The sequence below is a fragment of the Sorangium sp. So ce1036 genome (assembly GCF_051369805.1).
Taxonomy (GTDB): Bacteria; Myxococcota_A; Polyangia; order Polyangiales; family Polyangiaceae; genus Sorangium; species Sorangium cellulosum_F.
This window is the reverse complement of sequence record NZ_JBBMOX010000001.1, coordinates 7,878,231-7,993,573: the sequence shown is the minus strand read 5'-3', so window position 1 is coordinate 7,993,573 and position 115,343 is coordinate 7,878,231. Positions and strand designations below refer to the sequence as shown.

Below are 115,343 nucleotides of genomic sequence, written 5' to 3'. Positions count from 1 at the left end.
AGGTGGGGATCTCCCGGATCGCTCCAGTAGGGGTCCTCCAGGAGCTTGAGCGTGACCGGGAGATAACGCCCCTTGCCGCCCTCGCGGAGGAGCAGGTTCAGGTTCTCCGGGCTCAGCAAGAACCGGAGGAAGCTCTTGGCGGCCTCCTTGTTCGTGGAGCGCTCGAACGCGACGATCTGCTTGATGCCCACGATCATCCGGAGCGGGCCGCCGTCCGGCCGGTCCGGCCAGCCGGCGGTGACCATCTTGTCGTAATAGAGCTCCCTCGCGCCCTTGTTGTACTCGTTCGGCTCGAGCTTCTGCGTGAGGGGGATCGACAGGCTGCCGTTGGTGGTCATCAGCAAACGCCCCTCGAGGAAGCCGATGTTGTTGCCCGCGCTCGTCCACTCCACCGCGTCCTTCGGGACGTAGCCATCCTTGTAGAACCCGGCGTACTCCCGGAGGACGGCGACGATCTTGTCCCGGGTGCCGGGCGCGTCGAGGAGCAGCGACCCGTCGGGGCCGACGATGGCAGCGCCGTGGGCCTCGAGGAACTGCTCGAAGGTGTTGAACGAGTCGACATCCATGGGGGAGACCGACAGGCCGAGCCCGTAGATGCCGTCTCTGCCCTGCGCGCGGAGCCGGTCGTGCGCCGCCTTCCAGAACTGCCAGTACGCGCTCCAGCCCCTCGGGATGGGCTGATCGCCGAGCCCGACGAGCGTCAGTTGATCGCGCCAGTAGTGGATGTAGCTGAGCTGCTGGCCGAACGGCACGGCGTAGTAGCCGCGCTGCTTCGTCGCCTTGTTCTTCAGGTAGGACGCCTCGAGCGCCGTGGGGATGAACTCGTGCTTGTGCGGCGCGATGACGTCGGACACGTCCGCGAGCTGGTTTCTCCAGGCCAGGATCGGGATGATCCGCATGTCGCCGACGGTGCTGTGAAAGAGGTCGGGGGGATTCCCCTGGTCGAGCGCCCTCAAGAGCTCGGCGTCCATCTCGTTCACGGGCATGAACCGGACGTCGGCCTCGCGGCCCGCCTCGCGCTTCCAGCGATCGAGGATGGTCAGGATGGCCTCGTTCTCCTCGGGGAGGAAGCCCTGCGCCCACCAGACGCGCAGGGGGCGGCGCTCGTCGGTCGCCGCCGCCGGGGTGGGCTGCGGGGCGGGCTCGCGCGAGCACGCCGCCCCGAAGGCGCCGAGCCCGAGGCCGAGCGCGCCCGCCCCGGCGAGGAGCTGCCGTCTGCGCAGCCCGGCGCGCATCAACCGCTCACGACCGGGGCACAGGGGGCGTGCGCGCGAGTCGCCCTGAAGGACGTGGCGCGGCGCGCGCTGCCCGGGCGAGCGCTGCCCGCGCGCGATGCGCGCGCCGTGACCCGGTGTGTGCGGGATGTGCGACCAGGTGCCCCCCCGGCGCCGTGCTGGCTCTCGTTCCGTCTGCTCACCGCTCTTCCAGGACCGTATCAGGGACGGGCGCTCGGGTTCAAGTGTCGACAGGCCGTCGGCTGGGCCGCTGGTCGAGGAGGACGAGCAGCTTCCGCCTTACCGGACGCTTGACATCCCGCGCTGTCCGTCGGCTACGCAACCTCCCCACGATGCGCAGGAGGAGCACGCTATCGTTACTGCGGGAAGTCGGGCCGAGAGGCGAACCGCCATGACGCCAAGGGCGCCAAGAGACCAGAGAAGTAGAAGGGGAAAATGGAGGGACAGCCCTTCCCCTCTCTTCTTGGCGTCGTTGGCGCCATGGCGGTTCTTCTGCTGATCCGGGGGCGCTTTCGGTGATCAAGGTGGCCTGCAGATCGGATGCGAAGCGAGAAGATGTGATCGCTGCTGCTTCCGCGGCGACGGATGACCCTGTCGAGCCTTTTGAAAAGGAGGGGTATTTGTGGGTTGGGGACCTGGGGCTCAGGTTTTCGGAGGACGGGCGCCTGATGGAGGCGGTGCCCGCCTGGTCCCCATTTCCATGGTCTCCCAGCATGGTCATGCAGGCGATCCGTGAAGCGCGCACCCGATGGAAAGCGTCACGGTGAGCGCTGTAGCTCACGAGGCGTGTGCCTTTTACGCACGCTGCGCGCTGCTGCCCAGCTCCACGTCAGCAGCTGAGCGAGCGACATGCTCGTTTGACGCGTCAGCGTGCCCCGCGGCTGCCGTCAAGAGAAATGTCCCTTGACGGAGGTCGCTTGCTATGCTGGCGTCGTGGCGTTACTCGCAGGAGGCCTTCGTGGGCGAGCAGAATGAGCTTCGGGATGCGGTCGCCGAGGGACTACGTAATCTCGAAGAGTTCCTCGACAAGATCCCAGGGGGAGGCGTCGCGCGCGACGTGCGCGAGCGCGTAGGTGCCCTTCGGCAGCTCCTGGTGGAGCAACGCGACCCGAGGTTCGCGCTGGTCGGCCGCCGCGGGAGCGGAAAATCATCTCTCATCAATGCGATCATGGGGGAGCCGATCGCCGTGGTCGGTCACGAGACCTCGGCGACCGGCCGCGGCGCGTGGTACGCGTACTCGTCGGAGCGCGGCCGCCTCCGCATCCTCGACACGCGCGGCCTGCAGGAGGGCTCGCGGCCGGGCTGCCCGGACGATGCGGCGTCGCCGCGCGAATCCATCCTGAGGGAGCTGCGCGCCCAGTGCCCGGATGCGGTCCTGTTCCTGATCAAGGCCAAAGAGGTCGACTCCGCGGTCGACGGCGACCTGTCGGAGGTGGAGCACCTCCTCAAGGCCGCTCATGAAGAGCACGGCGCGGCGATCCCGCTGCTGGCGGTGGTGACGAGCTGCGATGAGCTGGAGCCGAAGAACGTCAAGCTCCATGCCCCCGAGGGCGAGGACGCGCGCGATGTCGAGGAGAAGCTCGCGCGCGTTCGCGCCGTGGAGCGGCATCTGGAGGCGAAGATCCGGGATCGGGCGCTGCTCAAGGATCGGCTGATCGGCGTGCTCGGCGTGTCGTCTTACCAGTCCTGGCGCGGCGACGGCTCCCGGCGCGCCGACGAGCGCTGGCGGATCGACGCGCTCGTCGGAAAGCTCGTGGACGAGCTCCCCAAGGAGGCTCGTGTCGGGCTGGTGCGCCTCTCGCAGATCAAGCACCTGCAGCGGTCGCTGGCCGGAACCATCTCGATGCTGATCGCCGGCATCTGCGCGGCGATCGCCGTCCTGCCGATCCCCGGCAGCGACATCGTCCCGATCACGTCGATGCAGGTGTCTCTGGTCGCCAGCGTCGCTTATGTGTCCGGCCGCACGATGACCCTCAAGTCGTCCGCGGAGTTTCTCGGCGCCATCGGCGTGAACGTCGGCCTGAGCTTCGTCGTTCGCGAGCTGGCGCGCGGGCTCGTGAAGCTGGTGCCAGCCGCGGGCAGCGCGGCGTCCGCGGCGATCGCGTACGGCACGACCCTCGGGATCGGCAAGGCGGCCGCCGCCTACTTCATCGATGGTGTGGGTCCCAGCGACGCGCGCCGCATCTTCGCCAGCACGCGCGACGCGGAGCGGGAGCGGTACGCGCGCGCGGGCGAGTGAGGCGCGCCGGGGCCCGTCCACAGCGACGGCGGACAGGTCTCTGACCCTCACGCCCCCCGCAAGAGCCCGTACCGCGACAGCTTGCGGTAAAGCGTCGTCCTCGGGATGCCGAGGCTGCGCGACACCTCGCTCACGTTCCAGCGGGCGTGCTCCAGCGCCGCCCGGATCCGGTCCTCCTCGATCTTCTTGTGGTCGGCCCGGGAGCGGCTCCGCGGCGCGGGCGCCGCGGCCGGCAGCTCGACGTCGGCGGGGCCGATCTCCGGCCCCGGCGCGAGCACGCACGCGCGCGCGAGGACGTTCTCGAGCTGCCGCACGTTGCCGGGCCAGCCGTACGCCGCGAGCCGCCGCAGCGCGCCCCGGGACAGCCGGTACGCCGGGCGGCCCTGCCGCGCCGCCAGCTTCTCGAGGATCGCCTGCGCGATCGCCGGGATGTCGTCCGGCCGGTCGCGCAGCGGCGGCACGCGGATCTCGATGACGCTGACCCGGTAGTAGAGATCCTCCCGGAACCGCCCCCGGGCGACCTCCTCCCGCAGGTCCCGGTTGGTCGCGCACACGACCCGTACGTCGGCCACAGGGACGCTCCGATCCGAGCCCACGGGGCGGATCGAGCGCTCCTGCAGCGCCCGGAGCAGCTTCGCCTGCACCGCGACCGGCATCTCCCCGAGCTCGTCGAGCAGCAGCGTCCCGCCCCGCGCCGACAGGAACAGGCCGCCGTGATCCCGGACGGCGCCGGTGAAGGCGCCCCGCACGTGGCCGAACAGCTCCGACTCGAGCAGCGCCTCCGGCAGCGCCGCGCAGTTGACCGCCACGAACGGCCCCTCCCGCCGGGGCCCGCCCGCGTGGATCGCCCGCGCGACGAGCTCCTTGCCCGTGCCGCTCTCGCCCGTCACCGTCACCGTCACGTCGCTCTCCGCCACGCGCTCGATCAAGGCGAGGACGCCGCGCATCGCGGCGCTCCGCCCCGCGATCTCCGGGAAATCGCGCCGCGCGTCCGCGCGGGTCCGCTCGAGCTCGTGCGAGAGCCGCTCGATCTCGTCCGCCTGCGAGCGCATCAGCTCCGCGACCCGGCGCTGCTCCTCCTCCAGGGCCCGCGTGCGGTCCCGGAGCTCGGCCATCAGCCGGCCGTTGTGCAGCGCCACCGCGATCTGGTCCGCGAAGGCGCCGAGCAGATCCGCGTCGCCCTCCGCGAACTTGCCGCGCTGGAAGCGGTTGTCGAGGTACACCGCGCCGAGCACCGCGCCGTGCGCGCGGATCGGCGCGCACACGATCGATCGCAGCCTCAGGCCGTGCACGGACGCGCTCCGCCGGAAGCGCTCGTCGGAGAGCGCGTCGACGGTGAGCACCGCCTCGCCGCGCTCGACCACGCGCCGGGCGACGCCGTGGCTGAACTTGAGCTGGCTCTTGCCCACGCGCTCGCGGTCGAGGTTGCGCGCGATCGCGACCTCGAGCTTGCCCCGCGCGCCCGCGCCCGGCGGCGCGAGGATCACGAACCCCCGCTCGGCGCCGGTCAGCTCGATGGCCGCATCCATGGCGAGGCGGAGGACCTCCTGCGTGTCGAGCGTCGAGCTCAGGCGCCGGTTGATCTCGAGGAGCTTCAGCACGAGCTCCATGCGGGCGTCGACGCTGCGCCGCGCGGGCCCGCCCCGGAGCGCGGCCCGCCGCGGGCTCTGCCAGAACACCTCGGCGAGCTCCGGGGGGAGCGTGCTCGCGATCCGCTCGCAGCACTCCAGCGCCGCCGTGCGGTGCCGCTCGGCGAGCGCCTCCGCCGACCTCCGGCGGAGCGCCTCGGCCGAGACCTCCTCGTGCCGCGCGTGGAGCTCGAGCTGCGAGACCCTCGCCACGAGGCCCGCGCCCCGCCGGACCTCCTCCAGCGCCGCCCCCGTGTCGCCGAGCGACAGCGCGAGCTCCGCGCGCGCGGTCGCGTGGCGCAGCGCGAGATCCGCCGCGTCCACCTCCTCGAGCAGCGCCGCGGCCTCGGCGAGCCGGCCCTCGGCCGCGGCCCGGTCCCGCGCCGCGAGGGCGACCTCCGCGGCGTGGATCGTCGCCTCGCACGCCTCGCGCCGCCGGCCGCGCGCCGCGTGGCCCGCGCGGGCCCGCTCGAGCAGGCGCGCCGCCTCGCCGAGCGCCCCGCGCGCGGCGGCGATCTCCGCCTCGAGCCCGAGCGCCGCCAGGGCGAGCTCCCCGGAGAGCGGCGCGCCCCCGGGCCGCGCCGCGGCGGAGAGGCGCGCGAGCCCGAGCTCGGCCCGCTCCAGGAGGCCGATGTCCGCGTGGAGCTTGGCGAGGTTGAAGCGCAGGGTCGCCTCCGTCCGCTCCTTGGCGAAGGCGATCGCCGCGCGCAGCCCGCGCTCGTAGCAGCAGAGCGCCGCGCCCCAGTCGCCGAGCTGGTGCCTCGCCGTGCCCAGGTTCAGCGCGGCCGTGGCGAGCAGGTCGCCGAGCCCCTCGGCCTCGGCCAGGTCGAGCGCCCCCTGGAACCCGCGCGCCGCGAGCGCCGCGTCGCCCGCGCGGTAGGCGTGGAGCGCGTGGTAGCTCATCGCGCGGACGCGGGCGCGCGGCGAGCCCGACGACGGAAAGAGCGCGACCGCGCGCGCGAGGCTCGCGAGCGCCCCGGCCTGGTCGCCCAGGTACCCGAGCGCGAGGCCCAGCGTCTCGGCGAGCTCCGCGGCGGACGGGGCGCCGCCGTCGCCCGCGGTGCCGCCGTCGCCCGCCGCGAGCGCGCCCTCGGCCTCGCGCCGCGCCTCGGCGTAGCGGCCGAGGCGCAGGAGGCAGCGCGCCGAGAGGCTCGCGAGCCGCCCGCCGCCGGCCCCGCGCGACAGCGCGCGCGCTCGCTCGAGCTGCCGGAGCGCCCGCTCGACGCGGCCGAGCTTCTCGTAGCAGCGCGCCGCCCGGTACGAGAGCTCGGCGAGGTCCCCGGGCGGCGGCCGCGCGCGCCGCGCCCGCGCGAGCAGCGATAGCGCGCGCCTCGGGTCGCCGGCCGCCTCGATCGCGGACGCGGCGGCCACGAGCGTCCGCGCCGCTGGCGCGGCCGCGCAGGCGGCGTCCGCCGCGCGCACCCACGCGCGCGGCGCCCACTCGAACATCGGCTCGGCGTCGACGAGCGCGCGCCGCGCCGCCTCGGCGTCGCCCGCGAGGGCGAGCGCGCGCGCCCTGTCCGCCGCGCGCTCGCTGCGGAGCGCGGGGGCGAGCCGCGCCTCGTCGGCGCCGCCCGGGCGATCCGCGACGGCGCGCGCGATCGCGCGCACGACGCCCGGATCGAGCGCGGCGAGCAGCGCCCTCGCTTGCCCCGGCTGGCCCAGGCGGAACCCCTCGGCGTCGAGCCGGGCGAGCCCCGCGGCCTCGAGCGCCTCGAGCGCCGGCCGCGCCACGCCGAGCGCCGCCGCGTCGCCGGGCGACAGCCGGTCCGCGACGGCGAGCGCCGCGAGGGCGCGCGCCTCGTCGCGGCCGAGCGCGGCCACGCGCCGGCGGAGGAGCTCCGGGGCGCCCGTCGTGCGCTCGAACCGGTCGAGCTCCGCCTCGCTCACCCGGCGCTGGGCGAGCGCCGTGCAGAGCTCCTTCAGCGCCCGCGGGCGGCCCCCGCTCGCCCGCAGGAGGTCGCTCGCGCGCGCCGCCGTGGCCAGCGGCGCGGTCCAGACCCGGACCGCGACCTCGCCGAGCGGCTCGAGCGGCAGCGCGACGACCGCCTCGCCGGCCACGTCGAGCGGCTCGGCGGAGGCGATGAGCCAGAGGATCGCGTCGGTCGGCTCGGTCGCCCGCACGAGCGCCTCGAGCAGCGCCCGGTCGCGCGCGCCGAGCCGCCCGGCGTCGTCGAGCGCGAGGACGCGCGGCCGCGCCTCGTCGCCGAGCGCCCCGCGCGGCCGCGCGAGCTCGCCGCGGGCGTCGAGCAGCGCGAAGGCGCCCGCGGCGAGCGCGCCTCGGCCGAGCGCGCGGCCGAGCAGCGCGCGCAGCGGATCCGCGCCGCGCGGCGCGCCCTCGAAGACCGGCGCGCGGAGCTGCGCGCGCCACGTGAGCTCGCGGAAGAGGCGCGACTTGCCGATGCCCTCCTCGCCGGTGATCACCACGGCGCGCGGCCCGCGCTCGCCCCGGAGCAGCGCCTCGAGCGCCGCGCCGAACGCCTGGACCTCGCGCTCCCGGCCGACGATCTCGCCCGGCTCGCTCACGACCGCGGGCGCGCGCCGCGGCAGGCCGAAGGCGGAGAGCGCCTCCAGGACCTCGTCGACGCACGACGGCCGGCTCGCCGGGGCGGGGGCGGTGAGCCGCTCGGCGAGCCGCTGCGCGGCGGCGGGCGGGGCCCCGGCGAGGAGCGGGAACAGCGCCTCGAGCGTCCGCCCCACGGCGAAGAGATCGGAGCGCGCGCTCGGCGGGGCGCCCTCGCGGAGCTCGGGCGCGAGGAACCGCGCCGTGCCCGAGAGGTCCCCCGCCTCGGCCGACGCGGGCGCGCCCCGCACCCTCCGGGCCGCGCTGAGATCGATGAGCACGCCCGAGCCGTCGTCGCGCACGAGGACGTTCTCCGGCTTCACGTCGCCGTGGACGATGCCGGCGCCGTGGAGCCAGCCGAGCGCGTCGAGCGCGTCGAGCAGCACGGGCAGCGTCGCGCGGAACGAGCGGCCCCGCGCGTGCTCGGCGAGCGTCCGGCCGCGGATGAGCTCCGCCGTGGTGTACGTCAGCGGCGCGCCGCCGTGCGTGGTCCGGGCGAAGTCGTACGCGCGGCAGAGCCGCGGGTGGGCGCAGCCCGTGAGCAGCGAGAACTCGCGCCGGAACGCCTCGATGGCGCCCGCCGCGTCGAGGCGCAGCGCCTTCAGCGCGACATCGCGGTCGAAGAGGCGATCGCGCGCCTCGAAGACGGCGCCGAGCCCGCCGCGCCCGAGCGGCCGCACGACGTGGTAGCGGCCGTCGACCTCGGCCCCTGGCGCAATGCCGTGCTGTACCATCGGTACAAACTGGAACAGAGTGGTACAAAAAAGCGACCGAAAGTCGCCAGGGATCCGGGCGACCGGGCTGGCACGGCTGTTGAACAGAATGGCAGCGTGGGCAGCGTGATGCGCCGGATCGCGGTTCTTCTGATGGCTTGCGTCGCGGGGTGCGGGGTGAACCCCGTCCCCGAGCCGCCCGCGGCGCCGGCGCTCGTCGGCGAGGTGATCGGCGCGTACTGCGACGCGTGCGACGACCCGGCGATCGAGCTCGCCGGCGGACCGGGGAGCGCGAGGGACGCCGACGCGGTCTGGGCGGTGAACCTCGACGGGACCGCGCCGCCCGCGGTCGCGGAGGTCGGCGCCGACGGGAGCTTCGTCCTCTCGCTGGAGGCGTCCCCGGGCGACGAGGTCCGCCTGCAGGCGCGGCGCGGCGAGCGCCGCTCCGCGCCGGTGGATCGGGTCGTGGCGGTCGGCGTCCTCGAGAGCGCGCCGCGCCCGCTCGCCGACTGCCTCCGCGTCGCGCCGGAGCTCGCCCTCTCCGACACGGCGGTCGGGGAGGCGTCCACGGGCGTGCTCCGGATCGAGCACGGCTGCGGCGCCCCGCTCGCGATCGACGCCATCGCGCTCCGCGCGCCGGCCGAGGAGCTCGTCGTCCAGGGGACGCCGGCCCCCGTGGTCCTCGATCCCGGGGAGCCCATCGAGGTCCTCGTGGCGTTCCGGCCGCGCGCGTCCGGCGCGCGCGAGGAGGTGCTGCTCCTCGAGGTGTCCTCGCCCGCGGCCACCCGGCGCGCGGTGACGCTCTTCGGGCGCGGCGTGCCCTGAGGCGATGAAGGCTCACACCCCCTCCTTGGCGGCCCTGCGCGGGCCTCCGGGCGGAGGCGCGTTCTCACCAGGCAACCCTCTTGCGACAAGAACATGGAGACGAACATGCGATTTCATGCTTTGTGGTTCCTTTCGGCGTCTGCGATCCTGGGGCAGCTCGGGTGCGATCCCGACGTGACCGGCGGGACCTGCCCGGATCCGGGCGACCCGGAGGTGCACTATCTCTCTCGCGATCCCTCGTACTGCGCCCGGATCGACTTCGATTGCCCGCCGTCGCAGGAGCTCTTCTCGGGGGAGTGCGGCTGCGGCTGCGTCGGTCCCGAGGAGCCGGCCTGTCCGGACCCGAGCGACCCGGGCGTTCACTACGTGTCGCGCGATCCGGAGGAGTGCCACCTCATCGACTTCATGTGCTCTCCCGGAGAGGAGCAGTTCTCGAACGCGTGCGGCTGCGGCTGCATCGCCCCCGAGCCCGAGCCCTGCCCGGACGCGAGCGACCCGGCGGTGTATTACGTGTCGCGCGATCCGAGGGAGTGCGAGCTCGTCGATTTCGCGTGCTCACCGCCAGAGGAGCAGTTCTCGAACGCGTGCGGCTGCGGCTGCATCGCCCCCGAGCCCGAGCCCTGCCCGGACGCGAGCGACCCGGCGGTGTATTACGTGTCGCGCGATCCGAGGGAGTGCGAGCTCGTCGATTTCGCGTGCTCACCGCCAGAGGAGCAGTTCTCGAACCAGTGCGGCTGCGGCTGCGTCGATCCGGAGCTCCCCGTCGGGTACGCCCGTCAGGGCGGGTGATCGCGCCCGCGGTCCGCCGCCCTCCGGGGGGCGCTCGCGCGGCGGCCCGACGTGCTCTGCCCGGAGAGGCCGTGGAGCCCTGACGCCCCCGCCCCCCGCCGCTCTCCCTGCGCGGGATTCCCCACAACCCGCTTGCTTGTTCACATGCGCGCACCCGGCATGCGCGCTCCCGAGCGGCCTCGCGCTCGCGCGCACGCCGGGTCGAGCGGTCCTCGCCGCAGGTGGTCAATTTGTCTCGTTGGTCTATCGAGGTCGGTGATAGGCTCGCCTGCGGGGTGCGGGGGAGGACGCGACCTGGATGACGAAGAGGCATGTCGGCCTGCGCACATCGAGCGTGATCGGGGTTGCGGCGGTCTTCATCGACAACTCCTTCAACTCCACGGCGTTCGCTGGCATGCACCGCGCGGCGCGGGAGCGCGGTTACCAGATCTTCTTCATCCATGGATCGCCCCGGGCCGCCGCGCAGCGCGCGGTGGGGGTCCGCCGGGTGGCCGGCTGGGTCGTGATGTACACCACCGATGGCCTGGAGGAGCTCGTGTCCGACACGACGCCGGCTGTGCTCTTCTGTGCGCCCCCGCTCGGGTCGCGTTTCCCGGTGGTCCGGGCCGAGAACCATGGCTCGATTCATCAGCTCGTCGAGCACCTCGTCCGCCTCGGCCGGCGTCGGATAGCGTACATCGGCAAATCGAACTCGGATGATTTCGTCGAGCGGGCCAGGTCCTTCGAGGAGGCGCTCCGCGCGCGCTCGCTCGAGGCCGATCTCAACCTGCTCTCCAGCTTCGACGAGTGCACGATCTCGTACACCGAGCAGCGCTTCAGGATGCTGCTCGAGCGAGACGGCAAGTTCTGCGACGCGCTCGTGGCGGGCAACGACGAGATGGCGATCGGCGCCATCCACGCGATCCAGGCGCGCGGCTACCGCGTGCCCGAGGACATCGCCGTGGTGGGGTTCGATGACATCACCGCCGCCCAGCACTGCGATCCGCCGCTGACCACGATGCGGCAGAACCCCGAGCTCCTCGGGCGCCTGGCCGTCGAGCGGCTCATCGACCGGATCGAGGGCCGCCCCCTGGAGCAGCTCGTGACCCGCGTCCCTGCGGAGCTGGTGCTGCGGCGCTCCTGCGGCGGCGGCGCGTGCGAGCCTTCGCTGCCGGCGCCGGAGCGCGTCGCGGCGACGGGCGACTGGCAGCGAGACCTGGCCCTTCAGCTGAACGCCCTGCTCGCCGGGGAGGCGCGGGCGCCGGGCGACCACGCGCCCCTCGTCTGGCCCGAGGCCTGGGAGATCGTGCGGGGCCTCGACGCGGCGCTCTCCGGAGCGGAGCTGCCGGGCGTCGGGGCGCTCGATCGCGCGTTCGGCGCCGCGGTCGCGTACAGCGACAGGATCGAGGTCCTCCTCGCGGTGGTGCGGCAGGTCGAGCGGACGGCCGCGCGCCAGCTCGCCGGCGCCCCGGCGAAGGACGCCGCGCTCCGGGTGGAGACCTTCGTCGAGCGGGCCCGCCTCTCGCAGCAGCGGGCGCTCGCGGCGTGGGAGCGCCGCAGCGTGGAGGGCCTCGAGCGGCTGGTCCGCGCCAACATGGATACGAGCATGCTCCTCGCCTCGAAGGAGGTGTGGCTCGGCGATCGCCTGGCGTGGCTGCGCCACACCGCCGTGCGCGTGGCGTGCCTCGCGCTGTGGGCGGCGGACCCGGGGCCGGACGGGCCCGAGCTCGTCGTCGACAGCGTGCGCGCCCGCGAGCCGGGGCTGGAGCCGCTCGTCGGGGTCCGGGTCCCGGCGGGCGCCTTCCCGACGCCCGAGCTGATCGAGGCGGCCTCGCCGGACCAGCCGAGCGGCTATCTCATGCTGATCCCGATCGTGAACGCGCGGCGCGACTGGGGGACGCTGGTGCTCGGCGGGCTGTACGCCGAGAGCTTCGTGGACAACCTCCAGCCGCTGACCATGTGGGTGCGGCTGCTCACGGCGGCGTTCGAGCGCTACGAGCTGGAGGCCGCGGTGCACGCGGAGCGCGACATGCTGGCGGCGGCCTACGACCGCGAGCTGGCGCTGTCGAGCACGGTGCGGGAGCTGGGGTGTCCTGTCATCCCGCTGCTCCCGGGCGTGCTGCTCATCTCGCTGGTCGGCGCGATCGACGCGGCGCGGGCCGAGCAGATCCTGGAGGCGGTGCTCGCGGGCGTCGCGCGGGAGGGGGCCCGATGGGTGCTGATCGACGTGACCGGCGTGCCGCTCGTCGACGCGGAGATCGCGGCGTCGCTCTTGCGGACGGCGCAGGCGACGCGGCTGCTCGGCGCGCGCGTGAGCCTCGTGGGCGTGGGGGCCAGGATGGCGCAGCGCATGGTCGACCTCGGGATCGATCTGCACGGCGTCTCGATCTTCCAGTCGCTGGCCGCCGCGATCAGCAAGCTCATGCCGCCCGCGCGGCCGCCCCCGGCGTGACCGCTCGCTCTAGAGGGTGAGCTTGGCGGCGGCATGCGCGGCGGCCTCGGTGAGCCGGCGCATGTAGTCCCAGTTGAGCCGATCGACCTTGTCGCAGCTCCTGTGGTAGCAGGGGTTGCTGTCGTCGCCGAAGAAGTTCTGCGAGATGGCGACGGCCGGCACGCCGTAGCGCCAGAACGGCGCGTGGTCGCTGCGGTTCGTGCACGCGTCCACCCGGGTCAGGCGCAGATCGGCGCGCGCCGCCGCCGACTCGACGATGGCGGCCAGGTCGGCGGACGTGTTCTCGTCGCAGTGGATGACGTGGTACTTCCCGTCGTCGTTCGAGTCGTAGGCGGTCATCTCCAGGTCGAGGACGCCGACGACCTGCTCCAGCTCCCCTGTCCTGTCGAGCGCGCGCGCGTAGGCGCTCGAGCCGACGAGGCCGGCCTCCTCCTGATCGAAGGCCACGACGCGGAGCCCGACGCGGAGCTTCGCGTCCTTCAGCGCGCGGGCGACCGCGAGCGACGAGACGACCCCGGAGCCGTCGTCGTCGGCGCCAGCGTTGCTGACCGTGTCGTAGTGGGCCGAGATGATGAGGACGCGCGACGGGTCGGCGCCGGCCTTCTCGGCGGTGAGGTTGACGCCCTGTCGGAAGCCGCTGTTATAGGCATGCTCCTCGACGGTGAACCCCATCCCCTCGTACTGCTGGCGCATCCAGGCGCGGGCGAGGGCGCGCCCGCTCGCGGAGCCGCGCTCCCGGAGGGTGGCGGTGCGGCCGTCGACGGTCACGGGCGTGGCGCCGGAGAGCTCCTTGAGGCGCGCCTCGAGGTACCTTGGGTCGATGGTGATGTCGGCGAGCTCCTCCTCCTCCGTGTCGCTCTCGCTCAGCGCGAGCGCGCCCTGCCCGAGGGCCGCGCGCGGCGCGGCCACCTCGCGCTCGGCGATCGGCTCCGCGTAATAGCGGTGCGAGCCGAGCCAGTCGTGCGCGTCATGGCCCGTGGGGATGGCGACGACGGCGAACCCGCCGACGCGCGCGCGCTCCCCGGGGAGCGCCGCGTCGGGCAGCGGCCCCTCGACGAGGTGCAGCGAGGCGCCGCGCTCTTCCTTGAGCGTCACGCTCTGCCAGGCGTGCTCGACCGGCGCGCGGGTCGCGACGAGCTGGCCATCCGGTGTGGCGAGCCGGTTCAGAAACGCGGCCACCGTGTCCTTGCGCACGAGCGAGACATGAAGTTGCCCGGTCTCCGGCGCGTCCTGCTCCCCGGTGGCGCAAGAGGCCGAGCCCAGCGCGAGGACGGCACACCCCGCGACGACAGCGATGGAACGATGAAGGCGTGCAGCCATGACGTCCTCCCTTTTTGCGCCACCCTACGGATCTCATCTGGAGAATCCAAGAAGTATCTCCTCGATGAGCCCGGCGACGGCGCCGATCGTCTCGAGTGCATGGCAGGACACAAAAGGGTTGTGCTGGAGGTGGTGAGTCGCGGTCCAGCCCGTCAGGCTGGATGTCGAGCGCTCGCCCGGCCGGGGGCTCGGCGTCTGCTGGTCAGTCGGCGCCCGCCGCGCCTGCCGCGGGCGCCTCCGCCCTGCCGTCGCGCAGGGCGAGCTGACCGACCCGGCAGGTGTCGATGGCCGACGCGAGGATGCGCATCGACTCCTGGGGCGCGTGGAAGCCCGACGAGTTCTCGGCCTCCGCGAAGTCGAGGAAGAACTGGCACTTTCGCTGGGCCGCGCGCGCCTCCGCGAGCGCCTCGTCGGACGCCCCCGCCTCCTTCGCCCGCCGGAGCTCGCCGATCAGCGCGGTCACCGCGTCGAGCGCCCGGTCGCGCGCCTCGTGGTGGCGCTCCTGGATGGTCTCCACGCGCTGCCGGAGCTCGTCCTCGGGCCACCTGTGGCACGTCTGGCACGCGCGGTTGACGTTGAGGAGCGGGCTCTGGACGTGGTGATTGGTCACCTTGGTCGCGCCCACCCGCTCGTACGGCATGTGGCAGTCCGCGCAGGCGACGCCGGAGCGGGCGTGGATACCCTGGTTCCACATCTCGAACTCCGGGTGCTGCGCCTTCAGCACCTTCGCGCCCGACTCCGCGTGCGTCCAGTCCGCGTGGCCCGTCTCCTCGTAATAGGCGTAGATCTCGTCGACCCGGATCCCCTTCGACCACGGGTACACGAGGCGCTTCTCGGGACCCTTGAAGTAGTACTCCACGTGGCACTGGCCGCAGACGTACGAGCGCATCTCCTGGCGCGTGGCCATCGTGTTGACGTCGTAGTCCTGCTCCCCCACCGACGCCTTCAGCGCGCGGATCCCCTCGATGAACCCGGGCCGCGTCACCCGGAGCTGCATCGACTGCGGATCGTGGCAGTCGATGCACGAGACGGGGTGCGTCACGTGCTTGCGCGCCTCGGGGTAAGGCATCTGGTTCATGCGCTCCCACCCGCGGATGAGGTCGCCGCCGCCGAGCTTTTTGTACGGCACGTACACGGACGCGTGGCAGTGGACGCACGTGCCCGGCTGCGCCGACACGAGCTGCCGCTCCGTGTACACCTGGTCCTCGAGCATGTACGCGTGCCCGCGCTCCTCGCGGAAGTCGTGCGCGAAGGCGTAGCCGGCCCACAGGGTCTTGAGCCGCCCGTCCTCCTCGAGCTTCGACTGCGCGACGACGCTGCGCGGGTCGGCCTGCGTGGGCGTGCGGGGCACCGCCTCGCTCCCGCCGAAGCGCGTGCGCTTCTGGTCGACCGTGCGCCGGTAGCTGTCGTACTGGATGGGGAAGTTCTTCCCCCAGATCGCCGGGTCCTCGGTCATGTCGTCGAGCTCGACGACGCGATAGAACGGGTTCTTTGCCTCCTGCTTGTGCTCGAAGATGTTGACGAGCAGCGCGGCGACCCCGACGGTCGCGACCGCCGTGCCGATCGTGATGAGCGGCAGGAAGCGCCGGAGCCCCGCGAACCGCGCGCCCCTGGCCTTCGATCCTTCGTCCTTCAGCTCGGTCATCGTCTCCGTTCTCCGCGCGGCGAGCGCGCCTCAGTGCAGGTGGCCCACCGACTCATGGCAGCGCACGCAGGAGAGCCGGGGCGCCCCCCGGTGCTCGCCGTCGATCGCATGAACGATGTCGCCGTGACAGCTCCGACAGGTCTCCTCCGTGACGCGGAGGTTGCCGGGGTTGATCCGGATCGGGTCCGGGAACCGGCCCGTGGTGAAGGCGAAGGAGTGCCAGAACCCGTTCGTCGCCTTCGTGACATATTTGCCGAGGAACGTGTGCGGCGCGTGGCAATCGTTGCATCCTGCCACGGCGCGGTGACTCGACCGCTGCCACCCGGCGAACTGCTCGTTCATGATGTGGCAATTGGCGCACGCCGACGGCTCGTCCTCCAGGTACGACGCCCCCTTCGCGTAGACGAACGTGTAGCCGCCGAGCCCGGCGATGGCCCCGAGCGCGACGCAGAGCGCGAGCGGCAGGCTCCCTGCCCAGCGGCGCCCGGCGCGCGCGCGTCCGCGGCCGGGCCCCTCCGCGGCCGGCTGCGCCGTTCGTGTGTTCTCCTCCGCCTCGCGGTCCTGCTCCTGGCTCATCGGTCGCGGCGCAGGTTAGCAAGCCCGGTGCCACGGAGTGTACGGCGAGCGGCTCGACAGGAGCTCGCCGGGCGGCGGGTGACCCGCGCCGCTCGGGGACGCGTGAGGCGAGGGCGGCGCCGCGGGGCTGCTGCGCAACCCGTGCGGCCGGGGCGCAGATCCCGCGCCGGCGCAGGGCTCCGGCGGGGCGACCGTTCCCGCCGCGGCGCGCCTGCGCTAGCACTGCTGCGGGACGTCGCCCCGGATGAGCAGAAGAACCGCCAAGGTGCCAAGGCCGCCAAGAGGAGATGGGAAGAGCCGTCCCGGTATTCACCGTCCTGTTTCGCTGGTTTCCTGGCGCTCCTTTCGCCCTGGCGGCTCGCATCCCGGCTCGATTTCCCGCAGCACGCAGTGCTAGGAGAGGACAGGTGACATGACGGCGAAGGCCGAGGTCCAGAAGACGCCGTTCACACCGTACCAGCGGCGGCTGTTCGCGTTCCTGAGCGTGGCCTCGTTCTTCGAGGGCTACGACTTCCTCGCGCTCACGCAGATCCTCCCGAACCTCGGCGCGGAGATGGGGCTCATGCCGAGGCACGAGGGGCTCCTCGTGGGGGTCATCAACGCGGGGACGATGATCGCCTACCTGCTCGTGCGCAAGGCGGACCAGTGGGGCCGGCGGCGCGTGCTCACGGTCACCATCCTCGGCTACACGCTCTTCTCGCTGCTCACGGGGCTCGCGCCGAACGTCATCGTGTTCGCCGTCTGCCAGCTCGCCGCGCGCGTGTTCCTCATCGGCGAGTGGGCGGTCAGCATGGTATACGCGGCCGAGGAGTACCCGAGCGACCGGCGCGGGATGGTGATCGGCGTCATCCAGGCGTTCTCGAGCCTCGGATCCATCGTGTGCGCCGGGGTCGTGCCGCTGCTGCTCGCGACGCCGCTCGGGTGGCGCAGCGTCTACTTCGTCGGCGGCGTCCCGCTCCTCCTCATGGCGGTGGCCCGGCGCGGCCTGCGCGAGACGTCGCGGTTCCAAGAGCAGGCCGCGGCGCGGCCGGCCGAGGGCGCGCAGCCGCTCGGGCGCATCCTGCGCTCGCCGTACCGCGGGCGCATGCTGCAGCTCGCGGTGATCTGGGGGCTCACGTACGTCTGCACGCAGAACGCGGTCACGTTCTGGAAGTCGTTCGCGGTCCGGGAGCGCGGGTTCAGCGACGGCGAGGTGGGCGCCAGCATCACGTTCGCCGCGCTCGCGTCGATGCCGCTCGTCTTCGCGGCCGGCAAGCTGCTCGACGTCGTGGGGCGCCGCAAGGGCGCGGTGATCATCTACGCGCTGGCGGCGGCGGGCGTGCTCGGCGCCTACTCGCTGGGCTCGCGCGCGGGGCTCACGGCCGCGCTGGTGTTCGCCATCTTCGGCGCGAGCGGCGTGCTGCCGGTGCTGAACGCGTACACGACCGAGCTGTTCCCGACCGACCTCCGCAGCGACGCGATCGCCTGGTCCAACAACCTGCTCGGCCGGATCGCGTACATCCTCTCTCCGGTCTTCGTGGGCGTCGCCGCGGAGGAGGTCGGCTGGGGATCGGCCGTGTCCGCGACGGCGATCTTCCCGCTGGTCGCGCTGGCGCTCATCCTGTGGCTCCTCCCGGAGACGCGCGGCAAGGAGCTCGAGGAGACGGCGCGGATCTAGCGCCGCGCCGCCCAGGTCCGCCAGGGCCCGCGAGCTTGGCTCAATTTCCCGCGGGCGCGGCGGGTCGCTGAGCGGCGGCGCGGACGCGCTCAGGCGGCATCCGGTCGACCCTCCCGCGGTGCGGGCGGCCATCCCAGGCCTCGCTCAGCACGCGCCCGCGCATGATGTCTGGAATCGGAATATTCAACAGGTGGAGGAGCGTCGGCGCGATGTCGAGGTTGGTCGTGTCCGGGATCTCCACGCCGGCGCGGATCCCCTTGCCCCAGATCATGAGCAGCCCCGTCGGGTGGTGCATGCCTTGCTTTGTGGTCGGGGTGTCCATCGCGAAGAGCTCATGGATGGGGTAACCTTCCGGACGTGCGCTGGGCGCACCGGGGAAGAAATAGCGGGCGTCGGGATCGGGCTCAGCCAGGCAGACGGGCGTCACCGTGAGCACGTCGCCGGTCGCCGTGGTGATGAAGGCGCTCCGGCTCGTCTTGCCGACGACGTGAGCTCGTCCCCAGAGCTCCTTCACGCGCGCACGCTCGACGGCGTCGGGGATCGTCACGTTCCACTGCGGGAGCATGACCGGGGTGAGCGCGGTGACCCCTCTGGCTCCCATCAGGCGCAGCACGCTCGAGATATCCTTGAACCTGAGCGAGATCTTCCCCTCGGGGTACTCGTCGTTGACGAAGGGCTGCTGGCCCATGCTGGACGCCACGACCAGGATCGTGTCGTCGTCGACGAGCCCCATCGCTCGGGCGAGGAGGCGATCGCAGAGCTTGTAGCCGATCTCGACGGCGTCCCCGTACTTCCTCTTCTCGTCCTTTGGGCAGGGCGAAGTGAACTTCGAGTCGTCCATGGCGCGCCAGTAATGGTGCATGTAGTGCGCCGCGTGGTTGGTGTGCCATGTCGCGTAATCCGGTCGGTGGCGGGCGTAGAGCGCCTCGAAGACGTCGTAGTTGATGAGCGGCTGAATGACGATCCGCCGAAAGCGCTGGTGGGGCTCCACGACCTCGCGCGCGAGCTGCGCGGCTATCGCCGCGCAGGTCGAGGGCTTCACGCCGAGCTTCAGCACGTCGATGCCCTGTGACAGCATGCCCGAGAGGGAGAGCCCCCGGCGGTTCCGGTGGTGGATCTGTACCTGCATGCGGTTCAGATCCTGCAGCGGCTCGAGCGACCGAGGGAACGTGGCGGACGAAGGGGCGAACGTGCCAGGGACGATGAACCCAGGCACCGCCCGCGGCGGATACGCGCTGATGCTGCCGAACACGCCCACGGATTTCCCGGCGTCCACCGCGTAATCCCAGGTTCGTGGTGCCTTGATCGTGCTCGGATCCTGCTCGAGGACCGTGGCTCCGTGGACGGCGCGCTCGACGCCGGTGTGGACGGTGACCCACGTGACCCACGGATCCATGTGAGGCGGCAAATCCACGCTTCGCGGCGAGGCCCACGCGCCCTCTCGCCTCAGACGTGCGAACGTGGGCAGCTTTCCCGTGGCGAGCATGGGCTCGACGATCGTCCACGTGATCTCGTTGAACTCCAGGAGCAGGACCCTTTTGGGCCCGAGACGTGTGCTCATCCCCCCCCCCCCGTTTCCGCGAACACCGAGGTCGGTGTCGCAATGCAAGTTGTGTATCATGTCCATAAGCCATGTGCCGTGGCAAGTTGGCTTGTATGGAATTTGAAAGCCGTTGATGTGTCCTGTTCGGACGGCGGGGGACTGGTCGCCCGCCGTGCGATCGATCCGTCTCGTGCTGTCTCTTTGCGGACGCGACGTCCCGTGTCCGTCATGGTTGATGAGGCATGCGCCGAGCGCGGCGGATGCACCTCAGACACATCGCTCGCGGGGTGGCCCGGGCTCGTCCGGCGCAGGGGAATGCGGGGTGAGCCGCCGCACGGCATGCGGGCGCGACATCGCCTCGCCTCGCAGCGCGGCCTGAGCCTGTTCAGCCGCGCGGGCTGTGATATGTGTCATCCGGAGCTCCTCCGGGGAGGAGGCGATTGCGAGGTGCGATGGCGAACAACACTGGCGATCATGCGTTCACGGCCCGGTCCCTGAACACCGTCCCGTCCGAGCCGATGTACTCGGGGGCGCTGTCGTTCCTGCGCCGGAGGTACACGCGCGATCTCTCGGGGGTGGATGTCGCGGTCACGGGGCTCCCGCTCGACACGGCCACGAGCAACCGACCCGGCGCGCGCTTCGGCCCCCGCGCCGTGCGGGAGGCGTCGGCGCTCCTCACCTGGGACCGGCCGTATGGATGCGAGTTCAACCCGCTGGAGCGGCTGGCGGTCGTCGATTACGGCGACTGCGTGTGGGATTACGGCCGGCCGCTCGAGGCCCCCGCCGCCATCGAGGCGCACATCGCCGGGATCCTCCGCGGCGGCGCCGCGCCGCTCTCGCTCGGCGGCGACCACTTCATCTCCCTCCCCGTGCTGAGGGCCCTGCACGAGCAGCACGGCACGCTCTCGCTGCTCCACTTCGACGCCCACTCGGACACGTGGAGCCGCGAGGACGAGCAAGGGCGGATCGATCACGGCTCGATGTTCTTCGTCGCCGCCCGGGAGGGCCTCGTCGATCCCGGCCGCTCGGTGCAGGTCGGGATCCGCACCGAGAACCCGGACACGCATGGATTCCAGATCCTCGACGCCCCGTGGATCCACCGGAACGGCGCCGCGGCCGTGATCCAGCGCGTCCGGGAGGTGATCGGGGGACACAGGGTCTACGCGACGTTCGACATCGACTGCCTGGATCCCGCCTTCGCGCCCGGGACAGGCACCCCCGTCTGCGGTGGCATCAGCACCGCGACCGCCATCGAGATCCTGCGCGGCATCGCGGGCCTGGACGTCGTTGGCATGGACGTCGTCGAGGTCGCGCCGGCGTACGACGCCGCGGGCATCACGGCGCTGGCCGCGGCGACCCTCGCGTACGAGCTCCTCATCCTGTACGCGAGCGCGCCGCGGCGGCGCGCCGCCCCGGCGCAGGCGCCCTGACGCGGCCAGGCGCGGCGTGGAGGGGCGCGGCCGCTCGACCCCTTCACCCCCGTCGCAGCCACTCGAGCAGCGCGACGAGCAGCGCGAGCCCCACGATCGGCAGCGCGATCCACCCGAGCACCGTCGCCCACCCCCGGCGCAGCGAGCGGCCGCCGCGATCCTCGCACGCGAGGCAGATCGCCCAGACCCGCGCGCCGCCCTCGGTGAGCACGCAGCAGTCGCCGCACACGGGCGCGCGGCACGACGCGCACGGCCCCGCCGCCTCGGCGCCGCAGCGCACGCAGCGCGCGACGGCGCCGCCGCCGCCGTCCACCGGGATCAGGCCGCCGGACACTCGCTCAGCGCAGGCCGGGGAGGGGGAGCCCCGGCAGCGAGTTCCCCACCGCCTTGAGGAGCTCCTCGTGCGTGATCGTCCCCGCCAGGCGGAACGGCAGGTCCACGTTGAGCGTCTCCCCGCCGACCGAGACGGTGCCGTTCACCTGATACGGGACACCGCGGCTCTGCGCCCCCAGCGCGAGGATGCTGGTGAGGTCTTGCCACTTCACCGAGAGCGGCACATCGAGCCGCGTCCACTTCTTCGACGGCAGCTTGAGCGGCGCAGGCACGGTGACCGTGCCCAGGTCGTACTTGCCGTCGAGCGTCACGTTCGCCTTCAGCGAGCGCGTCGAGAGATCGATGCCATTCGGGTTGTACGCCTGGATTTGCACCCGGAGATCGATGCCCTGCGCGGTGATGGCGGTCACGGCGGCGAGCTCGGGGGTGAGGGTCGGCGGCTCGGGGCGCGAGCACGCGACCAGCGTGAGGGCGGCAGCGGCGAGCAGCGATCGCACGGACGACGTGTGGCGCGGATCTCGTTCGAGCTCAACGGAAATCGGGCGCGCTTGCGCCGCCGCGGCGCGCGCCGATCTGCTATGTCCGGCGCATGGGCATCCTCCCGCTGGCCGAGCGCGTCGCGAGGACGGCGCTGAACAGGACCGGAGCGCAGAGCCGCTGGGTCGACACGTCGGTGTGCAGGCTGCACCTCTACGACGCGGTGGGCACAGGCCCGCTCCCGACCGTCGTCCTCCTCCACGGCATCGGCTCCTCGGCGCTCCCGTACGCGCCGGTGCTCCAGCGGCTCAGGCGGCGCGCCCGCCGCGTCATCGCCGCGGAGGCGCCTGGACACGGGTGGAGCGCCGCCCCGCCGTCGGCCCTCACGCCGGAGTGCCTCACCGCCGCCATGAGCGAGCTGCTCGACCGCGAGCTCGACGAGCCGGCCATCGTCGTCGGCAACTCCCTGGGCGGCGCGGTCGCCGTGCACTACGCCCTGAGCTCTGGCAGCCGCGTGCGCGCCCTGGTGCTCGCGTCGCCGGCTGGCGCCTGCATGGAGCCGGCCGAGCTCGAGGCGCTGCTCGGCCAGTTCAAGCTGCGGTCGCGGGCCGACGCGCGCGCGTTCTTCGAGCGCCTCTACCACCGCGTGCCCTGGTTCTCCCCCCTGTTCGCCGACGACGTGGTGCGGATGTTCTCGCACGAGACCATCCGCTCCTTCACGCGCTCGGCCCGGTGCGATCACGCCTTCACGCCCGAGCAGCTCCGCTCCCTGTCGATGCCGATCCTGCTCATCTGGGGCCGCTCGGACCGCCTGATGCCGGGCACCAACCTCGAGTACTACCGGCGGCACCTCCCGCCGCACGCCGAGATCGAGGAGCCCGAGGGCGTCGGCCACTGCCCCCACATCGACGACCCGCGCCGCTTCGCCGAGCGGGTCGCCGCGTTCGCGGAGGAGGTGCTCCTCCGGGGGGCGGGCGCGGTGGCGGAGGCGGCCGCCGGCGCGCCGCCCGCGTCAGGCGTCCTCGGGGAGCGCGCCGTGCCGCTTGAGCAGGGTCCGGGTCAGGCTGCGACGTAGCGGCATGATCCGGCCGTGGTCGCTGCCCTTGCCGAGGAGCACGGTCGCGTAGAAGTAGGTGTCGGCCCCGCGCTCGACGTACCCGACCAGCCAGCCGGTGGTCGATCGCTCGTCGTACTCCAGCCCCGTCTTGCCGCGCAGCGTGTAGGCCGGCGTCTGCTCCAGCACGATGATCCGCTTCAGGATGTCGAGGCTCCGCGCCGAGCAGGGCAGCGAGCCGGCGTGGAGCCGCCGCAGGAAGTCGATCTGCTCGTGCGGGGAGACGCGGAGCCCCCCGGTCAGCCAGAACCTGTCGATGCCCCCCGAGATGTCGCGGTTGCCGTAGTGGAGCGCGTCGAGGTGCGCCTGCATGCGCTCGGGCCCGATCCGGCGCGCGACCTCCTGGTAGAACCAGACGACCGAGTGCTTCATCGCCGACGCGAGATCGTGATCGCGGTTCCAGTCGGGCACGCCGCGCTTCACGCCGTCCCACTTCAGGGAGAAGCGCTCGTCCGGGATGACGCCCGTCTCCAGGCCGATGAGCGTGTTCGGGATCTTGAACGTCGAGGCGGGCACGTACCCCGCCGCCGCCCGGTCGGGGTTCACGACGTGGGTCACGCCCTTCGAGGCGTCGAACAGGACGAACGCGCCGTCCACGCCCTCCGCGCGGAGCAGCTCCGCCCCGCCCTCGTCGATCTCGGTGCGCGCCGCGGGCGCTCCGGCCGGCGCGCTCGCGCCCTGCGCCGCGGCCGGCGCGCCCGCGCCCTGCGCCGCGGCCGGCGGGGCCGCCTCGCCGGCCGGCGGCGGCGAGGGCGGCGGTGTCGTGGCGCAGGCGCCCCCCGCCGCGAGGATCGCCAGGAGCGCGCAGAAGAAAAGGGGACGCGACGGCGCGATGGCGCGTCGCGTGACCGAGGAAGAGGGGGCAGTGAGCATGGCGCCCCCCAACGCGGGCGCCGGCCGCGCTTATTCCCGCGCCGTCGTGGCCGCGGCCTGCGCCGCCGCGGCCTGCGCCGCCGCGCGCTCGCCGTCCGAGAAGTCGACGTCGATCCCGACGATCTTCATCAGCCGCAGCGCGTTCGCGCTCGTCACGACGCCGGGTTTCAGCTTGTAGTCGAAGCTCATCTTGCCGTCGACCACGAGCTCCTCGAAGTGCACGTTGCGCACCCGGCCCGCGGTCTCCTGCTCCAGCACCGAGAGCCCCATGTCGTGCGACGACACCGCGCCGATCGCCCCGCGGGCGACCAGGTGCCGCACCACGGCCCTGGCGCCGATCTGGCGCTCCCGCGCGTTCGTGCCGTGGAGGATCTCGTCGAGCAGGAACAGCACCGGCTCGCCCTGGTTCACGCCGTCCACGACGCGCTTCAGGCGGGTGAGCTCCGCGTAGAAGTGCGACACGCCGTGCTCGAGCGAGTCCTTGATCCGCATGCTCGTCCGGACGCGGACCGGCGACAGCGAGAGCGACGACGCGCAGACCGGCGCGCCCGCGAGGGCCAGCGCCGCGTTCACCCCGATCGCGCGCAGCAGCGTGCTCTTGCCCGACATGTTCGAGCCGGTCACGAGCAGCGCCGCGCCCGCGCCCACGAGCGCGACGTCGTTGGTCACCCGGCGGCCGCGCGGCAGGAGCGGGTGGCCGAGCCCGGTCGCCGCGAAGCGGGGCTCGCCGTCCTGCACGTCGGGGTAGGCGTGATCGGGGTTCTCGTGCGCGAACGTGGCGAGGCTCGCGAGCGCCTCGACCTGCCCGAGCGACCGCATCCACGCCTTCACGTGCCGGCCCGCGCGCAGCTTCCACCGCTCGAGGGCGAGCGCGCACCACACGTCCCAGAGCAGGAAGATGTCGGCGACGAGGTGGATGAGCCCGCTGTGGCGCAGATCCGCGTAGCCCACGCGGGTCTCGAGCGCGGTCATCTCCCGCGACGCGAGCGCCCCGGAGGGCCCCGCGAGCTCGGCCTTGAGCTCCCGGAGCAGCGCCGACGAGAACGCCTGCTGCTCGATGCAGGCGAGGAGCGGCCGGTACCGCGCGAACGGCGCCTCGCGCGACGACGCCGCGGCGAGGATCGGCTCGGTCGCGGGCCGCAGCGCGACCAGCACGAGGAACTGCGCGGCGAGCGGCAGCAGCCAGGCGTGGCGGAGCGGGCCGAGCTGCTCGGCGGGGAGGAGCTGCGCCGCCGCGAGCCCCGCGAGCGTCAGCGGCACGAGCACCTTCGCCGCGGTCACGAGCGCGCGCACGGGGAGGCCGAAGCCCGCGCGCGCCTCCGCGCCGAGCAGCGCGGGGGGCGCCTCGGCCCACGCGATGAGCGGGCCGGCCTCGCGGCCGCGCGCCCCGGCCTGCAGGCCCACCACGGCGAGCTCTTCCCGGAACGCGCCGAGGCCGGCGAGCTCGCGCACCGCCTCCTGCCGCGCCGCCACGGCGGGCGCCCCCGCGGGCCCCGTGAGCCAGGCCGCGAGCGTGGCCTCGCCCTCGCCGGTCTGGGCGACGGAGAGCAGCTGGAACAGCGACGCCTGCCCGAACACGTCGAGATCGCCCGCGTAGTCGTGGTCCGGCGCGGCGAAGCGGTCGCCCCGCTCGGGGAAATCGGCGAAATCGCCGGCGACGCGCCGCTTGCCGCGCGCGTAGAGCCCGATGCGCTGCTCGACCTCCGTCATCCGGGTGACGAGGCGCGCGTGCGCGACGAGGAGCCCCAGGAACGCCGCGGTCACCGCCGCGGCGCCGTACGCCACGGGCCGCGGCGCCTGGCCGAAGAGCGCGTACCCCCCCGCCGCGAGCGCGGCCACGAACGAGAGCCCGCGCAGGAGCGAGAACGTCCTCGACCGGCGATCGAGGGCGCTCGCCTCGGCGCGCAGGACGGCGAGGCGCTCGTCGTAAGCGGACAGGACGCGCTGCGCGACGGAGGTGGGGGGCGGCTCCACGGCCGCTGTCCATAGGCCAGCGCGGGCCGTGCATCCAGCGGCGGGCGGGCGGCGGCGGGTGGTGGCCTCGTCTGGGGGGCTCACCTCCGGGGCTTGCGTTCCGGCGGGCCTATTTTGTGGCCCGCCTACACTCCAGCCCCTCCGGTGAGCCCCCCAGACGAGGCCACCACCCGCCGCCGGGGTCATGAAAGCTTTTGAGGCGCCCTGGCCGGCTGCTCGTACAATGGGCGCCATGGACCAGAACCTGCTGGAGCGCCTCAAGGCGTACACCGTCGTCGTCGCGGACACCGGCGACATCAACTCGATCGAGAAGTTCCGGCCGCAGGACGCGACCACCAACCCGTCGCTCATCACGGCGGCGGCCCAGATGCCCGAGTACACCGACATCGTGAGCGGCGCCCTCGGCTGGGCCCGCAAGGAGGCGGGGCAGGGCGCCGACGCGGGCGCGATCGTCGGCCTCGCCATCGACCGGCTCGCCGTCGACTTCGGCCTGCGCATCCTCAAGATCGTCCCCGGCCGGGTGTCGACCGAGGTCGACGCGCGGCTCTCCTACGACGCCCAGGCGACCGTCGACAAGGCCCGGCGCATCATCCGGCTCTACGAGGAGGCCGGCGCCTCGCGCGAGCGCATCCTCATCAAGATCGCCTCGACCTGGGAGGGCATCCGCGCGGCGGAGGTCCTCGAGAAGGAGGGCATCCGCTGCAACCTGACGCTGCTCTTCGGCGTGCACCAGGCGATCGCGTGCGCCGAGGCGGGCGTGACGCTCATCTCGCCGTTCGTCGGCCGCATCCTCGACTGGTACCTCAAGGACACGGGCCGGGCGAGCTACCCGCCGGCCGAGGACCCGGGCGTCGTCTCGGTCACGCGGATCTACAACTACTACAAGAAGCACGGCTACAAGACCGAGGTGATGGGCGCGAGCTTCCGCAACATCGACGAGATCAAGGAGCTCGCCGGCTGCGACCTCCTGACGATCGCGCCGAAGCTGCTCGCCGAGCTCGCGTCCGCGCGCGGCGATCTGCCGAGGAAGCTCGATCCGGAGGCGGCGCGCGCCATGAGCATCGAGAAGATCAGGATGGATGAGGCGACGTTCCGCGCGATGCACGCGGCCGACCGGATGGCGAGCGAGAAGCTGAGCGAGGGCATCGACGGCTTCTCGAAGGCGCTCGCCACGCTCGAGGGGCTCCTGCGCGAGCGCCTCGAGAAGGGGGCCGCCTCGTAGCGCGGCGGGAGGCCGGCCTCCTTCGGCCGGCTTGCGTGTCGGCCTGCCGGTCCTCTAGGATCCGGGTCCACACGGGCCGCCCTCGCGCTGCATCCGGCGGCATGCGAGGGCGGGCAGCAGCGGCGCGGCGCCCTGTCGGTGGCTCACCGGCAGGGCCCTCCGCGACGTCACGGTATCGAGGAGGCGGCGTTGAAGCTCACGTCACAGGAGTACTGGGAGAACCACTGGAAGAGCTACATCGGCGCCGAGGACCTGGGCGGCGGCTGCGAGCTCTACGACGACGTCGCGCCTTTCCTGCCGCGCGGCGAGGGTCTGTCGTTCTTCGAGATCGGCTGTGCGCCGGGCCGCATCCTGGCCGACTTCTGCGGGCGCCTCGGGTACACGGCCTACGGCCTCGACTACGCCTGCGACCCGGGCGTCATCGAACAGGAGCTGAAGAAGCGCGGCCTCCAGGTCGGCAAGATCGAGAAGGGGGATTTCTTCACCTGGAAGCCCGAGCAGAAATTCGATATCGTCGCTTCCTTCGGGTTCATCGAGCACTTCGATGACGCGGGGTCGGTCGTGGATCGGCACTTCGAGATGGTGAAGCCGGGCGGCACCGTGGTGGTGGGCATGCCGAACTTCGCCGGCGGGCAGAGGGCGCTCCACTGGCTGTTCGATCGCAAGAACCTGAACGGCCACAACACCCGCATCATGAACCTGCCGTTCCTCGAGGCCGCCGCGCGCCGCAACGGCGCCGAGATCGTCCAGGCCCGTTACACGGGCGGCCACTTCGATTTCTGGCTGGACGACGAGGCGCCGCTCCTGGCGCGGCGTGTCGTCTGGAAGCTCGTTCCGCCCATCCAGGCCCTCGCGCGCCGGCTCGTCCCCGGCGAGGCGAACCCCTGGTTCTCCCCGTTCCTCTTCGCCATCTACCGGGCACCCCTGCAGACCAGGGATACGCCCGACGCTTGATCCTTGACCGATGAGTGAATCCAGTCAGAACGCCATTGCTCCGCCGGCTGTCCTGGACGCGGAGGCCGACCGTCGCTTCCGCGAGTGCGCCCGGCGTCACGGGTGGGACCCGGACCACCGCTTCATCGGGGGGTATGTCGACTGGGAGTGGCAGCACAGCCGGCACGTCTTCGACGACCTCTTCACCTCGGTCAACGGCAAGAAGGTGCTCGAGTTCGGCTGCCACCTCGGCGGCACCTCGGTCGTGCTCGCGGCGCTCGGCGCGGAGGTGACCGCGATCGACGTCAACCCCGATTTCGTCGAGGTGACCCGGCTGAACGTCGAGCGGTACGGGGTCTCGGACAAGGTCCGGGTCCTGCATATCCCCGACACGACCCAGATGCCGTTCGCCAGCGGGGAGTTCGAGCTCGTCTCCTGCAACAGCGTGCTCGAGTACGTCCCTCCCGGCATCCTGCACACGGTCCAGCGCGAGATCGACCGGGTGCTCGCGCCGTGGGGGTTCATCGTCATCCTGGGGACGAGCAACCGCGCCTGGCCCGTGGACGTCCACAGCCGCCGCGTCCTGGTGAACTACGTGCCTCACGCGCTGCGCTCGTACTTCCCGGGCAGGGAGATCCACAGCGTGTACCCGTGGCAGCTCAGGTACGGCTTCGGCGATTACGCCGATATCTCGCAGCAGGATCGGGGCCGGCTGATCGTCGATCTCAAGGCCAAGATGGGCGCGTCGGCGCCGCGCCTCCTCGCCCTCGCCGCGGCGAACCGGCTGCTCGGGCCGCTCGGGATGCACGTCGGCTTCGTGTCGCCGACGATCACGATGGTCCTTCAGAAGCGCGGTGAGGGAGGTGCTGGGGATGGCTGACGCGAGGACGCGGGTCTACATCACCGTGGACGTGGAGTGCGCCGAGGAGCGCGTCGACGGCGCCACCAAGTCTCCCGCGATGGGCTACGACCTCCGCATCTGGGGCCGCTTCGTGAACCAGCGCGAGCCCCTCGGCATCGAGCTCATCATGCGGGAGCTCGAGGCGTGCGGCCAGCGCGGGACGTTCTTCGTCGAGGCGATCGGCTCGTACAGCTTCGGGATGGACGGGCTCGCGAGCGTGTGCCAGGCGCTGCACGGCCGCGGCCACGACGTGCAGCTCCACGTGCACCCCGTGCAGCGGCGCGCGGACTGGCACACCCGGGGCGAGCCCCGCATCTCGGACGACATCGCCGACTACCCGGTCGAGGAGCAGACGCGGCTGCTCCTCGAGGGGCGCGACCTGCTCGTGCGCGCGGGGATCCCGGCGGGCGAGCTGCTCGGCTACCGCGCAGGCAACTTCGGCGCGAGCAACGACACCTGGCGCGCGATGAAGCGCGCGGGGCTCGTGCTGAGCAGCAACTACAACCCCTGTTACTTCAAGAAGAACTGCAAGATGCAGTATCCCGGCGCGCGGCTCGGCCTGTTCGAGACGCCCGAGGAGGGGGTCTACGAGCTGCCGATCACGAACTTCATCGAGCCCACGAGGCGCTTTCGGCACCTCCAGATCACGGCGGTGACGCTCGACGAGATCAAGCACTGTCTGATGCGCTACCGCGCCCTCGGGGTCCGGGAGGTCACGCTGGTGACCCACTCGTTCGAGTTCTACTTCCTCGACTCGGCGTCGGCGCGCCGCGGTCACCCGAACCGCCTCAACATGGATCGGCTCCGCGGACTCTGCCGCTTCCTGAAGGAGAACTCGAGGGACTTCGAGGTCGACACCGTGGGCTCCCTCGCGCGCCGGCTCGCGGAGGCGGCGCCCGAGGACCGCGAGAGCGCGCCGCCCTCGCTCCAGTTCCCCACGTCGAACCCGATCCACCACGCCCGCCGCGTGGTCGAGCAGGCGTACAAGCGCGTCGCGCAGCGGATCACCTTCGGGTAGCCGGATGCGGCGCACGGCGCGGCGCCGTGGTGCTAAGTACGGCGCATGCGGCTCATCGGACAGATCCACGTGACGCTCAAGGGCAGCGTCATCCAGCGCAACCCCTCCCTCTGGGAGAAGCTCAAGCGGAGCATCGGCGCCACGGTGGACCTCGACACGGATCGCGTGCGCGTCGAGCTCGAGGCCACCGCCGTGGTCGAGCAGGTGCGGCGCGCGCTCGGCCGGCTGGGGGTGAGCAACGCGCTCTCGCTGATCATCGACGACACGGTCATCTTCCAGGACACCGACGGCAAGCCGGACGATCTGCCCGACCTCGTGCTCGCGCTCTCCGAGCATGCTTCCGTGTTCGGGCGCGGCTTCGACGAGCTCCGGTTCGCCGCCGAGCACGAGGAGGCGGGGCTCCACCTCGTCATCGAGACGCGGGCCCGGACCGAGCACGACCAGGACGAGCCGGCGGCGATCGTCTCCGTCGGCGGCCGCGTGCGGGACCTGGAGCCGCGACCCGGCGAGTCCGCGGACGACTACCGCCGACGCGTCGAGCCGCTCGCGAAGGACGCGGCGCTGTTCGAGACCGCGCGGCTTCAGTTCGAGTCGTTCGTCGGCCGGCTCGAGGACGCCCTCAAGACGTCGATGCCCGAGGCGCGCGTGGAGCAGCGCCACGCCGACGCGCGCGTCGTCCACGGCGCGCCGGCCGAGGGCGCCGGGGCGAAGGAGGTCAATCCCACGCACCCGGCTTACGACCCGTTCCTGGTCTACTATCCGCCGAGCCCGCTCGGGGTGATGCTGGACATGATGCTCCTGACCTCGTTCATGCACATGCTGTCTCCTCCGCACGTGATCGTGATGAACCCGGCGGGCACGATGCTCGGCACCGCGCAGGAGGCCTCGGCGAATCCCGATCTCCTGAACGCCGATCGCGGCGGCGACGGGGGGAAGGACGGGGACGGGGCCGGCGACGCGGGCGACGACGGCGGGTGGGGCGACGACGACGGCGGCGATTTCGGTGGCGATTTCGGCGATTGACCTGCGCGGGCGCGGAGCGCGCCGCGCAGCGTTCGAGCGGCCGGGCGGGCGCTTCCAGTATGGACGGCGAATCGCGAGCATGGTACGGCCCATCACGGCCGTGACCTGCGCTGGCGCTGAGCTTCTTCGCGCCGGCGTGTCGAAGGTCGCGCGCGCCGAACCCTGAGCAGGAGAGCGCGATGAACAGAAGCGAGGCGGCGCCGAGGAGGCAGCCGCAGGCGGCGGGCGGGGGAGATCCGGAGATCGCCCGAGAGGTCCGCACCATCATTGCAGAGCGATGCGGGATCGACGTCGAGGCCGTGACGCCCGACCTGTCCCTCGAGAACGGCCTCGGCGTGGACTCCCTGGCGCTCATCGAGGTCAATGTCGCGCTGGAGGAGCGATTCCAGATCGTCGCCCCGGACTTCGCGGCGCCCGATCAGGCCTCGATCCACACGGTGGGCGACGTGATCGCGTTCGTCGAGGCGCAGCTCGCGGCCCGGGGCGGCCGGGGAGGCGCGCGATGATCGCGGCGCGCACGCGCGCCGAGCGCGAGGCCCTCGCCCGGACGCCCGAGGAGCAGCGGGAGCACGAGCGGCGAGAGGTCGCCGCTCACTACGAGAACGACCCGGAGATCTTCTCCCGCGTCCTCGACAGCCGCCTCGCCTACGCGACGGGCATCTTCCTCGATCCCGGGGAGAGCCTCGAGGCGGCGCAGGAGCGGAAGTTCGACTGGGTCCGTCGCGAGCTCGACATCCAGCCTGGCGAGCGCATCCTCGACGTCGGGTGCGGCTGGGGCTCGAACCTCATCTACCTCGCCGAGCGCACCGGCGGCAGCCTCTGGGGCGTCACGCTGAGCGACAGGCAGCGGCAGGAGGCGCTCCGCCGCGCCGATCGGGCGGGCGTCGCCTCGCGGGTCCGCATCGATCTCGCCCACATCGAGGACCTCGACCTCGCGCCCGGGTCGCTCGACGCCGTGCTCTTCGTGGGCAGCATCGTGCACATGCACAACCGCGAGCGGATTCACCAGAAGGTCGCCGCCGCGCTGCGCCCGGGCGGCAGGCTGCTCATCTCGGACTGCTACTTCCCGGCGCGCGCCCGCGGCGACCGCGAGAGCTCTGCCACGCAGTACATCTTCGTCCAGGCGCTCGGCTACTGCCGGCTGATCTCGCTCGCCGAGGAGCTCGGGATGATCGAGCAGGCGGGGCTCGACGTCCGGCGCGTCGAGGATCTCACGAGCTCGTACGTGCTCACGGTGGCCCGGTGGATCGACAACGTGCGCGCGCACCGCGCCGAGATCGAGGCGCGCGCGCCCGGCTTCTCGCGGCTGCTCCAGACGTACATGACCGTGGGCCGGCTCTCCTTCGCGCGCCGCACCGCGCTGGAGTACATGATCGTGGCGACCAAGCCCGGCGGCCGCGATCGCCTCGGCGTCGCGCCCTCCCCCGAGCCGAGGCGGGGGCCGTGAGCCGCGGCCCCAGCGCGCGGACCGTCGCGGGCCTGCTGCGGGCGCGGGCCGAGGCGACGCCGGAGCGGCCCGGGTTCTACCACAAGGACCAGGGCGCGTTCGTCGGGTGGTCGTGGGCGGAGTACTGGCGCCGCGCGTGCGCCGCGGCGTCGGGTCTGCTCGCGGCGGGGGTTCGCCCGGGCGACCGGGTGCTCCTGCTCGTCACGGATGTCGAGGTGGCGGTGCCGTGCCTCTTCGGCGTCTGGGCGCTCGGCGCGGTGCCGATCCAGGTCGGGGTGCCCTACCGGCTCACGGACGTCGGGGCGTTCCTTGGCGAGCTGCGGCGGACGGCGGCCCGCGTGCGCGCGCGCGCGCTCGTGGTCTCGTCGGCGCTGCTCGGCTTCGCGCAGGGCGAGGGCGACGGGGCGGACCTCCTGCAACTCGCGGCCGAGCCGCTGCTCGCCGCGGGGCCCGCGGGGCCGCTGCCGGATCCGGACGACGCGCCGGGCCCCGCGCTCATCCAGCTCACGAGCGGCAGCACCGGGCACCCGCGCGGCGTGGTCATCCCGCACGAGCGGCTGATGCTGCACCTCGACGCGATGAGCCGGCGGCTCCCGGTGCGCGGGGAGGGGGCGGGCGGCGTGTCGTGGTTGCCGCTCCACCACGACATGGGGCTGGTCGGCGGCCTGCTGTTCCCGCTCTTCAACGACTTCCCCGTGCACATGCTGTCGCCGCTCGAGTTCCGGACGCGGCCGTTCTCGTGGCTGTCGGAGATGTCGAGCATCCGGGGCGTCATCTCGCTGGGGCCGCCGAGCGCATACTCCATCTGCGTCGGCCTCGCGCGCCGCGCCGTGGAGGCGGGGCTCGATCTGAGCGCGTGGCGGTGCGCGATGATCGGCGCCGAGCCGATCTCTCCCGCGCTGCTCCGCCGCTTCGCCGAGGCGTTCGCGCCGTGCGGCTTCCGCGTCGAGGCGTTCTTCCCGGTGTACGGGCTGGCCGAGGCGACCGTCGCCGTGACGTTCCCGGAGCTGCTCGCGAAGCCGCGCGTCCTGACCGTCGATCGCGGGCTGTTAGAGCGCGAGGGCCGCGTGGAGGAGGCGGCGCCGGGGCCCCTCTCGCTGGAGCTGGTCGGCGTGGGGACGCCGATCCCGCACACGGAGGTCCGGATCGTGGATGAGGGCCGCAACCCGGTCTCCGAGCGGACGGTGGGCGAGATCGAGGTGCGCTCGGAGACCGCGATGGAGGGGTATTTCGACGAGCCCGAGGCGACGGCCGAGGCGCTGGCCGGCGGCTGGCTGCGCACGGGCGATCTCGGGTTCATGGACGCAAGGACGCTGTTCGTCACGGGCCGGAAGAAGGAGGTGATCATCAAGGGCGGGCACACGATGCTCCCTTCGGTGATCGAGGAGATCGCCTCCCGGGTCGAGGGCGTCCGGGCCGGGTGCGTGGTGGCGGTGGGGCTCTACGTCGAGGAGCGCCAGACCGAGGCGGTCTACGTGGTCGCCGAGACGCGCGCCGAGGCCGCCGAGCACGCGGGGCTCGCGGAGCGCGTGCGGGAGGCGTTGCGGGCGAACGGCGTCACGATCGACCAGGTCGTCCTGGTGCCGCCGGGCGATCTGCCCAAGACGACGAGCGGCAAGCTGCGCCGCCGCGAGGTCGCCGAGCGGCTGCGCGCGGCGCGATCGGCCTAGTACGTTGTCACCGAAGCTCGTTCCGGGGTCGTCGCTCACGGGGCCTGCGCTCCGGCGTGCCCCTTGGGTAGCGTGCGCTCGCTGACCGGCCGATTTCGCGGGCGTCGTCGGGCTGCATGCGATAGATCCCGAAATCGCTCTCCGGAGCACAACCGAACGGGACCGTCCATGCTGAGCCGTTCCATACCACACAAGCCCACTTGTACCGCTCCTCTTTCGCCCGAGGTGCGTGCATGGGAGCTCGAGCAGCTTCGGAGGTTCGGTCTCGACGACGAGGACTGGTCTTCTCATGACCAGTGCCCCTTCTGTGCGGGGCGGCCCCTCACCGTGGACAGCAAGCAGAAGGACGGGTGAGCCCCGCCTGCCCCGCCGGGGGCCGGGCGGCCCGGCAAGACCTCCCCGGCCCAGGCGGCCCGGCCGCGATCAGTCCGGGATCTTCGACTTCACCCAGGCGCCCGACTGGGTCAGATCGTTGCTCGACCAGCCGCCCGTCTCGCGCGCGTTGGGGTTGAGCGCGGAGCACGCCTCGGCCTTGTCGTTCAGCGCCCAGTTGGCCCAGCCGATGTGGTTCCTCTCCAGGAAGTCGAGCCAGGTCTGCGACTCGTTGAGATCGAGCTGACCGTTGCCGTCGGCGCTGCAGGTGCCCCACTCGGTCGCGAACAGCGCCAGTCCGGCGTTGAGGGCGGTCGTGGCCTTGTCGCGCAGGAATCCCCGGTGCGTGTTCGCGTAGAAGTGCAGCGTGTACGCGATGTTCTGGTACCGGGTGATCGGGTCCCTCGACGCGACGTCCGCGTCCTGCGACCAGTTCGGCGAGCCGACGATGACCAGGTTGTTCGCGCCCTGGCCGCGGATCTCGCCGATCACCGCCTCGGCATAGCCCTTCACCGTGGACCAGCTCTGATTGACCGGCTCGTTGAAGACCTCGAAGATGACGTTGGGCACGTCCTTGTACGCGCTCGCCGCCTCGCGGAAATAGCTCTTCGCCAGCTCCGCGTGCATGTCCGCGTTGTGATCATGCCAGTCGATGATCACGTAAATGCCCTTCGCGACCGCCGCGTCGACGATCGTCCTCACCTTCGCCTTCTCGGTCTCCGCGTTCGTGAGGTATCCGTCCTCCCCCTCGATGCCCATGGCGGCGCGGACGACGGTCGAGCCCCAGTCGTCCACCAGCGTGTTGACGACGTTCGCGTTGTAGTACTTGCCGCCCCACTGGCTCCAGAACAGGCTCATGCCCTTGAGCTGCACCGGCTCGGTGTGGGTCTCCCCCACGATCCGGTTGCCCATGACCCTGAGGAAGCCGTGACGCTCCACCGGGGTATTGCCCATGGGCCCGGTCCCCGTGGTCGTCGTGGGATCGCCGGTCCCCGTGGTGGCGGTCGTCGTCGTCGCGGGCTCGCCGGTCCCCGTGGTGGCGGTCGTCGTTGTCGCGGGCTCGCCGGTCCCCGTGGTGGCGGTCGTCGTCGTCGCGGGCTCGCCGGTCCCCGTGGTGGCGGTCGTCGTCGTGGGCTCGCCGGTCCCCGTGGTGGCGGTCGTCGTGGGGGCGCCGCCCCCCGTCGTCGTGCCCGGGCCGGTGGTCGCCTCCGTTCCGCCGCCGCCGCCGCCCGAGCTCCCGTCATCGGGCGAGTCCGAGCAGCCGGCCAGCATGGCTGCCTGCAGCGCGACCACGGCGAGGCCGAATGACCACCTCGACCGTGCAAACCTACCGCGAAGCGAATCGTTCTTCATCGTGTTCTCCAAGGGAAGTCCGTGAGGCGCGGCATTAAACGGGGAGCGCCGCGCCCTGGCAAGCCCCATGCGTCACGCGTGGAAGGCGACCGACGCTGGTGCCGCCCGTGGGGCAACCTACCGTGATGACCGCTCCCAGCGCCCGGCGGCCCGGCAACGGCCTGCGGCCGAAGGAAGCGTGATGGCGAGGCCGCGCCACGGCGCCCGGCCTCGCCAGGAGGATGTGTACAACCGACGAGCGCCAACTTCGCCAACTTCGCCAACTTGAACCGCAAGATTCATGCCGCGTCGCGGATCCGGACGGATCCGCGCTGCTGCGCTGCGCTTGATGCGGAGCGGCACGGGCCCAGATCCGTGAGATCCGGTGATGTGTACCTGGCTCCCCTTGGTGGTCGGATGACCACCCAGGTGAAGCGCGTGTCCATGCCAAGAACGTCATGATTGCCCGGCGCGTCGAGGCCGTGCGATCCCTGGATGTCCAGTCGGGAGCGCGCCTCGCGCGGTCGGCGGACGGCGCGGCGCCGGCGATGGATCAGCGCGGCACGGGGACCGGCGGCGGCTCGTCGTCGGGCGCGACGCAGGCCGACAGGTCGAACAGCATGAAGAGCAGGGCCTTCTCCTGCGGCGAGAGCTCGTGCGTCTCGCCGTCGTCGTCCGTGCAGCCGCTCGGGAACGGGACGCCGGGGATGTCCTGCGCCGCCACGTGGATATCGGTGTACACGAAGCGGCCGCACTGCGTGTCTTCCGGGGAGTCGATGGGCGTGTTGAACGTGAAGTACTTGACCCCCGGGCGCGCCTCGAACTCGTCGTCGCGCTCGTTGTAGAGCCACCGCGTCGCGATCTCCCCGTTCACCGAGTTGACCCAGTGCTGAGGATCGTTGATCTCGATCCGCCCCGGCACGGTCGACGCCCCCACGTTGACCAGCCAGTCCCGGAGCGCCATGCCCTTCGGGAACGTGGCGTCGACCAGCACCGGGAGGCCGTCGTCGGGGTCGCTCTCCTCCTCCCAGTCCGCCGTCTCCGGGAATCGCCCCGGGCCCGACCGGAGCCAGTAATTGTGCCAGTGCGACGCGAACACGCGCCCTCCCGCCGAGGCGTAATCGAACATCGCCTGGCGCGACGCCTCCGGCTTGTCGCGCGCGAAATCGGACCCCTCGCACGACAGGATCACCATGTCGTACCGCATCAGGCTGTCGAGCGAGCTCCAGAGCTCCGTGGAAGCGGAGAAGTCCGCGCCGTCGTTGAGGCCCGCGCGATACCGGCTCGTGGCGCTCTCGCCGTCGATCGCGCGCCCGGCGAACAGGTTCACGCGCCCGTCGCCCGCCTCCGGCGTGAACTCCGCCGCGTCGATGCCCATCTTGTAGAGCAGGCACTCGAGCACGTCGAGGCCGCCGGTCGACAGCGCGATCTTCGGGATATGCCCCTCCGCCTTGTTGCGCGGCAGGCGGACCGCCCCGTCCTCGGTCGGGTTGTCGACGCACGCCTCGATCTTCGGCAGGAGGATCTGGCGCCGCCACTTGCCGATCTGGACGACGAGCGGGATGTCCTCGCCGACCGGCACGTCCTCCAGCACGAACCGCCCCGCGGTGTCGGTCAGCGCGGTCGCGATCGGCGCGCCGGACAGCGTCACGCCGCACCGGTCGCAGCTCGCCCCGTCGGGGATGGGGGCCAGCGGCGCGTTGGGGACATAGACGATGACGTTGTAGAGCGGTAGTTTCCCCGCGGGCTCATACACGGTGCCGCTCACGGTGGTCTTCGCGCCGCCGTCACAGACGACCCGCTGGCACTCGAGCCCCACGCAGCCGCCGCCCTCCCCGTCGCCGATTCCCGAGCCCGACCCGCCGTTGCCCGCGGGGAACAGGGCTCCTCCGAGGCCGCTCCCGCTGCCAGGACCGCCGCCGCCGCCCCCGGCGCCGGGCGGCGTCATGGGCGGCGCGCCTGTGTCCCCACAAGAACACCCGGCGATGGTCGACGACGCAACCGCGGCTGCGGCCAAGAGCCATCCTGCCTTGTGATGCATTCTCAACATCCGAGCCTCCAGGCGCCGGGGGGCGAAGGTGCCCTATGCCGCCTTGTCCCAGGGTAATCGAGGCGAGGGCGAGCCGGGAAGGCGCGAGCAAGGAGGCATACAGACCCGACGCCGCCTGGACGAACAGGCCGCTCCGCATCGGCGGGAGCGCGCGGCGTTGCGCCGCGCGACGACCTGGCCTACAGACGGCCAGGCGGCCTGCGATCGCGCGAGCCCGGCGTCGCGCCGCCGGCTCGCCCCGGAGCGTGTTGTGATCCGGGAAACGAGCTCTCCACTTCTCCGGCCACTCCCGCCCACGCGACCGGCGTGTCCGAGTGAGAATTTGTGGCCTGTATTACTTGGTTCTCGTCCGCTGTGGCGGGATGCTTCCAGGCGGAGTAGGCTGCGAGCCTCCAATCCTTTATGTCGCACTCGCCACCTCCACGTCCTCGCCTGCTTGCAATCACCTGGCCCATCTTCAGCGAACACCTGCTGCACATGCTGGTGGGGGTGTTCGGGGTGTGGCTCGTCAGCCGCCTGTCGGACGGCGCCGCCGCCGCGTACGGGCTGGCCAACCAGATCATGTTGACGTTCATGATCACCTTTCGCTTCGTCAGCCTCGGCGCGAGCGTGGTGGTCACTCAGTACCTCGGCGCGCGGGACCGCGACGGCGCGGATCAGGTCGCGCGGGCCGCGCTGGCGGCCAACCTGTGGATGGGGGTCCTGAGCTGCGGCGTCATCGCGGTCGGCGCGAGGCCGCTGCTCGAGCTGATGCGCTTGCCGGAGTCGCTGTTCCCGATGGCCCAGCCGTACCTGGTCGCCGTGGGCGTGATGCTGGCGTTCGACGCGGTGAACTTCTCGCTGGGCGCGGTGCTGCGCGCGCACACACACACCCGCGCGACGCTGCGCCTCATCCTCATCATGTACGCCGTGCAGCTCGCGCTCAGCCTGCCGCTCATGTTCGGCTTCGCCGGCTGGCCCGGGCTCGGCATGAACGGGCTCGCGCTGGCCGCGGTGATCGCGCGCGCTCTCTCCTTCTGGATGCACCACCGGCTGTGGCGCGAGCTCCTCGGGATCCGGGCGAGCTTCGAGGACTACTGGCGCATCCGGCCCGGCCGCCTGCGCGAGGTGCTGCACATCGGCCTGCCGGGGGCGGGCGAGAACGTGGCCTATCGCATCAGCTACATGATCATCCTGGCCATGGTCGCCGACATGGGGCAGGCGGCGCTGACGACGCACACGTACACGATGCAGATCGTGCATTTTCTGCTCCTGTTCTCCCTGGCGATCGGGTTCGGGACCGAGATCGTGGTCGGGCACCGCGTCGGCGCGGGCGAGCTGGCCGGGGCCGACCGCCAGGTGCGCGGCGGCCTCGTGGTCGGGCTGTGCGTCTGCGTGACCGTGGTGCTCGCCACCGCGCTGCTCGGCCCCCGGCTGCTCGGCCTCTTCACGAGCGATCCCGAGGTGCTCGCCATCGGCTCCAAGCTGCTCTGGCTGACGCTCCTGGTCGAGCCGGGCCGCACGATCAACCTGGTCGTCATCAACGGGCTGCGGGCGGCCGGCGATGCGCGCTTCCCGGTCGGGGTCGGCGTCATCTCGATGTTCGCCGTGGCGGTCGGGCTGTCCTGGCTGCTCGGCGTGCACCTCGGCTGGGGGCTCGTGGGCGTGTGGGTGGCGTACGGCGCCGACGAGTGGCTCCGCGGCCTGGCGATGTCCGCGCGCTGGCACTTCCGCGGCTGGGTGCCCCACGCGCGGCGCACCCTCCGCCGCGTGCGGCTGAACGGCCGCCCCGCCTGACCGCCCCAGACGCTCCCCGACACCCCTCGCCGACGCCGACGCGTGATTCCGGGACAGCCGCCGGACGTGCCAATTCCCGATTCCAGGGCAGCCGCCGCTCCGTGGCCGCGCTGCGGGGTCGACGCGCGATCGGCGTCGATCGACGCACGTGGCATGTCCGTTGCTGTTCAAACCGCTCTCGGAGGAGAGCATCATGGCGGAACACGAGCGCAATGCGGCAGGTCGCGGGGCCGACAGGCCCGCCGCCGGCCCGCCGGGCTACGGCGGTATTTCCGAGGGCAGCGTCGGCGATCCGAGCGCGGCGGGGCAGAACGCAACACCGCCGGATGCGGGCGTGCGGCCGCAGGGGAGCGCTGGCGCGAGCGGAGCGCGCGAGCAGGCGGCGCGAGGCGAGGGGGAGGCGGGCGAGCGCGAGGCGCAGACGGAGCCCGTCGATGCGCCGCGCGACGGCGGGTCGGGCAACGAGGTGATCCCCGGCGTCCTGCACGGGGACGGGTCGGTGACCTACGAGTCGAGCGCCGAGCACAAGAGCAGCTGGCCTGACGAGGGCGGCACCGGCGAGGCGGGCGCAGGATAGCCGGACGCCCGGCTATCCTGCCGGCGCGCTCACCTTCTCGGTCACGGCCAGGCAGAGCGCGGCGACGCCGCGCCTCGGCACGGTGACGAGCTTGTCGCGGAACAAGGCGCGCTGATCGGTGTAGAGCTTCGAGACCTTGTGCGAGAGGATGGTCGAGCTCCAGACCGCGACCACATCGGCCCAGCGGAGATCGGCGTCGGCCTTGGCCGCGTTGCGGTGGCCCTCGCCGTCGACGATGCGGATGTCGACCTCGCCCGAGAGGAGCTGCCGCAGGTCCTCCGCGGTGCCGGGCCCCCCGCCGACCACGAGCAGCCTGCGGAGCCCGCGCGCCCGGAACGCCCCGATCATCGCGAGCGCGGCGCGCTTGTTCGCAGAGCTGCCGCACATGTCGCAAACTGCATCGGCGTCCGCCGGGGTGACGCGGACCCCGGCCTTCGCCGGCAGCCGCATGCACTCGGCGCAGCGCCGCTCGACCGGCTCCGGGGCCGGCGCCGGCGGCGGGGGCCGGCCGAGCGCTTGCTGCGCCCGCTCCGCGATTTCCGCCGGGAGAAAATCCGCCGGATGCCGGGCGTCCGCGGCTGGCGCGTTCTCCGCGAGCCAGACCAGGAGCTCGGTATCCGAAATATTCAGAGATTTTGCGAGGTTGCGTACACGGACGGAACGCGGCATGGCGACGCGACTGTGACATGTGCCAGGCGGTGGCGCCCTGCCGGATCGCCGGGGTCACCTCGGAGACGCCGCCGCTCGCCGCCTAGGCGGAGGCGTCGCCGCCGTCCGCCGGCTTGAGCCACACCACCGTGGCGCCCCAGCCGCCGCGCGAGGCCGGGGCGTCGCGGAAACCGTCGACGGCCGGGTGGCGCGAGAGAACGCCCCGGACGACGCGGCGCTGGACGCCCTTGCCGCGACCGTGGATGACCCGGACCTCGCGGAAGCCGCGCCGCTGCGCCTCGTGGAGGTACTCCTCGACCACCGACGCGACGTCGCGCGGGGCGAACGTGTGCAGGTCGATCGCGTCCTCGATGGGCAGGGCCACGATCCCGTCGTCCCCGGGCGAGGCGGGCGCGCCGGGCGGCTCGTCCTCCGGTCGCTCGACGTCGGCGACGTCGGGGGACGCGGGCGCGCGGGGCGAGAGCGCGCGATCGAGCCAGGCGCGGAGGCGACGGAGCACCCTCACGCCGCGCCCGCGCAGTCGGGCGGACCGCTCACCGGCAGGCTGAGGCGGAACGTCGCGCCGTTGCCTGGACGAGAGCTGGCGGTCAGCGTGGCCCCGTGGACCTCGGCGATCCGGCTCGCCAGGTAGAGCCCGAGCCCGAGCCCCGACGCCTTGCCGCCGCCGGTCACGAAGCGCTCGAAGAGCCGGGGGAGGAGCTCCGGCGGGATGCCCGAGCCCAGGTCGACCACGTCGACGTGGGCGAGCGCCCTCCCCTCGCGCAGCTCGGTGCTGAGCCGGATGACGACCGGCTGCCCTCCGGGAGAGTGCTTGACCGCGTTGCTGACGAGGTTCTGCAGCGCTTGCTGCAGGCGCTCCCGGTCCGCCACGACGACGAGCTCCGGCGGGCCCTGGACGTGCACCTCGCTGCTCGGCGTGTCGAGCGCCAGCGCGACCTCCTGCGCCAGCGCGACCAGATCGACCGGCTGCGGGACGATCTCGAAGAGCCCCTGCTCGAGCCGCTCGACGTCCAGCAGATCCGAGATGATGCGGCTCAGCCGATCGACCGAGTCGCTCGCCCGGGCGAGGTCGCGCACGTCGGCGGCGCGGCCCTCGGCCGCCGCGCGCCGCCGCAGGAGCTCGAGGCGGCTCGTGAGCGGGGCCAGGTAGTTGCGCAGGTCGTGCGCCAGCACCGTGATGAGCTCCTCGGCGGCCTCGCGCCGGCCCTGCACGACCGCCGCGGCGGTCACCTGCTCGACCAGCTCCGCCCGGTGCGTCAGGGCGCCGATCCACCGCGACACCGCGATCAGGAAGCGGAGGTCCACCTCGGTGAAGAACTCCGGCCGGGCGGACTGCGCGGACACGACCCCGCGCCGCTCGCCCTCGACCTCGAGCGGGACCGCGATGTGGGACCGGACCCCGAGCTTGTGGACCAAGCCGGCCAGCTCCCCGGCCACCTGGTCCATGTGCCCGCTCCTGAAGGGCTCGCCCGTCGTGAAGACGTCGGCGATCGAGCCCCCGTTGGCCACCTGCATGACGTCGAGGCCGAGCTCCTGCTGGAGCCGGCCCATCGGCGTGTTGCTCGTCCCCAGGGCGCGCAAGGTCTGCTTGCTGCGGTCGTAGAGGAAGACATCGATCTTGTCGGCGCCGAGCGCGTCCGCGAGGAGCTGGCTCGCCTGGTTGAGCGACTGGCGCAGCTCGGCCGCCGGGAGCTCGAGCAGGCGCTCGAGCGTCGCCATCAGTCTCCCCTCCCGGGAGGAAGCTTCCATTGCAGACATCCCGCTCCCCTCCTCGCGGTCGTCCCCGCGGTCAGCGCTCGATGCGTGCTCCCCTCGCCGATGGAGCGCGGCGCAGGCTCGATCGAAGGATACCCTGGATCGTGAGGGGCGTCGCTCGATCATCGGCGCCCTGCCGGGCCGCCCCTGCCATCCTGGTGGATGGGTCTGCGCGAGTCCTGGCGTGAGCGCGCCTCCTCGACGCGCGACGCCGGGGGGTGGCACGCTTGCCCTGGCGAATCCCGCCTCCACATCCCCCGCTCTGCATGCCTTCAGAACGCAAGACCCATCGTGGCCTCACCGTCCTCGGACTGATCCTCGCCCTCGCCATGGCCGCCCTCGAGTCCACGGTCGTCGCCACCGCGATGCCGACCGTGATCGGCGACCTCGGCGGCATTCACCAGTACGCCTGGGTCACCACGGCCTACCTGCTCACCTCGTCCGTGCTGGTGCCCATCTGCGGCAAGCTGTCGGACATCTACGGCCGCAAGCCGGTCATGCTCTTCGGGATCGCCGTGTTCCTGCTCGGCTCGATCGCGAGCGGCGCGGCGCGCTCGATGCCGCAGCTCATCGCCTTCCGCGCGCTCCAGGGCGCCGGCGCCGGGGCCATGCAGCCGATGGCGATGACCATCTCGGGCGACATCTTCGATCTCGACGAGCGCGCGCGGATCCAGGGCGTCTTCGGGGCGGCCTGGGGGCTGTTCGGCATCACGGGCCCGATGCTGGGCGGGCTCATCGTGCATTACCTCTCCTGGCGCTGGGTCTTCTACATCAACATCCCGTTCGGCCTCGCGTCGGCGGGGCTCGTCCTGACCGCGTTCCACGAGCGCATCGAGAAGAGGCGCCACGCGCTCGACGTCCTCGGCGCGGCGGTCCTGTCCGCCGGCGTGGTCGCGCTGCTCGTCGCCACCGGGAGGCTGGGCGCGCAGACGACGCTGCTCGCCGCGGTCGCGGCCGCGGCGCTGTTCGCCGCGTTCGTCGCCGTCGAGCGCCGGGCGCCGGAGCCCATGATCCCGCTGCCGCTCTTCCGGCGCCCGGTGATGCTCACCTCCAACGTGGCCGGCGCGATCATCGGCGGCGCGATGATGGGGACGATCACGTTCGTGCCGCTGTTCGTGCAAGGCGTGCTGCGCGGCAGCCCCACGGACGCCGGGAGCGCCATCGCGCCGATGCTGATCGGCTGGCCGATCGCGAGCGCGATCGGGGGGCGGCTCATCCCGCGGGTCGGCTTCCGGCCGCTCATCTGGGTCGGCCTGGGCTTCACCGCGGCGGCGGGGCTCGCGCTCGCGCTCGGGGGCGCGCACTCGCCGGTCGTGCTGCGCCTCTCGACGCTGGTCTTCGGCGTGGGCATGGGGCTGTCCAACGTCGCGCTGCTCATCGCGGTGCAGAGCAGCGTCGCCTGGGAGCAGCGCGGGATCGCGACGGCGAGCACGATGTTCTCCCGGCTGCTCGGCGGCGTGGTCGCGGTGGGCATCATGGGCGGCGTGCTCTCGGCGGAGCTCGCGAAGGACGCGTCGATCCCCGCGGACGCCGCGAGCCGGCTCCTCGCGCCGGAGGGGGCGCTGGGCCTCGATCCGTCGGTCATGGAGCACCTCGGGGCGGCGCTCATGTCCGGCCTCACGACGGTGTTCTGGATCATCGCGGCCATGGCCGTCGTCGGCTTCGTCGTGGCGCTGTGGTTCCCGCGCCTGCCCGTCCAGGCCGCGGGCGGCGAGGCCGTCGCGCCGCCGAGCGAGGCGGGGTTCGGGTGAGGTGGCCCGTGCGCCCGCGGAGTCGCTCGGGGACCCGCTGAACCTCCCGGGGGAGCGCGACACCCATCCGCACCTCTCGCCGGACGGAGCCGTCCTGTTCTTCGCGTCGACGCGGAGCCGCGTGGTCGATATCCACGAAGCGCACCGTATCGCACCTTGACCCGGGCTCCCGGGCTGCGCGTCGCGGAGAGCACCGCCCATGACCGCGAGGAGTCGCAGCGCTTGTGGTGTTCGTGTAGAATTCTTGTCATGGGCGATCGCTCTGAGCCCTTCATGCGAAACTCGAGCAACCCGTGATTGATCACGGGCGCTCCCGCCCACGTGATAAATCGAGACGATGCCTCCCGACGCCACGCGCTCGGCCGACGAGCCGCCAGGAGAGCTTCAGGAGTTTCCTATGCCCCTTTCCCGCTGCCGACCGCGTCCACGATGGGTGTCTGTGCGAGTGTGGAGCCCCGCGATCTGCCTCGTCGCGTCGCTCACGAACTGCGACCCTGAGTCGTCGACATCGGGCTCGGGCTCCGGTGGTCAGGGCAGCGGCGCCTCCACGACCACGGCGACCGCTTCCACCACCACGACCAGCAGCGGCGCGGGCGGCGATGCCGGCGCAGCGGCCGGCGCGGGCGGGAGCGACGGCGCTGGCGGGCGTGGCGGCGCGGGCGGGAGCGACGGCGCGGGAGGGAGCGACGGCGCGGGCGGGAGCGACGGCGCGGGCGGGAGCGACGGCGCGGGTGGGAGCGACGGCGCGGGTGGGAGCGACGGCGCCGGCGGGGCCGGGGACAGGTGCGCAGAAGCGATCCTGGACACGTCTCGCCCGCTCGGGGCGCTGCGGCTCACCGGGCAGCTCGGGACCCACGACCCGGTGGTCATCCATGCTGGCGACCGCTATTACCTCTTCCAGACGGGCGACCGGATACCGATGAAGACCTCCCCGGACCTCATCGACTGGCGGGACGCCGGTCGGGTGTTCGACGCGAGGCCCGCCTGGCTCGCGGCGAAGGTGCCGGGCGTGAGCGACCTGTGGGCGCCCGATATCTCTCACTTCGGGGGCGCCTACCACCTTTACTACTCCGCCTCCACGTTCGGCAGCAACCGGTCGTGCATCGGGCACGCGACCAAGGCCTCGCTCGACTCGGCAGATCCCTGGACGGACCGCGGCGAGGCCATCTGCTCGAACACCGGCGCGACGCGGGAGGACTGGAACGCCATCGACCCCAACGTCGCGATGGATGAGGACGGCACACCGTGGCTCGTGTTCGGCAGCTTCTGGAGCGGTATCAAGATGGTGAAGCTCACCCCGGCGGGGGAGCGGGCCGACGACGAGATCCACTCCCTCGCTTCCCGCCCCGACGCGGGCGGGGCGATCGAGGCGCCCTTCATCGTCCGGCGCTGCGGCTTCTACTACCTGTTCGTCTCGTTCGACTCCTGCTGCCGCGGGGTCGACAGCACGTACAAGATGGTCGTCGGTCGTTCGACGAGCATCACCGGCCCGTACGTGGACAGGGAGGGACGGCAGATGATGTCCGGCGGCGGCACCCTCCTCGTCGAGGGGAGCTCCCGGTGGCGCGGGCCAGGGCACAACGCCGTCCTGTTCGCCAGCGACCGGGCCTTCAACGTCTATCACGCCTACGACACGACCGCGAACGGCGCCCCGACGCTGCGGATCTCGGAGCTCGCGTGGGACAGCGACGGATGGCCGATCTCCGGAGGCCCTTAGAGCGGCGGTCTCCCGCTTCGGAGACGGGCCCATCTCGGCGTTTTCGGTGCTCAGCGCACATGAGTGCGTTTCCGCGCCGAAGACGCCGATGATCCGCAGAAGCCCGGCTTGACCCGTCCTTCTGATGTCGTGCATGGTCTGGAATGTGCGGAAGCTCGCGACCGATCTCCCGGCGCCGGCGGACGGCGCCGCCCCGAGGACGGACGAGCTGCTCGGGCTCGCTCGGGCCGCGGCGGCGCGCGAGCCCGCGGCCGTCCGCACGCTCGTGATTGAGATCGGCGGGTCGATGCTACGGACCGTGAGGAAGGTGCTCGGTCCACATCACCCCGATGTCGAGGACGTGACCCAGGAGGCCGTGCTCGCGCTGCTCCAGGCGTTGCCGTCGTTCCGGGCGGAGTGCACGGTGCTCCACTTCGCGAACCGGGTCGCGGTGATGACCGCCCTCGCCGCGCGCCGCCGCCTCCGGGGGCGCGAGCGCTTCGACGCGCTGGACGCCCAGGTCGAGGCAGCGCCGGACGAGGGGGGGCCGTCGCCGTTCGCCGAGGTGGTGTCGGCCCGACGCCGCGGGGTGGTGCTCGAGGTGCTGGACAAGATGCCCGCGTCGACGGCCGAGGCGCTCGCCCTCCATTTCGTGCTCGGTTATACGGTCGACGAGATCGCGGCGCTCGCCGGGGTCTCCCCGAACACCATCTGGAGCCGGCTCCGGCTCGGCAAGCAGGCGCTGCGGCGCGCCCTCGCCAATGACGTGAGGCTCGCCGAGCTCCTCCAGGGGAGGGACGGGTGAACCCCGACTGCCGGAGCGAGCTCCTCGTGCGGGTCCGGCGCGGCGCCGCGACGGAGCCGGACCGGCTCGCCTTCGATGCCCACCTCGGGACCTGCGCGTCGTGTCGGATGAGCTGGGAGCTCGCGCGGGCCTTCGACGCCGTCGGCGCGGCGGAGCCCGGCGACGCGGAGCTCCTCGCGCGCATCGCGCGCGTCGCGATCGGGGAGGGGGCGCTCGATCCGCGGCGCGAGAGCGCGCCGGTGCGGCCCGACAACGACGTCGGGCGCGGGGGCGACGCCGGGCGCGGGGGCGACGCCGGGCGCGGGGGCGACGCCGGGCGCGGGGGCGACGCCGGAGAGCCCGGGAGCGGCCTCGCCGGGCGGCGCGGGGCCGGATGGAGGCGAGGCGCCTGGCTCTACGCCGTGGCGGCCGTCCTCGCCGGCGGGGTCGCCGCCGCGGCCATGGCGCTCGTCCAGGGGCGCCCGGCGCCCGAGGCGACCCCGAGCGCCCGTCGGCTCGAGCCGCCGCTGCGGGGCATGATGTCCCGTCCGCGCGCCGCCGCGCCTCCCGAGGCCGTCCCGTCCGCCAGCGGGTCGGCGGCGGTCGACGCGCCGCCCGCGCCGTCGAGCGCGCCGGCGCCCGCCGGGGCGCCGCCGCCTCGCGCGGCGCCGGAGCCCGCGGCGCCGGAGCCCGCGGCGCCGGAGCCCGCGGCGCCGGCGGCGAGGCCGCGTGGCGCGGCGCGCGGGCCGAGCGCGGCCGCGCCTCCGGCCACCGCGTCGTCGCCGATGGGATCCTCGGCCGCCGCGGCCTCCGCCGTCACGGCGGAGCAGCTCTTCCGCGAGGCCAACGACGCGCGGCGGGCCGGGAGCGCCCGGCGCGCCATCGCGCTGTACCGCTCGCTCCAGCAGGGCTTCGCGGCGTCGCCGGAGGCCACGCTCTCGCTCGTGTCGCTCGGCAGCCTGCTCCTCGACACCGGCGCGCCCGCCGCCGCGCTCGCGCAGTTCGATCGGTACCTCGCCGCCGCCGGCTCACGCGCGCTGGCCGTCGAGGCGCTCTACGGCCGCGGGCGCGCGCTGCGGGCGCTCGGGCGCTCCGGCGACGAGGCGCAGACCTGGCGGCGCCTGCTCCGGGAGCACCCGAGCTCGCCCTACGCCGAGCACGCCCGCCGCCGCCTCACCGAGCTCGGAGGGTGATCACGAAGCGGGCGGCCCTCTGCCTCGGGCTCGCGGCGGCCGTCGCGCTCGCCGCCGCGCCTGCTCGGGCGCAGGAGGGCCCGCCAGCGCCCTCCGGATCGCGCCGCGCTCCCGTCGTCGAGCTCGTCCTCACGGGCGACGCGGACCACCTCGACGTCATCCGGACGGCGCTCGAATCCGAGGCGCTCTCCGCCTTCACCGTCCGCGTTCGGATCGCGCCGCGCTTCGACGCGGCAGCGCTCCTCTCGACGCGCGCCTCCTCCGGCGTGACCCTCTCGTGCTGGATCGATCTGAGCGACCCGCGCCGCGCCGCCCTCTACTTCACGGATCCCGTGGCCGATCGCTTCCTCTTGCGCTCGATCGAGCTCTCGGGCCGCTTCGACGAGCTCGATCGCGAGTCCGTGGCCCAGGTCGTGGAGCTCTCGCTGCGATCGCTGCGCGAGGGCGCGCGCTCCTCGCTCGACCGGGCGCAGGCCAGCGCGCTCCTCCTCCGGGACGCGGGGCCGGAGGAGGGAGGGGCGCCGCGGGCGCGGCCCACCCGCGATCCGGTCCCGGCGCCATCCAGGCCGCGCCGCGCGCTGGAGCTCGGGGTCTTCTACGGCGTCATGGCGCACTCGGACGAGCTGGGCTGGGCGCACGGCCCCGGGCTGCGCGTCGGGCTCGGCGGCGGCTGGGGGCGGCAGCGGCTCTCGCTCGGCGCCCGCTTCCAGTACCAGATCGAGCGCCGCTACGAGGAGCCGCGCATCGGCCTCGACCTCAGCGCGGTCGCGCTCCGCGCCGACGCCTCCTGGCTGCTCTCGCTCGGTCCGGGCGCGACGTCGCCCGAGCTCGGCGCGCGGCTCGGGGCGGGGGTCGACCGCGTGACCGCGACGCCGCGGCAGGGGAGCGCGGAGAACCCCGGGTTCGTCCCGACCGGGGCGCGCGCCGCGAACGCGTTCGTGCTCGCGGCCGGCGTCCTGGCCAGGGTCTCGCTCACCGGGGGCATCTGCCTGTTCACGGAGCTCTTTCTCGAGCTCGATCCCGCGCGCATCGATTACGCGCTGGCCCTCGAGCAGGGGACCGAGGCCGTCCTCACGCGCCACCGGCTCCGGCCGGGCGCGCTCCTCGGCATCGAGCTCTGAGGCGCGCTCCCGGCCGGTGCCGCCCGCCTGCGGGCCCGGCGCCGAGAGCGCCGGAGAGGCCAGGGAGGTGGAGCATCGTAAATTCCAGCGCCCGGGCTGTCGCTAATCGGATGCATTTGCAATCCTGTTGCAAGTTGTGCCCAGGTCGATTACCCGGGGCGTCATGCACCCGCACACGGAAGCTGCGCCGCACGGCGGCCGCGGCGTGGTCCCCACGGCGTCTCCGGACGCAGCAGCGCTTCATCTCATGGCGGCGCCTCGCTCGCCCGGCGCCGGAGGGCGGCCGTGACGGGCGTGTCTGCGCTGCTCCTCGGGCTCGGCCTCGGCCTGCGCCACGCGACGGACGCTGACCACCTCGTCGCCATCGCCACGTTGCTCCAGCGCGAGCGCGGGCCGCGCCGCGCCGCGCTCATCGCGGCGCTCTGGGGGCTCGGCCACTCCGCCACCTTCCTCGGCGTCGGGCTGCTCGTCGTCCTGCTCGACCTTCGCATCCCTGCGCCGTTCGAGAGGGCGGCCCAGCTCCTCGTGGCGTTCATGCTGATCGCGCTCGGCGCGTGGCACCTCGTGCGCCCGCAGCGGCGAGCGTCAGCGTCCGGCCACGGCGGCGCCGCGCACGCGAGGTCGGTCGCCGTCGGCCTCGTCCACGGCCTCGCGGGCTCCGCGGGCATCGCCCTGCTCGCGACGACGACCATCCCCTCACGGCTCTGGGCCGCGGCGTACCTCGCGCTCTTCGGCCTGGGCACCGTCGCCGGCATGATCGCGCTGACGGTGATCCTGTCGTGGCCCATCGGGTGGACGCTGGCGCGAGGGGGCGCGGCGCGCCGCTTCTCGATCGTCGCGGCGGCGCTGCTCGGCATCGCGACCGGCGTGGTGGTCGGCGCCGACGCCCTCCTCGGCGCGGGGGCGCAATGATCCGCTCGACCCCTGACACGAACAACACCCGAATCCGAAGGGACCCATGAATCAAGGCAAGATCCCCGTCACCGTGCTCACCGGCTTCCTCGGGGCAGGCAAGACCACGCTCCTCAACCGCATCCTGACGGAGAACCACGGCAAGCGCATCGCCGTCATCGAGAACGAGTTCGGTGAGATCGGCATCGACCAGGCCCTCGTCATCAACGCGGACGAGGAGGTCTTCGAGATGAACAACGGCTGCATCTGCTGCACCGTGCGCGGCGATCTCATCCGCATCCTCGGCAGCCTCATGAAGCGGAAGGACAAGTTCGACCACGTGCTCGTGGAGACCACGGGCCTGGCCGACCCCGGGCCGGTCGCCCAGACGTTCTTCGTCGACGACGACGTGCGCGAGCTGTTCGCGCTCGACGCGATCGTCACGCTCGTCGACGCGAAGCACATCCACCTGCACCTCGAGGACTCGAGCGAGTGCAAGGAGCAGGTCGCCTTCGCGGACGTGATCGTGCTCAACAAGGCCGACCTCGTGACCGAGCGCGAGCTCGACGCCCTCGAGCGGCGCGTGCGCGGCATGAACACGCTGGCCCGCGTGCTCCGCGCGACGAACGCCGACGTGCCGATCGCCGACGTGCTCGGCGTGGGCGGTTTCGACCTCGACCGCGCGCTCGCGCAGAAGCCGGCCTTCCTGGAGCCCGAGTACCCGTTCGAGTGGGCCGGCGCGTTCGACCTGGAGGAGGGCGACCACGAGCTCGTCCTGGAGCCGGGCCCCGACGCGACCATGGACGTCGTGGTCCTGCCGCTCGGGCCAGGCGCCGATCCGGGCGCGCGCGACGCCGCGGACCGCGCCGTGCGGGTCTGGGCGGAGCCGCCGGCGCGGGTCGCGCCGGGCGAGCGCCTGGGGATCGGAGAGCGCCCGTCCAGGCTCGCCCTGCGCGCCGAGGGGACGATGCGGTTCCGGCTCACCGCGCCGGAGCGCGGGCGTTACGGCCTGTACTTGCAGCACCTCCCGGGTGAGCTCGGGGCGCGGCTCGAGTCGGGCGGCGTCGTCGAGCCGGCCGCCTCGCGCGAGTTCGCGGCCGGGCACAGCCACGACGAGCAGGTGAGCTCCGTCGGGATCCACCTCGACGGCGCGCTCGACCGCGAGCGGCTCACGCGGTGGATCTCGGAGCTCTTGCGCGAGAAGGGCGCGGACATCTTCCGGATGAAGGGCATCCTGAACCTCCGCGGCCTGGACAGCCGCTTCGTCTTTCAGGGCGTGCACATGCTCTTCGACGGGCGCGAGGATCGACCCTGGGGCAGCGAGCGCCGGGCGAGCGATCTCGTGTTCATCGGCCGCAACCTGGACCGCGAGCAGCTGACCCGGGGGTTCCATCGATGCCTGGCGTGACAACGCGGGCGCCGCGCGGCAAAACCGAGCTCCCGCCGCGCTGGCGGGTCTCGGCGGGAGACTACGTCGTCGCGATGAGCGTGACGCGCGACGGCAGCCTGTGCGCGATCGGGACCGGCGCCGGGACGGTGCTCGCCGTCGACCTGCAGACCGGCGCGGTGCGCTGGAGCACCGAGGCGCACCCGAACGGGGTCCTCGCGCTCGGGTTCTCCCCCTGCGGAGCGCGCCTGGCCACGTGCGGCCAGGATGAGAAGGCGCGTCTCTTCGACCTGTCCGGCGCCCTCGTGGCCGAGCTCCCCGGCGGGGCGGCGTGGGTCGAGCACGTGGCGTGGGCGCCCGGCGGCGAGCACCTGGCCACCGGCTCGGGGCGCACGGTGCGTGTATGGACCGGGCGCGGCGAGCCCATCGTCGAGACCGAGCCGCTCCCCAGCACGGTCGCCGCGCTCGCCTTTCGGACCGACCGCGCGGAGCTCGCGGCGGCGTGTTACGGCGGCGTCTATCTCTGGTCGATCGCCGCAGGGGCCGAGTCGCGCCACCTCGCCTGGCAGGGCTCGCTCGTGTCGATGGCGTGGAGCCCCGACGGGAAGGTCATCGCCTGCGGCAGCCAGGATCGGTCGGTGCACTTCTGGCGCCTCTCGACCGGGCAGGACTCGGAGATGCGCGGGTATCCCGCGAAGCCGAAGGCGCTCGCGTGGGACGCGCAGTCGCGCCTGCTCGCGACCGGCGGCGCCCCGGCGGTCACGGTCTGGGACTTCTCGGGCAAGGGCCCCGAGGGGACCCGTCCCATCGAGCTCGAGGGTCATCAGGACACCTGCGTCCAGCTCGCGTTCAGCCCGCGCAAGGGGGTGCTCGCGAGCGGCGCCCAGGACCACGGCGTGCTGCTCTGGGAGCCGCGGCGGCTCGCGAAGCCGGTGCGTTACGCGTTCCTGGAGGACGAGGTCACCGCGCTCGCGTGGCACCCCGCGCACGCGGGGCTCCTCGGCGCGGACGCCGCCGGCACGGTCGTGTTCTGGCAGGTGGAGTAGCGGCGGAGGCGGCGCGTAAGGCGAGCCTGGTCCAGGCCCGCACGGCGGGCACCGCGACCACCACGGCGGCGTGGAGCCGGCGTAGCCGAGCCGCGCGAGCCGCACGCCGACTCGCGGGCAGCCCGTGAGATCCGCGAAGAGCGATATCAGCCCGCGCGCGTCGTGGAGGAAGGCTTCACGACCGGGCGAGGAGGGGGCTCCAGCAGCCGGCGCCGCGAGGTCGGGTGCGCCTGGGTCGACGCGCAGCGCCTCGGAGATTGGCCGTGGCAGCAGCCATTCGCGCACGAAGCCGTCCACGTCGGGGTCGACGCCCCGCCGCAGCACGCACACGCTCACATGCAACGGAGCGCGCCGTTGATGCAATCTGATTGCATCAACGGGCGGATCGAGGTAGTGACGTCGCATCCAGCAGGTCCGCCGATCCTCTGCCGCGGCTTGCTGCCATGCGACGACAAGGAGGGCACGCCGTGCGCGATATCATCAAGCTCGTCTCGTCCGCGGGGACCGGTTATTGCTACTATACGACGAAGAACAAACGGACGATGACGGAGAAGATGCAGATAAAGAAGTACGATCCCGTCGCGCGCAAACACGTGGTCTTCACGGAAGGGAAGATCTCGAAGGGCGGGGGCAAGTAAGAGCACGGGGCCTGCGCCCCGGCGGGCCACAAACAAGCCCGCCGGGGTGCAGGCCCCGTGAGCGACGACCCCGGGACGAACCTGATTGACAGCGTACTAGGCCGCGGCGCTGCCCCCTGTCGCCACCCCGGCGACATCGGCTGAGGCGGCGTCTCGCGTCGCGTTCGGCGCGCCGAAGCGCGCGAACAGCGGGGGAATCACGATGAGGTTGAGCAGCGTCGAGCTCGTCAATCCGCCGAGGATGACGGCGGACATGGGCGCCTGAATCTCGTTGCCCGGCTCGCCGGCCGCGAGCACGATCGGAACCAGCGCCAGGGCCGCGGTCAGGGCGGTCATGAGGATCGGCACGAGCCGGTCCACGCTCCCCTGGATCACCGCCTCGCGCAGCGGCAGCCCTTCCACGGTGAGCAGGTGCCGGTAGTGGGTCACCATCATGATGCCGTTCCGGGTCGCGATCCCGAAGAGGGTGATGAACCCGACGAGCGAGGCGATGCTCAGCACGCCGCCGCCGAGCCAGACCGCGACCGCGCCCCCGACGAGGGCGAGCGGCAAATTGAACAGGACGAGCGCCGCGTCCCTGGCAGAGCGGAACGCCACGAGCAGGAGCGCCGTCATCCCGACGATCGCCAGCGCCGAGAGGGCCAGGATCGTGCGGCTCGCCGACGCCTCGCTCTCGAACGCTCCGCCGAGCTCGACGCGGTAACCCGGCGGCATCTTCACCCCACCGCGCACGGCCGCGAGGACGTCCTCGGCGGCCCCCCGGAGATCGCGCCCGGCCACGTTCGCGGTCACGATGATCCGGCGCTGCACGTTCTCGTGGTTGATGAGGTTGGGCCCCAGGGTCTTGTCGAGCGCGGCGATCCCCCCGAGCTCGGTGAAGCGCTCGCCGCGGACGTCGACCGGCGTGGCGGCCATCAGGGCGAAATCCGAGCGGTAGGAGCTCGGGAGCTTCGCGACCACATCGTAGACGCGCTCCTGCTCCCAGAAGAGGCCGACCTTGCTGCCGACGAAGGCCATCTCCACGAAGCGCGAGAGCTCCCCCGGGCTCTTGCCGAAGGCGGCGAGCTCGGTCGCCTTGGGCCGAATGACGAGCTGGGGGATCTCGGTCTGCTGCTCCACCGCGAGGTCGACGACCCCGGGGACGCCGTTCATGGCCGCCTCGGCCCCGCGCGCGAGCGCGCGGAGCTGGTCGAGGTCGTCGCCGTAGATCTTGAGGGCGAGGCTCGCGCGCACGCCGCTCACGAGGTGCTCGATGCGGTGGCTGATCGGCTGGCCCACCGTCACGGAGAGGCCCGGGATCGCGGCGGCCTGCTCGCGGATCTGCGCCAGGATCTCCTCGCGTTCCCCCTTGGAGATGTCGAGCCCGACCTCGAGCTCGGAGAAGTTCACGTCGAGCGCGTGCTCGTCCCGCTCGGCGCGCCCGGTGCTCCGGATGACGGAGGTGACCGCCGGGTGGGAAAGCAAGGATCGCTCGAGCCGGCCGACGATCTGGTCCGAGGTCTCCAGCGACGTGCCGGGCGCGGTCGCGGCCGCGATGTTCAGCGATCCCTCGTTGAACTCGGGGAGGAAGCTCCTGCCGAACGAGGCCAGGGCCACGACGGCCGCGACCGCGCCGGCGAGCGAGGCGAGGCCGATCGGCACGGGGACGCGCAGCGCGGCGGCGACGACCGGGCGATAGCGCGCCTTGAGGGAGCGCACCAGCCTCCCTTCCCGGTGCGCCGCCGCGCCGTCCGTCCGGCCGAGCAGGAGCATGCAGAGCACCGGCGTGATCGTCAGCGCCACGAACAGCGAGGCGCCGATGCTGGTCACGTAGGCGACGCCGAGCGGGCGCAGGAGGCGCCCCTCGATGCCGCTCAGGAAGAAGAGCGGGGCGAAGACGAGCAGGATGATGATCGTCGCGAAGACGACCGAGCTCCGGATCTCGCGCGACGCCTCGTACACCACGTCGAGGACGGGCCGCCGCTCTTCCGGCGGCAAGAGCGCGTTCTCCCGCAGGCGCCGGTAGACGTTCTCGACGTCGATGATCGCGTCGTCCACGAGCTCGCCGATGGCGATCGCGAACCCGCCGAGCGTCATCGTGTTGATGGAGGCGCCTGTCACGCGGAGGACGAGGAGCCCCGCGAGCAGCGAGAGCGGCAGGGCCAGCAGCGAGATGAGCGTGGTCCGCCAGCTCATGAGGAAGAGGGTGAGGACGATCGCGACGAGGATCGCCCCGTCGCGGAGCACGGTCGTCACGTTGCGGAGCGCGACGCGGATGAAGTCGGCCTGGCGGAACCCCTTGCGGTAGAGGGACATGCCCTCCGGCAGCGACGCCGCGATCTCGTCGAGCGCCTGGTCGACCCGGTCGGTGAGCTCGAGCGTGTTCGCCTGCGGCTGCTTCTGGACCTTCAGCACGACGGCGTGCCGGCCGTCGACGGCCGCCTCGCCGCGCCGGATCGCCTCGCCCATGGCGACCGTCGCGATGTCGGCCAGGTGAAGCGGGACGCCGTCACGCTCGGCGATGACCACCTGTCCGAGCGCCTCGAGCGAGCTCGGCCGGCCGAGCCCGCGGATCAGGTACTCCTGCGCGCCCGCGACGTAGAAGCCGCCGGACGTGCTCTCGGAGACCCCCTGTAGCGCCTCGAGGACCTGCGCCGTCCCGACCCGGTGCTGCATGAGCAGCTCCGGCGAGAGCGTGATCTCGACCTGCTTCAGCGCGCCGCCGATGGGCACCACCTGCGCGATCCCCGGCACCGCGAGGAGGCGCCGCCGGACGAGCCACTCGGCCGTGTCCCGCAGGTCGCCGCGCGAGATCTTCGCCTCGTCGTCGCCGTCGCTGACCAGCCCCACGAACATGATCTCGCCCATGATCGACGACGCGGGCGCCATGAACGGCTCGATGCCCGCGGGGAGCGAGGAGCGGGCGGACGAGAGCTTCTCCGCGACGACCTGCCGCGCCACGACGGGCGAGACATCCCACGCGAACTCGACCCAGATCAGCGCGATCCCGACCGCGGACGACGAGCGGATCCGGCGCACGCCCGAGGCGCCGTTCAGCGCCTGCTCCAGCGGCGTGGTGACGAGCTTCTCCACCTCCTCCGGGGCGAGCCCTCCGGCCTCGGTGACGACCGTGACCGAGGGCGCCGAGAGCTCCGGGAGGACGTCGAGCGGCATGGTGGCGGTGGCGTAAGCGCCGGCGCCGATCAGCACGAGCGCGGCGGCGATCACGAGCCAGGCGTGGCGGAGCGAGCCGCGGATGATGGCGTCGAACATGGCGGGGAGCTCCTCGGCTAGTGACGGTGGGACTCGACGGTCCCCATCAGCGAGGCCAGGTGAACGTCAAAGCCGCCTCGGGTGACGATGCGATCGCCCTTCGCGACGCCCGAGCGCACCTCCACGAAGGCGCCGTCGGCGTCGCCGAGCGTGACGCGACGCTTCTCGAAGTGCTCTCCGTCGGTCTGGACGAACACGTACGGGCGCGTGTCGATCTCGACCACGGCCGCCCGGGGGACCGCGAGCGCCGTCCGAGGAGCGCCGCGCCGGACCGCGAGCACCACGCTGGCGCCGGGCCGCAGCTCGTCCCGGGGCGCGGACGCTGTCTGGGTCGAGGTTCCCTCGCCGGCCGGCGCGCCGGCGCTCGGGAGCGGCGGCACGTCGGCGATCCAGGTGGCGATCCGGGAGTCGGCGTCGATGACCGGCAGCAGCGACAGGAACCGAGCTCCTCGCCCCTCGATGTCGAGGCGCTCGCCGCTCGGCAGGCGCACGGCCGTGGGCCTCGCCTGATCGAACGTCGCCGCAGGGCGGGCGACGAAGCGCGCGCGGATCCACAGGTGATCCGTCCCGCCGATGCGCACGAGCGGCGCCCCGGCCTCGACCGGCTCGCCGTTCGGGACGAGGACCTGCGACACGATGCCGTCGAGGGTCGACTTGATCTTGATGCCGCCCGTCCCTCCTGGTGACAGGACCCGCCCGATGCGGCCCTGCGCCGAGCGCAGCCTCGCCTGCGCCGCGTCGAGCTGGTTCCTGAGCTCGATGAGCCGTCGCTCGGGTACGAGGCCGTCCTTCACGAGCGGCTCGATCCGCGCGATCTCTCGCTCGATCTGCTCCTTCTCCAGCCTGGACTCCTCGGTGGCGAACTGAAGCCGCGTGTAGTCGTCGCCGGCCACGGTGGGCGCGATGGCGCCGAGCACATCCCCCTTGGCGACGCGGAGCCCCTCCGCGAGCGCGCGCTTCGGGTCATGGAAGAACCGTCCGCCCGTCGGAGCGCCGATCGTGAGCTGATCCGAGGCCGCCGGCTCGACGGTGGCGGCGATCTCGATCTCCTTGGCGATGGGGCGCTCCTCCGCCCACGCGGTCGCGAAGGGGATCTTCCATTGCGATTCCTTGAGGAAGGTGATCGCGCCGCCTCCGGCCTCCGGCTCCGGCGGCGGCGGCTCGTCGGCGACCGTGATGGGACCGCAGTCGAAGACGTCGGTCTTCCCCGCGTGCTCGTACACCATCTCGAGGGAGTACGTGCCCGCTGCGGGCGCGGGCCCCTCGGGCGTGAAGATGCCCGGCCGCTTGACGCCCTGGATGCTCGTCTCCGCGGCGACGCCGGTGGGCGTCTTGAAGCGCACATGGAAGGTCCCCTCGGTGGCCGCCTGGAAGCCGTCGAGCCGGGTGACATGCGCGTGGTAGGGCACGGGCTTGCCAGGTGCCGGCGGCGGGAACTCCACGAAGAGCTCGTGCAGATCGGTCCACCTCGTGATGGAGAGCGGCTCCGGCTCGTTCTCCACGGCCTCGTGGTCGTGGCCGTGCCCGTGGCCATGGTCATCGTGGCTGTGCCCGTGCTCGCCGCGATGGCATCCGATCGCGCCGGGAACGAGGGCGCAGAGGGCGAGCGCGGCCGCCAGGGTGAAGCGCCCAGAGTTCATCGTGTACCTCCCGCGGCGTCGCCGCACGCGTGATCCAGCGCCGCGTCCAGCCTCGTGCCCGCTGCGTAGAGCCTGCCTGCCTGACTCTCGAGCGCCGCGGCCTCCGCGACGGCGCGCTCGAGGACCGCGTCGAAGCGCGTCGCGTGGGCCTCGGAGAGCGCCTGCTCGCGGAGAGCGCGCGCCGCGTCCTGGAGCAGGAAGCGCTGGCCGCCGAGCCCGAGCGGGACGGAGAGCCCCACGACGGTCTCGCGCTCGGCCGGTCCGCTCAGCGTGCGCTGGTGCTGGATGGAGAGCGACGGGTTCGGGAGCACACCGGCCGCGGTGACGGCGGCCTCGCCCCGGAGCCGCTCCGCGCGCGCCGCTGCGGCGGCGGGCCCTTCGGCGCAGACCCGCCGCGCCGCCGCGCCCTCGTCCAGCGGCGGAGCCGCGACGCCGCTCGACGCGGGCGCCGTCATGGCCACGAGGACAAAGCCGGCGAAGAATCTACTACGATTTGTAGTTGATGAGCACACGGCGGGACGGTGAGGGCACATCGCTGCACTCCCCTAGTGAATGAGGTGACCGATCAGCGTTTCGATGGCGTGGTGGAACCCGTCCCCGGGCCACACGAACGTCAGCAGGAGCGCGCTGGCGGCGACGATCGCCGTGGCGAGCACGTCGTTGGCGAGCCGCGGCTCGGTGCGCTGGGGAAGCGTATTCACCTCGAGCAACGCGAGGACGCGGCGCGAGAGATCATTGCCTGCGAGCGCGCCCATGGCGTGCGCGGGGAGCGCGGCCCTTCGGGACCCCTGCGCCCGGATCTTCTCGACCGCGACGAGCGCCGCGGCGACCGCGGTGGGATCGCCGAGCTTGCCGGCCGCGTGACGGTCGCAGGATTGCTCCGCTGCCGCTCGCCACGCTTCGACCAGCCGCTGGCCTGCGGGGCCTGGGAACAGGGAGACGCAGAGGCGCAGCGCGAGCAGCGTGAGCCCATCGCGCCGCTCGACGTGGGCCCGCTCGTGGTGGACGACGGCGCGCCGCTCCTCGTCCGAGAGCGATCGAAAGAGGACGCGATCGACCACGATGACCGGCGAGAGGGCGCCGATCGTGAAGGCGGTGGGCGCCCCACAGTCGGCGAGCCGCACGGCGACGCCGTCGAGCGCCACGGCCGGCAGACGCCGCACGGCCCTGGTCCACCGCGCCGAGGCGATCGCGTCACGGACGAGCCGGAGGACGCCCGGCGCGACGAGCGCGAGCCATGCCCCGACGAGGTAAGCGGAAGGCGTGACCAGCGGCAGCGCGAAGACCAGGTGGAGCGCGCAAAGGTGAGGGTGGTGCAGCCCGTGCTCGGCGCAGTGGCAGCCGACGAGCGGGTTCGGAAGCGCGAGCGCCGCGCATCCGACCGCCCCGAGGACCGCCGGAGCGAAGACGACGGCGGCGCGCAGCGCCGTCGATGGCAGCCGCTGGCCCGGCGACGGCCAGCGCACGGCGAAGCGCGCCACGAGACCGACCGCCCACGCGCTCACCAGCGCGAAGGCGACGAACGCGGCTCCGAGCGGCAGGGAGGCCAGCGGGGGCGTCACGTGGACCGTCCTTTCTTGCCCGGCGCGCCGGCGGCTTGCGACGCCCCGGCGCGCCGGCGCTCGATGAGGGACGACAGGTGCTCCACCAGCGCGGGATCGGCGCGCTCGGCCGAGTCGAGGAACGCCATCAGGACGGCGCTGCTCGGCGGCCCGCGCTCCGCGGTCAGCATGCGCGCCGCCTGCTCGCCGAGCCATGCCTCCTTCGAGGCGCGGGCGCGATACAGGAAGGCCTTCCCCTGCTTCTCTCGCTCGACCATCCCCTTCTCGTGGAGGCGATCGAGCACCGTGAGCACCGTCGTGTACGCGAGCGCCGGCCGCCGCTGAACGCGGCCGAGGACCTCGCGCACCGAGAGCGGCGACGCGCTGCTCCACAGCGCGGAGAGCACGGCTTCCTCGAGCTCGCCGAGAGGCGTGGGCTTCGGCAAGGTCACGGCGTCCAACTACTACGCAGGGTAGTTGATGTCAATCCGGCGGCATGGCGCGGGCGCGCAACGCGGGATTGCGGATGCCGATCTCGGCGAGGCAGTGGTTCATCGACCACCGCTTCGGGCCCGGCGCCGTCTTCATCTCCGCCTCGATCTGGTCGAGCAGCGCGGGGAGATCGAGGCCGGCAGGGCGCTTCACGACGCGGTCCGTCGTCAGGCTCCAGCCAGCGCGCCCGACCAGCGCGCTCGCGGAGTCCTTCCAGCGGACACGCAGCTCCTCGACGTGGCGCGACGCCTTCACCACGTTGACGATGGACCAGTCGAGCAGCTTGGGATAGCCGATCTCCCGGACCATCGCGTCCAGCTCGTCTGCAGAGAGGACCTTCCGCTTGAACACGAGCGTCGCCAGGAGGCGGGCGTCGGGGTCCCCGGTGCGCCGAATGCCGTGCTCGCCGAGGCCCTGCAGCTTCCGCCGGAGGAGCGAGCAGACGTCGCGAAGCGCTTGATCGCGAGCCTCGACGGACCGGCGGACGAGGACGTCGAGGCTGCCTGGCTCGTCGAGGTTGAGCGACGTCTGCAGGACGTCGACCGCGGCACGGCGACGATCGAGCCCTGGGACGCTGTTCGGGAGCGGCTCGCCAGGCGTCTCCGCACGAACCGCAGGTGAGGTCGTCGTTCTCGACGACGCGGATGCTGAGCTGACCGCCGCCGCGGACGGGTACGAGCAGGAGCGAGAGGGCCTCGGTGACGATCTGTTGGCCGAGGCCGATCGCGTACTGAATGCGATCGCGGCGAGCCCGACCACATGGCCTCGCGTCCCGGGCAGTAAGGTCATCCGTCGGTTCCTGTTCACGCGGTTCCCGTACGTGGCGTACCTCGTCGTCCGGGACGAGCATGTCCTCGTGCTGGCGCTTGGCCACACGAGCCGAAGGCCCGGCTACTGGCGGAGCCGACTTGAATGGTGAGCGGGAGCGACCGCTGCTGCCCAAATGAGGCCCTTTCGGCGGGGCGCCGCCGCCGGCTCAACCGACGTCTTCGCATGAAGCGCCAGCACATCGACGAGGCATTGGCAGCCTGGGAGAGCGGAAGGCCTCTGTTCGCCGGCCGGGCAATCTACGAACACCTGCGGAGGGAGCATCGGCCCCTCTGGGCGGCCGATGTTCTGGAGGCCTTCCGCGGCTATTCGGAAGATGGGAAGTTGCCCCGGATCAGCAGAAGAACCGCCATGGCGCCAACGACGCCAAGAAGAGAGGGGAACGGTTGTCCCTCCATCTTCCCCTTCTACTTCCCTGGTTTCTTGGCGCCCTTGGCGTCACGGCGGTTCGCCTCTCGACCCGACTTCCCGCAGCAGCGCTAGAGCCCGAGCATGGCGCGCAGCGCCCGCGTGGCCTCGTCCGCGGCGACGTTCACCGGGCCGACGACGGCCGCGTCCGCGCCGAACGTGGTGCGCAGCGGTCGCTGGCCGTGCGGCATCTCGAGGAGCTTCAGCAGCACGTCCGCGAGCTCCTCCGGGGCGGGGCCCGTCAGGGTCTTGGCGTGCGCGAGCGTGGCGCTCGCCCTCCCGCCGAGCGCCCCGTACTCGGCGGCGCGCGCCTCGTCGTCGTTCAGCCACATGTTGTTGAAGACCTTCGTCTGGACCAGGCCCGGCTGCAGGATCACGACGTCGATCCCGAACGAGCCGAGCTCCTGCTTGTACCCCTCGGCGATCATCTCCATCGCGGCCTTGGCCGCGGAGTAATGCACGGTGGTCGGCAAGATGATGCGCCCTGACAGGCTGGACGTGAAGGCGAGCACCCCCGTCTTTCGCCGGCGCATGTGCGGCAGCACGGCGCGACAGACGCGCTGCGTCCCGAAGACGTGCGTATCGAAGAGCCGTCGCAGCTGATCGACGCTGCTGCACTCGGTCAGCCCCATCAGGCAGTTGCCCGCGTTGCTCAGGACCACATCGATCTGCCCCGCCTTCTCCACCACCGTCGCGACCGCCGCGACCACGGAGTCGTCGTCCGTCACGTCGAGCGCGACCGCCTCGATCGGGATCCCCGCGGCCGAAAGGCCGGCCACCTCGTCGCGCGCCGCCCGGTTCTTCCCCTCGGGATCGCGCATGCCCGCGAAGGCCACATAGCCGTTCCGGGCGAGCCTCTCCGCCACGCTCCGGCCGATCCCCGTGCTCGCCCCCGTCACCAGCGCCACTCTCTTTGCCATTGTCGCTCCTCGCGCTCCTCGAGCGCCGGGACCTCCCCCACGAGGTCGGTCGCCCGGTCGACGATAACACGCGACCCGATGGAGAGCGGGCGCCCATCTTCGCGGAGCGGGCGCCTCATCCGCGACTCGTCCGCTGCGCGCGCCGCCCGGCGCCCCCGGACGCTACTTGACGTGGATGTCCGGCCTGGGCGGCGTGGCCATGCCGCCGCCGATGTGGAAGCTCGGATGCGCAGGGTGTTCTGGCTCCAGGTGGCGGCGGCCGGCGACGCCGCCTGCGCGACGCCGCCGACGACGGCCCGGATGGAGTACGTCGACGAGGTCGTGCCGGAGCGATCGAGGTAATTGGTGCTGTTCGTGACGTTCGCGACGCGGGTGCCGTTCCGGTACACATCGTAGGAGATCGCGCCCGGGCTCGCCGGATCGTGCTCGTAGCCGAACATCCTCCAACCGACATAGACGCCGTCAGGCACCTTGACGGCGACCACGCCGCGGTCGAGGTCCTCCATCTGGTAATGGCCGGTCGGGGCGGCGCCGCCGCTGCCGCCGGTCCCGCCACCGCCGCTGCCGCCGGTCCCGCCACCGCCGCTCCCGCTGGAGCTGCTGCTGCTGGAGCTGGAGCTGCTGCTCCCGGAGCCGTTCGCCGTCACGCTGGCGAGCGCTGGATGCTGGCTGGGACCGCTCGCGTCCGCGCAGAACCCGAAGCTCATCGATGACAAATGGCATCGAAGTGGTGCGTTTTCGCCAGATCGGAGAATTGCAGTGCTCGGCGACGGCGTGAATTCCGGCGCGCCGCTGGGGGGGGCTGCACGGGCTCCACCCGGCGTCGAGAGTGCACCCGGGCCGCCTCGTCGCGGGCTCGGTCGCGGCTGTCCGCGCCGGGGTCGATCGCGCCCGCGGGGTCCTATTGACTTGGCGACGCGGGGCCACATGCTCGCCGCAGAAGGAGAGAAAGGAGGCCTCTATGGCGAACCTGATCCATAGAAGAGAGCGCGAGCCTGGCTCCCTTTCGCGAGGCTGGGATCCGCTCCGCACCGATCCGTTCCAGATGATGCGAGACCTGCTCCGCTGGGGCCCGTTCCGCGAGATGGAGTCCCTGGGAGGCTGGGCCGAGCGCGCGTTCACCCCGGAGATCGAGCTCAAGGAGACGAAGGACGCGTTCGTCATCTGCGCGGATCTCCCCGGCGTGGACGAGAAGGATCTCGATATCTCGGTGACCGGGAATCGAATCCAGATCAGCGGCAAGCGTGAGGAGGAGGAGAGGCGCGAGGACGACCGCTACTTCGCGTACGAGCGCAGCTACGGGAGCTTCTGCCGCGCGTTCACGCTGCCCGAGGGGGCGAACGCGGACGAGGTGACGGCCGAGCTGAAGAACGGTGTCCTGAGCGTGAGGGTCCCGAAGCGCCCGGAGGTGCAGGCGCGGCGGATCACGGTCCAGCCCGCCGGCAAGCAGCTCGAGGAGAGCAAGGGCAAGGAGAAGCGGACCGCCTGACCGCCTCGTCGGGGCGCGGCAGCGCTGGGACGCACGGGAGGCGAGGAGCGCGGCAGCGAGGCTGTCGCGCTCGTCCGCTGCCGGTCAGCGGAGTTGTCGCGCTCGTCCGCCGCAGCGCTGGCACGCGGCGCGTGTGCCAGCGCGGTCGCGCTCAGGCGGCCAGCCTGTGCTCGATCTCGACCGGCGTGAGCCGCGGGGGCTGGTGGTCGATGAGGAGCGTGCTCCCCGGGTGCCGGCGGACGAGGTCCTCCGCGATCTCGATCGCTTCGTCCTTCGTGCCGTACGGGAGCGAGCGGCTGACGTATCCCTCGGCCGCGACGATCCAGCCCCAGCCGTCGGGATCCGGCATGACATGGTACGTGAATCTCTCTGTCATGGCGTGCCCTCCTCCTCAGAAACGTGGGTCGGGGCGCGCAGACCGCAAGAGGCCGGCGCCGCGGCGCCCGGCGTGGCTCACGGCCTCACCTCAGGCTGCCGGAGCGCGTCGCCCTCGAGCTCGTCATTCAAACTGACGGTGGCTCCCTGGTGATGATCGCCGACCCCCCTGGGCATGGGTGTTCACCGTGAACCAAGCTCATCCGGTCGCGCTCGGGGCCCGACGCCCGAATCGCCCCCTCAGCGTTCACCGACGTGAACGTGGACGTCTGAGCATCCATCGCATCTCGCCTAACCTCGCGAAATTACTCGCATTGGGCCCGAGGGTAAAGTCCAATTATTTCGAGGGCTTGAGCGAGATGTGACGGATGATGAGACGTTCACGGCCACGGCTACGGCTACGGCTACATTCACGCTCCGCGACGGAGCCGCTGGGGGGCACAACCTTTTGAATTTGTACGAGTTTCAGCCCGTTCGGCGGTGCAGCGCCGCGGCGGAAGGCCTCCCGGCGGCGAGCCGTCCGCGCCCTGCGCCGGATCAGCGGCGGCGCAGCCGCCTGAACGTCCGGCCGAGCGCGTACGCCGCGCCGCGGGGCAGCGCGCCATAGGGCGGCGTCGGCGTCGGGCGCGCCGGCGGGGTCGACCCCGGGCCAGGAGCGCTCTCCCGGGCGCGCCTCGCGGCCTCGTCCCTCGCCTGCGAGAGCGCCGCCTCGGCCGCCGCCACCCGCTCCTCGAGCCAGGCGAGGCGGGCTCGCGCCGTCGCGAGCTCCTGCGCGGGCGCGTGAGGGCGCCTGCGCCAGAGCCGCGCGAGCGCCCGGCCGAGGTGGTACATGCTCCGGCTGAACAGCCGGGGTGCGCGGGGGCCGAGGTTCGCCTCCGCCTCGAGGCGGATCTGCTCCTCGCGCACGCGGTGCAGCCGCTCCTCGAGCTCGTCGATGTTGAACCGCACCACCTCGAGCTCGCTGCGGTACCTGGACATGGCCCCGCGTGTCGTACACGAGCCGGGCTGCGCGCGAAAGCCCTACCGGCTCCCGCGCTCCAGCTCCTTGAGGGCGAGCTTCGCGATCTCCCTCAGGGTATCGAATACCCCGCGGCCGCTCGCCGCCGCGGCCTCGAACTCGGGAGCTCCGCCCGGGTTGAGGAGCTCGCGGAGCTCGGTGACCCCCGCGATCCCGTCGAGATCGCGCTTGTTGTACTGGATCACGAGCGGCAGCCGCCCCGGCGAACGGCCCTCGTCGCGCAGGTTGTCCCAGAGGTCGGCCATCGACTCCAGGTTCGCGTCGAGCCGGGCGCGCTGCGAGTCCGCCACGAACACGATCCCGTCGAGCCCCTTCAGGATCAGCTTGCGGCTCGCCTTGTAGAAGATCTGCCCCGGCACGGTATATAGCTGCAGCCGTGTCCGGAAGCCGGACAGCGCCCCGAGATCGATCGGCAGGAAATCGAAGAACAGCGTGCGATCGCTCTCGGTCTTGAGCGAGATGAGCCGCCCTTTGGCGCTCGCCACGGTGCGGTCGTACACGTACTGAACGTTCGTGGTCTTCCCGCAGAGGCCGGGGCCGTAATAGACGATCTTGCAATAAATCTCTCGGGTCGCGTAGTTGATGAACGCCATCGGCGTGCTCCTTCAGAGTCCGCGCTCAAGGGACGGCGAACGCCGGTCCCGCGATGAACGAGACGGCGAACGCCGGTCCCGCGATGAACGAGACGGCGAACGCCGGTCCCGCGATGAACGAGACGGCGAACGCCGAGCCCGCGATGAACGAGACGGCGAACGCCGGTCCCGCGATGAACGAGACGGCGAACGCCCGTCCCGCGATGAACGAGACGGCGAACGCCCGTCCCGCGATGAACGAGACGGCGAACGCCCGTCCCGCCTCGACAAGCCACCTCGCCGGCGTGCGGCTCGTCGCCAGCGCCCCCGGCGCCGGCGGCGGACGCGACCCGCGGAGGGCCCTCGCGCCTACGCCTACGCCCCCGCGGCGTGCCGCGCGCGGCCGGCGCCGATCGGGCCGGCCGCGGCGGGCGACGTCGCGCCCGGGGCGATCAGCAGGCGGCGTCCGCGATCGCGTGGAGGGCGGCCACGAACCCTTCCAGGGAGGCGTCGCGCGCGTCGCTGTGCTTCACCAGCCGCTCGTTCACCGCGATGAGCTCCGCGACATCCCGGCTCGCGTCCGCGCCCGGCGCGCGCCGGAGCTCGTGCACCGCGCGGCTCACCCGCGAGGGCGGGTCGAGGCACGCCAGCGCCGAGAGCGCCGCCATCGCGCCCGCCTGATGGCCCACCGCGAGCGCCTCCCGCGCCATCCCGAGCAGGACCTGCGCGAACGCGACCTGGATCGCCTCCAGGAACCCGCGCGAGACCTCCTTGCCGCCCTGGCCCGCCTCGCTCCACGCGAGCGTGACGAGCTCGCCTATCTCCGAGAAGGCGCGCCTCGACATCAGCGCCGTGAGCGTCTCCAGGCCGTGCCGGTCCCAGGCCGCCCGCGTCGCCAGCTGGCGCGAGAGCCAGGAGAGCACCGCATACGAGTCGCCCCCTGCCCGGATCGCCCCGAGCGCGATGTCGAGCAGCGCGGCCCTGGCCACGCCGTGCGCCTCGAGCCACCCGAGCAGGTTGGCCCGCTCTGCCCCCCTCGGCGTCCGGCGCGCCTTCTCGAGGATCGCGTCCCGGAGCGCCGCGGGGAAACGGCGGATATCCGCGCTCCAGTCCTCCTCCGAGCTCCGCGCGCGCTCCATCGCAAGCGCCGCCAGCGCGCCGTCATCGATCGACAGCACCCCGGCCCGCCGCGCCGCGAGGATCCTCGCGATCGGCAGATCGCGCAGCGCCGGGCGCTCGGCGTCCAGGCCGTCGAGCTCGTCCCCGTCGAGGAGCGGCGCCGGCCCCCGGTAAACCCCGGGCGAGAACACGAACCCCGAGGCCCACGCGACCGGCTCACGCCGGCAGCGCGCGAGCACGCGCTCGTAGATCCCCGCCGGCACCTTCCCGCGCACGAGATCCGAGAGCTCGATCCACTCCTCCTCCTCGAGCGAGAGGCGCGGTACGCCGAGCACCTCGTGCTGGAAGTGCGCGGGATCCCTGATCGCGAGCCGCGCGAGCTGCTGGATCACCGGGCCGCTGAAGCCGCTCTCGCACCGCGCCCTCCAGCGCAGGAGATCGGACGCCCCGAGCTCCTCGATGTGCTCCGTCAGGAAAGCGTGATCGTCCGGCTCCAGCGCCGGTTGGCGAAGCACGTGAAAGAAAGCGACGGGACGGGCACGGCCCCGGTGCGCGCGCACCAGGGCATCGATCTCCGCCTTTCGCATGGCGCGACCTCATCATCCCATGTCCCACGAGGGACCAGGGGACCCTTCGAGTCCATCGTCGCCTTGCGCACGCGCGGCCCGTCATGACTCGGCGGTCGGTGGAATGACGGATCCTGTTCCTGACCGGTGTGCAGAGGATAGCGCCCACGCGCCCGCTGTCAACCACGTGCCCACGCCTCCGGCGCTCCACCACTGCTTTCTCTGCCTCCTCTGCCTCCTCTGCCTCCTCTGCTTCCGCGACTCCCTGGCTCACGCGGCCGCTTCATCCCGTCCATCGCCGCCATCACGTGCCTCGCCCGGCGGCTCCTGCCCTCGCGCCGCGGCGCGCGGCGAGAGCGGCAGCGCGACGGTGAAGGTCGAGCCTCTGCCGATCTCGCTCGCCACGCTCACCCGCCCTCCGTGCGCCTCCACGATGGTGCGCGTGATGTAGAGTCCGAGCCCCAGCCCGCCGTAATGGCGCGACGACACGCCGCGGCGGTACCGCTCGAAGAGCTGCGCCTGCACCTCGGCGGAGATGCCGATGCCGCGGTCCGTCACCGCGAGGCGGGCGGTCGCTCCTCCTTCCTCCGCTTCCCTCGCTTCCCGCGTGATGACCACTTCGATGGGCTTGCCGCCGCCGAACTTGATCGCGTTGGTCAGGAGGTTGGTCACGACCTGCTCGAGGCGGTGCGCGTCCCACAGGCCGACGACCGGCTCGGGCGCTCGCACCGAGAGCGCGCAGCCCGCCTGCGCGAGCTGATCGCCGAGGTACGCGGCGACCTCCCCCACGACGGCGCGCAAGTCGATCTCGGTCCGGTCGAGCTCGAGGCGCCCCGCCTGGATGCGGGAGACGTCGAGGAGCATGTCGACGAACGTGGTGAGGCGCTTGATCTGCCGCCGGCAGAGATCGACGGCCGAGCGCGTCCGCTCGACGTCCGGCGCGCCGCCCGCGAGCTTCTTCGCCAGCGATTGAACGGCGAGCTGCAGGCTGGTCACGGGCGTCCGGAGCTCGTGCGAGGCGACGGAGAGGAAATCGTCCCGCAGGCGGACGGCCTCCTCCGCCTCGGCGCGCGCCCGCCGCTCGTCGGCGAGCAGCCGATCCCGCTGCTGCTCCGCGCGCACGCGCGTGGTGATGTCGCGAAAGCTCCAGACCCGCCCGACGACGCGGCCGTTCAGGCGCTGAGGCCGGGAATAACGCTCGACGACCCGACCGTCCTTGAACGCGAAGACATCGACGCTGCTCGCCTCGGGCCTCTCATAGAGGCTCTCGACCTTGCGCAGGAACCGCTCGGGCTCCGCGAGCTGCTCTAGGCGGCACTCGAGCATCAGGCGGTCGTCGCGGGAGGCGAGCACGTGGTCGGGGATACGCCATACCTCCACGAACCTGCGGTTATACCGCACGACCCGGCCCGCCAGATCGACGACCAGGATGCCGTCCGCCGTCGACTCGAGCGTGGCCTCGAGCAGGGAGTGGGAGCGCCGCAGCATCTCCTCGGCGCGCTTCCGCTCCGTGACGTCGGTGGAGATGCCGCACAGCGCGTGAGGCTCGCCGCGCGGGGCGCGCAGCGGGAACTTGAGCGTGAGATACACGTGCACGCCGTCGGCCAGCGGGACCTCCTCGTCGAACGCGACGGCCCGGTCCTCCCGCAGGACGACGAGATCGTTCTCGCGCATCGTGTCGGCGAGCGCCGTCGCGAAGAGCTCATGGTCGGTCTTGCCGAGGATCTCCTCGGCCCCCACGTGGAAGAGCTCCTGGAAGCGGCGGTTGATGAGCAGGTAGCGCCCCTCCGCGTCCTTGACGAAGACGATGGTGGGCGTGTTGTCGAGGATGGATTGCAGGAGGGCCCTGCTCTCCTGCAAGCAGGCCTCCGCGCGCCGCCGCTGCGCGTTCTCCTGCTGGAGCTCGGCGTAGAGCCGCGCGTGCTGGAGCGATATCGCCGCCTGCGCGGCCAGCACGTCGAGGACGCTCGCCTGCGCGCCGGAGAAGGCGCCCGGAGACTGGTTGTTCTCGAGGTAGAGCAGGCCCACCGCCTCGCCGCCGCGCGCGATGGGCACGGCGAGCACCGATCGCGGAGGGGCGAGGGGGCGCTGGAAATACGGGTCGGCGGCGTGGCGGTGGGGCGCGGCCGCGTCGGCGATCGCGAGCGGCCTGCGGGCGCGGAGGGCCGCCACGCAGAGCGACAGGGGGACCTCGTGCGGCGCCGCGCCGCGGCCTGCGGGGCCGAAGGCGTCCGCGCCCTCGCCGCTCGCCGCCGCCAGGATCAGGCCCTGCGGCGACGTGAGGAGGAGGCAGCCGCGCTGCGCGCCCGCGTGCGCGAGGGCCACGGACAGGAGGCGGGCGTGCAGGTCGCTGGAGACGAGCGCGCTCGATATCTCCTGCGAGGCCCTGAGGATGCCGCACGCGTCGAGGCGCCCGGCCGCGCCCGGCCCGGAGCACGGGCGCCTCATGAGCCGAGGGTGCTGCTGGACCAGGGCGAGCACCTTCGCCTGCGCCCCCCACGCCTCGTAGGCGTCGCGCGCCTGCTCGAGGTAGGCGTCCGCCGCCGCCGCGGCGCCGCGGCGGCGATGGAAGCGGGCGCAGCGCTCGCTGGCGATCGCCTCGACATGGACGAACCCGCCCGCGTTGGCCGCGGTGAGGGCCTCCTCGTACGCGCGCTCCGCGGCCCGCTCGTCGCCGGAGAGCCGGGCGAGCTCCGCGGAGACCAGGGCGGCCTGGTGTGCGAAATTCGCCGGGCAAGCCGCGGCCAGCGGCTCGAGGTGCGAAAGGTGCGCTCGCACGGCGGCGAGCCCCTCGGGCGGGAGCGCCGGCGCCTGGCCGGAGGCGAGCGCGAGGGCGGCGTAGAAGTGGTACTCGGGCACCTCGAGCAGGCAGGGCGAGGCGGGCGCGACGTGCGTCGCCTGCCTCGCCGCCTGGGCAGCCCGCTCCGGGTCGCCCCAGAGCACGCGGACCCGGAGCTCGTCCACCCAGGCGTGAAAGCGCGCGGCCGGGGACCGTCGCTGCCGCGGGGCGTGCTCCCCGCACGCGGCGAGGGCGGCCGAGGGGTCGCGCAGCCGCTCGATCAGCCGCTCCTGGTGGCCGAGCGCCTCCTCGACGAGCCGGTTGCCGGCGCGCCTGGCGAACGCGGCGCGCCGGGCCGCCTCCTCGGCCACGTCGTCGAGGTGGTCGCCGGCGAACAGCCGGAACGTGACGAGCTGATGGCCGAAGTAGCTCGCGAAGTGGCGGCAGCCGAGGGAGTCCGCCGCCGCCAGCTCGCGCCGGAGCAGCTCGAGGCAGCGCCGGACCGGCCACCGCAGGTAGCCGAGCAGCGCGGCGAACACGAAGCCCGCCCTGGCCCTGCCGGCGGCGTGCTCCTCGCGCTGCGCGAGCCGGTACCCGGCCTCTCCGAAGGCGAACGCGTCCCCGTAACCCCGGTGCCGATCGGCCAGGCCGAGCCCGAACGTCGCATACGCGGCCGCGGAGCTGCTCGTGTTCCCGTGCGCGAGCGAGAGGCGCACGGCCGCGCTGCCGGCGAGGTGGAAGAGGTCCCGGTCGGTCGCGAAGGCCGGCGTGAACAGGGTGGCGGCGAGATCGCACGCGGCCCGGGCGTCCGGATCGGTCATGGGCGGCAGGTCGGCCAGGGCGGCGATGGGGCGACCCTCGAGGCGCGCCAGGGTCGCGGCCATGGCGGCGTCGACCGCGGCGGCGTCCGGGTGGCGCGGCAGGTCCACCCCGCACCGGCGCAGGCCCGCGAGGCAGGTCTCGACGGCGGCCGCCATCGCGCCGTCGGCGGTCTGGATCGCGGCGAGCATCACGCAGAGGGAGCCGACCTCCGAGGGCGCGCGCTCGGCTCCGGCGCGCGCGAGCAGCGCGCGGCCGGCGCGCTCCGCGGCGGCGACGTCGCCCATCAGGAAGCGGCCCTGGACGAGCGCGACCTCGAGCGCGAAGGCGAGCTCGCGGCGCGACACGGCGCCGTCGCCCCGGAGCAGGTCGAGCCCCGCGGCGCAGCGCGCGACGGCCGCGTCGTGGTCGAGCATGGCCAGGGCCCCCCGGGCCGCCCGGAGCTCGAGGTCGGCGATGCGCGCCCGCTCCTCCGGCGACGTCACGCACGAGGCGCCGCGGTCGAGGTGGCGCACGATCTCGAAGAGCCGGGCGTCGAGGCGCTCGGGCGGCGTGCCGCGGAGCAAGGCGCGCCCGATGGCGAGGTGCGCCTCGGGCCGCCGCGCGGCGGGCGTGAGATCGTCGGCCACCTGCCGGATGCGGTCGTGCAGGAACCGGACGTCCCTCTCCGTCCGCACGACGAGCTGTTGCGCGAAGGCGTCGGCCAGGCGCTCGATGACGGCGCCCTCCGGGCAATCCAGGAGGATCGCCAGGGTCGCCGGATCCGCGGCCTCGCCGTGGCACGCGAGCAGCCGCAGCGCCTCCCGCGTCGCCGGGCGGAGCGCGCCGAGGACCGCGGCGATGAGCCCGGCGAGGTCCTCCGGGCCGCGGCTCGCCTGGATCGCCGCGAGAGCCCACCGGAAAGCCCGGGTGGCCGGGCAGAAGCGGATCAGGCCGTCCCGGTGGAGCGAGCCCACGAGCTGCCCGATGAACAGCGGGTTGCCCCCCGTCCGGTCGGTGAGGAGCGCGGCGAGCGGCGCGACCTCCTCCTGGCAGCAGCGCAGCGAGTCGGCCAGCCAGCACGTCACGGTCTGGGCGGGCAGCGGGGCGATCGCGATCTTGCTCACGGCGACGCCGTGCCGGTCGAGCCGGTGGAGCATCCGGTGCACGCCGTGGGAATCGGCGGCCTCGGGGCCCGTCCACGCGCCGAGGAGCAGCGTGTGGCGGACGTCGGGATCGGTCACCCAGCTCTCGATCATCCGCAGGGTGCCGGCGTCGGCCCACTGGAGATCGTCCAGGAAGACGACGAGCGGCCTCCCCGGCCGCGCCATCGCGCCGAGGAGCCGGTTCACGGTGAGCAGGACCCGGCACGCGGCGTCCTGGAGCGGCAGCTCGGGCACCGGCGCCTCCCGGTCGACGATCCGCGCGAGCGCCGGGACCAGGCGGGAGAGCAGCGGGGCGTTCTGGCCGAGGGCGTCCGGGAGGCGGTCCGTGAGCTCCGCGAGCGACGCCCCGCCCTCCGCGAGCGCCTTCGAGAGCGCGCCGTCGAGCGCCCGGAGGAGCGCGCCGCACGGGACGCCGCGCGGGGCGGCGTCGCAGCGGCCCTCCGCGAAGCGCGCCGCGCGCCCGCCGGCGACCTCGCGCAGGCGCCGGACGAGGCTCGTCTTGCCGATCCCGGGCGGGCCGGAGAGCAGCACGACCTCGGTCCGGCCGTCGCACGAGGCCCGCGCGAGCGCGCCCTCCAGCCGCGTGAGCTCGTCGTACCGGCCGTAGACGCCGGCGCAGAGCCGCAGCGGGGGCGGCACGTCCGCCTGGCCCAGCGGGAACGGCGCGATCCGGCCCTCGGTCCTGTGCGCCTCGAGGCACCGGGCGAGGTCGTGGCGGAGGCCGGCGGCGCTCTGGTAGCGATCCTCGGGCAGCTTCTCGAGCAGCTTCAGGACGATCTCGGCCACGGGCGGGGGCAGCTCCGGGACGAACGCGAGCGGCGACGGCGGCGCGACCGCGAGGTGGGCGTGGATCCAGCCGAGCTGGTCGCTCGCCGCGAACGGCAGCCGCCCCGTGAGGAGCTCGAACAGGATCACGCCGAGGGAGTAGAGGTCCGACCGGTGATCCACCGACAGGCCGATCCGACCCGCCTGCTCGAGCGACAGGTACGGCCACGCGCAGGGCGAGGTGCGCGCCGGCGCGGCGCCGCGGGCGCTCGTCGAGACGGACGCGGGCCCGAACCCGGTGAGCTTGATCTGGCCGCCCGGCAGGAGCATCACGCGGCGCGGGGTGAGGCCGAGGTGGACGACCTGCCGCCCGTGGATCGTCGCGAGGGCCTCGGCGATGCGGATGGCGAGCGCGAGGAACCGGCCGAGCTCCAGGGGGGCGCCGGTGAGGCGGGCGAGCGGCGTCGCTCCGTCGTCCTGGAAGACGAGCGCCGGCCGTCCATCGAGCGCGTCGAGCCGCAGCGCCGCCACGGCCACGTCGCCGCCGACCAGCCGGGTCGCCTCCAGCTCGCGCCGCAGCGCCTCGAGCTCGACCGTCGACGGGCGGGCGGCCTTCGAGACCTTGACGAGGACGCCCGGCCCGGTCCGCTCGTGCGCGCGGAGGAGCGTGAAGTCCGTGTCTTCCTCCAGCACCTCCTCGACGAGGTATTCTGACGTCTGCATGGCTCCGGCGCGCCGCGCGCAGCAGACGGCCTCGGGATGCGGTCTCGATCCAGAGCGCCGGGCGCGGCGACCGGGGAGCAGGATCCGTACCGGAGCCGATGAGCCCGTCGCGCGGCCCGCGGCGGGCTCATCGCCGGCCAGCGCGCGGCGGCGCGCGGCGAGCCGCCGGCGCGGCCTCAGCGCGCGATGAACCGCAGCGGCAAGGCGACGGGGCCACGCACCGTGAGCGTGCTGTTGTAGAGGATCTCCCCCGGGCCGCGCTCGACGCGGCGGAACCGCGCGACCAGCGCTTCCAGCGCCGCGCGGGCCTCCATGCGCGCCAGCGCCGCGCCGATGCAGAAATGGATGCCGTGGCCGAACTGGAGCCCACCGTGGGAGCCGCGGTGCAGGTCGAACCGGTCTGGATCGGGGAACTGCCGCTCGTCGCGGTTGGCCGAGGCCACGAGCGCGAGCACCGGCGCGCCGCGCGGCAGCGTCACGCCGGCGAGCGAGACCTCCCGGGTGGTGAGCCGGGGGACGGACTGGCTCGGACCGTCATGGCGGAGCGCCTCCTCGACGAAGAGCGGGACGAGGTCGGGCGCGGCGCAGAGGCGCTGCATCATCTCCGGGTGCTCGGCGAGGAAGCGCAGCGCATTGCCGAGGAGGTGGGTCGTCGTCTCGAGGCCGCCCAGCAGCAGCAGGACGAGGAAATCGATGATCTCGGTGTCCGTCAGGGCCTGTCCGTCGAGCTCGGCGCGGATCAGATCGCTCACCGTGTCGTCCGCGGGCGCGCGGCGCCGGGCCGCGACGACCTCTCCCAGGTACCCGGTCAGCTCCGCGATGGTCGTCCGGATGCGCCCTGCGTGGGCGGGGGGCTCGGGATCGGGCGTGACCGAGAGGATGTCGTCGGCCCATCGCTTGAAGTGCGCGCGGAGCCCGCCGTCGAGCCCGAGCACCTCGCCGATGACGAAGGCCGGAAGCGGCATGGCGAGGGCGTCGATGAAGTCGACCTCGCCCCCCGCGAGGCCGTCCGCGAGCTCCTCGGCGACCGCGCGGACGCGAGGCTCCAGCCGGGCGACGGCGCGGGCGCCGAACGCCCGGTGGATCAGCGCGCGCATCCGCGTGTGCTCCGGCGGATCGAGCGCGAGCATCGAGTTGGCCAGGGGGTTGTAGCCCACCCACGGCGGCTGCCACGCCGCCTTGAAGCCCTGGGACGAGAAGAGCTCTGGGCTCTTCAGGACGAAGAGCACGTCCGCATACCGGCTGACAGCCCACATCCCGCCGGGATCGACCTGACAGACCGGGTTGTGGCGGCGGAGCTCGGCATAATAAGGATACGGGTTCGCGCGAACCTGGGGCGCCAGCACGTCCATTCGATGTTGCATCGCAGTTGTCTCCCGGGCCCCCTCGGCCCGGGCGGCGCCACCGGGGCAGCCGCGGGCGAGCGGACCTCGGGAGGCAGCCTGAGCACGCGGCGGGCCACGCGGTGATCCCCCCTCCGCGGCCGTCGAGCGGAGGCCGGCCCTGCGCCGGCCGGCCGGGAGGACCGCGCGCTCGACGAGATCGGCCGGGGGCGGTCACGACGAGCGAGCCCGGAAGGCGCGCTGCCTCCCGGGCTCCCCCCTGCGCCGCCGCCGGCGGCCCGCGCCGCGCGGCGCCGGCGCGCTACTTGCAGAAGCTACTTGCAGAACACGAGGACCTTGCCGTCGTCGAAGACCTTGACGGCGACGACGTCCGAGATGTCGACGTCATTGTCGCTGAGGATATCGCCGATCGTCACGTCGTTGAGGAGGTCGAGCCCGTTCAGCGTGTTCTGCAGGTTCACGACCTGGAGGTCCACGAGCAGGTGGTTCAGCGTGTTGTCCACGTCCACGAGCGCGTCGCCGGAGAGGATGTCTTCGAGGTAGACGACCTTGATGTGATCCGGGTCGACGTTCACCAGCCCGAGGAGGTTCGTGATCTGGACCGGGAGGTTCAGGAGCGCGCTCGTGACGGTCGTGTAATCCGGCGCGTCGCTGGCGTCCGGCGCCTCCCAGGATGCCAGCGCGGGGGCCGCCACGCCGAGGGTCATGAGAGCAGCGAAGGCGCCCGAGAGAACACGAGACTTGAGAGACTTCATGCTTGTATTACCTCGAAGATTGAAGTTTCGGTTCGTCGTTTCACGGATGAGCGCAAAGCCTCCGGCCTGCAACGAGCCCATCGTCAACCCATTCCATCGATCGTGCGCCGGCGAGGATCGGCGTCCTCCGATGCGCGCCCGATTCGATCGAACTCGACGTATGGCCGTATGCCGGCGTCCTCGCGCCGGTCTCGATGCAGCCATGTTCTGTGGAGCTCCCGTGAAGGGACCCCCTTGGAGAGGCGCGCTGCCATGGCACGGCGCGCGCGCCTCTCCGAGGCTCGTCGATGCTGTCGTCGGTGCCTCGCGCTCGGTGCGAGGCCGAGCGGTCGTCGCACCCGCGCTCATTCACGGTTGATGCCAACCCTGAGGTCGTCCGGCCGATCCTCGTGTCCCGGTGGAATTCAGCGACACGGCCGGTTTTTGTCCCCGTCCATGGAGAGATTCAGCGCTGCTGATCTCCTGATGGCGTCAGGGCGGACAAGGGCGCCCCACGCCGCTGTCACATTGCGGCATTCCGTCACACCACGACGGGGCCGCGACCCGGGCCGGTGCGCGTGGGGAGAGCGCCGCCTCGTGGAGCGCTCCCGAGGTCCTGCCCCGCGGGCCGGCCGGCGGCGTCCGAGCGCGCCGTCCGCGGCGATCGCGCGCTCCGCGCGGCGTGGCCGGGGAGCTCGACCGCGCCGAGGCGGGGCGCCCCGCGCCCGTGACCGCGCGCGCCGGCGCCGCGTCCAAGCGAGGTCGGAACGCGGCGATCCATGCGTCCAACATCGTCTCCAGTCGTCCTGGGTGTCGGCGCGCGCGCGACGCGCACCTGCGTCATCCCGCAATCGATTGCGCTTCGATTCCTGCCATGCCACCCCAGTCGACAGGGGCACGCCAGGCCTCCGGCTGAAAAGGCAGCAGGATATCAGGTCATGTCAGCGATGCAGCTCGACGGAGAGAAGAACCTCTGCGTTGGCGTACATGTTGCCGAGCTCGGCGAGAGACGCCCACGCCGGATGCGCTCCGGAACCTGTCCGCGCAAGCCCCGTGGAGGGATTGGCCTCCATCACAAGCAAGGTTGAGAAGAGCCATGACCGATCAGCAACAAACATTCAGCCGCAGGCATCTCTTGCGCGTCTTGCATGGAATGAGCCAGCTCGCCGTGGTGGCCACCGCGGCGCCTGCGTTCGGCGGTACGGATTCCTGGAGGAGGAGCGCTCGGACCACGCTCACCTCGGGGCTGCCCGAGGAGGTGGGCATGAGCTCCGAGCGGCTGGAGCACGTCTTCGCGCGGATCCAGCGCCGGGTGGCCGACGGGCTGATCCCCGGCGCCACGGCGCTGGTCGCGCGGGGCGGCGTCATCGTGGGACAGCGGGCCTTTGGCACCAAGGTCGCCGGCACCGACGAGCCCGTCACGCTCGACACGATCTTCGACGTGCAGTCGATCACCAAGGTGCTCTCGACCGCGGCGTCGGCGCTCGCGCTCGTGCAAGAGCGCGTGATCCGCCTGGATGATCCGGTCGCCCAGTACCTGCCGGAGTTCGCCGCGAACGGAAAGGAGGAGATCACCGTCCACGACATGCTCCGGTATTCGGCCGGCTTGCCGATCGACAATCAGTTCCTGGACGTGCCGGACGCCGAGGAGGTCTGGCGCCGCATGGCCGAGACGCCGGTCGAGTACGCCCCGGGCACGTCGGTGGTGTACAGCGACCTGACCTACCGCCTGCTCGGGCGCCTGATCGAGGCCGCTGCGGGGGAAGATCTCGACACGGTCGCGCGGACGCGCCTCTGGGGGCCGCTCGGCATGGTCGACACGATGTACAACCCGCCCCCGGAGCTCCGCGAGCGCATCGCGGCCACGGGGTACTCCGAGCGCCGGGGTTACCTGGTCCGGGGCGAGGTGCAGGACGAGCAGGACTTCGCGCTGGGGGGCGTCACGGGTTGCGACGGCGTCTTCTCCACCGCGAGGGACGTCGCGGTGTTCTGCCAGATGATGATGAACGGCGGGGCGTATGGCCGCGCCCGGGTCCTCGGGCCCAGCCTGGTGCGCCTCATGACGATGAACAACACGCCGCAGGTGACGGAGTCGGCGACCGACATCTCGCCCATCGACAACCTGATCTGCACCCCGAAGGGGCTCGGCTGGGAGCTGCGAACAGGGTGCTTCTCGCACGGCGGCATGCGCCTGTCGCGGAGCGCCTACGGCAAGATGGGCGGCACCGGCACGTTCCTGTGGGTCGATCCGGCGCGGGAGCTCATCGGCGTGCTCCTGACCAACCACGGCCTGCCCCAGTCGCTCGAGGCGAGCGCCTGGCACCGGATGTTCGACTCCATCGGCTGCACCGAGTACTTCGACGGCCTCGTCAACGCGATCCACGATTGACCGCGCGCGGCGTCGCGCCCTGCGCCGTGAGCGCGGGGCGCGGCGGTCCGCGCCCCGCGCGCCCGCTTCAGGCCGGCCGAAGCCCGGTGCGCTGCGCGCGGAATCGCGTCGGCTCACGGGCTGCCGCCGGCAGGCGCCGCGAGCGGGATGAGGAGCTCCGGCGTCTGGACCCACACGACGAGATAAGGCTCGTCAGAGCGGCGGCGGACGAGCAGCACGACGAACGGGCAGGTGAAATAGAAGGCCCTCGGGGGGGCCGCGCATGCAACGCCGAGGTGCGCGGAGCTCTTGACTTCGGCGCCTCGAGCATCCAGCCGGAGCTGGATATCCTGCTGCGCTTCCGAGAGGACGAAGCCGCGCGCCCCCGCGTTTTTCAGCTTGCGCCCTGCGAGCTCGCGGTAGTTGCGCGTGATGGCCATGTCGACGCAAGGGATGGCTAGTTGATCCTCCGGATCGAGCGGCGCCCCTTCTCCCCGTGCGAGGGAGAGAACACGGCTGGCCGTGTCTTTCAGCGTTCGACGCGCCTCGACTTGCGCGATGAGAACGCGGTCTTCCGGCTGCGTCGTCGTGAGCTCCAGGACCGCCTCGTCCGGGGGTGCGCTGTGATGCACCAGCACCTGGCGCGCCATCGCTCTTCGCTCCTCTTCGGGGCCCTCGTCCCCCAGGCCGAACCCCTCCACCGGCGTGCCGCGGAAGAAGACTCCGTATTTCGCGGGGCGGAACGGGACGGGATACGCTAGCTTCTTGCTGAGCAGGCGATAGAGGAGCAGCATGTCCGGGCTGGGCGCATTCCAGCGTGGCTGCTCGCCGCCGCGCTGCTCGACGGCGTGATGCAGCTCCTCGAGGTCCGCGTCCTCGCCGAGGCCGATCCAGGAGAAGGCCGACGCGTCATCGACGAGCCCGTTCGGCAGGGGGGCGGCGAGCTCCTTCAACAGGAAGTCGTCGACATCCTCCAGGGCGACCGCTCCGCCGACGCGGTCGCATAGCGTCCGCCAGGCCATCCGGAATGTCGCGCAATGGACGATGTTCTTGCCCGGGCGATGTGGGGCGGAGAGCCGAGGGACCACGAGCGTGTCGACGAACTCGGTGTCGGGGCGCATGGGACGACGCTATCGGCACACGCGCGAGGCGGCAAGGCGCACGCTCGCGGCCGCTCGCCGACGAGCGAGGGAGACAGACGCCTCGGGTCGCTCGTCTGCGAGCCCGCCCGTCTTCGAGCCTCGACAGCCAGGCGGCGCGTGGCCGCCGGCGCGGCCTCGTCGCGGCACGCGGCCCGGCCGCTCGGTGTGCACGCCGAGCCCAGCGGCCACCTCGCGCGCGATCGATGTGCGGCCGCGCGGCGCAGTCCGCTCCGCGCGGGCGCCGGAATGGCCGCTGGCCCCGCGCTTGTATCCCCGCCTCGACGCGGCCGTTCCGCGGGGCGCCCTGTGCCCGCGGAGGGCCGGGGAAGGGGAGTTTCCATGAGTGGAGTCGTGAGCGCGCCCCCACGCGGGCGCCTCCGGCTGCGGCCGCTCGCCGAGCGGCCGCGGTGCAGCATCATCATTCCCTGTTACAACGAGGAGGGGTTCATCGAGGACGTCCTCCGCGCGGCCCTCCAGCAACGTTATCCGCCCGATCTCCTCGAGATCTTCGTGGTCGACGGCGGCTCGACCGACAGGACACGGGAGATCGTCGCGCGCGTCGCGGCGGCCGATTTCCGGGTGACGCTGCTCCACAACCCCGGTCGCGTCCAGGCCGCGGCGATGAACCTCGGCATTCGCCGGTCGCGAGGGCAGGTGATCGTCCGGATGGACGCGCACGCGGATTACGCCGACGACTACGTGGCTGCGTCGGTGGCGGTGCTCCGGAGGACCGGCGCGCTCAACGCGGGCGGCGCGGCGCGGCCGCGGTACCGCAACGGCTTTCAGCGGGCGCTCTGCGCGGCGCTGTCGAGCCCCCTCGGCGTGGGCGGCTCGGCGTACCGGGACCCGTCGCGGGAGGGGTTCGTCGAGTCCGTGTTCAACGGCGCCTTCCGGCGCGAGGCGTTCGAGATCGCCGGCCTCTACGACCCGGCCGCGATCACCAACGAGGACGCCGAGCTGAACCAGCGCATCATCGAGGCGGGCGGCGCGGTCTACCTGTCCCGGGAGATCGTCGCCTATTACTACCCGCGGGCGTCGCTCGCGGCGCTCGCGCGGCAGTACTTCGCCTACGGCATGGGGCGGGCGCGCACGCTGCTCTGCCGGAGGCGGCTGCTGTCGCTCCGGCCGATGGTGCCGTTCCTCGCGGTGACGGCGTTCGCGCTCCTCGCGCTCGCGTCCGTGGGGCTCGCGTCCATCCGTCCGGTGCTCGCCGGCGCGTCGCTCGCTTACGCCGCGCTCGTGATCGCGGAGTCGCTCCGGCTCTCGCGGCGCGCCTCGGTCGCCGACTTCCCCTTGCTCTGCGCCCTTTTTCCCACGATGCACGCCGCGCACGGGCTCGGGTTCTGGGCCGGGCTGCTCCGCGGCGCGCGAGATCGCGCGCGCCGGCGCGAGGCGGGGCGCCTTCCGGTCCGGTGACGGGCCGCCTCGCGGCGGCGGGGCGGCGCGTTGAGGGGCCGCGGCCCCTCTGGTAGGGTCCTCGCCGTGAGCGCGGAGGGGACATCGTTTGCGTCGGTCGCGGCCGAGCTCATCGCGCTGTCCCGCTGGTGCTGCGAGCGAGGGTGGACGCCGGCGACCAGCGGCAACTTCTCTGCCCGGCTCGGCGAGGGCACCTTCGCGATCACGGCGTCCGGGCGGCCCAAGGGCGCGCTCGGCCCATCGGACGTCGTGGTCGTGGACGCCCACGGGCGCCTCGCCCGGCCGGCCGCCGGCCGCCCGTCGGCCGAGACGCTGCTGCACTGCCAGCTTTACCGGCGCTCCAGCGCGATCGGCGCGGTCGCGCACACCCACTCGCGGGCCGCGACGGTGCTGTCGCGCGGCGCCCTGCGGGCGGGATACGTGACGATCTCGGGCTACGAGCTGGCCAAGGCGCTCTCCGGGGTGACGACGCACGACGAGGCCGTGCTGCTCCCCGTGTTCGCCAACACGCAGGACATCGCGAGGCTGGCCGAGGAGGTCGAGGCGTTCATGTCGGCGCACCCTCCGGTGCACGGCTACCTCATCGCCGGTCACGGGCTCTACACGTGGGGGGCGAGCGTCGCGGACGCGAGCCGCCATGTCGAGGCGCTCGAGTTCCTGCTCGACTGCGCGCTGCTGGAGGGGAGGAGCGCGTGAGTGGGGGGGCGCGGGCAGCGGCGTGGGGCAGGGGAAGAGGGGGATCCGGTCGCAGCGGAGCCAGCGGGTGAGGGGGCGCAGCGCGGGGCGCCGGCGGGGCGGTCCCACAAACTCGCGCCTCGTGGCGGCAATGGCCAGTTGAACGGGGGAGGTGATCCGGGGGGAATGCGCTGCGCTGCGGGCCGGCGCTCGGGTTTGTGGGGGCCTGCCCCGCCGGCGCCCCGCGCTGCGCCCCCTCACCCGCTGGCTCTTTGTCGAGGAGCCAGGGCCGGGGCGCGAGCGCGCGCTGTGCAACCGCGGCGGGACGGCGCTAGCCTCCCCGCATGTCCGTCATCCCACCGGCCGCCGGACCGCTGCGGCCCGAGCGCGCGACGATCGCGGACTGGCTCGCAGAGCCCGACGAGCGCGGGGCAGAGCTGATCCACGGGCGGCTCGTCTACAAGGCTGCCCCGAGCCCCGAGCACGGCCGCGCGCAGCGCAAGCTGGGCGCCCTCCTCGACGCCTTCGACGGCAGGCCGGGCGAAGGGGGACGACCCGGCGGCTGGTGGCTCTCGATCGAGGTGGACCTGCAGCTCGCCGGGGGAGGCGTGCGGCCCGATCTCGTCGGCTGGCGGCGCGACCGCGTGCCCGCGCTCCCCGAGGCTCCCCCGGGCGGCGCGATCTCCGAACGCCCCGACTGGGTCGCCGAGGTGCTCTCCTGCTCGACGGCCGCCCGCGATCTCGGTGACAAGCGGAGCATCTATCATGCAGCCGGCGTCGGCCATTACTGGATCATCGATCCGGCGAACCGGATGCTGATCGTCTATCGCTGGACACGAGAAGGATACCTCCTCGCCCTGAGCGCCGGCGCGGACGCTCTGGTGCGCGCAGAGCCGTTCGATGCGCTGGAGCTCGGGGTAGGGCTCCTGTTCGGCGACGAGGGAGAGCGGGAGGCCGGGACATCGGATCGGTGAGGCGATCGCGGCGAAGGACCCGGGATCGCGCGAGCGGCGGCGTCGCGCGGCGCGTCCCCGATGCGCCTGTCCGGTGCTCAACGCTACAGCAGACTGGCGCCGATCCAGAGCCCGGGCTCGTACGCGACGAGCACGTCCACGTCGCTCGACCCGAGCACGAGGAAGCTCGCCGGAGTGACGCCGACGAAGAAGCTCGAGGTGATCGGGAACTGCATGCCCCACGCGAAGCGGCCGCCGAAGGCGCCGACGCCCTCGAAGTACGGCGAGTCGAAGGAGATGCGGTAATAGCCCGGCGTGATCCCGGCCGACATCTCGAAGTGCGGGCCGATACCCCAGATGAACCGGAGCGGCACGCCGGCCGCAATCTGGTTGACGTCGACGGTGAAGACGCTCCGGAGCTCGACGCCGATCTCGAAGCGATGCGGTTCGCTCATGGGGAGGCGCGCCACGGCGGCAAGATCCAGGGACAGGCCGTCGGTCACCGTGAAGCGATCCGGGACGAAATAACCGGACATTCCGAGCGACAGCGCCAGCCGGTGCGCGTTGGCCTCCCGCTGGATGTTCGGCCCGGGCTTCGTGACCGCGGGGGCCGGAGGCGCCTCCGGTGCGCGCTCCGACGACGGCGACGGCGCACCCGCCTCGAGCGGGGGAGGGGAGGGCACGGCGCCCGCCGGCGGCGGCGCGTGCGGATAGGGCGGCGCGGGGTACCCACCGGGCGGCGGCGGGTAGGGGTAGTGCGGCGCGGGGTGGCCTCCGGGCGGCGGCGGGTAGGGGTAGTGCGGCGCGGGGTGGCCGCCGGGCGGCGGCGGGTAGGGGTAGTGCGGCGCGGGGTGGCCACCGGGCGGCGGCGGGTAGGGGTAGTGCGGCGCGGGGTGGCCTCCGGGCGGCGGCGCGTCCGTGTACGAGCGGAGCCCTGGTAACAGTTCTGACCGGGAGCAGCGGTGACACTTCCTTGAGCTACGGGCCCCTGCTCCGGGAGGACTGGGAACAGGGGCCGGATCCTCGTCGACGCGACACGCTCACCGCGCTCTCTCGGACCGCCAGGATCTATACACGAACCGCTTCCCGCGGTCTCGGTACACGCGAGCCTCTCCTCACGTTCCGGCGTGAGTGCGCGCAGGTCACCGTGCCTTGGCGAGCTGCAGCTCCTTGTTCTTCAAGGTGACCTGCGCGAGCAGAACCGGCCCGTAGTACAGCTCCCAGACGTCGTCGGCGATCGGAAGCAGCCCCACGGGTTCGTTGGCGATCAGCTTGGAGACGAAGGTGTTCGCGCCACCGAACTGAAGCCGACCCATGTCCCCCACGCGTCGCACGGCCATCGTGTCCGGATACTCCGGCGAGGAGGGCTTGCTCGGCATCGTCCGCCGCGACGGCGTGTAGCGCGAAGCCGGCGTCCTCTGGCCGAGCGCCTCGTGAGGCCGCTGGTCATTGTACTCGTGCCGGAAGCGGTCGAAGACGCGCTGCTGCGCCGCGAGCGTGGCTTCGGGCGGCGATGTCGCCTCCGCCTTCAGCGTCTTGTGCATGCGCTCGTGCCGGCCGTTCTGCTGCGGTTTGCCGGGCTCAATGCGCTCGGGAACCACGCCGAGCTTGATCCAGCTCACCGACAGCGCCGAGAGCCCTCCAATGCCCTGCGTGGCGAACGGCGGGCCGTTATCGGAGCGGATACGATTCGGCAGCCCAAACTCGCGGAACGCGCGCTCGAAGTGCGGCCGCACCGAGGCCTCGTCCGGCTTCGCTACGCCCTCGCATTTGAGCAAGTACCGCGACGCCTGGTCCGTCAACGTCAGCGGGTGGCACCGGGTCTTGTCGCCAAGCGCGAAATGCCCCTTGAAATCGGCGCACCATGTGTCATTAGGCTGCTCCGCTGGAGCCAGCGTCGACGGCATCGCTGACGTCGGCATCACCACGCGGCGCCGCCGGGGCCGGATCAGCCCGTGTTTCTTGAGCAGCTCGCCGATGGTGCTCGTCGCCGGCAGCCCCTCAAGGCCCATGCTCTCCAGCCGGGCGCGCAGCTTCTTCGGACCCCAGGTGGGTCGCTCCTTCCGCAGCTCGACCAGCGCGTTGACGATCGCCGCTGGCGTCGCATGCGGGAACGTGTGCGCCACGGGCCGCCGCTCCTCCAGACCACGAGGTCCGGCTTGCTCGTAACGCTCCACCCACTTGTACCCCGTCTTCCGGCTGATGCCGAACCGTCGGCACAGCTCCGCGAACGTCTCGTCCGACTCGTTGACCTGCGCGATGAACTGAAGCCTCTCGTCCACTGAACATGTCTCTTTCCAGGGCACCAGCGATCCTCCGTCGCCGACCCTCTACGACATATGTCACCCAGGCTCCCGGTCCGTCCGGGTGCTACCCAGGCTCCCGGTCTGAACCGTTACCCAGGCCACCGGTCCGTACCCCGTGGGCTCCGCGGGGTGGGCCGGCTGCGCGGCGGCGTCGCCCGGGGCGAGGCAGAGGGACGCGAGCGAGAGCAGCGTTGGCGCCACGGCAGGAGCGCGGGGCGCCCGGCGCGCGCGCACGACGGCCGCCCCGAGCCCGACCAGCAGCGCCAGCGAGACGAGCTGCGCCGTGCTGAGCCCGCCGTAGACGCCGCGCCCTGCGTCCCCCCGGAGGAGCTCGATGAGGAACCGGCCCGCGGCGTAGAGCGCGAGCCACGTCGCGAACGCGCGGCCGTCCCGGTGCCCCCGGGCGAGCCACAGGGCCGCGATCGCGCTGGCCACGGCCCCGAGCGCCGCCTCGTAGAGCTGCGTGGGATGCACGGGCAGGCTCGGCGAGCCGAGGGGCACCCAGCCGGCCGCCGCGTGATCCGCCGCCGCGAGGCTGCCGGCGGGGAAACGGACGCCGAGCGCGATCGCGGTCGCGCGGCCGTAGTCGCACCCCGCGAGGAAGCAGCCGGTGCGCACGCACGCGTAGGTGATCCCGAGCCCGGGCACCAGCCGGTCGAGGAACGGGAGCACGGGCGCGCCGCGCCGGCGCAGCACCAGGACGGCGACCCCGACGCCCGCGATGAGGCCGCCATAGGCAGCGCGCCCCGCGTGCAGCACCGGCGCCCACGAGCCCCGCGCGAGCGCCTCGGGCGCGGCGCGCAGCGCCTCGAAGGCGTAGCCGCCCAGGAGCGCGGCGACGTAGCCCGCGAGCAGCGCGCGGCCCTCGACCGCCACGTCGCCGCGATCCCGGCGCACGAGCCAGAAGAACGCCATCGCCCCGAGGAGCCCCGCGGCGGCGACCATCACCGCGTAGGTCGGCGTGAGCCACGGCGGCAGGCCGTGGCGCTCGAGCCAGCGCATCAGCGCCGGGCTCACGCGCGCCTCCGGATGCGCAGCGCCATGTAGCCCGCGGGCGCGAGCAGCCAGAACACGGCGCCGAGCGGCGGCGGCGCGTCCGGGCGGCCGCCGGTCCGGGCGAGCGGGCCGGCGCTCAGCCGGCAGCTCGAGCCCTTGCAGTCCCGGTCGCAGTCGCTCTGGTTCTGGTTGCAGTCGCTGCAGTTCTGGTTGCAATCGCTGCAGTTCTGGTTGCAGTCCGCGATGTCGTTGTTGCAGCTCGCACAGCTACATCCACCCGAGTCCGTCGCGCCGCCCGAGGGGCCGCTCCAGGCGCCCGAGGGGAGGGTCGGCCGGCCGTGCTGCAAGCACAGGTCGAGCACGGCCATGCAGCCCTGGTCCGCGGCGAACGCGCGCGCGCCGTCGCGGTCCGCGATCGGCAGCGCGGCGCACGCGCCGTTACCCGCGGACAGGACGCATTCCCTGACCCCCTCGATGCTCATCAGCGCGAGCACGCAGAGCGCCTCGGCGTGCAGCTCTCCGGCGTTGACCCACGCGCACTCGGCCTGCGCGTCCGCGAACGTCGGGTCGGTGCGCTCGTGCTCGCACCGCCCCGCCGCGGCGCAGGTGCACACCTGTCGCACCTCGGCGGCGCACACGGCGAGCGACGGCGGGAGGTGGTAGGGGTTCGCGCGCACGGATCTCGGCTCGATCCGGGGCAGCTCCGATATCACGACGGCGCCGCCCGGCGGGCCAGGGGGCGCGGGCGCGTCCGGGGGCGCGAGGGCGCTCAGCGCGACCAGCCACGAGGCGTTGACGTAGACCGTGCGGTCCTGCGCGATCACGCCCGCGGGCAGCCCGGTGACGCGGACGAGGTCGCGCGCCCCCGCGCGCCGCGCGATGTCCGCGAGGATCTCGCCGGCCCGGCCGCCGAGCGCGGCCTCCTCGAGGCGCGCGGTCGAGGGCGACGGCGGCTCCCCCGCGAGGACGGGCCGCTCGAGCGGCCCCTCGGGGGCGCCGAGGGCGCGCTCCGCCGCGAGGGAGCGCAGGACGAAGCCGTCCGCGGACGGCTCGAGGGCGCCGAGGACGATGGCGTCCTCGCCCCGGTCCTCCCGCGCCGCGTCCGCGCTGCGGACCAGCGCGGGGACGCTCGCGATCTCCGCGTCGGCGACGGCCGCCTCGTCCCCGCCGGCGCCGTGCGCCTCCTCCAGCCGCGCGGCCATCTCGTGCAGGGCTTGCTCGGGCAGGGTCGCGAGGACCTCCGGCGCGGCGCTCAGCGCGTCGCGCAGCGGCAGGTCGTCGTACGGCGGCGTCTCCACGCCGCACGCCCCGAGCGCCGCCGGGAGCGCGAGCAGCGCAGCGGCACGGAGGATCGCTCTCTCGATGATCGCCTTGGTTCGCATGCCCCCTCCCGGAAGCCCCATGAGGCGCGCGCCTCCCGACACGACGCTCCCCGCTCGACCGGGCGAGCGGGGAGCGTCGTGTCGGTGAGGGCGTTTGCGATCACGGTATCAAAAGATCATTCCGGGAAGATATCGATGCGCGCGCGGTGAGCGATGGAGCACCGGGTGCGACCCGGACCCTCGGCGTGCTCGTCGGGATGCGCACCTCCCCGCCCGGCCTGGGTGTTGCGTCCACCCTGGCCGCCAGCTCATGTCAATCTGGGCAGGCCTCGCCGCCGGGCTTGACGGTGCCGGATCGTTCGGACTTCTTCTTCCCGTTAGCGGCAGCGGCCCCGGGCGCCGAGCTCCTGTCACAGCTGCTCGACCGTATTGTGCTCGTAGTACTCGACGAGCTCCAGGCCGGACCCGTTGAGCCCCGCCTGGGCATTGATGTAAGGCAGGGCGTCTCGGACGGCCTTCATCGTCGTGGCGATGGCACGCCGGGTCCCCACGACCAGCGCGGCGTGGTGCTCCACCGCCCGCCGCGGATCCGTGACGTAGCGGAAGAGCTTCTGGATCTCCGGGATGTACACGCGCCCGCGCGTCCCGAAGGTCTGAATGCGCTCTTCCTTCACCTGGCCCACGCCGCCGTACATGAAGATCTTGCCTTCACGCGCGTTGGTACAGGGGCGCAAGAACGCGCAGGTACCGGGCTTGAGGTCTCCGTCGACGGCTCCCCAGCTGTTCTCCCGCCCCACCACATCCGCCAGGATCCGGTGCTCGGTGATCTTGGAGCCCGGGTGCATCACGCTCTTGGCCCACACCCCGCAGTGGAAGAGATCCACCTCCTGCCGCTCGTCGTCGAACATGTTGTTCCAGTCCCCCAGGACCGGGATCAGCCCCGAGGCGCTCTGCAGCATGTACATGCCCATCCAGCCAGCGATGTCGGTCTCGCAGGCGGCGGGCAGCAGGCGCTCGGAGAGCATGCTCATGCACGTGCAAGGCATGACCCCCACCTCGCCTCCCACCTGGTACTTCTGCATCTCCGTCCAGCAGCGCACGGCGATGCCGTCGAGATCGTTCTCCTCGACGAAGCGGTCGAAGACGACGCCCATTCGCGCGATGGCGTCCAGCGAGGCCGAGGGCACCTCCTCGGCCCCGAAGTGCCCGCGGATCTCGTCTTTCTTCGCGGACAGGCGCGCAGGAGGCACGTCGCGCATCTGGCGATCGAGGGCGATCAGCTCCAGCCCCACGGTGCTCAAGCCGAGGTGCCCCAGCAGCTCGGTCGACACGGTGGTCACCGTCTGGAAATCGTCCGGCCCGGAGCCGACCAGGCCGAGGCGCACGCCTCGCCCTCGCCGACGAAACTTGGAGGCCAGCACGCAGGTGGCGTGAAACGCCCGCAGGTCGTCGGCGAAGGCGACCGAGTCGACCGCCTCGCAGTGCTTCGAGGTGAGGGTGTAGGGGTAACCGATGTGGCGCAGGGCATTGGTCGCGGAGAAGCGACCACAGGCGCCGTCCCGACGCCCTCGCTGGCCCATCTTGCCCTGACCGCGCACGTCCGGCTCGGTGTGAATCAAGACGGGGACGTTCAGATCCGCCAGGCGCAGGAAATCCCGGATGCCGTTCTCGTCCGAGAAGTTGTACATCGAGCAGACGATCCCGATGGCCCCGCCGCCGTCCACCCCGGCGCGGTGCTCCTGCGCCTTTGCGGCGGCGCGCTTGGCGTCTGCATAGGTCTCGACATGGCCCAGGTCGACGTACTCCGCCGCATCGCCGAGCAGCCCCCGCACCACGGAGGCCGTGGCCTGGGCGCCCTCCACGGCGAACTCCGTGGGAAAGCTGCCGCGGTTGCCCATGAATCCCAAGATCACCGGTCTCCGGCTCATTGTCGTCCTCCTGATAAGTGTTCCAAGCCCGCACGCTCGAAGCGCCTCGCCTCGATCCTTTCAGCCTGGCCGCCCGGACGCTCGACGATGCGCTGGATGCGACGTGACGCCTCGGCGCGGCCATCGCCCGCTTCGATCAGGTCGATGTCATGAACACCGCAGTGCGTCGCGCCCAGCGTGGTGATGCGCCCGAAGCTCGCGTCCATCTTCCTACGAGCACGGGTCGACGCGTCCTTGCCCTCATCCCGGGGGAAGTCGATCGTCCCCGGACCGAACGGATCGTGACGTCCGTGGGTTGTACATCAGAGGAGGGACTTAGGCAAGACTATTTACGAAGTGGGCGCCAGGGTGCCGGCCTCGGGACCGGTGGCTCACGGTGATGCCTTCGCGCACGGCGAGGTCAGTCAACATTTTGAGCTTCTTGGATTTTCTCACGCTGGCGAGATCGCGCGGGGAAAGCGTCCAGCCATCGTCAGGGGCGCGACCCCTCGCGGCCCTCGCCGGGGTCGACGAGGCTGGGCGCGGGGCGGCGTCGGCCGAGGGCCATGGCGGACGCGGGCGGACACGAGAGGGCCGGCGAGGTGCTCTCCCTCGGCGCGACGATCGTGGTGAGGGCCCGCCGGCGCCCCCGCCGCCGTAGCCGCCCTTGCCGCCCCAGCCGCCGTCGCCTCCGCGGCAGGCGTGTTCTCCGAGCGTGGATGATTCCCCTGGCGGGCCTCCCTGCACGCCCTGCCCACCGAGCTGCCCTCGGCCTCCCCTGCCTCCGGCACCGCCCCTGCCCGTGATGACCCGGGTCTCCCGCAGCGTCAGCTTGCCGCCCGAATGGGCGAAGATCGCGCCGCCGCCGCCGCCGCCGCCGCCCGACGCGCCGCCCAGCGCCGCGTCGCCGCAGGCGCTCCGTCCGCCCGGCGCGTCGCCGCCGCCGCCGCCCCCCTGGCCGGGCGCTCCCGTGCCACCCCTGCTGCCAGGCACGCCTTCCCACCCGACCTCGGTGAGGCGTCCACCCTGGCCGGCTGCGCCGGGCGCGCCCGGCGCGCCGTCTTCCCCACGGCGCCCGTGCTCGCACCCAGCGCCGTCCTTCGGGCCCGCGCCGCCCAGGCCCGCGTTGCTGGGGTTTACGGCCGGCAGCGGCTTGCCGTGCTCGCGATCGCGGTCTGGATCACCGTTGACGCCGTCTTCCAGTGCGAGCAGCATCCGGAAGACATGAGGCACGGACTGAGCGGAACGACGCGTGCACTCGTGCTGTGCGGCTGTGCCTGTGCGCTGCTCGTCGTTCCGGCGCCGGCACGGGCTTTCGAGCTCAGCGGTGGTGTGAGCGTGGGCGGGCTCCAGATCGGGACCGGCCCCAGGCTTGCGCTAAGTCCTTTCGGCGGGCTGCTCTGGCGGTGGGAGAGAGAGTTCCTGCTCGAAGTCCACAACATGTCCAGCGTCGTCCCCGGCGCACGCGCAGGGGTTTACGATCGAACGGCGGCCAGTCTCGTGTATGCCTGGAAGACTGGCAAGGTCAGCCTCGGGCCGTCCTTCTCGATATACGCGATGCCGGTGTGCGGCATCAAGAGCTGCAACCGCGTGGTGGGGGTTGCTCCGGGCGGTCACGCTCAGACCGATTGGTACTTCTCCGAGCCCCTGGGCGTGTCCGTGAGCGCCAACCTGGATGGGTGTAGCTCTCACACTGACGCCCGAATCACTTCCGGTAGTCGCTGAGCGCGACGACGTTCTCCATCAGCGTCACCTCCGCTCTATACGTTGCGGCGAGCAACGCCCACGCCCGGTCGAATCGGTCGCTCTGGACCAAAGAGCGGAAGGTGAGGATGGCCTGACCGCCCTCGTGCCTCCAGCGCATGCCGCTGCGCTTCATCCGCTGCGTCGCGAGTGTCTTGCAGGCTGCTTCCACCACCCCGGAGCCGATGGGGAGGCACGCTGCCCGCCAGGTCGCATAGCGCATGCGATGGCGATGCTTACGAAAATAGGCCAATTCGTTCGCGAGTCGACCGCTGCCGGGGTGCTGCTTGGTCAGATGGAGGAGTGACCGGATGATCTTCTCCACTCCGTCGGGATCCTCCAGCAGCACACGGCGCAACTTGTTGAACTGTGCCCGGCACTTCACTGTCCCGTCGCCGTAGGCAGCGCTCAGGGCGACGTTCAGGTGATCGGCGGCATGGTAGAAGTCGATGACCTCGGTGCTCGGCGGGAGCGCACCATGGAGGAAATTCCAGTTGTCGTTCGCGCCGTCGGCGACCGTCACCAAGGTGAGGTCCGGCCTTTGCGCGAGGGCTACCCCCAGCTCTTGGGCCAGTATCCGTTTCAGGGTGGACTTCTTGAACTCCGGCATCCGGCCGAACTTGACCGTGCTCAACCGTTCGCCGGTCGCATCGTAGAACGACACGGTTCCGCACCCGACCTCCTGGTAGCCCGCCGGGCCGCTCGCTGGCCTGCCTTCCGCCGTCGCTCGGGCGCGCTTCTCCTCGCGCTCGCCGTCACGCATCGGCACCAACACTCCGTCGAGCGAGACCGCCACGGTCGCGGCCTCCGCGGGTACGAGGTCGTCGGCACGGAGTTGCTGCTCGAACGCCTCGCGTTTCGCTTCCCACTCACGGCTGAGTTGCTTCGGGAGCCGATCGAGGCTGCTCTTCGACGGCTGCATCTGGCCAAGTTTCGCGCACAGCGTCGCGGTCTCCTGGGGCGTCATGAGCGACACCATGAACACCGCCTGCTCCGCAGCGAGCGGCGTCCAGTGCTTCTCGACGATGCCCGCCCGCAGCTCCAGCGCGCTGACCGCACGCTCGCCGTCACGTCGGGTCGAGTAGAGCGTCCGCTCGACCCGCACCGGTCCAGCCGCCGACATGTACGTCTCCTCGCAGCGGAGCACCCGCCGATGCGGTACGCCATCGATCAGCACCACCGGCGCGTCGATGTCAAACCGCTGCAGCTCTTCGGCGAGCAGGTCTCGCTCGATCTCTGCCATCCTCCCCCGCAAATCGCGCTCGAAGGAGCCGAAGTCGTCTACCGGCGGCTTGCCCTGGCGCTCCTCGAGCAGTTCCTTGAGGCGCTCGAGCGTCCGTCCCTTCGTTTTCGCAGATGCCTCAGGTACCGTCGTCACCGTCGATCGTCTGGCCATGCCATATCAATTCCGAACAGCCGCGACATTTTCTCACGCCTCCGAGATTTCTGTCACCGGATGGACCTACCCGCCCAGAAAACTCCAATGATTTCGTGTCAGTTTGGGATCTACACCCATCGAACAACAGCGGGTCCTTCGCGGTCCAGCGCCCGATCTCCGGATCGTAGTCCCGCGCGCCGAACCTCACGAGCCCTGTATCCGGATCATAGAGCCCGCCGGCGAACCCGAATGGCGTGAACCCCGGGTTCGTGTCGAGCACGATCCTTCCGAACTCGTCATAATTCATCCGCTGCGCGACCGTGCCGGTCGCCGCATCGATGACGAGCCGCACGCTCCCGATAGCGTCGGTCAAGATCCGGTACGTCACGCCGCCGCGGATCATCGCATCCGGCACGTTGATCCGCTCGCCATAAATGAACCGCGCCACGACCGCACCGGTGCCATCGAGCTCCGCAATCGGCCTGAGCGCGCCCTCGTAGAGGAACCCCTTCACGAGCGTGCCGCCGACCTTCTTGCCGACGCGTCGCCCGAGCCCATCCAGCACGTACTCGATCACGGCACCGCTCGGCAGGGCCACCCCGCGCAGGTGCCCAAGAGGGCTGTAGTCGAACAGCGTCGTCTCTCCCGTCGCCGTGTCGGTCCGGCTCCGAAGCTCGCCGCTGTCCTGGTAGGCGTACGTCTTCGTGTCGTACGTCAAGAGCCGATCCTGGTCATCGTACGTGCCCGCCTCGCTCTCGACCGCGCTGGTCCTGCTCAACCTGTTGCCGTTGGCGTCGAGGTCATAGTGCGCCGCCAAGGCACCATCCAGGAACACATTGACCAACCGGCCCGCAGGGTCGTACTCGAATCCCTTGACCCGCGTCTCGCCCTCAATGGTCTCGGTCCGTTCGAGGATCCGGCCCAGCGCGTCCCGCTCGTACTCGACGAGCAGCACCGTGACTCCACCGATCTTCGCCTCGCGCCGGACGAGCTCGCCGAAGCCGTTATAGCTCACCGTCTCGGTGACGTTCCCGAGCGTCGTGCCGGTGAGCCTTCCGTTCTGCGGATCGCGGCTCAGGACCAGGTCTCCCGCGGCCGTGAGCAGCCCGTCGTCATCGTGCATGAAGCTCACGACGAAGGCGCCGTTCACGCTCTCGGAGCTCACGCGGAAGTTGTCATCATGCGTCCAGTAGACCGCGCCCGCGACCGCGCCGGACCAGCGCACGTCCGTGAGCAGGTGCCCGTCGTACCCGTAGGTCACGCTGACGCCCGCCGGTCCGCTCACGCCCGCGAGCTTGCCCGTCGCCAGCTCGTAGCTCCAGGTGATGCTCCCGCCCGGGAACGTCGCGCTGGTCCGCCTGCCAGCATCATCGTGCCCGAAGCTGATCGCAGCGCCGCCCGGCTTCGTGATCCCCCCGAGCTTCCGGTCGACGTCATAGCCCCATGTCGTGGCCGCTGGCCCGCCCGGCAGATCGGGCGGAGCGTACGAGGCGAGCAGATCGACCGGCGAAAAGCTGAACTGGTGGCTCGGCCGGCCGGGCGGCGTGATCGACGTCTGGTTGCCCGCCGCGTCCCAGCCGAAGGTCACCTGCTCCAGGTCGGGCCGGGTCTCGGTGAGCGCGCGGCCGACCGCGTCGGTCATGAACGTCGTCGCCTGCAGCAGCGGATCCACAACGCGATCGAGATAGCCGTTCAGGCCGTAGCCGCGCGAGGACGTGCGCCCGCCCTGCGCGGTCGCCTCGAGCCTTCCGTGCGCGTCGTACGTCAGGTCCACCGGCAGGAGCCCTGGGACCTCGATCTTGACGAGCCGCCCTCGGTTGTCGAGCGTGGTCGTGACCTGCCGGCCGGCCGGCGTCGTGCGGGTCACCGTGCGCTCCGCCCGGCTGAAGATCTCGACGAAGCTCCGCCCGTTGACCGTTGTCGTGTCGACGAGCGAAGAGAAGCTCAGCGCATCCGCCGGATTGGCCAGGTCCGCCGTACGGCTGCGCTCGATGGACATCGTCCTCCCGCCCGGCGTCGTGATCGTTGCCAGCCTGGCGAACGGCGACAGCATCCCGAACCGCGGATCCGCTCCCGGGGTCCAGGTCAGCGCGCGGCCGTCGGGCAGGCTCATGGTGACGGCGCTGCCCGCTCCGCCGGTCGCTGTGCCGCGAAGGCCGCTCGGCAGATCGACGGCGCGCGCCAGGGCGCCCGTCGCGCGGGACTGGACATGGTAGGTCGCCGACCGACCGAGCGCCGTCGAGACCGTCACGCCGTACCCGCCGGGCTCCTCCGCGCGCGTCAGGCTCTTGCGGCCACCGGCCGGATCTTCGTCCCGGACGAGCAGGCCGGCGGCGTCATAGGTGAACGTGTGGGTCCGATCCAGCGCGTCCTTGAGGCCGGTGAGCAAGCCCTCCGTGCCGTACGTGAGCGTCACCGTTTCGGCTGCTGGGTTCGTCACCGTCCACAGATACCCGTCTGCGTTCAGCGCGATCTGCGTCGCCTGCCCGAACGGGCCCGTGATGGAGAGGGGCGTGCCACGCGCGTCGCGCTCGATCGCCGTCACGTCGCCGTCGACGTCCGCGATCGCGATGAGCAGTCCCGAGGAATCATAGCTCATCTGAAACAGAGTGGCGCCCGTGCGGGTGTCCACGGTCCTGAGGTGCTTGCCGCTCCCGTCGAATACATACGCCTCGTCGCCATCCTCGGCCGGGATCACGATCTCTCCGGCGGACGCTCCCGCCATCGGCGGCGGCGCGATGCGGCGCACCCGGTTCACGCCATCATTCATCTCCGCCAGGTAGAGGTCCCGGTCTGGCCCCACATGCATCTGCCCAATAAGGCCCAGGTACGCGCCGGCCGCGGGCTGCCCGTCCTGGACCGGAGGCGTGCCGAGGTTGTCCCGTCCCGCGATCGTCGTGATGACTCCATCCGTTCCGATGCGACGAACGCGGTATCCGTAGTCATCGGCGACGTAGAGCTCGCCCTGGTGCCCCACCGTGGCCGCGACAGGCCCTCGGAGCTGGGCTCGCACGGCCAGGTCCCCGTCGCCCGCGCTGCCCGGCGCGCCCGTGCCGGCGATTGTCCGGATCGTCCCCTGCACGTCGATCCGGCGCACGCGGTCGTTTCCGGTGTCGACGACGACCACGCTGCCGTCGCGCTGGAGAGCGACGCTGCGCGGATCCCGCAGAACCGCCGCCTCGGCCGGCCCGCCGTCGCCTCCGAAGCCCGACGCGCCGGTGCCGGCCACCGTGTCCATGATGCCGTCGGGCGCGACGCGACGGATGCTGTGATTGCCCCTGTCGGCGATGTAGACGCTCCCGTCGAGCCCCACCGCGACGCTGAACGGATGCCTCAACGTAGCCAGCGTGGCGGGGCCGCCGTCACCGCTGTACCCGGCCGCGCCGGTGCCGGCCACCGTCGTGATCGTCCCATCGGGCGCAACCCGCCGCACACGATTGCCGCGCTGTTCGGTGATGTACAGGCTGCCGTCGGGGCCGAGCGCGAGGCCGCGCGGCACCTCGATCTGCGCGGCGGTCGCGGGCCCGCCGTCGCCGCCGCTGCCCTCCTCGCCTGTGCCGGCCACGGTCTCGATCACCCCGTCCGCGCCGACGCGCCGCACCCGGTGGTGAAACGAATCGGCAATGTAAATGCCGCCGTCCGGCGCCGCGGTCACGCCCGAGGGAGCATAGAGCGACACCTGCGTTGCCGGCTCGCCATCGCTCAACACGCAATTTCCGCAACCGTGGCCCGCCACCGTCATCAGCACGTTGCCGAGCGCATCGGCGCGGCGACGCCGTCCGTCGCCGAGGTGAAGCACCCGCGCGATGGGCTCGTAGGCATGGTGCTCGCTCAGCGTCCAGCCGCCGAGCCCGTGAGATCGAGCGCTGAACGTGCCGAGCGCCCCGCGCCAGACCTTCCACAGCGTCACGTCGTCGCGTGTCATGGTGCCGGCGATCGGCGTGCTCGAGAAGTCCGCGAACGCCTTCCTGCGCTCCGCGGGCTCCATGTAGACGCCCCGGTAGACATAGCCGACGCGCACCGTCACCGGTTGCGCGCCCTCGAGGGTGCGCCCGAAAGCGTCCTTGCCGTCCCACGAGAACGTCGTCTCACTGTTCGGCTCGCAGGGGCAGGCGAATCGCTCCTCGAAGCGCCGGCCGGCGATCTCGATGACCAGGTCGATGCGCTCCAGCGAGGCGGGCACGCCGCGGCGGCTGAGCGGGATCGTCAAGGCATAGGCGGCCTTGCGACCGGGGACGCGGTCGCTCCGGTAGTGGAGCCGGAGCGGCGTGCCCGCGATGGGCACGCTCTCGCCCAGGATCTGGTTCTCGCACTCGATGACCGAGCCTGTCTCCTCGCAGGCGTCGGGCATCGGAATCGGCGGCACCGGATCGGCCCCGCCGCCGCCGTCGTCTCCTCCTGCGCCGTCTCCGCCGCTGCTCCCGGCCCCGCCGCCGGCTCCTGTAGTGCCGCTTCCTGACCCCGTGCCTCCGCTGCCACCGCTGCTCTCGTCCCCGCCGCCGTCCGCCGCGCAGACCGGATCCATCGGCGTGCAGGCGTCCGGCGGTGGCCCCCAGGGCCAGTTCAGGTCCCACGGCGTGAAGTGATCGAGCGGTACGCGCCAGAGCGTCGTGCCTGCCGCGTAGAGCTCGGCGAGCGCCCTTCGTTCCTCGTCGGTGATGCCGAGCTCGAGCAGCGCACGGTCTTCGTCTTTCCGTCCGTCGCCGTCGAGGTCGATCTCCGCCAGATCTCCCGCGACGCCGAGGATGCCGAGGATGCGGCCATTGTCGGAGGGTATCCACGCACCGAGCTGCCAGTCGTAATACCCCGCAGGCACCGCCATGCCGACCGGGAAACCGAGGAAGTTGTCGACGTAGAGCGGTACGGGCTGGGTGAGCTGCACGGCCGTTGCTCCGGCGGCCACGGCCTCGTCCACGCTGAGCTCAACCGCGTAGGTATAGGCGCTGGCGGGTGGTAGCGCAGCGGGCATCGCGGCCGGCCCGTGCTCCCCGACCGTGTACTCCGTCGCCCGCACACTCAGCGTGGTGAGCGCCTCGGTCGTGCCATCGGGCAGGAGCATCTCCGCTCCTGTGCCGGCCGGGAAGAGCAGCGTGGCTTGACGGACGCCATCGGCATCGGCGACCACGCTGCCGCGGGCCACGGAGATCGGCGCCGGTGAGGCGAGGTCGAGGACGGTCACGTGGCTGTCGTAGGGCGTCATCACGACGTCGCCGGCCGTCACGTAGTCCTGCCACGGCACGTCGACCTGCCTCGCCACGCGCAAGTAGCCGTCCCCCTCGTACGTCACCGTGAGCGGCCCGCCGCCGTTCACGGCCATCAGGAAGGTGCCGTCGGCGAGGGTGATTGTGGTGCCGACCTCGGGATGCGCCTCGACCGAGACGGTGATGCCGGCAAGCGGCGCGCCGTCCGTCCCACGCACCTGCCCGCGAATCACCGCGGCCCGATGCGGCAGGAGGGTGCCCGGGGCGACGCCGACCTGGGCCGGGTTGGGGCCGCTGTACAGGAACGCCGTTGCGCTCACGAACGCGGTCGCGACCGTCCGATCGAGCACCGAGCACGACGCACGCGCGATCCCGCCCGTGGGATCGCAGATGTCCAGCGTGCACGGGTCGCCATCGTCGATGGCTGGCGGCGAGCCGGCGACGCACGTGCCCGCGCCGTCGCACGTCTCCTCGCCGTTGCACGTGTCGCTGTCCGGACACGGCGCCCCCTCTGGCGCTGGCCTGTGAACGACCCCGCTCGCCGCGTCGCAGACATCCACGGTGCATGGGTTCCCGTCATCGACCGCGGGCGGCGTCCCGGCGACGCAGGCGCCTCTGCCGTCGCATGTCTCATCCCCGTTGCACGCATCGCCGTCCGAGCACGGGGCTCCGGCTGGGGCCAGGCTCACGTGCGCGTCACCACCGGTTGCATTACAGGGGCCGCCGGTCGGCTCCGGCGGCGTCGTCGTGACCGCTGGCGGATCCCGCGGGGAGGAATCGTCGACGCATGCGGTCAGCATGCCCGCGACGAGCAGCAGGATCCGGACACGAAAGCCGAGCAAGTGAATCATCTTTGCCCTCATGAATTTTCTCGCAGGCGCGCTGGGTTCCGACATCCACGGATGTCGCTGTGCCAGCCGAGATCATGCGGCAACAGCACGCATGCTGGCCGCGATGCGTGCGCTGGTCTCATGACCCTCCCGCGCTTCCTTCCCGATGCCAGACGCCCGCTCGAGGTCGCTGCGGAGCCTCACGCGTACTCCGGGACCGGAGCGAGCCTCGAGAGGGAGATCGGCGTGTAATGCGTGGCGGTCACGCCCGCGGCGCTCGTCAGCGTTCGTTCGTCGTGCCGTCCGTCGAGGCGAAGACAGCCCGGAAGCGAAGAGCGTTTATCCGGGAACTCTCCGCAACTGCGGGCGCGGGATCCAGGCGTCCTGCGCAGCTGTGGGCGAACGACGCGCTCAAAGCGGCACGAGTGCGCGCGCTGGCTGGTCGCCACGCTCACGCCGCTCGTCGTCCGCTCAAGACGCGGCCAGCGCCGCCGGCCCGCCCGCGGAGCCGCCTATTCAGGGAACCGAAGCGTCTTGTGGGCCTTGCCGCCCTCTGCCACCGTCGTGCTGCCATCGTGGTTCCAGCTGGTGCCGCCCTTGCCCGGCTGTCCGGTCTCGATGGTGACGCCCTCGAGCGTGAGCTGGTCCTCGTCGAGGTAGGCGATGCCGATCGAGTCGCCGCCGCGCCCGGGGCCGCCGTAGCCGCCGGGCCCTCCTTCGCCGCCCCGGCCGCCGGAACAGGCGGCGAGCTCATCCCGCAGCGTTCCGCCCGGTGCGCCTCGGCCGCCTCGGCCGCCGCGCTGGGGCTCCCCGCCGTCGCCGCCATCGCCGCCATAGTCCGCCGTGATCTTGGTGTCGCGCACGGTCACCCGGGCGTGAAGCGCGAGAACGCCGATGGACGGCTGTCCGTTCGCTCCCCCGCGGCCGCCGCGGCCTCCGCAACCGCCGGCCCCGCCCGAGCCTCCGCTTGGGCCTCCCTCGGAGGCCACGCCGCACCGGGCGATCCCGCCCCGGCGACCGCCCCCGCCGCCGCCACCCTGGCCCGGCGTGCCCCACGTTCCCGCGCCTCCCGTGTCGCCCTTCCATCCGGTCTCGGTGAGGCGCCCGATGCCCGTGCCCGGCGCCCCCTGCGTTCCAGGAGCCCCGTGGCCCCCGTCGGATCCTCCGGAGCAACTGCGGTTGTCCTGCTCCCCGATACCACCGCTTCCCGGGTGCGAAGCGTCGGCAGGCTCACCGTCACCTCCATCCGCGGCGCTGTCGGGCAGCCCGTCTCCTCCCTTGCCGCCGACGCTCGTATGCCCGCTCTCGCACCGGTTCACGGGCGCAGGCCCGCCGGCGACAACGGTCGCCGAGCACGCGTCCCCACCGAACATGCCATCCGGTCCGTACGGTGGCGTGGACGGCCACCTCTCGCCATCGCGGCCTCCCGATCCTCCGCTGGCGGAGATCTCGCTCCGCAGGATCTCCACCACCGTGTTGGACTGAGCGAGCACGCCGATCGGGCCCCAGCTCTGGACATAGAGATCGGCGAGCGTCGACACCCCATCTGCGGCCCCCCTGTCCTCGGGGCCCGCAGGCTCGACGATCACCATGGGACCGAAGACCGGCTCGTGAGAAAACGAGGACCGCTTGGGTAGATCGCTGCGCACCCATTTCCGGCAGTCGAAGCCCCCGAGGAGATCCACGCCAGAGGGCACCCTGATCTGATGCACCACGAATCCGTCATTGCAGATGAACACGCGCCCTCGTCCCGTGCGCGCGAGCTCGACGGCGCGCTCGACGGTGAACACCGGCCTCGCCTTTGTGCCGGGGTTCCTGTCGTCGCCAAAACCGTAGGCTCCGGCGACGAACACGCCGCAGCCGTCGTCGAGGATATCGGCGGCGACGTGCTCGACGCAGACCGACTCCGGGGGCGGCTCGTCCTCGCACGAGGTGCCTTCACAAGGCGCCACGCCAGGGTCGTTCACGCCGGGCGCAGTTCCGCAGCCGATCGCCCAGGGGGACAGCAGAAGGACCAAGGTAGCCGCGGTGCTCTTTCTCATGTGCGTCTCCTGACGGGGGCCGCCAGCACAAGGTGGTTCATCGAGGCGGTTCCGGGTCTGGCGCATCGAACCGGTACCAGAACGCCGTAGTCCCGGCTCGCCCCTGGCCAACCGTGTCTTCCGCGGATGCATTGCCGCCGCGGCCACCCTTACCGGCGTCTCCGGGCAAGACCGTCGCATGCTCCGAGATGGCCACGGAGGCGTCCAGGGAACCGATGCCGAGCGAGTGGCCCCCGAGACCGCCGCCGGCATCGCCCCCGCGGCCGCCGCGGCCGCCAAAGCCGCCTCTGCAGCCTCGCGACGCGTCGGTCAGACGAGCGTTTCCGCCAAGGCCGCCAGCAAGGCCAAAGCCTCCCCACTGGCCCGTTCCGCCGACCCCGCCATCGCCGCCCTTGGCCCCGAGGACCTTGCTGCCGGCCTCGACCGTGATGGCGCTCCCCTGCAGTGCCACGATCGCGATGCTCGCGCCGCCGTAGTCGCCCCCCTGGCCCCCTTCGCCCCCACAGCCGCCGCTGCCGCCCGATCCGCCGGCCGCACCGCCCTGGGGCCGACCTGCCGGACACGCGTTCATGGCGGAGTCGCGCCCCTTGCCGCCACCACCCCCGCCGCCGCTCTGACCGACGCCGCCCTTCTTCCCGTCGTCTCCGCGCACGCCGACCCATCCATCGACGCCCAGGAGGCCAGCGCCGACCGCGCCGGCAGCGCGCTCTGCATCGGCGCCCTCTGCTCCATCCTCCCCCGCGTTGCACGGCATGCTGGACGCACCGCGGCCAGCCAGGCCGCGGTTGTCCGGAGTCCCGCTCGGTTCCGGCAGTCCTGACGCCCCGTCGCCGCCCGCCTCGAGGCCTCCATCCCCCCCGTAGCCACCCGTCGACTCGATGCCGTTGCCGCACGCGGTCACGACCGGAAGGGCGCCCGGGGCCGCGTCCGCGGTGCAGGCGTCCGCGCCGTCGTTCCCCACCACGCCGGAGCGCGCGCGGAAGCTCGGCGCGTCCTTGCCTGGCTGCCCATCCTTGCCGTTGCCCGCGAGGATCTCGCTCGCCCGCACGATCGCCCTGGCGCCGGCGCTCAGGATCATCGCGATCGACGACTTGCCATCGTTCGCGGAAGCATCCGCCGCCTCGACGCGCACGCCGAAGATCACGGACACGGCATCGTCCCCCGCGACGACCGCATCGTCCCCCCCAAGGACCCGCACCGGGATCCCTCCGGGCGGCGCGATGACGGTGAACTCATTCGGCCCGCCGAACGACCCGTCATACGACCAATCGCCGCCGGAATCACAGTGACGGCTGCCCCAGAGGTCGACCCCTGAGGGGAGCGTGATCTTCTCCTCGAACAACCCGCCACACGCGTACACGCGCCGGGTCGCCGCCTCGCCGTTCCCCCGTCCGCTCGCGGCGAGCCCGATCGCATGTTGCAAGGTCCTCACCGGCGCGTCCTTCGTGCCGGGATCGTTGTCATCGCCATGCTCGCTGACGAACACCCCGCATTCATCCAGAGACGCCGCCGACGCTGGACCCCCGTCACAGGGCGACGGCTGGGGAGGAGGGCTCTCGCACAGGAAAACTTCCCCGCAGCTCTCCGAGTAGCACCCCGATGTGCCAACGGCGCCGGTCAAGCCGAGCGCGACGGCCGCGAGGGCACGAAGGCTCTCTCGACCTCGGAAGTTTGCTCTACGACGCATCAGCCTCCCTCCCCCTCACCATGCTCCTTCGAGGAGCACGCCCGCCCGTTCGCCCGTCGTCACCGGTACGAGGCGGACGCCTCCGGTTGCCGGCGCGCCCCCGAAGACCGCGACCTCCGTGAAAAAGGAGGCCGTCGTCGCGATCCCGAACACGGCGCTCGCCGCCAGCGACACCTTGCCCAGGGTGGCGAGCAGGTCTCGCTCCTTGGTCTGGCCCTGAATCTCGGCGCACGACACCGGCGCGCTCGCTGCGCGGCATGCGTCGGGCGCCCAGCCCTGCGCGCGACGCACGCCATTGGCCTCGCGCAGGTTGCTGTGCACCACATGGGCGCGCAGCAGAAAGACCGCGCCGGCCGTCGCCGTCGACGTCGTGAGGGCGACGCCGCCGATCCGCAACGTCCCCGGCCAGGACGCCGACGCCGCCGGCGCTTGCGCGGAGGTCGTCGCCTCGTGCGGCTCCGTGGCGGCTTTCTTCGCAACGCCGGCAGGCGCGGCCTCGTCCGCGCTGCTCACCGCCGCGCGAGGTAACTGGATCGTCATCTTCGTCTCCGCTCCCGCCCGGGCGTCCAGCGACTGGAGTGCTTCCTCTCGGCCCCGCGCTCGGGCCCGCACCATGTGCATGCCAGGCTCGAAGAACAGCCTGTACGTCCGCCTGGGCCGGCCGATGGGCGTGCCATCGATGAGCACCTCGGCATCCGGCGGATCCACCGATAGATAGAGCGTCGCGACGAGCTTCACCGCGTCGGCCAGTCCCTTTCCAAATCGCTTTTGCTGCGCAGGTGAAAGCGCCTTGCGCCGCTCCAGGCTCCACGCCAGGTGCTCCGCCGCGTCACGGTACTTGCGCAGCGCGAGCTCGCAGAGCCCAGCTCTCCGGCGATCTCGGCGGCCTCTCTCTCCGTGTCCCATGTCGCGTCGATCGCCTCGAAGGCCGCCTTGTACGCAGCGTGCGCCTCGGCCCACTGTCCCGATGCCCGAGCTCGCCGCGCGCGGCGAAGAGAATCCTTTACGGTCGGACCGACGCTTCCTCCGGGTGCCGGATTGCGGTCTTCCGCACGGACCGGTTGCGTCATGCCGATCGTGACGCCAAGCATCAGGCCTATCCACAGCGATTGCGCCGCGAAACGCATGCATGGACCGTACTTGCGCCCGCCGCACGGCGTCAACCGCGATGAAAAACGTCACAAAGTGAACGGTTGGATGACAAGATCTCGCCCGACGGTGGAATGCAGCCGCCGGTTCGCCGCTGCGCGGGCCGCCACGCCCCACGCCGCACACCACCTCACCGCCGGCGGTGCGGTCTCCCATCGCGGGCGGTGCGGTCCTGCATTTTCTTGAAGCACTCCCGCCGGCTCAGGTGTTCTACCGGTCATGGGCGAGCCAGCCAGCACTCCCGCCGGCTTCGAGTTCTTCCGGCGCCTCGCGAGGCGCTTGGGTGTCCCTGCGCGACACGCAGAGGACATCGCGCAGGAGGCCTTGCTGCGGGGACTCGAAGCGGATCGGCGGGTCGATCTCGGGGAAGCCCGGGCATCGTACGGTGCCACCATCGTCCTGAACCAGGCGCGGAACCACGTCCGGAACGCATTCCGCCGGCGGGAGGTCCTGACGCCGTTCGACGCTCACGAGCTTCAGGCGGGGTGCCCGAGTCCGGAAGAGCTGGTCCGCAGGCAGCAGCGGGAGGCGCTCATTCGCTCCCTGATCAACCAGGTCGACCCCAAGTACCGCGACGTCTTGATCAAGCACGATCTCGAGGAGATGTCGCTCGCCGAGATCGCCTCCGAGCTGGGGCTCAAGCCGAAGACGGTGAGGACGCAATACCGCCGGGCACGCGAGCACCTGGACGCGGCCATGGAACGCTGGAAGGCGCGGCAACGCTCGCGCGGGTGGGACGACGCGGCATGCGTCCCCTTCGCCATCGATCTGGGCGGCCGCGAGGGCTGGGTGAGCAAGTTGGGCCGCCTGGGCTTCAAGATCGTGATTCAGGGAGCCGTCGTCGTGCTGACAGGGGCCGTGGTCGCGGCGTTGCCGGGCTCGTTCAGCCCGGCGTCGTGGTCGCGGCCGGCGGCGGTGCACGCCCCTGCGCCCGCACCTGCGGCGCAGGAGATCGCGCAGCCGCCGGCTCAACGCCCCATGCGGGCGGCGGCCGCAACGGCCGCGAAGGCGGCCCAGGAGATCGCGCCGCCTGCGCAGGACGGAGGCGCACGCGAGGAGGCCGCGAGGGGCCGCGTGCCTGCGCCGTCAGGCGCGCCGGCTCGCCGTATCTCGTTCCCTGCCGGCGCCGTGCTCCCAGCCGCCAGCGAGCACGAGTGGAGCCTCATCGACCAGGCCGGAAGGGCCATCGAGGCTCATAGCGCGCTCGCAGATGCCGAGGCGCGCCAGTTGCTTGAGACGCATGCGCGGGAATTCCCGCAAGGGCAGCTCGCCGCGGAGCGTGAAGCGCTCCTGGCGCAGATTCGCTGAGGCATCGGCTGTCCGCCGACGGCTCGCGGGCGGCGGTGCTGGTGATGTCTTCGGACAGCCCAAGGCCGAGATCCGCCTTGCGTCGAACAACAACGATCACGTCCAGGAGGCGAATTCGATGGAGGAGATGCTGGGTGCGGTGTGGCTCGTTTCGCCGATCGGGCTCGCGATGATGGCCTGTGTTGCGATCGGCTTCGCGGTCACGGCGCGCGAAGCGCTGGGCCGCGAACGCGCGTTGCGCGAGACCCACGAGGAGAGGTGTGAGGACGTCGGGGACGCCCTGACCGAAGCGAAGGAAAGGGCAGAGCGGGAGCTCGGGCGACATCAGCGCCTGCTGGACTGCCATGTCGATGCGGTCATCGCGGCGATGACCGGCGCCGGAGCGCGCCCCGTTCCGTGGCCGGGCCGCGTCCTCGAGACGTTCTGCGCCACCATTCCCGGGTGGCAACGGAAGCTGGCCGAGAGCACGGGGCTGACGCCACGGGAAGTGGAGCGGCTGCTGAAGAGCGACCTCCCGGTCACGCCCGTTCTCGCGCGGCAACTGGAGAGCTTCACGGGCACGCCTGCCCGGTACTGGGAGCGCCTGTGGCGGCTGCACGACGACTACCGGACGGATGCGGAGGATACCGTCGTGATCAAGCTCGACGAGTCGATCCGCAGGCGCGAGAGCGCGGCGCGTACGGCGGCCTCGCCGGGGTCGATCTCGGCGCCGCCGAGTCCCCCCTCGATACTCCCTCGCGCGCTTGATGTTCCGCCGCCCGTGGCGCCGGCTCCTGACCCGGCTGGCAGGAGCCCACGGGCCAAGCTCCCGCCGCCTCCACTGCCGCGGCTGCGAGCGCCGCTCGCCGCTCACGCCGGGGCGGGCGCTGAGCTCGCGCGTCGCGCTGCCACGCTGACGAGCTTTCCCCTACAGCAAGACGACCGGGGGGCCACCCCAGCGCGCGGGCTCGAATGGGAGGACGTGGAGCGCTCCTCGCTGAGCACGACATTGCCGGGAGTAGGGAGCCATGGGTGAGCGCAGCCACACCGCGGGCGCCGCAGACGCGGGCATGCGATTGGGGTTGCGCGTTCCGGGGAGGAGCTCGGACCCGCGCCGCATTCCGGGTGGCCATCGACAGCGACTCGACGCCGTCGCCGTTTGGGGAGCCAGCATCACGAGGCGGGAGATTGCCCAGGGGGGTGACGCCATGGTTCATCCGAATCAGGACAAACGCGCCGCCGCGTGCGAGCGCTTGTTTTGCCCGACGCTGGTTCGTGCCGTTCTGCGCTGGCTGAAGAGGCTGGGGATCCCACGGTGCCATCGCGGCGATGTTGCGGGCGAAGTCTGGGTCAACGCCTGGGAGAGCTGGCCCAGGTTCGATCCGAAGCGCAGCAGGCCGGAACGCTGGTTGAACGCGATCGCCGTACACGTTGCCTCGCACTACCACGGGCGCGCGCAGCACCGCAGGGAAGAGCTGGTCGCTTCGATCGATGTGCTCGACTCGACACCGGACGCTGCTGCGGCGATGGAGTACAACAACAGGAGGGCCGGCACCGTCGACGCAGTGAACAAGCTCGATCCGGAGCTGCGCTTGGTTCTTGTGGCACACGACCTGGACGGAGTCTCGATGGCCCAGATAGCGCAAGACGCGGGAGTACCTCTCTCTACGCTGTACAAGCGACGCATAAAGGCCATCGGCGCGCTGCGGGACATGATTGGACTTCGACCGCCAGCGCGTCCAGCGAGAGCGGCTCGACAAGTCCTGCGTGCTTCTGCTTGACGGCTCGCCAAGCCCCAGGCACATCGCCTGGACCCGCGTTGGGTTCATGGCTTCCGAGAGGGTGCGATCCGTCGTCTCGCCCCCGCAGAATCCCGAGGAAAGCGATGGCTCGCGACGGTTCGGCACCGCAAATGCGTCGTTGGGCGGCCCGACACAGGGGGCAGCGACGCTGCGTTCGAAGGGCGTGCCGCTACGCGCGAAGCGAGGGCGACTCCCGGTCGTCCTCGTCCTCAGCGGGCTCGTCGTCTCCCGAGTCGCCCTCCTCCTCCTCCGGCACGCTGTCCTCCGACTCGCCTTCCTCCGAGGCGTCGCCTTCCTCCGCGTCGGCGTCGGCCTCGTCCTCTGCTCCGGCGGACGCGCCGCGGGAGACGGGGAACGGCGCATAGTCCTTCACCTTGTCGGTGCCGGCGTACCAGTACTCCGCGGCGGCGCGCAGCCTTCGCTCGGCGTTCACGACGAGCGTGTACGCGGCGTCGCGGAGCTTGCGCGAGCGCACCGCATCGAGCGAGAGCGTCTTGTCGGCGAGCATGCGCGCGAGCAGCGGCGAGAGCTCGCGGAGGCGGGCCTCGGCGGCGGCCTCGCCGCGCGGCGCCGTTTGAATGGCCTCCGCGTGCTCGGAGCAGAGCAAGAGGAGGTCGGAGACGTCCTGGACCAGATCCGCGTCGCCGCTGCCCGCGCGGATCGCCGCGAGCCGCTTTTGCCCCTCCGGGCTCTTCTTGAAGCGGAGATCGAAGAAGCGGAGGAGCGCTTGCCGGTGCTGGGCGGCCTCGGTGGCCGGCTTCTCGAAGGCCGCGGCGGCCCGCTCCTGGCGCTGCTGCGCCGCTTGCCAGCGCGACTGCATGACGCGCAAGAGCTCGATCTTGTCGCGGAGCGCGTGGATCTCCTCGCGCGTGAGCCGGGGCTCGTCCTCGGCGAACGGGGTGCGGACGAGATCCGCCGCGTCACGCTCGGCGGCGAGCTGAATACGGCTCGACCAGATGACGCGTCGAGCGAGCTTGCCAGGGAAATGCAGGGTGTTGTCGCCGAGCGCCTCGGCCTCTCGTAGCAGCTCGGCCTCTCGCGCGGGGCTCAGCGTGTACGCTGCCGCTCCGCCGGACGAGAGCGCCGCGCCCTGCGCGTCGCTCGAAGCGCGCTTCTTCTGGGCTTTCCTGGGCCTGGATGATGCGGCATTGGGTGCTTTCTGCGCCATGGGACGATACTCCTCCTTGCTGGGGGTCAGCGCCCCTCCGAATGGGGGGGCCGGATCGTCTGAGGCTAACGGCAGGGAAAGGCATTGGCCATAGGAGAAATCGCGGCGCTCACGTCGCACGGGGAATTACCTCGTCAGCGGATTGGGGCAGGCTATGGCTCGCAGCGCGAATGCAGGGGCGTGCCGACCGCCCGAACGCCGCGCGCCGCGGACCGCGGACCGCGGCGCGGCGAACGGTCAGAAAGGACGGAATTGTTGCACAGGGCACATTTCGGCATGCGCAGGAGGCGAAATTGTTGAATAGGACACAAAATGGCCTGCGCAGGAGGACGACGGACCCGCGCAGGAGGGTGCCAGGGCCGCGCAGGAGGGTGCCAGGATCGTGCAGCAGGGTCGGCGGCGGTGCGCAGGCGTCGAACGATGGTTGCGCAGGACACAAAAAGGGGTGCGCAGGAGGGCGCTGGAGCGGCGCAGGAGCCGCGTGAGTGTAACAAAGGACACGTACGGGGGTACGCAGGAGGGGAGCGAAGGGTGCGTAGCAGGGCGTCGGGGCTGCGCAGCAGGGTCGGCGGGGGTGCGCGGCAGAGGCGCCGGGACTGTACGAGCGGAGCCCTGGTAACAGTTCTGACCGGGAGCCGGGGTGACACTTCCTTGAGCTACAGGCCCCTGCTCCGGGAGGACTGGAAACAGGGGCCGGATCCTCGTCGACGCGACACGCTCACCGCGCTCTCTCGGGCCGCCAGGATCTATACACGAACCGCTTCCCGCGGTCTCGGTACACGCGAGCCTCTCCTCACGTTCCGGCGTGAGTGCGCGCAGGTCACCGTGCCTTGGCGAGCTGCAGCTCCTTGTTCCTCAAGGTGACCTGCGCGAGCAGAACCGGCCCGTAGTACAGCTCCCAGACGTCGTCGGCGATCGGAAGCAGCTCCACGGGTTCGTTGGCGATCCGCTTGGAGACGAAGGTGCTCGCGCCACCGAGCTGCAGCCGTCCCATGTCCCCCACGCGTCACACGGCCATCGTGTCCGGATACGAGCAAGTACCGCGAGGCCTGGTCACGTCAGCGGGTGGCACCGGGTCTTGTCGCCAAGCGCAAAGTGCCCCTTGAAATCGACGCATCATGTGTCATTCGGCTGCTCCGCTGGAGCCAGCGTCGACGGCATCGCTGACGTTGGCATCACCACGCGGCGCCGCCGGGGCCGGATCAGCCCGTGTTTCTTGAGCAGCTCGCCGATGGTGCTCGTCGCCGGCAGCCCCTCAAGGCCCATGCTCTCCAGGCTCCCGGTCCGTCCGGGTGCTACCCAGGCTCCCGGTCTGAACCAGAGGGCTCCCGACGGCGCGCTGGCCCGCGAGCTGGCCGCGATGGGGCTGCTCTGCGTCAGCGCGCGCGCCGGTAGTGCATCGCGACCGCGCCGCGTCGGAGCGGCTTCGTCGAGACCAGCTCGAGCCGTCGCGTGCTGGGCAGCCCGCTCTGGTACAGGGTCGGACCGTGGCCGGCGATCCTGGGGTGGACGAGGAACTTGTATTCGTCGATCAGATCCAGCCGGTCGAGCTCGGTCGCGAGCTTGCCGCTCCCGAGGAGCACGCCGGCCGGGGTCGCGTCCTTGAGCTTCTGCACGCCCGTGCGCAGGTCGCCGGCGATGTGGTGGCTGTTGGTCCACGGGAAGTCCTTTCGCGTCGACGACACCACGTACTTCGGCTTGGCCTCCAGCTTGACCGCCCACGCGCGCATCGCCGGCGGCGCCTCCTCGTCGCCGCGGGCGACCGCCGGCCAGTAGCTCTCCATCATCTCGTAGGTGACGCGGCCCCACAGCATCGCCCCGCCCTCGTCCATGAGGCGGGTGAAGAAGGCGTGTGTCTCGTCGTCGGCGATTCCCTCCTGGTGGTCGACGCAGCCGTCCAGGGTGACGTTGATGCTGAAGGTCAAGAGCCCCATGCGGCGAGTCTAACACTCCTGGCGATGGAACGGCAGGCCGTCGCAGAGCTTGTCGCTGAGGAGGTGCGCCAGCAGCGAAGGTGTCGCGAGCGCGCGCGGCAGGGCGAGCGCGCAGGACGCGCCGCGAGCCGGTGATCCGAGCCAGATCCAGGTACTTCAGCCGCCCCTCGACGACGCGGCGCAGATCCCTCTCGGAGGCATTGTTGTGGATGGGGATCTCCCCGTTGGAAGGGAACTCGCAGAGCGCGGCCCTCTGGTTGTGCAGATAGACCAGCCCTTCGCGCAACGGCGAATGCTCCGGGACGACCTGCCGCTGCGCCTCGACCCGGGCGAAGAGCTCGTCAATCAGCGGTGCGGACGCGCGCTGCCGGATCTCGAGGCGCTCGTCGGGGCTGCACAGGGCGCATTCCTCCTCGACCCGGAAGAGCGCCTGGAGGGTCTGGAGCGCGAACGCCGCCTCCTTGCCCGCCCCGGCCACACTCGTACTGCCAGCGTGTCATGTTGCCGCGGCCGATGCGGGCCTCAGCGCGCAGCACCGGACCGGCTGCGCACGCGCGGGCGCCCGTCCCGGAGAGGCTCAGGCGCTCACGACGGTCGCTCGTCCCGAGGCACGATGAGCCTCTCCCTCAGCTCATCTCCAGGAACAGCCGATCCGGGTCCTCCAGGTACCCGATGATCTCGTACGCGAACGCCGCCCCCACGTGGCCGTCGATGATCCGGTGATCGAACGACAGCGACAGCAGCATCACGTCGCCGATCACGATCTGCCCGTCGCGGACCACCGGCTTCTGCTTCATCTGGTGGATCCCCAGGATCGCGACCTCGGGGAAATTCAGGATCGGCGTCGCGAACAACCCCCCTTGCTGGCCGAGCGACGTGATCGTGAACGTCGAGCCGCCGAGATCCTCCGGCTTCACCCGACCGGACTTCGTGTCCTCGCCGAGCCGCGCGATCTCCCGCGCGATGTCGAGCACGCTCCGCCGATCCGCGTCGCGCACGACCGGCACGATGAGGCCGGCCTCCGTCGCGGAGGCGATGCCGATATGATAGCTCCTCTTGACGACGATCTCCTGCGTGGCCTCGTCGAAGGTGCTGTTCAGCATCGGGTGCTTCTTGAGCGCCGCGACCGCGGCCTTCACGAAGAAGGGGAGGAACGTCAGCTTGACCCCCGCCTGCTCGGCCAGGGGGCGCAGGCGCGCGCGGCGCTCCTTCAGCGCGGAGACGTCGCACTCCTCGACGAAGGTGAAGTGCGCCGCCGTGTGCTTCGACCGCGACATCCCCTCGAAGATCCGCTTGCGCACGCCGCGGAGCGGGATGCGCTCGTCGCCCGGCGCCCCGGGCAACCCGCGCTCGCGCTCCCCCTCGCGCCCGGCCGCCGCGCGCCCGGGGCCCTCGGGAAGCAGCTCGGGGGCCGCGCCCGCGGCGCGATCCGCCGCGCCCGTCACGCGCTCCGCCCCGCCCTCCACGCGGTCTGCCCCGCCCGCCACGCCGGCCGCCGGCGCGCGCCCCGGCGCCGCCTCGGCCCTCACGGAGGCCGGCTCGGGCGCCTCCAGCGCGCGCACGTCGTCCTTCGTCACGCGGCCGCCCGGGCCGGTCGGCGGCACGCGCCGCAGGTCGACCCCGAGGTCGCGCGCCAGCTTGCGCGTCGCCGGCGTCGCGAGCGGCTTCTCGTTGAAGTACGCCGCCGCGCCGCCGCGCAGGCCGCCGTTCATCCACGCGGCCGGCGCCGGCGCCGCCAGGTTCATCCCCGGCAGGTCCTCCCGGAGGTCGCCGACCGCCGTCGCCGCCGGCTCCGCCGCGCCGGCCGCCTTCGCCGCGGCGCTCCGCATCCCTGTCCCCGTCGCCGGGGCCCCCGTCGCCGCCGCCCCCGCGGCCGTCGCCGGCGCCCCCGCGGCCGTCGCCGCCGCCCCCGCGGCCGCCGCCCCCGCGGCCGTCGCCGGCGCCCCCGCGGCCGCCCCCGCAGGCCGGTCGTCGAGATCGAACACCACGAGCACCGAGTGGACCGGGACCACCCCGCCCACCTCGCCCCTCGTCTCGACGACGCGGCCCGCGCGCGGCGACGTGATCGTCACCGTCGCCTTGTCGGTCATCACCTCGACCATCGGCTGGTCCTCGGCGACCAGGTCGCCCGGCGATACCAGCCAGCTCACGATCTCCCCCTCCGTGACGCCCTCGCCGATGTCCGGAAGCCTGAACTCGTACTTGCCCATCTCGTCAGTACCTCGCCGTCTCGAGGATCGCCGGAAGGATACGATGCGAGAGCGGGAGGTACTCGTTCTCGAGCGTGTAGGGGAACGGGGTGTCGAAGCCGGTGACCCGCACCGGCGGCGCCTCCAGGTGCAGGAACGCCTTCTCGTTCACCAGCGTGACGAGCTCGGCCCCGAGGCCGCACGTCCTCGGCGCCTCGTGCACCACGATGAACCGGCCGGTCCGCTTCACCGACTCGATGACCGTCTCGATGTCGAGCGGCCACAGCGTCCGCAGATCGATGACCTCGCACTCGATGCCCTGCGCGGCCGCCTGGTTCGCCGCGTCGAGCGCCTCGTAGAGCATCGCCCCCCAGACGACGAGCGTCACGTGCCAGCCCGGACGGACGACCTTCGCCTTGCCGAGCGGGACCGTGAACTCGCCCTCCGGGACGTCGCCCTTCGCCGCGCGGTAGATGCGCTTCGGCTCGAAGAAGAGCACCGGATCCGGGTCCCGGATCGACGAGAGGAGCAGCCCCTTCGCGTCCGCCGGGTTCGACGGGCACACCACCTTGAGGCCCGCCACGTGGATGAACTGCGACTCGGGCGACTGCGAGTGGTAGTGGCCGCCGCGGATGCCGCCGCCCACCGGCGTGCGGATGACGAGCTTCGACGGGTACTCGCCGCCGGAGCGGTAACGGTACTTCGCCAGCTCCGACACGATCTGGTCGTACGCGGGATAGATGAAATCCGCGAACTGGATCTCCGGGATCGGCACGAGCCCGTAGAGCGCCATGCCGATCGCCGTCCCGACGATCCCGGCCTCCGAGAGCGGCGTGTCGATCACGCGGTCGTCCCCGAACTCGTCGAACAGGCCCTGGGTCACGCGGAACACGCCGCCGACCTTGCCGACATCCTCGCCGAGCACGACGACCCGCGCGTCCCGCCGCATCTCGTGGCGTAGCGCGTCGTTGATCGCCTGGACCATGTTCATCTGAGGCATGCTCTTCGTCTCCGTCTCTCGGCCAGGGGTGGAAGCGCACACAGCACGGGCGCCCCCGCTCCCCTGGGCACCCCCATCGCTCGCGGGCGGCGGCGCCACCCCGGCCGCTCCGACGCCGCCCGGCGCGCCGCCCCGAAGGCGGCGACGCCCCCCACACGCCGCGCCCGCGCGCGGCGCTAGTGGCCGCCGTGGCCCCTCGGCCGCGGCCCCGCCTTGAGCTGCTCCCGCTGCTCGACGAGGTGCCACGGCGGCTCCGCGTAGACATCCTCGAACATCGAGTCGAGCGGCGGCGGCGGCGTCTTCTCCGCGACCGCGACGCACGCCTTCACCTCCGCGTCGACCGCGGCCTCGATCTCGCGATCCTGCGCCTCGGTCCAGCCCGCGGCGCGCTCCAGGTGCCGCCGCAGCCGCTCTATCGGATCGAGCCGCCGCCACGGCTCGAGCCACGCGTCCGGGCGGTACGCCTTGGGATCGTCGCTCGTCGAGTGGCCCGACAGGCGGTACGTCATCGCCTCGATGAGCGTCGCCCCCTCGCCCCGCGCGGCGCGCTCCACCGCGTCGCGCGTCACCTTCACCACGGCGAACAGGTCGTTGCCGTCCACCCGCACCCCGGGCACGCCGTACGCGACGCCCTTGCACGCGAACGTGGGGCTCGCGGTCTGCCGCTCGGTCGGCACGCTGATCGCCCAGCCGTTGTTGCGGCAGAAGAAGACGACCGGCGCCTTGTACACGCCCGCGAAGTTCAGGCCGCTGTGGAAATCCGACGAGCTCGTCGCGCCGTCGCCGAAGTAGACCAGCGTGGCGAGGTCGTCGCGCTTGAGCTTCGCGGCCCACGCGAACCCCACGGCCTGCGTGATCTGCGTGCCGATGGGCGAGCTCACCGACCCGAAGCGCCCCGCGCGGTAGGTGTAGTGGTCCGGCATCTGCCGCCCCTTCACCGTGTCGTTCGCGTTTCCGAACATGTTGTCGATGTACCGCTGGAGCGGCAGCCCTCGCCAGAGCGCGGCCCCGAACTCGCGGTAGCACGGGAAGAGCCAGTCCTGCGGCCGCATCGCCGAGGCGCTGCCGAGGACCGCCGCCTCCTCGCCGAGCGAGCCGATGTGGAACCCGATGCGCCCCTGCCGCTGCAGCGCCACGAGGCGCTCGTCGAGCTGGCGGACGCGCAGCATCGCCTTGTAGAGGGTGATCACCTCCGACGGGGGGAGCTTCGGATCGTGCGCGGGATCGAGCGAGCCGTCGTCGCGCAGGACCTTGATGACGTCGTCGGCGCACGTGTCGAGCGGGTGCCGGGCGACGGCGGCCTGCGGCTCCAGGCTGGCCCCTGAGGCGGTCGGCGGGCGGTCGGTGGAGTACGTCGCGGTGCTCATCGGCTCGCGGGACACTAATCAAAGGCGCTGCCCGAGACCAGTGCCGAGACGCGGAGGTCGCTCATTCGCTCCCCGCATGACGTCGACCCGTCGCAGCGCGCGGCGCCGCTCGCCCGGCGCGCCGCGGCGAGTCATCGCGCCCCGTCGAGGGGGGCCGCGCGCCTCGTCGCGCGTGGCCGCGCGCCGCGGGGCAGACGTCCAGGCTATCCCTTCGCCAGCTCGGCCGCCTGCGCGATCGCGTCGTCGACCGCGGCCGCGTCGAGCTTGAACCCGCGCGCGAGCTGCTCCAGCACGCCGCGCTCCCGCTCGCCCACGCCGTCGATGGCGTGCGCCATGAACGCCGCCACGCGGAGCACCTCGCGCTGGTGCTCGGTCCGCGCGATCGTGCGGGCGACCATGCCGACGCGCTTCTCCATCCCGTCGTCGGCGAGCATCTCGCGCAGGTCGGCGAGGAGCGCCTCGAGCTGCTTCTCGTGGACGAGCTCATGGCAGGCGCTCACGACGGCGGCCTGGAAGCGCCTGCGCTCCGCATCGCCGAGGCCGCCGCCGGCGTTCGCGACGAGGAACGCGGCCTCGATGATCGACTCGAACAGCGCCACGGCGGCGGGGTCGAAGCCGGTGGGCATCGTGATGTCCTCGATCGGCGGACGCGCGCTGTACGCCCTCGCCGCCTGGGTGAGGATCGAGGCCACATGGGTGCGGGACGCGTCCGCGCCGGAGCGCGGGGCGCCGGGAGCGACGCCGCCGGGACGCCTGTCGATGGGAGCGGGCATCGTGCTGTCTGACCCTCCTAAACCGTGGCCACGCTCGGCCAGCCGCCGGGAAGCGTCAAGGCGCTTGCATCCACGCGCACGGCGCCCCGCCCGGATCGTCCCCCCCGGCCGCTCCGCAACGCAGCGATTTCGTTCATCATCGCGCTAGCGGCGGACGAGGGAGGAGGCCGGTACGAGGCGGGCGGCGCCCGCCGGCGCCGCGGACGGCGAGGCCTCGGCCGGGTCGAGCTCGGCGGCGATGCGGGCGGCCTCGCGCCGGGCCACGGCGAGGCGCTCCTCGAGGAGCGCCTCGATGCGCGCCGCGGCCGCGTCGCCCGCCGGGGCGGAGGCGGGCTGCTGGGCCGCGCCGTCGCTCCGGTCGATCAGGCTGCGGACGAAGACCTCGGCCGCCTTGTAGCTCGAGCGCACGAGCGGCGCGCTCGCGGCGTAGAGGAAGCCCATCTCGAGCGCCGCCCGCTCGAACGCGGCGAACGCCTCGGGCTCGACGAAGCGCTGCACGGGCGCGTGCTTCGGCGTCGGGCGGAGGTACTGGCCGAGGGTCACGATGTCCACCCCGGCCGCGCGCAGGTCGCGCAGCGCCTCCAGCACCTCGTCGTCGGTCTCGCCGATGCCGACCATGATCGAGCTCTTGGTGAGCCGCCGCGGCGCCGGCGCGCCGCGCTCCGCCGCGTCCGCGGCGAGGCGCCGCTGCCGCTCCTTCGCGCGCCCCAGCACGGCGAGCGACTGATCGTAGCTCGACCGGACGTCGCGGATGGCGCGGGTGAGGCGGCGGACGACCTCGACGTTGTGGGCGAACACGTCGGGCCCGGCGTCGACCACGGCGTCGACGGCGCTCATGTGCCCCTGGAAATCGCCGACCAGGGTCTCGATGAGCAGGTCGGGGCGGAGCGCGTGCAGGCGGTGGACCGTGCGGGCGACGTGATCGGCGCCGCCGTCGAGCAGGTCGTCGCGGTTGACCATGGTCATCACGACGTACTGGAGCTCGAGCCGGGCGATGGCGCGGGCCACGTGCTCCGGCTCGCGGACGTCGACCGCGCCGCGCGGGTCGCCGGTCGTGACCGCGCAGAAGCGGCAGCCGCGCGTGCACACGTCGCCGAGGAGCATCACGGTCGCGGTCCCCTCGCGCCAGCACTCGCCGACGTTCGGGCAGCGCGCCTCCTCGCAGACCGTGTGGAGATCGAGCTTGCGGAACGTCTCCTTGAGGTGGTGGTAGGTGTCGCCGCCGGGGACGCGGACCTTGAGCCACTCGGGCTTGGGCGAGTGCTGCGCCATCGCGCCTGTCCTTAGCTCATGCGGCGCCTAGGCGGAAGGCGGGACGGAGCGGCAGATCTCGCGCGGCGACAGCTTGCCGCGCTCCGTGAAGACGGCGGTGACGAGCTCGGCGGGGGTCACGTCGAAGGCCGGGTGGCGGGCGGGCACCCCGGCGGGGAGGATGCGGCGGCCGCCCACGACCGCGACCTCGTCGCTGCTCCGCTCCTCGATCGGGATCGAGGCGCCGCTCTCGGTCGCGAGATCGATCGTGCTCCACGGGGCGGCCACGTAGAACGGGACGCCGTGGTGGCG

Annotated in this window: 88 protein-coding genes and 3 pseudogenes (2 of these 91 cut by a window edge); 37 read left to right on the top strand and 54 right to left on the bottom strand. The window is 72.2% G+C overall.

Annotation, left to right across the window (positions count from 1 at the left end):
* Positions 1–1,235: the 5' portion of an ABC transporter substrate-binding protein gene (locus WMF31_RS30070; protein WP_436605243.1), read on the bottom strand. 196 nt of this gene lie to the left of the window's left edge; 1,235 of the gene's 1,431 nt are visible here — the first part of the coding sequence; the start codon lies at positions 1,233–1,235; the stop codon falls past the left edge of the window.
* A gap of 958 nt (positions 1,236–2,193) precedes the next feature.
* Here WMF31_RS30070 and WMF31_RS30065 point away from each other — a divergent pair.
* Positions 2,194–3,474: a GTPase family protein gene (locus WMF31_RS30065; protein WP_436605242.1), complete on the top strand. Its 1,281-nt coding sequence runs from the start codon at positions 2,194–2,196 to the stop codon at positions 3,472–3,474.
* Positions 3,475–3,521: 47 nt separating this feature from the next.
* Here the strand turns inward: WMF31_RS30065 and WMF31_RS30060 are convergent, their stop codons facing one another.
* Positions 3,522–8,399: a sigma 54-interacting transcriptional regulator gene (locus WMF31_RS30060; protein ID WP_436605241.1), complete on the bottom strand. Its 4,878-nt coding sequence runs from the start codon at positions 8,397–8,399 to the stop codon at positions 3,522–3,524.
* Positions 8,400–8,531: 132 nt separating this feature from the next.
* Here WMF31_RS30060 and WMF31_RS30055 point away from each other — a divergent pair, with 132 nt between their 5' ends.
* The 3 genes from WMF31_RS30055 (at position 8,532) to WMF31_RS30045 (ending at position 12,423) form a co-directional block, all read left to right on the top strand.
* Positions 8,532–9,203, top strand: coding sequence for a hypothetical protein (locus WMF31_RS30055; protein WP_436605240.1), 672 nt, complete (start codon positions 8,532–8,534; stop codon positions 9,201–9,203).
* Positions 9,204–9,308: 105 nt separating this feature from the next.
* The gene (locus WMF31_RS30050) at positions 9,309–9,992 is read left to right on the top strand and encodes a hypothetical protein (RefSeq protein WP_436605239.1); all 684 of its coding nucleotides are present in this window, start codon (positions 9,309–9,311) and stop codon (positions 9,990–9,992) included.
* Between the two features lie 298 nt (positions 9,993–10,290).
* Positions 10,291–12,423 (top strand): substrate-binding domain-containing protein, encoded by a 2,133-nt coding sequence (locus WMF31_RS30045; protein WP_436605238.1) that lies wholly within the window; start codon positions 10,291–10,293, stop codon positions 12,421–12,423.
* Between the two features lie 9 nt (positions 12,424–12,432).
* On the opposite strand, the gene WMF31_RS30040 is transcribed toward WMF31_RS30045, so the two are convergent.
* The 3 genes from WMF31_RS30040 to nrfH all read right to left on the bottom strand — a co-directional run bounded on the left by WMF31_RS30040 (position 12,433) and on the right by nrfH (position 15,964).
* The gene (locus tag WMF31_RS30040) at positions 12,433–13,743 is read right to left on the bottom strand and encodes a M28 family metallopeptidase (RefSeq protein ID WP_436605237.1); all 1,311 of its coding nucleotides are present in this window, start codon (positions 13,741–13,743) and stop codon (positions 12,433–12,435) included.
* Positions 13,744–13,945: 202 nt separating this feature from the next.
* Positions 13,946–15,388, bottom strand: a complete 1,443-nt coding sequence (locus WMF31_RS30035) for an ammonia-forming cytochrome c nitrite reductase subunit c552 (RefSeq protein WP_436605236.1) — start codon at positions 15,386–15,388, stop codon at positions 13,946–13,948.
* 30 nt (positions 15,389–15,418) lie between these two features.
* A complete protein-coding gene (nrfH, locus tag WMF31_RS30030; protein ID WP_436605235.1) occupies positions 15,419–15,964 on the bottom strand; it encodes a cytochrome c nitrite reductase small subunit in 546 nt (181 codons plus the stop codon).
* 412 nt (positions 15,965–16,376) lie between these two features.
* On the opposite strand from nrfH, the gene WMF31_RS30025 reads away from it, so the two are divergent.
* Entirely contained in the window at positions 16,377–17,621 is a 1,245-nt protein-coding gene (locus WMF31_RS30025) for an MFS transporter (RefSeq protein WP_436605234.1), read from the top strand.
* 40 nt (positions 17,622–17,661) lie between these two features.
* Here WMF31_RS30025 and WMF31_RS30020 read toward each other — a convergent pair whose 3' ends face one another.
* Positions 17,662–19,182: a hypothetical protein gene (locus WMF31_RS30020; protein WP_436605233.1), complete on the bottom strand. Its 1,521-nt coding sequence runs from the start codon at positions 19,180–19,182 to the stop codon at positions 17,662–17,664.
* 434 nt (positions 19,183–19,616) lie between these two features.
* Between WMF31_RS30020 and speB the strand changes: the two genes are divergently transcribed.
* Positions 19,617–20,594 carry an agmatinase gene (gene speB / locus WMF31_RS30015; RefSeq protein ID WP_436605232.1) on the top strand — a complete coding sequence of 326 codons (978 nt, stop codon included), beginning with the start codon at positions 19,617–19,619 and terminating at the stop codon, positions 20,592–20,594.
* Positions 20,595–20,637: 43 nt separating this feature from the next.
* Here the strand turns inward: speB and WMF31_RS30010 are convergent, their stop codons facing one another.
* Both WMF31_RS30010 and WMF31_RS30005 read right to left on the bottom strand, forming a co-directional pair.
* Positions 20,638–20,928: a hypothetical protein gene (locus WMF31_RS30010; protein WP_436605231.1), complete on the bottom strand. Its 291-nt coding sequence runs from the start codon at positions 20,926–20,928 to the stop codon at positions 20,638–20,640.
* Between the two features lie 4 nt (positions 20,929–20,932).
* Positions 20,933–21,424 carry an LEA type 2 family protein gene (locus WMF31_RS30005; protein ID WP_436605230.1) on the bottom strand — a complete coding sequence of 164 codons (492 nt, stop codon included), beginning with the start codon at positions 21,422–21,424 and terminating at the stop codon, positions 20,933–20,935.
* 92 nt (positions 21,425–21,516) lie between these two features.
* Here WMF31_RS30005 and WMF31_RS30000 point away from each other — a divergent pair, with 92 nt between their 5' ends.
* Positions 21,517–22,479 (top strand): alpha/beta fold hydrolase, encoded by a 963-nt coding sequence (locus WMF31_RS30000; RefSeq protein WP_436605229.1) that lies wholly within the window; start codon positions 21,517–21,519, stop codon positions 22,477–22,479.
* Here the strand turns inward: WMF31_RS30000 and WMF31_RS29995 are convergent.
* Positions 22,417–23,391 (bottom strand): penicillin-binding transpeptidase domain-containing protein, encoded by a 975-nt coding sequence (locus WMF31_RS29995; protein ID WP_436605228.1) that lies wholly within the window; start codon positions 23,389–23,391, stop codon positions 22,417–22,419. The two genes, WMF31_RS30000 and WMF31_RS29995, sit on opposite strands and share 63 nt — an antisense overlap.
* A gap of 30 nt (positions 23,392–23,421) precedes the next feature.
* Positions 23,422–25,365: a MutS family DNA mismatch repair protein gene (locus WMF31_RS29990; protein ID WP_436605227.1), complete on the bottom strand. Its 1,944-nt coding sequence runs from the start codon at positions 25,363–25,365 to the stop codon at positions 23,422–23,424.
* 232 nt (positions 25,366–25,597) lie between these two features.
* Here WMF31_RS29990 and WMF31_RS29985 point away from each other — a divergent pair, with 232 nt between their 5' ends.
* The 8 genes from WMF31_RS29985 (at position 25,598) to WMF31_RS29950 (ending at position 33,579) form a co-directional block, all read left to right on the top strand.
* On the top strand, positions 25,598–26,587 hold the full coding sequence (locus tag WMF31_RS29985; RefSeq protein WP_436605226.1) for a transaldolase: 990 nt from the start codon (positions 25,598–25,600) through the stop codon (positions 26,585–26,587).
* Between the two features lie 189 nt (positions 26,588–26,776).
* Positions 26,777–27,541: a class I SAM-dependent methyltransferase gene (locus WMF31_RS29980; RefSeq protein WP_436605225.1), complete on the top strand. Its 765-nt coding sequence runs from the start codon at positions 26,777–26,779 to the stop codon at positions 27,539–27,541.
* Between the two features lie 10 nt (positions 27,542–27,551).
* Complete coding sequence (locus WMF31_RS29975) at positions 27,552–28,400, top strand: class I SAM-dependent methyltransferase (protein ID WP_436605224.1); 849 nt, start codon at positions 27,552–27,554, stop codon at positions 28,398–28,400.
* A complete protein-coding gene (locus WMF31_RS29970; protein WP_436605223.1) occupies positions 28,393–29,439 on the top strand; it encodes a polysaccharide deacetylase family protein in 1,047 nt (348 codons plus the stop codon). The genes WMF31_RS29975 and WMF31_RS29970 overlap by 8 nt, the downstream gene beginning before the upstream one ends.
* A gap of 45 nt (positions 29,440–29,484) precedes the next feature.
* Complete coding sequence (locus tag WMF31_RS29965) at positions 29,485–30,462, top strand: hypothetical protein (protein ID WP_436605222.1); 978 nt, start codon at positions 29,485–29,487, stop codon at positions 30,460–30,462.
* Positions 30,463–30,641: 179 nt separating this feature from the next.
* Complete coding sequence (locus WMF31_RS29960; RefSeq protein WP_436605221.1) at positions 30,642–30,968, top strand: acyl carrier protein; 327 nt, start codon at positions 30,642–30,644, stop codon at positions 30,966–30,968.
* The gene (locus tag WMF31_RS29955) at positions 30,965–31,909 is read left to right on the top strand and encodes an SAM-dependent methyltransferase (RefSeq protein WP_436605220.1); all 945 of its coding nucleotides are present in this window, start codon (positions 30,965–30,967) and stop codon (positions 31,907–31,909) included. The genes WMF31_RS29960 and WMF31_RS29955 overlap by 4 nt, the downstream gene beginning before the upstream one ends.
* Positions 31,906–33,579, top strand: a complete 1,674-nt coding sequence (locus WMF31_RS29950) for an AMP-binding protein (RefSeq protein ID WP_436605219.1) — start codon at positions 31,906–31,908, stop codon at positions 33,577–33,579. The genes WMF31_RS29955 and WMF31_RS29950 overlap by 4 nt, the downstream gene beginning before the upstream one ends.
* A gap of 423 nt (positions 33,580–34,002) precedes the next feature.
* Here the strand turns inward: WMF31_RS29950 and WMF31_RS29945 are convergent, their stop codons facing one another.
* Positions 34,003–34,905, bottom strand: coding sequence for a glycoside hydrolase family 5 protein (locus WMF31_RS29945; protein ID WP_242515940.1), 903 nt, complete (start codon positions 34,903–34,905; stop codon positions 34,003–34,005).
* Here WMF31_RS29945 and WMF31_RS29940 point away from each other — a divergent pair.
* Positions 34,904–35,329: a hypothetical protein gene (locus WMF31_RS29940; protein WP_436605218.1), complete on the top strand. Its 426-nt coding sequence runs from the start codon at positions 34,904–34,906 to the stop codon at positions 35,327–35,329. The genes WMF31_RS29945 and WMF31_RS29940 overlap by 2 nt on opposite strands.
* Positions 35,330–35,836: 507 nt before the next feature.
* Here WMF31_RS29940 and WMF31_RS29935 read toward each other — a convergent pair.
* Positions 35,837–37,231, bottom strand: coding sequence for a carboxypeptidase regulatory-like domain-containing protein (locus WMF31_RS29935; RefSeq protein ID WP_436605217.1), 1,395 nt, complete (start codon positions 37,229–37,231; stop codon positions 35,837–35,839).
* Positions 37,232–37,810: 579 nt separating this feature from the next.
* Between WMF31_RS29935 and WMF31_RS29930 the strand changes: the two genes are divergently transcribed.
* Positions 37,811–39,109: an MATE family efflux transporter gene (locus WMF31_RS29930; RefSeq protein WP_436605216.1), complete on the top strand. Its 1,299-nt coding sequence runs from the start codon at positions 37,811–37,813 to the stop codon at positions 39,107–39,109.
* Positions 39,110–39,302: 193 nt separating this feature from the next.
* The gene (locus WMF31_RS29925) at positions 39,303–39,686 is read left to right on the top strand and encodes a hypothetical protein (RefSeq protein ID WP_436605215.1); all 384 of its coding nucleotides are present in this window, start codon (positions 39,303–39,305) and stop codon (positions 39,684–39,686) included.
* A 12-nt stretch (positions 39,687–39,698) separates the two neighbouring features.
* Here WMF31_RS29925 and WMF31_RS29920 read toward each other — a convergent pair whose 3' ends face one another.
* The 3 genes from WMF31_RS29920 to WMF31_RS29910 form a co-directional block, all read right to left on the bottom strand.
* On the bottom strand, positions 39,699–40,355 hold the full coding sequence (locus tag WMF31_RS29920; protein ID WP_436605214.1) for a hypothetical protein: 657 nt from the start codon (positions 40,353–40,355) through the stop codon (positions 39,699–39,701).
* Between the two features lie 82 nt (positions 40,356–40,437).
* A complete protein-coding gene (locus WMF31_RS29915; RefSeq protein ID WP_436605213.1) occupies positions 40,438–40,860 on the bottom strand; it encodes a Smr/MutS family protein in 423 nt (140 codons plus the stop codon).
* Positions 40,857–42,074 carry a sensor histidine kinase gene (locus WMF31_RS29910; RefSeq protein WP_436605212.1) on the bottom strand — a complete coding sequence of 406 codons (1,218 nt, stop codon included), beginning with the start codon at positions 42,072–42,074 and terminating at the stop codon, positions 40,857–40,859. The genes WMF31_RS29915 and WMF31_RS29910 overlap by 4 nt, the downstream gene beginning before the upstream one ends.
* A 302-nt stretch (positions 42,075–42,376) precedes the next feature.
* Between WMF31_RS29910 and WMF31_RS29905 the strand changes: the two genes are divergently transcribed.
* The 8 genes from WMF31_RS29905 (at position 42,377) to WMF31_RS29870 (ending at position 51,979) form a co-directional block, all read left to right on the top strand.
* Positions 42,377–43,861, top strand: coding sequence for an MDR family MFS transporter (locus WMF31_RS29905; protein ID WP_436605211.1), 1,485 nt, complete (start codon positions 42,377–42,379; stop codon positions 43,859–43,861).
* 439 nt (positions 43,862–44,300) lie between these two features.
* The gene (locus WMF31_RS29900) at positions 44,301–45,578 is read left to right on the top strand and encodes an arabinan endo-1,5-alpha-L-arabinosidase (protein ID WP_436605210.1); all 1,278 of its coding nucleotides are present in this window, start codon (positions 44,301–44,303) and stop codon (positions 45,576–45,578) included.
* Positions 45,579–45,711: 133 nt separating this feature from the next.
* On the top strand, positions 45,712–46,362 hold the full coding sequence (locus tag WMF31_RS29895; protein ID WP_436605209.1) for an RNA polymerase sigma factor: 651 nt from the start codon (positions 45,712–45,714) through the stop codon (positions 46,360–46,362).
* Positions 46,359–47,534 (top strand): tetratricopeptide repeat protein, encoded by a 1,176-nt coding sequence (locus WMF31_RS29890; RefSeq protein WP_436605208.1) that lies wholly within the window; start codon positions 46,359–46,361, stop codon positions 47,532–47,534. Before WMF31_RS29895 ends, WMF31_RS29890 begins: the two co-directional genes overlap by 4 nt.
* Positions 47,531–48,655, top strand: coding sequence for a hypothetical protein (locus WMF31_RS29885; RefSeq protein WP_436605207.1), 1,125 nt, complete (start codon positions 47,531–47,533; stop codon positions 48,653–48,655). Before WMF31_RS29890 ends, WMF31_RS29885 begins: the two co-directional genes overlap by 4 nt.
* A gap of 285 nt (positions 48,656–48,940) precedes the next feature.
* A complete protein-coding gene (locus tag WMF31_RS29880; RefSeq protein WP_129346280.1) occupies positions 48,941–49,567 on the top strand; it encodes a high-affinity nickel-transport family protein in 627 nt (208 codons plus the stop codon).
* 46 nt (positions 49,568–49,613) lie between these two features.
* Positions 49,614–50,954 (top strand): CobW family GTP-binding protein, encoded by a 1,341-nt coding sequence (locus WMF31_RS29875; RefSeq protein WP_436605206.1) that lies wholly within the window; start codon positions 49,614–49,616, stop codon positions 50,952–50,954.
* 74 nt (positions 50,955–51,028) lie between these two features.
* Complete coding sequence (locus WMF31_RS29870) at positions 51,029–51,979, top strand: WD40 repeat domain-containing protein (protein ID WP_436605205.1); 951 nt, start codon at positions 51,029–51,031, stop codon at positions 51,977–51,979.
* Between the two features lie 99 nt (positions 51,980–52,078).
* Here WMF31_RS29870 and WMF31_RS29865 read toward each other — a convergent pair.
* Positions 52,079–52,384: pseudogene (locus tag WMF31_RS29865) on the bottom strand (DUF1826 domain-containing protein); the annotation flags it as partial.
* Positions 52,385–52,422: 38 nt separating this feature from the next.
* On the opposite strand from WMF31_RS29865, the gene rpmG reads away from it, so the two are divergent.
* Positions 52,423–52,617: a 50S ribosomal protein L33 gene (gene rpmG / locus WMF31_RS29860; RefSeq protein WP_275938705.1), complete on the top strand. Its 195-nt coding sequence runs from the start codon at positions 52,423–52,425 to the stop codon at positions 52,615–52,617.
* Positions 52,618–52,713: 96 nt separating this feature from the next.
* Here the strand turns inward: rpmG and WMF31_RS29855 are convergent, their stop codons facing one another.
* From WMF31_RS29855 to WMF31_RS29830, 6 genes are all read right to left on the bottom strand, one after another.
* Entirely contained in the window at positions 52,714–55,869 is a 3,156-nt protein-coding gene (locus WMF31_RS29855; RefSeq protein ID WP_436605204.1) for an efflux RND transporter permease subunit, read from the bottom strand.
* A 17-nt stretch (positions 55,870–55,886) separates the two neighbouring features.
* Complete coding sequence (locus WMF31_RS29850) at positions 55,887–57,509, bottom strand: efflux RND transporter periplasmic adaptor subunit (protein WP_436605203.1); 1,623 nt, start codon at positions 57,507–57,509, stop codon at positions 55,887–55,889.
* The gene (locus WMF31_RS29845) at positions 57,506–57,964 is read right to left on the bottom strand and encodes a TolC family protein (RefSeq protein WP_436605202.1); all 459 of its coding nucleotides are present in this window, start codon (positions 57,962–57,964) and stop codon (positions 57,506–57,508) included. Before WMF31_RS29845 ends, WMF31_RS29850 begins: the two co-directional genes overlap by 4 nt.
* 90 nt (positions 57,965–58,054) lie before the next feature.
* Positions 58,055–59,071 carry a M56 family metallopeptidase gene (locus WMF31_RS29840; RefSeq protein WP_436605201.1) on the bottom strand — a complete coding sequence of 339 codons (1,017 nt, stop codon included), beginning with the start codon at positions 59,069–59,071 and terminating at the stop codon, positions 58,055–58,057.
* Entirely contained in the window at positions 59,068–59,502 is a 435-nt protein-coding gene (locus WMF31_RS29835) for a BlaI/MecI/CopY family transcriptional regulator (RefSeq protein WP_436605200.1), read from the bottom strand. The genes WMF31_RS29840 and WMF31_RS29835 overlap by 4 nt, the downstream gene beginning before the upstream one ends.
* 31 nt (positions 59,503–59,533) lie before the next feature.
* Complete coding sequence (locus tag WMF31_RS29830; protein ID WP_436606616.1) at positions 59,534–59,938, bottom strand: DNA alkylation repair protein; 405 nt, start codon at positions 59,936–59,938, stop codon at positions 59,534–59,536.
* 3 nt (positions 59,939–59,941) lie between these two features.
* Here WMF31_RS29830 and WMF31_RS29825 point away from each other — a divergent pair, with 3 nt between their 5' ends.
* Positions 59,942–60,163: an addiction module protein gene (locus WMF31_RS29825; protein ID WP_436606615.1), complete on the top strand. Its 222-nt coding sequence runs from the start codon at positions 59,942–59,944 to the stop codon at positions 60,161–60,163.
* Positions 60,164–60,849: 686 nt separating this feature from the next.
* Here WMF31_RS29825 and WMF31_RS29820 read toward each other — a convergent pair.
* A complete protein-coding gene (locus WMF31_RS29820; protein ID WP_436605199.1) occupies positions 60,850–61,698 on the bottom strand; it encodes an SDR family NAD(P)-dependent oxidoreductase in 849 nt (282 codons plus the stop codon).
* The gene (locus WMF31_RS29815) at positions 61,674–62,405 is read right to left on the bottom strand and encodes a hypothetical protein (protein ID WP_436605198.1); all 732 of its coding nucleotides are present in this window, start codon (positions 62,403–62,405) and stop codon (positions 61,674–61,676) included. The genes WMF31_RS29820 and WMF31_RS29815 overlap by 25 nt, the downstream gene beginning before the upstream one ends.
* A gap of 254 nt (positions 62,406–62,659) precedes the next feature.
* On the opposite strand from WMF31_RS29815, the gene WMF31_RS29810 reads away from it, so the two are divergent.
* Positions 62,660–63,187, top strand: a complete 528-nt coding sequence (locus tag WMF31_RS29810; protein ID WP_436605197.1) for an Hsp20/alpha crystallin family protein — start codon at positions 62,660–62,662, stop codon at positions 63,185–63,187.
* Between the two features lie 151 nt (positions 63,188–63,338).
* Here WMF31_RS29810 and WMF31_RS29805 read toward each other — a convergent pair whose 3' ends face one another.
* From WMF31_RS29805 to WMF31_RS29775, 7 genes are all read right to left on the bottom strand, one after another.
* Positions 63,339–63,563, bottom strand: coding sequence for a DUF2188 domain-containing protein (locus WMF31_RS29805; RefSeq protein WP_129346291.1), 225 nt, complete (start codon positions 63,561–63,563; stop codon positions 63,339–63,341).
* Between the two features lie 536 nt (positions 63,564–64,099).
* Positions 64,100–64,540 (bottom strand): hypothetical protein, encoded by a 441-nt coding sequence (locus WMF31_RS29800; protein WP_436605196.1) that lies wholly within the window; start codon positions 64,538–64,540, stop codon positions 64,100–64,102.
* A 42-nt stretch (positions 64,541–64,582) separates the two neighbouring features.
* Complete coding sequence (locus WMF31_RS29795) at positions 64,583–65,173, bottom strand: GTP-binding protein (protein ID WP_436605195.1); 591 nt, start codon at positions 65,171–65,173, stop codon at positions 64,583–64,585.
* A 431-nt stretch (positions 65,174–65,604) separates the two neighbouring features.
* Positions 65,605–66,786 (bottom strand): hypothetical protein, encoded by a 1,182-nt coding sequence (locus WMF31_RS29790; RefSeq protein ID WP_436605194.1) that lies wholly within the window; start codon positions 66,784–66,786, stop codon positions 65,605–65,607.
* A gap of 321 nt (positions 66,787–67,107) precedes the next feature.
* Positions 67,108–73,068, bottom strand: a complete 5,961-nt coding sequence (locus tag WMF31_RS29785) for an AAA family ATPase (protein WP_436605193.1) — start codon at positions 73,066–73,068, stop codon at positions 67,108–67,110.
* 176 nt (positions 73,069–73,244) lie between these two features.
* Positions 73,245–74,432 carry a cytochrome P450 gene (locus WMF31_RS29780; protein ID WP_436605192.1) on the bottom strand — a complete coding sequence of 396 codons (1,188 nt, stop codon included), beginning with the start codon at positions 74,430–74,432 and terminating at the stop codon, positions 73,245–73,247.
* Positions 74,433–74,725: 293 nt separating this feature from the next.
* Positions 74,726–75,166 carry a hypothetical protein gene (locus tag WMF31_RS29775; RefSeq protein WP_436605191.1) on the bottom strand — a complete coding sequence of 147 codons (441 nt, stop codon included), beginning with the start codon at positions 75,164–75,166 and terminating at the stop codon, positions 74,726–74,728.
* Between the two features lie 1,132 nt (positions 75,167–76,298).
* Here WMF31_RS29775 and WMF31_RS29770 point away from each other — a divergent pair.
* Entirely contained in the window at positions 76,299–77,534 is a 1,236-nt protein-coding gene (locus WMF31_RS29770; RefSeq protein ID WP_436605190.1) for a serine hydrolase domain-containing protein, read from the top strand.
* A gap of 113 nt (positions 77,535–77,647) precedes the next feature.
* Here WMF31_RS29770 and WMF31_RS29765 read toward each other — a convergent pair whose 3' ends face one another.
* Positions 77,648–78,634, bottom strand: a complete 987-nt coding sequence (locus tag WMF31_RS29765) for a hypothetical protein (RefSeq protein WP_436605189.1) — start codon at positions 78,632–78,634, stop codon at positions 77,648–77,650.
* A gap of 372 nt (positions 78,635–79,006) precedes the next feature.
* On the opposite strand from WMF31_RS29765, the gene WMF31_RS29760 reads away from it, so the two are divergent.
* The 3 genes from WMF31_RS29760 to WMF31_RS29750 all read left to right on the top strand — a co-directional run bounded on the left by WMF31_RS29760 (position 79,007) and on the right by WMF31_RS29750 (position 81,720).
* Positions 79,007–80,071: a glycosyltransferase family 2 protein gene (locus tag WMF31_RS29760; protein WP_436605188.1), complete on the top strand. Its 1,065-nt coding sequence runs from the start codon at positions 79,007–79,009 to the stop codon at positions 80,069–80,071.
* 66 nt (positions 80,072–80,137) lie between these two features.
* The gene (locus tag WMF31_RS29755) at positions 80,138–80,767 is read left to right on the top strand and encodes a methylthioribulose 1-phosphate dehydratase (RefSeq protein WP_436605187.1); all 630 of its coding nucleotides are present in this window, start codon (positions 80,138–80,140) and stop codon (positions 80,765–80,767) included.
* A gap of 323 nt (positions 80,768–81,090) precedes the next feature.
* The gene (locus WMF31_RS29750; RefSeq protein WP_436605186.1) at positions 81,091–81,720 is read left to right on the top strand and encodes a Uma2 family endonuclease; all 630 of its coding nucleotides are present in this window, start codon (positions 81,091–81,093) and stop codon (positions 81,718–81,720) included.
* Between the two features lie 83 nt (positions 81,721–81,803).
* Here the strand turns inward: WMF31_RS29750 and WMF31_RS29745 are convergent, their stop codons facing one another.
* The 6 genes from WMF31_RS29745 to WMF31_RS29720 all read right to left on the bottom strand — a co-directional run bounded on the left by WMF31_RS29745 (position 81,804) and on the right by WMF31_RS29720 (position 88,457).
* A complete protein-coding gene (locus tag WMF31_RS29745; protein WP_436605185.1) occupies positions 81,804–82,382 on the bottom strand; it encodes a hypothetical protein in 579 nt (192 codons plus the stop codon).
* Between the two features lie 459 nt (positions 82,383–82,841).
* Positions 82,842–84,005: an IS481 family transposase gene (locus tag WMF31_RS29740; protein WP_129346352.1), complete on the bottom strand. Its 1,164-nt coding sequence runs from the start codon at positions 84,003–84,005 to the stop codon at positions 82,842–82,844.
* A gap of 36 nt (positions 84,006–84,041) precedes the next feature.
* The gene (locus WMF31_RS29735) at positions 84,042–85,022 is read right to left on the bottom strand and encodes a prolipoprotein diacylglyceryl transferase (RefSeq protein WP_436605184.1); all 981 of its coding nucleotides are present in this window, start codon (positions 85,020–85,022) and stop codon (positions 84,042–84,044) included.
* Positions 85,019–86,383, bottom strand: coding sequence for a hypothetical protein (locus WMF31_RS29730; protein WP_436605183.1), 1,365 nt, complete (start codon positions 86,381–86,383; stop codon positions 85,019–85,021). Before WMF31_RS29730 ends, WMF31_RS29735 begins: the two co-directional genes overlap by 4 nt.
* A gap of 350 nt (positions 86,384–86,733) precedes the next feature.
* Positions 86,734–88,251: an L-fucose/L-arabinose isomerase family protein gene (locus WMF31_RS29725; protein WP_129346305.1), complete on the bottom strand. Its 1,518-nt coding sequence runs from the start codon at positions 88,249–88,251 to the stop codon at positions 86,734–86,736.
* A complete protein-coding gene (locus tag WMF31_RS29720) occupies positions 88,248–88,457 on the bottom strand; it encodes a hypothetical protein (protein WP_436605182.1) in 210 nt (69 codons plus the stop codon). Before WMF31_RS29720 ends, WMF31_RS29725 begins: the two co-directional genes overlap by 4 nt.
* A 616-nt stretch (positions 88,458–89,073) precedes the next feature.
* Here WMF31_RS29720 and WMF31_RS29715 point away from each other — a divergent pair.
* Positions 89,074–89,955, top strand: coding sequence for a hypothetical protein (locus WMF31_RS29715; protein WP_436605181.1), 882 nt, complete (start codon positions 89,074–89,076; stop codon positions 89,953–89,955).
* Here WMF31_RS29715 and WMF31_RS29710 read toward each other — a convergent pair.
* The 6 genes from WMF31_RS29710 to WMF31_RS29685 all read right to left on the bottom strand — a co-directional run bounded on the left by WMF31_RS29710 (position 89,936) and on the right by WMF31_RS29685 (position 102,238).
* A complete protein-coding gene (locus tag WMF31_RS29710) occupies positions 89,936–91,351 on the bottom strand; it encodes a hypothetical protein (RefSeq protein WP_436605180.1) in 1,416 nt (471 codons plus the stop codon). The genes WMF31_RS29715 and WMF31_RS29710 overlap by 20 nt on opposite strands.
* The gene (locus WMF31_RS29705) at positions 91,335–97,403 is read right to left on the bottom strand and encodes an RHS repeat-associated core domain-containing protein (RefSeq protein WP_436605179.1); all 6,069 of its coding nucleotides are present in this window, start codon (positions 97,401–97,403) and stop codon (positions 91,335–91,337) included. The genes WMF31_RS29710 and WMF31_RS29705 overlap by 17 nt, the downstream gene beginning before the upstream one ends.
* A gap of 491 nt (positions 97,404–97,894) precedes the next feature.
* Complete coding sequence (locus tag WMF31_RS29700) at positions 97,895–99,424, bottom strand: hypothetical protein (protein WP_436605178.1); 1,530 nt, start codon at positions 99,422–99,424, stop codon at positions 97,895–97,897.
* Positions 99,425–99,461: 37 nt separating this feature from the next.
* Complete coding sequence (locus tag WMF31_RS29695) at positions 99,462–101,111, bottom strand: hypothetical protein (RefSeq protein WP_436605177.1); 1,650 nt, start codon at positions 101,109–101,111, stop codon at positions 99,462–99,464.
* 15 nt (positions 101,112–101,126) lie between these two features.
* Positions 101,127–101,849, bottom strand: a complete 723-nt coding sequence (locus tag WMF31_RS29690) for a hypothetical protein (protein WP_436605176.1) — start codon at positions 101,847–101,849, stop codon at positions 101,127–101,129.
* Positions 101,846–102,238, bottom strand: a complete 393-nt coding sequence (locus WMF31_RS29685; protein ID WP_436605175.1) for a hypothetical protein — start codon at positions 102,236–102,238, stop codon at positions 101,846–101,848. Before WMF31_RS29685 ends, WMF31_RS29690 begins: the two co-directional genes overlap by 4 nt.
* Before the next feature lie 241 nt (positions 102,239–102,479).
* Between WMF31_RS29685 and WMF31_RS29680 the strand changes: the two genes are divergently transcribed.
* The 3 genes from WMF31_RS29680 (at position 102,480) to WMF31_RS29670 (ending at position 105,328) form a co-directional block, all read left to right on the top strand.
* The gene (locus WMF31_RS29680; protein ID WP_436605174.1) at positions 102,480–103,568 is read left to right on the top strand and encodes an RNA polymerase sigma factor; all 1,089 of its coding nucleotides are present in this window, start codon (positions 102,480–102,482) and stop codon (positions 103,566–103,568) included.
* Positions 103,540–104,583, top strand: coding sequence for a helix-turn-helix transcriptional regulator (locus WMF31_RS29675; protein ID WP_436605173.1), 1,044 nt, complete (start codon positions 103,540–103,542; stop codon positions 104,581–104,583). Before WMF31_RS29680 ends, WMF31_RS29675 begins: the two co-directional genes overlap by 29 nt.
* A gap of 172 nt (positions 104,584–104,755) precedes the next feature.
* On the top strand, positions 104,756–105,328 hold the full coding sequence (locus WMF31_RS29670; protein WP_436605172.1) for a sigma-70 family RNA polymerase sigma factor: 573 nt from the start codon (positions 104,756–104,758) through the stop codon (positions 105,326–105,328).
* 190 nt (positions 105,329–105,518) lie between these two features.
* Here WMF31_RS29670 and WMF31_RS29665 read toward each other — a convergent pair whose 3' ends face one another.
* The 10 genes and pseudogenes from WMF31_RS29665 to mtnA form a co-directional block, all read right to left on the bottom strand.
* Complete coding sequence (locus WMF31_RS29665) at positions 105,519–106,517, bottom strand: ATPase (RefSeq protein WP_436605171.1); 999 nt, start codon at positions 106,515–106,517, stop codon at positions 105,519–105,521.
* An 820-nt stretch (positions 106,518–107,337) separates the two neighbouring features.
* Positions 107,338–107,792, bottom strand: a pseudogene (locus WMF31_RS29660) (hypothetical protein); the annotation flags it as partial.
* A gap of 101 nt (positions 107,793–107,893) precedes the next feature.
* Entirely contained in the window at positions 107,894–108,451 is a 558-nt protein-coding gene (locus WMF31_RS29655; protein WP_436605170.1) for a dihydrofolate reductase family protein, read from the bottom strand.
* A 154-nt stretch (positions 108,452–108,605) separates the two neighbouring features.
* A pseudogene (locus tag WMF31_RS29650) lies at positions 108,606–108,929 on the bottom strand (IS66 family transposase); the annotation flags it as partial.
* Between the two features lie 148 nt (positions 108,930–109,077).
* A complete protein-coding gene (locus WMF31_RS29645) occupies positions 109,078–110,661 on the bottom strand; it encodes a dihydrolipoamide acetyltransferase family protein (RefSeq protein ID WP_436605169.1) in 1,584 nt (527 codons plus the stop codon).
* Between the two features lie 4 nt (positions 110,662–110,665).
* Complete coding sequence (locus WMF31_RS29640) at positions 110,666–111,640, bottom strand: alpha-ketoacid dehydrogenase subunit beta (RefSeq protein ID WP_129346330.1); 975 nt, start codon at positions 111,638–111,640, stop codon at positions 110,666–110,668.
* Positions 111,641–111,816: 176 nt separating this feature from the next.
* Positions 111,817–113,007, bottom strand: coding sequence for a thiamine pyrophosphate-dependent dehydrogenase E1 component subunit alpha (locus tag WMF31_RS29635; protein ID WP_436605168.1), 1,191 nt, complete (start codon positions 113,005–113,007; stop codon positions 111,817–111,819).
* 203 nt (positions 113,008–113,210) lie between these two features.
* Positions 113,211–113,780 carry a tellurite resistance TerB family protein gene (locus tag WMF31_RS29630; protein WP_436605167.1) on the bottom strand — a complete coding sequence of 190 codons (570 nt, stop codon included), beginning with the start codon at positions 113,778–113,780 and terminating at the stop codon, positions 113,211–113,213.
* A 144-nt stretch (positions 113,781–113,924) separates the two neighbouring features.
* On the bottom strand, positions 113,925–115,052 hold the full coding sequence (lipA, locus tag WMF31_RS29625) for a lipoyl synthase (protein WP_436605166.1): 1,128 nt from the start codon (positions 115,050–115,052) through the stop codon (positions 113,925–113,927).
* A gap of 27 nt (positions 115,053–115,079) precedes the next feature.
* On the bottom strand, positions 115,080–115,343 hold the 3' portion of the coding sequence (gene mtnA, locus WMF31_RS29620) for an S-methyl-5-thioribose-1-phosphate isomerase (RefSeq protein ID WP_436605165.1). Its footprint extends 936 nt past the window's final position; the window shows 264 of its 1,200 coding nt (coding positions 937–1,200); its start codon lies beyond the right edge, outside the window — the gene reads right to left on this strand; the stop codon is at positions 115,080–115,082.

Excerpts from the sequence above, each read along its gene's own strand:
- WMF31_RS29685 (WP_436605175.1), bottom strand. The coding sequence starts at position 102,238 with ATGCGTTTCGCGGCGCAATCGCTGTGGATAGGCCTGATGCTTGGCGTC.
- WMF31_RS29805 (WP_129346291.1), bottom strand. The coding sequence starts at position 63,563 with ATGACAGAGAGATTCACGTACCATGTCATGCCGGATCCCGACGGCTGG.
- WMF31_RS30050 (WP_436605239.1), top strand. The coding sequence starts at position 9,309 with ATGCGATTTCATGCTTTGTGGTTCCTTTCGGCGTCTGCGATCCTGGGG.
- WMF31_RS29975 (WP_436605224.1), top strand. The coding sequence starts at position 27,552 with ATGAGTGAATCCAGTCAGAACGCCATTGCTCCGCCGGCTGTCCTGGAC.
- lipA (WP_436605166.1), bottom strand. The coding sequence starts at position 115,052 with ATGGCGCAGCACTCGCCCAAGCCCGAGTGGCTCAAGGTCCGCGTCCCC.
- WMF31_RS29820 (WP_436605199.1), bottom strand. The coding sequence starts at position 61,698 with ATGGCAAAGAGAGTGGCGCTGGTGACGGGGGCGAGCACGGGGATCGGC.
- WMF31_RS29995 (WP_436605228.1), bottom strand. The coding sequence starts at position 23,391 with ATGCTCACTGCCCCCTCTTCCTCGGTCACGCGACGCGCCATCGCGCCG.
- WMF31_RS29810 (WP_436605197.1), top strand. The coding sequence starts at position 62,660 with ATGGCGAACCTGATCCATAGAAGAGAGCGCGAGCCTGGCTCCCTTTCG.
- WMF31_RS29630 (WP_436605167.1), bottom strand. The coding sequence starts at position 113,780 with ATGCCCGCTCCCATCGACAGGCGTCCCGGCGGCGTCGCTCCCGGCGCC.
- WMF31_RS29680 (WP_436605174.1), top strand. The coding sequence starts at position 102,480 with ATGGGCGAGCCAGCCAGCACTCCCGCCGGCTTCGAGTTCTTCCGGCGC.
- WMF31_RS29765 (WP_436605189.1), bottom strand. The coding sequence starts at position 78,634 with ATGCGCCCCGACACCGAGTTCGTCGACACGCTCGTGGTCCCTCGGCTC.
- WMF31_RS30040 (WP_436605237.1), bottom strand. The coding sequence starts at position 13,743 with ATGGCTGCACGCCTTCATCGTTCCATCGCTGTCGTCGCGGGGTGTGCC.
- WMF31_RS29670 (WP_436605172.1), top strand. The coding sequence starts at position 104,756 with ATGGTTCATCCGAATCAGGACAAACGCGCCGCCGCGTGCGAGCGCTTG.
- WMF31_RS30025 (WP_436605234.1), top strand. The coding sequence starts at position 16,377 with ATGACGGCGAAGGCCGAGGTCCAGAAGACGCCGTTCACACCGTACCAG.
- WMF31_RS29850 (WP_436605203.1), bottom strand. The coding sequence starts at position 57,509 with ATGAACTCTGGGCGCTTCACCCTGGCGGCCGCGCTCGCCCTCTGCGCC.
- WMF31_RS29875 (WP_436605206.1), top strand. The coding sequence starts at position 49,614 with ATGAATCAAGGCAAGATCCCCGTCACCGTGCTCACCGGCTTCCTCGGG.
- WMF31_RS29910 (WP_436605212.1), bottom strand. The coding sequence starts at position 42,074 with ATGGCGACGCTCGAGCGCCTGCTCGAGCTCCCGGCGGCCGAGCTGCGC.
- WMF31_RS29785 (WP_436605193.1), bottom strand. The coding sequence starts at position 73,068 with ATGCAGACGTCAGAATACCTCGTCGAGGAGGTGCTGGAGGAAGACACG.
- WMF31_RS29775 (WP_436605191.1), bottom strand. The coding sequence starts at position 75,166 with ATGAAGTCTCTCAAGTCTCGTGTTCTCTCGGGCGCCTTCGCTGCTCTC.
- WMF31_RS29665 (WP_436605171.1), bottom strand. The coding sequence starts at position 106,517 with ATGGCGCAGAAAGCACCCAATGCCGCATCATCCAGGCCCAGGAAAGCC.
- WMF31_RS29970 (WP_436605223.1), top strand. The coding sequence starts at position 28,393 with ATGGCTGACGCGAGGACGCGGGTCTACATCACCGTGGACGTGGAGTGC.
- WMF31_RS29930 (WP_436605216.1), top strand. The coding sequence starts at position 37,811 with ATGCTGGTGGGGGTGTTCGGGGTGTGGCTCGTCAGCCGCCTGTCGGAC.
- WMF31_RS29870 (WP_436605205.1), top strand. The coding sequence starts at position 51,029 with ATGAGCGTGACGCGCGACGGCAGCCTGTGCGCGATCGGGACCGGCGCC.
- WMF31_RS29705 (WP_436605179.1), bottom strand. The coding sequence starts at position 97,403 with ATGATTCACTTGCTCGGCTTTCGTGTCCGGATCCTGCTGCTCGTCGCG.
- WMF31_RS30000 (WP_436605229.1), top strand. The coding sequence starts at position 21,517 with ATGGGCATCCTCCCGCTGGCCGAGCGCGTCGCGAGGACGGCGCTGAAC.
- WMF31_RS29960 (WP_436605221.1), top strand. The coding sequence starts at position 30,642 with ATGAACAGAAGCGAGGCGGCGCCGAGGAGGCAGCCGCAGGCGGCGGGC.
- WMF31_RS29845 (WP_436605202.1), bottom strand. The coding sequence starts at position 57,964 with ATGACGGCGCCCGCGTCGAGCGGCGTCGCGGCTCCGCCGCTGGACGAG.
- WMF31_RS30035 (WP_436605236.1), bottom strand. The coding sequence starts at position 15,388 with ATGACCGAGCTGAAGGACGAAGGATCGAAGGCCAGGGGCGCGCGGTTC.
- WMF31_RS30060 (WP_436605241.1), bottom strand. The coding sequence starts at position 8,399 with ATGGTACAGCACGGCATTGCGCCAGGGGCCGAGGTCGACGGCCGCTAC.
- WMF31_RS29715 (WP_436605181.1), top strand. The coding sequence starts at position 89,074 with ATGGGCGAAGATCGCGCCGCCGCCGCCGCCGCCGCCGCCCGACGCGCC.
- WMF31_RS29795 (WP_436605195.1), bottom strand. The coding sequence starts at position 65,173 with ATGGCGTTCATCAACTACGCGACCCGAGAGATTTATTGCAAGATCGTC.
- WMF31_RS30020 (WP_436605233.1), bottom strand. The coding sequence starts at position 19,182 with ATGAGCACACGTCTCGGGCCCAAAAGGGTCCTGCTCCTGGAGTTCAAC.
- WMF31_RS29815 (WP_436605198.1), bottom strand. The coding sequence starts at position 62,405 with ATGAGCTTCGGGTTCTGCGCGGACGCGAGCGGTCCCAGCCAGCATCCA.
- WMF31_RS29695 (WP_436605177.1), bottom strand. The coding sequence starts at position 101,111 with ATGCGTCGTAGAGCAAACTTCCGAGGTCGAGAGAGCCTTCGTGCCCTC.
- WMF31_RS29925 (WP_436605215.1), top strand. The coding sequence starts at position 39,303 with ATGGCGGAACACGAGCGCAATGCGGCAGGTCGCGGGGCCGACAGGCCC.
- WMF31_RS29905 (WP_436605211.1), top strand. The coding sequence starts at position 42,377 with ATGCCTTCAGAACGCAAGACCCATCGTGGCCTCACCGTCCTCGGACTG.
- WMF31_RS29920 (WP_436605214.1), bottom strand. The coding sequence starts at position 40,355 with ATGCCGCGTTCCGTCCGTGTACGCAACCTCGCAAAATCTCTGAATATT.
- WMF31_RS29725 (WP_129346305.1), bottom strand. The coding sequence starts at position 88,251 with ATGAGCCGGAGACCGGTGATCTTGGGATTCATGGGCAACCGCGGCAGC.
- WMF31_RS29965 (WP_436605222.1), top strand. The coding sequence starts at position 29,485 with ATGCGGCTCATCGGACAGATCCACGTGACGCTCAAGGGCAGCGTCATC.
- WMF31_RS29945 (WP_242515940.1), bottom strand. The coding sequence starts at position 34,905 with ATGGGCAATACCCCGGTGGAGCGTCACGGCTTCCTCAGGGTCATGGGC.
- WMF31_RS29720 (WP_436605182.1), bottom strand. The coding sequence starts at position 88,457 with ATGGACGCGAGCTTCGGGCGCATCACCACGCTGGGCGCGACGCACTGC.
- WMF31_RS29935 (WP_436605217.1), bottom strand. The coding sequence starts at position 37,231 with ATGACGCCGCCCGGCGCCGGGGGCGGCGGCGGCGGTCCTGGCAGCGGG.
- WMF31_RS29955 (WP_436605220.1), top strand. The coding sequence starts at position 30,965 with ATGATCGCGGCGCGCACGCGCGCCGAGCGCGAGGCCCTCGCCCGGACG.
- WMF31_RS29640 (WP_129346330.1), bottom strand. The coding sequence starts at position 111,640 with ATGCCTCAGATGAACATGGTCCAGGCGATCAACGACGCGCTACGCCAC.
- WMF31_RS29645 (WP_436605169.1), bottom strand. The coding sequence starts at position 110,661 with ATGGGCAAGTACGAGTTCAGGCTTCCGGACATCGGCGAGGGCGTCACG.
- WMF31_RS29800 (WP_436605196.1), bottom strand. The coding sequence starts at position 64,540 with ATGTCCAGGTACCGCAGCGAGCTCGAGGTGGTGCGGTTCAACATCGAC.
- WMF31_RS29700 (WP_436605178.1), bottom strand. The coding sequence starts at position 99,424 with ATGAGAAAGAGCACCGCGGCTACCTTGGTCCTTCTGCTGTCCCCCTGG.
- WMF31_RS29780 (WP_436605192.1), bottom strand. The coding sequence starts at position 74,432 with ATGCAACATCGAATGGACGTGCTGGCGCCCCAGGTTCGCGCGAACCCG.
- WMF31_RS29635 (WP_436605168.1), bottom strand. The coding sequence starts at position 113,007 with ATGAGCACCGCGACGTACTCCACCGACCGCCCGCCGACCGCCTCAGGG.
- speB (WP_436605232.1), top strand. The coding sequence starts at position 19,617 with ATGGCGAACAACACTGGCGATCATGCGTTCACGGCCCGGTCCCTGAAC.
- WMF31_RS29770 (WP_436605190.1), top strand. The coding sequence starts at position 76,299 with ATGAGCCAGCTCGCCGTGGTGGCCACCGCGGCGCCTGCGTTCGGCGGT.
- WMF31_RS29895 (WP_436605209.1), top strand. The coding sequence starts at position 45,712 with ATGGTCTGGAATGTGCGGAAGCTCGCGACCGATCTCCCGGCGCCGGCG.
- rpmG (WP_275938705.1), top strand. The coding sequence starts at position 52,423 with ATGCGACGACAAGGAGGGCACGCCGTGCGCGATATCATCAAGCTCGTC.
- WMF31_RS29730 (WP_436605183.1), bottom strand. The coding sequence starts at position 86,383 with ATGCGAACCAAGGCGATCATCGAGAGAGCGATCCTCCGTGCCGCTGCG.
- WMF31_RS29655 (WP_436605170.1), bottom strand. The coding sequence starts at position 108,451 with ATGGGGCTCTTGACCTTCAGCATCAACGTCACCCTGGACGGCTGCGTC.
- WMF31_RS30045 (WP_436605238.1), top strand. The coding sequence starts at position 10,291 with ATGACGAAGAGGCATGTCGGCCTGCGCACATCGAGCGTGATCGGGGTT.
- WMF31_RS29855 (WP_436605204.1), bottom strand. The coding sequence starts at position 55,869 with ATGTTCGACGCCATCATCCGCGGCTCGCTCCGCCACGCCTGGCTCGTG.
- nrfH (WP_436605235.1), bottom strand. The coding sequence starts at position 15,964 with ATGAGCCAGGAGCAGGACCGCGAGGCGGAGGAGAACACACGAACGGCG.
- WMF31_RS29750 (WP_436605186.1), top strand. The coding sequence starts at position 81,091 with ATGTCCGTCATCCCACCGGCCGCCGGACCGCTGCGGCCCGAGCGCGCG.
- WMF31_RS29985 (WP_436605226.1), top strand. The coding sequence starts at position 25,598 with ATGGACCAGAACCTGCTGGAGCGCCTCAAGGCGTACACCGTCGTCGTC.
- WMF31_RS30055 (WP_436605240.1), top strand. The coding sequence starts at position 8,532 with ATGGCTTGCGTCGCGGGGTGCGGGGTGAACCCCGTCCCCGAGCCGCCC.
- WMF31_RS29940 (WP_436605218.1), top strand. The coding sequence starts at position 34,904 with ATGGGCCCGGTCCCCGTGGTCGTCGTGGGATCGCCGGTCCCCGTGGTG.